Origin of the sequence: Micromonospora sp. NPDC005553 (genome assembly GCF_042871765.1) — a bacterium.
Taxonomy (GTDB): Bacteria; Actinomycetota; Actinomycetes; order Mycobacteriales; family Micromonosporaceae; genus Micromonospora.
This window is the reverse complement of sequence record NZ_JBIAJD010000002.1, coordinates 677,068-765,209: the sequence shown is the minus strand read 5'-3', so window position 1 is coordinate 765,209 and position 88,142 is coordinate 677,068. Positions and strand designations below refer to the sequence as shown.

General features: G+C 71.6%; 78 protein-coding genes and 2 pseudogenes. 42 read left to right on the top strand and 38 right to left on the bottom strand.

What is annotated here, in order from left to right:
• From ACFYPG_RS10895 to ACFYPG_RS10885, 3 genes are all read left to right on the top strand, one after another.
• A partial coding sequence (locus tag ACFYPG_RS10895; RefSeq protein ID WP_387351549.1) for an allophanate hydrolase subunit 1 occupies window positions 1-585 on the top strand: 585 nt, incomplete at its 5' end.
• On the top strand, window positions 483-1,445 hold the full coding sequence (locus ACFYPG_RS10890; RefSeq protein WP_387351859.1) for a biotin-dependent carboxyltransferase family protein: 963 nt from the start codon (window positions 483-485) through the stop codon (window positions 1,443-1,445). The genes ACFYPG_RS10895 and ACFYPG_RS10890, both read left to right, overlap by 103 nt.
• Window positions 1,429-2,178, top strand: coding sequence for a LamB/YcsF family protein (locus ACFYPG_RS10885; RefSeq protein ID WP_387351547.1), 750 nt, complete (start codon window positions 1,429-1,431; stop codon window positions 2,176-2,178). The genes ACFYPG_RS10890 and ACFYPG_RS10885 overlap by 17 nt, the downstream gene beginning before the upstream one ends.
• A 34-nt stretch (window positions 2,179-2,212) precedes the next feature.
• Here ACFYPG_RS10885 and ACFYPG_RS10880 read toward each other — a convergent pair whose 3' ends face one another.
• The 7 genes from ACFYPG_RS10880 to ACFYPG_RS10850 all read right to left on the bottom strand — a co-directional run bounded on the left by ACFYPG_RS10880 (window position 2,213) and on the right by ACFYPG_RS10850 (window position 12,196).
• Entirely contained in the window at window positions 2,213-4,045 is a 1,833-nt protein-coding gene (locus tag ACFYPG_RS10880; protein WP_387351545.1) for an NHL domain-containing thioredoxin family protein, read from the bottom strand.
• Between the two features lie 117 nt (window positions 4,046-4,162).
• Window positions 4,163-6,880: a hypothetical protein gene (locus ACFYPG_RS10875; RefSeq protein WP_387351543.1), complete on the bottom strand. Its 2,718-nt coding sequence runs from the start codon at window positions 6,878-6,880 to the stop codon at window positions 4,163-4,165.
• 343 nt (window positions 6,881-7,223) lie between these two features.
• Window positions 7,224-7,364 (bottom strand): hypothetical protein, encoded by a 141-nt coding sequence (locus ACFYPG_RS10870; protein WP_355004647.1) that lies wholly within the window; start codon window positions 7,362-7,364, stop codon window positions 7,224-7,226.
• Window positions 7,365-7,583: 219 nt separating this feature from the next.
• On the bottom strand, window positions 7,584-9,062 hold the full coding sequence (locus ACFYPG_RS10865) for a dihydrolipoamide acetyltransferase family protein (protein ID WP_387351541.1): 1,479 nt from the start codon (window positions 9,060-9,062) through the stop codon (window positions 7,584-7,586).
• Window positions 9,059-10,048 (bottom strand): alpha-ketoacid dehydrogenase subunit beta, encoded by a 990-nt coding sequence (locus tag ACFYPG_RS10860; RefSeq protein ID WP_355004649.1) that lies wholly within the window; start codon window positions 10,046-10,048, stop codon window positions 9,059-9,061. The genes ACFYPG_RS10865 and ACFYPG_RS10860 overlap by 4 nt, the downstream gene beginning before the upstream one ends.
• A complete protein-coding gene (pdhA, locus tag ACFYPG_RS10855) occupies window positions 10,048-11,223 on the bottom strand; it encodes a pyruvate dehydrogenase (acetyl-transferring) E1 component subunit alpha (RefSeq protein WP_387351539.1) in 1,176 nt (391 codons plus the stop codon). The genes ACFYPG_RS10860 and pdhA overlap by 1 nt, the downstream gene beginning before the upstream one ends.
• A 643-nt stretch (window positions 11,224-11,866) precedes the next feature.
• Window positions 11,867-12,196 carry a hypothetical protein gene (locus tag ACFYPG_RS10850; RefSeq protein WP_387351537.1) on the bottom strand — a complete coding sequence of 110 codons (330 nt, stop codon included), beginning with the start codon at window positions 12,194-12,196 and terminating at the stop codon, window positions 11,867-11,869.
• 477 nt (window positions 12,197-12,673) lie between these two features.
• Here ACFYPG_RS10850 and ACFYPG_RS10845 point away from each other — a divergent pair, with 477 nt between their 5' ends.
• On the top strand, window positions 12,674-13,297 hold the full coding sequence (locus tag ACFYPG_RS10845) for a phosphatase PAP2 family protein (RefSeq protein WP_387351536.1): 624 nt from the start codon (window positions 12,674-12,676) through the stop codon (window positions 13,295-13,297).
• Window positions 13,298-13,441: 144 nt separating this feature from the next.
• Here the strand turns inward: ACFYPG_RS10845 and ACFYPG_RS10840 are convergent, their stop codons facing one another.
• From ACFYPG_RS10840 to ACFYPG_RS10830, 3 genes are read right to left on the bottom strand one after another with little or no spacing between them, the layout of a single operon-like run.
• A complete protein-coding gene (locus tag ACFYPG_RS10840) occupies window positions 13,442-14,665 on the bottom strand; it encodes a hypothetical protein (RefSeq protein WP_387351534.1) in 1,224 nt (407 codons plus the stop codon).
• Window positions 14,666-14,722: 57 nt separating this feature from the next.
• Complete coding sequence (locus tag ACFYPG_RS10835) at window positions 14,723-16,408, bottom strand: GTPase (RefSeq protein WP_355004654.1); 1,686 nt, start codon at window positions 16,406-16,408, stop codon at window positions 14,723-14,725.
• Window positions 16,405-18,225, bottom strand: coding sequence for an ABC transporter (locus ACFYPG_RS10830; RefSeq protein ID WP_355004655.1), 1,821 nt, complete (start codon window positions 18,223-18,225; stop codon window positions 16,405-16,407). The genes ACFYPG_RS10835 and ACFYPG_RS10830 overlap by 4 nt, the downstream gene beginning before the upstream one ends.
• A 220-nt stretch (window positions 18,226-18,445) precedes the next feature.
• Between ACFYPG_RS10830 and dnaK the strand changes: the two genes are divergently transcribed.
• From dnaK to ACFYPG_RS10805, 5 genes are all read left to right on the top strand, one after another.
• Window positions 18,446-20,314 (top strand): molecular chaperone DnaK, encoded by a 1,869-nt coding sequence (dnaK, locus tag ACFYPG_RS10825; RefSeq protein WP_355004656.1) that lies wholly within the window; start codon window positions 18,446-18,448, stop codon window positions 20,312-20,314.
• Between the two features lie 48 nt (window positions 20,315-20,362).
• Window positions 20,363-21,118, top strand: coding sequence for a nucleotide exchange factor GrpE (gene grpE / locus ACFYPG_RS10820; RefSeq protein ID WP_355004657.1), 756 nt, complete (start codon window positions 20,363-20,365; stop codon window positions 21,116-21,118).
• Between the two features lie 85 nt (window positions 21,119-21,203).
• Complete coding sequence (gene dnaJ, locus ACFYPG_RS10815; protein ID WP_355004658.1) at window positions 21,204-22,388, top strand: molecular chaperone DnaJ; 1,185 nt, start codon at window positions 21,204-21,206, stop codon at window positions 22,386-22,388.
• A gap of 30 nt (window positions 22,389-22,418) precedes the next feature.
• A complete protein-coding gene (locus ACFYPG_RS10810) occupies window positions 22,419-22,859 on the top strand; it encodes a heat shock protein transcriptional repressor HspR (protein ID WP_030332087.1) in 441 nt (146 codons plus the stop codon).
• A 136-nt stretch (window positions 22,860-22,995) separates the two neighbouring features.
• Window positions 22,996-23,190 carry a hypothetical protein gene (locus tag ACFYPG_RS10805; protein WP_355004659.1) on the top strand — a complete coding sequence of 65 codons (195 nt, stop codon included), beginning with the start codon at window positions 22,996-22,998 and terminating at the stop codon, window positions 23,188-23,190.
• A gap of 195 nt (window positions 23,191-23,385) precedes the next feature.
• Here ACFYPG_RS10805 and ACFYPG_RS10800 read toward each other — a convergent pair whose 3' ends face one another.
• Window positions 23,386-23,817: a hypothetical protein gene (locus tag ACFYPG_RS10800; RefSeq protein WP_355004660.1), complete on the bottom strand. Its 432-nt coding sequence runs from the start codon at window positions 23,815-23,817 to the stop codon at window positions 23,386-23,388.
• Between the two features lie 172 nt (window positions 23,818-23,989).
• Here ACFYPG_RS10800 and ACFYPG_RS10795 point away from each other — a divergent pair, with 172 nt between their 5' ends.
• Entirely contained in the window at window positions 23,990-24,448 is a 459-nt protein-coding gene (locus tag ACFYPG_RS10795; protein ID WP_387351531.1) for a GNAT family N-acetyltransferase, read from the top strand.
• On the opposite strand, the gene ACFYPG_RS10790 is transcribed toward ACFYPG_RS10795, so the two are convergent.
• From ACFYPG_RS10790 to ACFYPG_RS10780, 3 genes are all read right to left on the bottom strand, one after another.
• Complete coding sequence (locus ACFYPG_RS10790) at window positions 24,437-25,651, bottom strand: cation:proton antiporter (protein ID WP_355004662.1); 1,215 nt, start codon at window positions 25,649-25,651, stop codon at window positions 24,437-24,439. The two genes, ACFYPG_RS10795 and ACFYPG_RS10790, sit on opposite strands and share 12 nt — an antisense overlap.
• Before the next feature lie 5 nt (window positions 25,652-25,656).
• Window positions 25,657-26,157: a cation:proton antiporter regulatory subunit gene (locus tag ACFYPG_RS10785; protein WP_124815967.1), complete on the bottom strand. Its 501-nt coding sequence runs from the start codon at window positions 26,155-26,157 to the stop codon at window positions 25,657-25,659.
• A gap of 174 nt (window positions 26,158-26,331) precedes the next feature.
• The gene (locus tag ACFYPG_RS10780) at window positions 26,332-27,468 is read right to left on the bottom strand and encodes an epoxide hydrolase family protein (RefSeq protein ID WP_387351530.1); all 1,137 of its coding nucleotides are present in this window, start codon (window positions 27,466-27,468) and stop codon (window positions 26,332-26,334) included.
• A gap of 85 nt (window positions 27,469-27,553) precedes the next feature.
• Between ACFYPG_RS10780 and ACFYPG_RS10775 the strand changes: the two genes are divergently transcribed.
• The 14 genes from ACFYPG_RS10775 to ACFYPG_RS10710 all read left to right on the top strand — a co-directional run bounded on the left by ACFYPG_RS10775 (window position 27,554) and on the right by ACFYPG_RS10710 (window position 39,871).
• Window positions 27,554-28,198, top strand: coding sequence for a TetR/AcrR family transcriptional regulator (locus ACFYPG_RS10775; protein WP_387351528.1), 645 nt, complete (start codon window positions 27,554-27,556; stop codon window positions 28,196-28,198).
• An 85-nt stretch (window positions 28,199-28,283) separates the two neighbouring features.
• Window positions 28,284-30,875: an ATP-dependent chaperone ClpB gene (clpB, locus tag ACFYPG_RS10770; protein WP_387351526.1), complete on the top strand. Its 2,592-nt coding sequence runs from the start codon at window positions 28,284-28,286 to the stop codon at window positions 30,873-30,875.
• Between the two features lie 178 nt (window positions 30,876-31,053).
• Window positions 31,054-31,680: a DUF4178 domain-containing protein gene (locus tag ACFYPG_RS10765; protein WP_387351524.1), complete on the top strand. Its 627-nt coding sequence runs from the start codon at window positions 31,054-31,056 to the stop codon at window positions 31,678-31,680.
• A 1-nt stretch (window position 31,681) separates the two neighbouring features.
• Window positions 31,682-32,194 carry a DUF2617 family protein gene (locus ACFYPG_RS10760; RefSeq protein WP_387351523.1) on the top strand — a complete coding sequence of 171 codons (513 nt, stop codon included), beginning with the start codon at window positions 31,682-31,684 and terminating at the stop codon, window positions 32,192-32,194.
• The gene (locus ACFYPG_RS10755; RefSeq protein ID WP_387351522.1) at window positions 32,191-32,616 is read left to right on the top strand and encodes a DUF4247 domain-containing protein; all 426 of its coding nucleotides are present in this window, start codon (window positions 32,191-32,193) and stop codon (window positions 32,614-32,616) included. Before ACFYPG_RS10760 ends, ACFYPG_RS10755 begins: the two co-directional genes overlap by 4 nt.
• Window positions 32,617-32,649: 33 nt before the next feature.
• Complete coding sequence (locus ACFYPG_RS10750; protein WP_387351521.1) at window positions 32,650-34,221, top strand: polyamine aminopropyltransferase; 1,572 nt, start codon at window positions 32,650-32,652, stop codon at window positions 34,219-34,221.
• 100 nt (window positions 34,222-34,321) lie between these two features.
• A complete protein-coding gene (locus tag ACFYPG_RS10745) occupies window positions 34,322-34,702 on the top strand; it encodes a hypothetical protein (protein WP_355004673.1) in 381 nt (126 codons plus the stop codon).
• A gap of 69 nt (window positions 34,703-34,771) precedes the next feature.
• Window positions 34,772-35,626, top strand: coding sequence for a hypothetical protein (locus tag ACFYPG_RS10740; RefSeq protein ID WP_387351520.1), 855 nt, complete (start codon window positions 34,772-34,774; stop codon window positions 35,624-35,626).
• Between the two features lie 82 nt (window positions 35,627-35,708).
• Window positions 35,709-36,290, top strand: a complete 582-nt coding sequence (locus tag ACFYPG_RS10735) for a DUF4178 domain-containing protein (protein ID WP_387351518.1) — start codon at window positions 35,709-35,711, stop codon at window positions 36,288-36,290.
• 99 nt (window positions 36,291-36,389) lie between these two features.
• Window positions 36,390-37,184 (top strand): hypothetical protein, encoded by a 795-nt coding sequence (locus tag ACFYPG_RS10730; protein WP_387351516.1) that lies wholly within the window; start codon window positions 36,390-36,392, stop codon window positions 37,182-37,184.
• Between the two features lie 72 nt (window positions 37,185-37,256).
• On the top strand, window positions 37,257-37,907 hold the full coding sequence (locus tag ACFYPG_RS10725) for a hypothetical protein (RefSeq protein WP_387351515.1): 651 nt from the start codon (window positions 37,257-37,259) through the stop codon (window positions 37,905-37,907).
• Window positions 37,908-37,917: 10 nt separating this feature from the next.
• Entirely contained in the window at window positions 37,918-38,727 is an 810-nt protein-coding gene (locus tag ACFYPG_RS10720; protein WP_387351513.1) for an SDR family NAD(P)-dependent oxidoreductase, read from the top strand.
• A 169-nt stretch (window positions 38,728-38,896) separates the two neighbouring features.
• Complete coding sequence (gene pyrE, locus ACFYPG_RS10715; RefSeq protein ID WP_112586136.1) at window positions 38,897-39,436, top strand: orotate phosphoribosyltransferase; 540 nt, start codon at window positions 38,897-38,899, stop codon at window positions 39,434-39,436.
• A 57-nt stretch (window positions 39,437-39,493) separates the two neighbouring features.
• Window positions 39,494-39,871 (top strand): helix-turn-helix transcriptional regulator, encoded by a 378-nt coding sequence (locus tag ACFYPG_RS10710; RefSeq protein WP_030332125.1) that lies wholly within the window; start codon window positions 39,494-39,496, stop codon window positions 39,869-39,871.
• A gap of 164 nt (window positions 39,872-40,035) precedes the next feature.
• Here ACFYPG_RS10710 and ACFYPG_RS10705 read toward each other — a convergent pair whose 3' ends face one another.
• Entirely contained in the window at window positions 40,036-40,857 is an 822-nt protein-coding gene (locus ACFYPG_RS10705) for a DedA family protein (protein ID WP_355004680.1), read from the bottom strand.
• A 130-nt stretch (window positions 40,858-40,987) separates the two neighbouring features.
• Window positions 40,988-42,559 carry an LPXTG cell wall anchor domain-containing protein gene (locus ACFYPG_RS10700; protein WP_387351511.1) on the bottom strand — a complete coding sequence of 524 codons (1,572 nt, stop codon included), beginning with the start codon at window positions 42,557-42,559 and terminating at the stop codon, window positions 40,988-40,990.
• A 180-nt stretch (window positions 42,560-42,739) separates the two neighbouring features.
• Between ACFYPG_RS10700 and ACFYPG_RS10695 the strand changes: the two genes are divergently transcribed.
• Together ACFYPG_RS10695 and ACFYPG_RS10690 are read left to right on the top strand one after the other, a co-directional pair.
• Complete coding sequence (locus ACFYPG_RS10695) at window positions 42,740-43,219, top strand: SigE family RNA polymerase sigma factor (RefSeq protein ID WP_387351509.1); 480 nt, start codon at window positions 42,740-42,742, stop codon at window positions 43,217-43,219.
• Window positions 43,220-43,221: 2 nt separating this feature from the next.
• Window positions 43,222-44,283: an LCP family protein gene (locus tag ACFYPG_RS10690; protein ID WP_387351507.1), complete on the top strand. Its 1,062-nt coding sequence runs from the start codon at window positions 43,222-43,224 to the stop codon at window positions 44,281-44,283.
• 73 nt (window positions 44,284-44,356) lie between these two features.
• On the opposite strand, the gene ACFYPG_RS10685 is transcribed toward ACFYPG_RS10690, so the two are convergent.
• Window positions 44,357-45,928: an LPXTG cell wall anchor domain-containing protein gene (locus ACFYPG_RS10685; RefSeq protein ID WP_387351505.1), complete on the bottom strand. Its 1,572-nt coding sequence runs from the start codon at window positions 45,926-45,928 to the stop codon at window positions 44,357-44,359.
• Between the two features lie 145 nt (window positions 45,929-46,073).
• Window positions 46,074-46,286, bottom strand: coding sequence for a hypothetical protein (locus ACFYPG_RS10680; protein ID WP_355004684.1), 213 nt, complete (start codon window positions 46,284-46,286; stop codon window positions 46,074-46,076).
• Between the two features lie 124 nt (window positions 46,287-46,410).
• Here ACFYPG_RS10680 and ACFYPG_RS10675 point away from each other — a divergent pair, with 124 nt between their 5' ends.
• Entirely contained in the window at window positions 46,411-46,794 is a 384-nt protein-coding gene (locus ACFYPG_RS10675) for a phage holin family protein (RefSeq protein WP_238677616.1), read from the top strand.
• Between the two features lie 135 nt (window positions 46,795-46,929).
• Window positions 46,930-47,955, top strand: coding sequence for a class II fructose-bisphosphate aldolase (gene fbaA, locus ACFYPG_RS10670; RefSeq protein ID WP_355004685.1), 1,026 nt, complete (start codon window positions 46,930-46,932; stop codon window positions 47,953-47,955).
• Window positions 47,956-48,006: 51 nt separating this feature from the next.
• On the opposite strand, the gene ACFYPG_RS10665 is transcribed toward fbaA, so the two are convergent.
• Window positions 48,007-49,200, bottom strand: a complete 1,194-nt coding sequence (locus ACFYPG_RS10665) for a hypothetical protein (protein ID WP_355004686.1) — start codon at window positions 49,198-49,200, stop codon at window positions 48,007-48,009.
• 249 nt (window positions 49,201-49,449) lie between these two features.
• Here ACFYPG_RS10665 and ACFYPG_RS10660 point away from each other — a divergent pair, with 249 nt between their 5' ends.
• Window positions 49,450-49,878: a DUF3151 domain-containing protein gene (locus tag ACFYPG_RS10660; RefSeq protein WP_355004687.1), complete on the top strand. Its 429-nt coding sequence runs from the start codon at window positions 49,450-49,452 to the stop codon at window positions 49,876-49,878.
• Window positions 49,879-49,924: 46 nt separating this feature from the next.
• Here the strand turns inward: ACFYPG_RS10660 and ACFYPG_RS10655 are convergent, their stop codons facing one another.
• Together ACFYPG_RS10655 and ACFYPG_RS10650 are read right to left on the bottom strand one after the other, a co-directional pair.
• Complete coding sequence (locus ACFYPG_RS10655; protein WP_387351858.1) at window positions 49,925-51,799, bottom strand: chromosome partitioning protein; 1,875 nt, start codon at window positions 51,797-51,799, stop codon at window positions 49,925-49,927.
• Between the two features lie 689 nt (window positions 51,800-52,488).
• Complete coding sequence (locus tag ACFYPG_RS10650) at window positions 52,489-53,574, bottom strand: diacylglycerol kinase family protein (RefSeq protein WP_387351502.1); 1,086 nt, start codon at window positions 53,572-53,574, stop codon at window positions 52,489-52,491.
• A 124-nt stretch (window positions 53,575-53,698) separates the two neighbouring features.
• Here ACFYPG_RS10650 and ACFYPG_RS10645 point away from each other — a divergent pair, with 124 nt between their 5' ends.
• From ACFYPG_RS10645 to purD, 4 genes and pseudogenes are all read left to right on the top strand, one after another.
• On the top strand, window positions 53,699-54,988 hold the full coding sequence (locus ACFYPG_RS10645; RefSeq protein WP_355004689.1) for an adenylosuccinate synthase: 1,290 nt from the start codon (window positions 53,699-53,701) through the stop codon (window positions 54,986-54,988).
• A 236-nt stretch (window positions 54,989-55,224) separates the two neighbouring features.
• Window positions 55,225-55,269, top strand: a pseudogene (locus tag ACFYPG_RS10640) (hypothetical protein); the annotation flags it as partial.
• A gap of 273 nt (window positions 55,270-55,542) precedes the next feature.
• Window positions 55,543-56,106 carry a hypothetical protein gene (locus ACFYPG_RS10635; RefSeq protein ID WP_387351856.1) on the top strand — a complete coding sequence of 188 codons (564 nt, stop codon included), beginning with the start codon at window positions 55,543-55,545 and terminating at the stop codon, window positions 56,104-56,106.
• Between the two features lie 120 nt (window positions 56,107-56,226).
• A complete protein-coding gene (gene purD, locus ACFYPG_RS10630) occupies window positions 56,227-57,477 on the top strand; it encodes a phosphoribosylamine--glycine ligase (protein ID WP_387351500.1) in 1,251 nt (416 codons plus the stop codon).
• Window positions 57,478-57,529: 52 nt separating this feature from the next.
• On the opposite strand, the gene ACFYPG_RS10625 is transcribed toward purD, so the two are convergent.
• The 3 genes from ACFYPG_RS10625 to ACFYPG_RS10615 form a co-directional block, all read right to left on the bottom strand.
• Window positions 57,530-59,092, bottom strand: coding sequence for an AMP-binding protein (locus tag ACFYPG_RS10625; protein WP_355004691.1), 1,563 nt, complete (start codon window positions 59,090-59,092; stop codon window positions 57,530-57,532).
• 193 nt (window positions 59,093-59,285) lie between these two features.
• On the bottom strand, window positions 59,286-60,500 hold the full coding sequence (locus tag ACFYPG_RS10620) for an acyl-CoA dehydrogenase family protein (RefSeq protein ID WP_355004692.1): 1,215 nt from the start codon (window positions 60,498-60,500) through the stop codon (window positions 59,286-59,288).
• Window position 60,501: 1 nt separating this feature from the next.
• A complete protein-coding gene (locus ACFYPG_RS10615) occupies window positions 60,502-60,954 on the bottom strand; it encodes an SCP2 sterol-binding domain-containing protein (protein ID WP_355004693.1) in 453 nt (150 codons plus the stop codon).
• Between the two features lie 67 nt (window positions 60,955-61,021).
• Between ACFYPG_RS10615 and ACFYPG_RS10610 the strand changes: the two genes are divergently transcribed.
• Window positions 61,022-61,660: a TetR/AcrR family transcriptional regulator gene (locus ACFYPG_RS10610; RefSeq protein ID WP_355004694.1), complete on the top strand. Its 639-nt coding sequence runs from the start codon at window positions 61,022-61,024 to the stop codon at window positions 61,658-61,660.
• Here the strand turns inward: ACFYPG_RS10610 and ACFYPG_RS10605 are convergent.
• Complete coding sequence (locus tag ACFYPG_RS10605) at window positions 61,635-62,300, bottom strand: DedA family protein (RefSeq protein WP_387351497.1); 666 nt, start codon at window positions 62,298-62,300, stop codon at window positions 61,635-61,637. The two genes, ACFYPG_RS10610 and ACFYPG_RS10605, sit on opposite strands and share 26 nt — an antisense overlap.
• 170 nt (window positions 62,301-62,470) lie before the next feature.
• Here ACFYPG_RS10605 and ACFYPG_RS10600 point away from each other — a divergent pair, with 170 nt between their 5' ends.
• Window positions 62,471-63,622, top strand: coding sequence for a sensor histidine kinase (locus ACFYPG_RS10600; protein WP_387351496.1), 1,152 nt, complete (start codon window positions 62,471-62,473; stop codon window positions 63,620-63,622).
• Complete coding sequence (locus tag ACFYPG_RS10595; RefSeq protein ID WP_355004696.1) at window positions 63,619-64,260, top strand: response regulator transcription factor; 642 nt, start codon at window positions 63,619-63,621, stop codon at window positions 64,258-64,260. Before ACFYPG_RS10600 ends, ACFYPG_RS10595 begins: the two co-directional genes overlap by 4 nt.
• A gap of 12 nt (window positions 64,261-64,272) precedes the next feature.
• On the opposite strand, the gene ACFYPG_RS10590 is transcribed toward ACFYPG_RS10595, so the two are convergent.
• The 7 genes from ACFYPG_RS10590 to ACFYPG_RS10560 form a co-directional block, all read right to left on the bottom strand.
• Complete coding sequence (locus tag ACFYPG_RS10590) at window positions 64,273-64,893, bottom strand: DedA family protein (protein ID WP_355004697.1); 621 nt, start codon at window positions 64,891-64,893, stop codon at window positions 64,273-64,275.
• Window positions 64,894-64,965: 72 nt separating this feature from the next.
• The gene (locus ACFYPG_RS10585; RefSeq protein WP_387351494.1) at window positions 64,966-66,228 is read right to left on the bottom strand and encodes an adenylosuccinate synthetase; all 1,263 of its coding nucleotides are present in this window, start codon (window positions 66,226-66,228) and stop codon (window positions 64,966-64,968) included.
• Window positions 66,225-67,184 (bottom strand): hypothetical protein, encoded by a 960-nt coding sequence (locus ACFYPG_RS10580; RefSeq protein WP_355004699.1) that lies wholly within the window; start codon window positions 67,182-67,184, stop codon window positions 66,225-66,227. The genes ACFYPG_RS10585 and ACFYPG_RS10580 overlap by 4 nt, the downstream gene beginning before the upstream one ends.
• A 9-nt stretch (window positions 67,185-67,193) precedes the next feature.
• Window positions 67,194-68,162 carry a serine/threonine protein kinase gene (locus tag ACFYPG_RS10575; protein WP_355004700.1) on the bottom strand — a complete coding sequence of 323 codons (969 nt, stop codon included), beginning with the start codon at window positions 68,160-68,162 and terminating at the stop codon, window positions 67,194-67,196.
• The gene (locus ACFYPG_RS10570) at window positions 68,159-68,911 is read right to left on the bottom strand and encodes an NUDIX domain-containing protein (RefSeq protein WP_355004701.1); all 753 of its coding nucleotides are present in this window, start codon (window positions 68,909-68,911) and stop codon (window positions 68,159-68,161) included. Before ACFYPG_RS10570 ends, ACFYPG_RS10575 begins: the two co-directional genes overlap by 4 nt.
• A 107-nt stretch (window positions 68,912-69,018) precedes the next feature.
• Window positions 69,019-69,885 carry a MaoC/PaaZ C-terminal domain-containing protein gene (locus ACFYPG_RS10565; RefSeq protein WP_387351491.1) on the bottom strand — a complete coding sequence of 289 codons (867 nt, stop codon included), beginning with the start codon at window positions 69,883-69,885 and terminating at the stop codon, window positions 69,019-69,021.
• Complete coding sequence (locus tag ACFYPG_RS10560) at window positions 69,885-71,255, bottom strand: 3-oxoacyl-ACP reductase (RefSeq protein WP_387351489.1); 1,371 nt, start codon at window positions 71,253-71,255, stop codon at window positions 69,885-69,887. Before ACFYPG_RS10560 ends, ACFYPG_RS10565 begins: the two co-directional genes overlap by 1 nt.
• A gap of 55 nt (window positions 71,256-71,310) precedes the next feature.
• Between ACFYPG_RS10560 and ACFYPG_RS10555 the strand changes: the two genes are divergently transcribed.
• A complete protein-coding gene (locus ACFYPG_RS10555) occupies window positions 71,311-72,603 on the top strand; it encodes an acetyl-CoA C-acetyltransferase (protein WP_387351487.1) in 1,293 nt (430 codons plus the stop codon).
• A gap of 67 nt (window positions 72,604-72,670) precedes the next feature.
• On the opposite strand, the gene ACFYPG_RS10550 is transcribed toward ACFYPG_RS10555, so the two are convergent.
• The 3 genes from ACFYPG_RS10550 to ACFYPG_RS10540 form a co-directional block, all read right to left on the bottom strand.
• Window positions 72,671-74,998 carry a PKD domain-containing protein gene (locus ACFYPG_RS10550; RefSeq protein WP_387351485.1) on the bottom strand — a complete coding sequence of 776 codons (2,328 nt, stop codon included), beginning with the start codon at window positions 74,996-74,998 and terminating at the stop codon, window positions 72,671-72,673.
• A gap of 178 nt (window positions 74,999-75,176) precedes the next feature.
• Window positions 75,177-77,504 (bottom strand): PKD domain-containing protein, encoded by a 2,328-nt coding sequence (locus ACFYPG_RS10545; protein WP_387351484.1) that lies wholly within the window; start codon window positions 77,502-77,504, stop codon window positions 75,177-75,179.
• A 171-nt stretch (window positions 77,505-77,675) separates the two neighbouring features.
• Window positions 77,676-79,994, bottom strand: coding sequence for a right-handed parallel beta-helix repeat-containing protein (locus tag ACFYPG_RS10540; RefSeq protein ID WP_387351483.1), 2,319 nt, complete (start codon window positions 79,992-79,994; stop codon window positions 77,676-77,678).
• Between the two features lie 175 nt (window positions 79,995-80,169).
• Here ACFYPG_RS10540 and purB point away from each other — a divergent pair, with 175 nt between their 5' ends.
• Complete coding sequence (gene purB / locus ACFYPG_RS10535) at window positions 80,170-81,594, top strand: adenylosuccinate lyase (protein ID WP_238689259.1); 1,425 nt, start codon at window positions 80,170-80,172, stop codon at window positions 81,592-81,594.
• A 38-nt stretch (window positions 81,595-81,632) separates the two neighbouring features.
• Here the strand turns inward: purB and ACFYPG_RS10530 are convergent, their stop codons facing one another.
• Together ACFYPG_RS10530 and ACFYPG_RS10525 are read right to left on the bottom strand one after the other, a co-directional pair.
• The gene (locus tag ACFYPG_RS10530; RefSeq protein ID WP_387351481.1) at window positions 81,633-82,196 is read right to left on the bottom strand and encodes a YbjQ family protein; all 564 of its coding nucleotides are present in this window, start codon (window positions 82,194-82,196) and stop codon (window positions 81,633-81,635) included.
• A 24-nt stretch (window positions 82,197-82,220) separates the two neighbouring features.
• A complete protein-coding gene (locus tag ACFYPG_RS10525) occupies window positions 82,221-82,904 on the bottom strand; it encodes a trypsin-like serine protease (RefSeq protein WP_355004709.1) in 684 nt (227 codons plus the stop codon).
• Between the two features lie 358 nt (window positions 82,905-83,262).
• Here ACFYPG_RS10525 and purS point away from each other — a divergent pair, with 358 nt between their 5' ends.
• From purS to ACFYPG_RS10505, 4 genes are read left to right on the top strand one after another with little or no spacing between them, the layout of a single operon-like run.
• Complete coding sequence (gene purS, locus ACFYPG_RS10520) at window positions 83,263-83,526, top strand: phosphoribosylformylglycinamidine synthase subunit PurS (RefSeq protein WP_350854676.1); 264 nt, start codon at window positions 83,263-83,265, stop codon at window positions 83,524-83,526.
• Window positions 83,523-84,206 (top strand): phosphoribosylformylglycinamidine synthase subunit PurQ, encoded by a 684-nt coding sequence (purQ, locus tag ACFYPG_RS10515; protein WP_091396055.1) that lies wholly within the window; start codon window positions 83,523-83,525, stop codon window positions 84,204-84,206. The genes purS and purQ overlap by 4 nt, the downstream gene beginning before the upstream one ends.
• Window positions 84,207-84,252: 46 nt before the next feature.
• Window positions 84,253-86,922, top strand: coding sequence for a phosphoribosylformylglycinamidine synthase subunit PurL (purL, locus tag ACFYPG_RS10510; protein WP_355004711.1), 2,670 nt, complete (start codon window positions 84,253-84,255; stop codon window positions 86,920-86,922).
• Window positions 86,923-86,926: 4 nt separating this feature from the next.
• The gene (locus ACFYPG_RS10505; RefSeq protein ID WP_355005170.1) at window positions 86,927-87,682 is read left to right on the top strand and encodes a 2-phosphosulfolactate phosphatase; all 756 of its coding nucleotides are present in this window, start codon (window positions 86,927-86,929) and stop codon (window positions 87,680-87,682) included.
• Between the two features lie 184 nt (window positions 87,683-87,866).
• On the opposite strand, the pseudogene ACFYPG_RS10500 reads toward ACFYPG_RS10505, so the two are convergent.
• Window positions 87,867-88,142: pseudogene (locus ACFYPG_RS10500) on the bottom strand (hypothetical protein); the annotation flags it as partial.

The following is an 88,142-nucleotide window of genomic DNA, read 5'->3' as shown; positions in this document are numbered from 1 at the left end:
GCCCATGCTGGTGCCCACACCCAAACCCACACCCACGCCGCCCACACCCACGCCGCCCACGCCCGCGCCGCCTACGCCAGTGCCCGCGCCGACGACGCCGACGCCCGCGCCGACATCGAAACCGACGCCGGAGCGGACAATGACGCCCGGGCCCGAGGCGCAGCCGAATTCCGCGACGCCACAGCCGAAGACGGGTCCGACGACGCGGCGGACGTGTTCGTGCCGGTCACCTTCGACGGGCCGGACCTGGCGGCGGTGGCGGAACACTGGGGCGTGGACGTGCCGGCAGTGCGGCACAAATTGACCAGCACGCGGTTCCGGGTCGCCTTCTGCGGATTCGCCCCCGGATTCCCCTACCTGACCGGGCTGCCCGCCGAGTTGGCGCTGCCCCGGCTGGCCACCCCCCGTCCCCGGGTGCCGGCCGGCTCGGTCGCATTGGCGGGCCCGTACGCCGGCATCTACCCGGGCGCCTCCCCGGGCGGCTGGCTGCTGGTCGGTCGGACCGACCTGGTGCTGTTCGACGTGGCCGCGGACCCGCCGGCCCGACTCGGTCCGGGCACCACGGTGCGGATGGTGGCGGCGTGACCCGCCTGGCCGCCATCGAGGTGATCCGCGCCGGTGCGCTCACCACTGTGCAGGACCTGGGCCGGCCCGGCTGGGCGCACCTGGGCGTACCCCGGTCCGGCGCCCTCGACCCGGGTGCCCTGCGGCTGGCCAACCGGCTGGTCGGCAATCCGGAGCACGCGGCCGGCCTGGAGATCACCCTGACCGGCTGCACAGTGCGGTTGACCCGGGCCGCCACGGTGGCGGTCACCGGCACCGAGGTCCCCGTCCAGGCCGGTGTCCGGCCCGGTGACACGGGACGCCCGCTCAGCGTGCCGGCCGGGACGGTGCTGCGGATCGGTCCCGCCCGGCGGGGCGTACGGAGTTGGCTGGCGGTGGCGGGCGGCATCGACGTGTCACCGGTGCTCGGGAGCCGGGCCACCGACACCCTCTCCGGGCTCGGCCCGCCCCGGCTACGGGATGGTGACCTGCTGCCGCTCGGTGATCCGGTCGGCACCCCGGCACCGGTGGATTTGACAGTGTGCCCCACGCCGCCTGAAGAGCTGCACCTGACGCTGGGTCCCGGTCCTCGCGAGGACTGGTTCACGCCGACGGCGTTCGACCGGCTCTTCGGCAGCGCGTACACCGTCAGCCCGGTGAGCAACCGGGTCGGTGCGCGGCTCGCCGGCGCGGCGCTGCCCCGTGCGGTGGCCGGCGAACTCCCCAGCGAGGGCATCGTGCTCGGCGCGGTGCAGGTGCCGGCGGACGGGCAACCCCTGATCTTCCTCGCGGACCATCCGACCACCGGTGGATACCCCGTCATCGGGGTGGTCACCGACGTGACCCCGCTCGCGCAGGCCCGGCCAGGTACTACCGTCAGATTCCATGGACCTCAACGCTGATCTGGGCGAGGGATTCGGCATCTGGCGACTCGGTGACGACGAGGCGCTGCTGAGCCTCGTGACCTCCGCCAACGTCGCCTGCGGCTTCCACGGCGGCGACCCGTCGACAATGCGGCGGGTCTGCGAGGGCGCAGCGCGACGCGGGGTCGCGGTGGGCGCGCAGGTCGGCTACCGGGACCTGGCCGGCTTCGGCCGGCGGCACATCGCGTACGACTTCGCCGAGCTACGCGACGAGGTGACCTACCAGTTGGGGGCGCTGGACGCATTCTGCCGGTTGTTCCGCACCCGGGTCCGCTACCTGAAGCCGCACGGCGCGCTCTACCACGCGGCCAGCACCGACGAGTCCCAGGCGGCGGCGGTGGTCGCCGCCGTCAGCGGTTACGACCCGGAGCTGCCCGTACTCTGCCTTCCCGGTTCGACGCTCGCCCAACTCGCCGTGGGCGCTGGCCTGTCAGTGGTTGCCGAGGCGTTCGCCGACCGCGCCTACCTGCCCAACGGGGCGCTGATGCCGCGCGGCACCCCCGGCGCGGTGATCACCGACCCCGAGCAGATCGCCGAACGGGCGGCGCGGATGGCCACCGAACGCAGCGTGGTGGCTGTCGACGGCACTGTCATCCCCTGCTCGGTCGACTCGATCTGCGTGCACGGCGACACGCCGGGCGCGGTCTCCGCCGCCGAACTCGTCCGCGCCAGCCTGATCGACGCCGACATCACACTGGCCCCGTTCGCCTGACCGGAGGGGCCCAGCTGGGCCCCTCCGAATCACGTCAGGCGTCCAGGCCGCGAAGCACCAGCGGCAGCCGGGTCACGGCGCCGTCGACCACCCGGACCGGTACGCCCCAGTCCTGTCGGGTCAGGTGGCACGCCGCGTGCTCGACGTCCGCGTCACAGGTCGCCGCCTGCGCTGTCACCTGGAGCACCCCCGCGGTGACCTCGCCGTTGAGCACCAGCCGGCGGGACAGCTCGGTGCCCGTGCCGGCACCGTCCATCAGCAGTTCCGGTGGGGACGCGGAGACCACCAGCCGGGTCGACGGCCCGTACGTCTCGTCCAGCTTCTGCCCCGGCGCCGGGGTGAAGACGATGTCCAGGGTGACCTCGCCGGCGGCGACGTCGGTCGGCTTGCGCTCGGTGCGGTGCCGTGGCCCGTCCACAGTGCTGGCACCCGCCGCCGACAGGGCGCCGGGGGCGAGCCGGGTCAACCGGTGTGCGGCGGACTCCACCACCAGCACCTCACCGGACGGGGTGAGCACCAGGTCGCTCGGCTCCGCCAACCCGTCGGCGACGGTGGAGACCTGGTTGCTGGCCGGGTCGAAGCGGCGCACCGCACCGTTGTACGTGTCCGCGATCAGCACCGAGCCGTCCGGCAGCGCGCACACGCCCAGCGGGTGCTGGAGCAGCGCCGACTCCGCCGGGCCGTCCACGTGCCCGAAGTCGAACAGGCCCTGACCGACGGCGGTGCCCAGCACACCGTTCTCGACGTACCGGATCGAGCTGGTCTCGCTGTCGGCCACCCAGAGCCGGGTGCCGTCGGCGGAGGTGGAGAGCCCGGACGGCTGGGCCATCCACGCCTCGGCCAGCGGGCCGTCGCGCAACGCCTCCACTGTGGTGCCGGCGTACATGCCGGCGGTCCGCTTGATCGGGTCGAACCACCAGAGCTGGTGGATGCCGGCCATCGCGATGATCAGCTTGTCGTCGTACCAGGCCAGGTCCCACGGCGACGAGAGGTCGACGGCGAACGCGTCGTGGGCGTGGTCGTCGACCTCAGCGCGCCACTGCCGCCCACTGCCGGCCACTGTGACCACCTCGCCGGACTCCAGCCGTACGCCGCGCAGCAGGTGGTTGACGGTGTCGGCCACCACCAGGTCGTAGCCGGCCACCTCGGCGACGTGCGTGGGCAGCACGCATACGCCCTGCGGCTCGGAGAACGTCGCCGCTGCGGCCGGGCCGTCCGCCCGGCCGCGCTCGCCCGAGCCGATCCGGCGCACCGGCGTCTCGCCGTCCGGGTCGACCTCGACCAAAGAGTGTCGGGCCGAGTCCGAGACCAGCAGGTTGCCGTTGGGCAGCAGCACCGCCTTACCCGGGAAACGCAGCGCCGTCTCCGGTGCCGGCGGCGGGACGTACGGGCCGTTCCCCCGGTGCAGGGTGCCCTTGGCCTCGTGGGTGGTGATCAACTCGTCGATCAGTCGGGCCAGCCCCTCGGCGTGCCCCTCGCCGGCCATGGTGGCCACCACGTAACCCTCGGGGTCGATCACCGACAGGGTCGGCCAGGCCCGGGCCGCGTACTGCTGCCACATGTCCATCTCGGGATCGTCGAGTACGGGGTGGTGCACCCCGTACCGCTCCACCGCGGCGGCGAGCGCGTCGGCGTCCTTCTCGTGCTCGAACTTCGGCGAGTGCACGCCGATGACGACGAGCACGTCGCCGTACTTCTCCTCCAGCGGGCGCAGCTCATCGAGCACGTGCAGGCAGTTGATGCAGCAGAACGTCCAAAAATCCGCAATGACGATCTTGCCGCGAAGGTCGGCGAGCTTGAGGTCGCGTCCACCGGTGTTCAGCCAGCCCCGACCGCGCAGTTCGGGAGCCCGTACTCGTGCGCTCATGCACCCATCGTGCCTGACCACCGGCCCACGCCCGGCCGGAGGGGGCGAGATTCGGTACCACCTGCGGGTACGACGACGGCGGGGCCACGGTTGCCCGTGACCCCGCCGTCGGTGCGGCTACTTTGCGGCCGGCTTCAGGCAGAGCACCCGGTTGGCACCCTCACCCGGCAACACCACGTGGGGCTGCGTCGTGTCGGTGCACTTCTCCTTGGCGTCCACCTTCGAGACGATCGTGAACGCGCCCGCCTCGCCGCAGTCCGCCGCCGAGGCGCCGGCCTGCCCGGACTGCTTCACGCAGGTGCCGACCGCCGGGTCGAAGGCCGGTGTGTCGTTTCCGCCGACCTTGCCGAGCAGAAGCAGCAGGCCGAGCGGCACCGCCAGGATGAGCATCGCGGCGATCAGCACCGCGGCCAGCACCCGGCCGTTGCGTACCTTCGGCGTCGGGGGCTCCACCTTCGGCTCGTCGACGGCGTCCGGCTTGAACGCGTCGAACCGGCCATGGTCCGACTGGCCGGCCTCCTGGCCCCAGGACGGCGTGGGCTGCGGCGGTGGCGGGAACGACGGCGGGAAACCGCCGCCCGGCACCGGTTCGGTCGTCGGCCCGCCGTAGCCCGGCGCGCCGGAGCCCGGGCCGCCGAAGTTCGGCGCACCGAAGGTCGCCGTTCCGTTCGGGGTGCCGGCGGCAGACGCCCCGGGGCCGCCGAACGGGTCCGCCGGCGGCTCGGCACCGGAGTGCGGGCGGGTGCCGTTCACCGGCCTGTTGTTGCCCGGGGCGTCGACGAAGGACGGCACACCGGGCGGGAACGCCGGCGGCGCCTCGTTGAACGCGTTCGGTGCGGGCTGCCGGTCGTCGAAGCGCGGATCGGCCGGGGGCTCGCCGCCCCAGCCGGGCCCAGCCTGCCGCTGCGCGTCGTTCTGCCAGTCGGGTGCGGGCTGCTGCCGCTGCGCGTCGTTCTGCCAGTCGGGAGCGATCTGCCGCTGCTCCTCGTGCTGCCAGTCGGGCGTGGCCTGTCGTGGCGCGTCGTTCTGCCACTCCGGAGCACCCTGACGGTCGGCGCCCGGGTCGCCCTGGAACGCCTCCGGCTCCGGCTCGGCCTCGGGCTCCGGTCGTGCCGGACGGCCGTACACCCGGGGTTGCGGGTTGGCCGTGCCGGTCGGTCGGATGGCCTGGTCGGTCGGGGGCATCACCCTGCTCGCCAGCGGCACCGAAGCGCTCGCCGTGGCCCGGGCCGCCGCGCCGGCTGCCGACTCGGCGTCCGACACCGGTACGACCGCGCGGCCCGCTCCGGACTCGGGCGAGGTGCGCGGGGCGGGTACCACCGCGCCGCTCACGGAGACGTCCTCGGGGCGGCCACCGTACTGCGCGGCGGCGTCCGGGGTCTCCCGCTCGGCGTAGGCGGGCTGCTCGGGGATCGGAGCGAACTGGGCCTGGGGCGCGTAGTCGGACGGCGGGACGGCAGCCAGGCTGGCACCCGGGACGCGCTGCTCCTGCGGGGGCAGCGGCACCGCGTTCGCCGGCGAGATGCCCGGCGCGGGCCCGGGCTGGTAGGCCGGTGCCTCGTCGCCGCGGTCCGCCTCCCAGCCTCCACGGGACTGGGCGGAAGCTTCGGCCTCCGCGCGACCCCACACCTCACCGGGGGCCCACGGCTCGGCCTCCGGCACGCCGCCGGAGTTGCCCTGGGCGGCGTTGTCCGGGCCGGCGGCCCAGTTGGGCGCGCCGCCGCTGGTGGGCACGCTGGCGCTGGCACGGGCGGGGAGGTTGCTCGGCTCCGCCGGGGTCCACCCTGCCTGCTCCGGCCGCTCGGTCGGCTGCTCCGGTTGGGAGAGCACCCAGTCGGGCTGCTGTGGACGGCCCTCGGCCTCGGCCCAGGCGGCCGGCTGCGCGGGCTGGTCCTGCCGCGCGTCGTTGCCGTCGTTCCACGATGCGGGCTGCGCCTGCTGCTGCGCGGCCCACCCGCCGGAGTTGGCCGGATCGTCCTGCGCGGGCCAGTTCGTGGCCGGGGCCGGGACCTGGGCGGCGCCACGGGCCTGGCTCGGCTGGGCGGCCTGACCCCAGCCGGGGGCGGGCTGCTCGGTCGCTTCGGCGGGCTGGCCCCAGGCCGGTGGCGACTGCTCCGCCGGCGTCCACACCGGCTGGTCGTCGCGGGCGGCGCCGGCGGCGGGCCAGCCGCCGTTGCCGGTGGCCTGCTCCTGCTGGGCGCCGCCGGACCAGCCGGCGGCCTGCGGTGCGTCGGATTGCGGAGATTCGGTCGCCCGCCAGTCGGCTGCGGGCGGGTTGGCCTGCGCCGCGCCGCCCCAGCCGCTGGCCGGGTCCTCCTGGGCGGGCCAGGCGGCGGTGGCCGGGGGAACCTGCGCGGCGCCCCGTGCGGCTGGCTGGGCCTGCACCCAGTCCGGCTGCTCAGCGGGGGCGTTCGGGGTCCAGGTCGGTGCGGGTGCGCTCTGCTCGGCGGGCGTCCAGCCCTGCTGCTGCGCGGCCCAGGGTTCGGGCTGTGCCGGGGTCGGCGCGCCGTCGTTGCCGGACCATGCGCCGGGCTGCTGCTGCGGCGGCTCGCTCGCGCCACCACCGGCGGCCCAGGCGGGCTGCGCCGGGTCGTTGGGCTGCGCGGCGGCGGCACCCCAGGCGGGGGCCGGCGGCTGCTCAGGCTGGGTCGCCCATGCCGGCGCCGACGGGTTCGGTCGCGTCGGGGGCGGGGGTGCCCAGCCCAGGTCGGGGCCGGCGGCGTTCTGGCCGTTGTCCGGCTGCGCCGGGCGGTCGCCGTACGGCGCCGGTCCGCCGGCGCCCGGTGACACCTCGTCCGGCTCCTGGCCGGGTCGGTGCGGGCCCTCGGACGTCATGGGTGCGCCTCCTCCATCACATGTCGGCTCGCCGGTGCCGATCGGTCTCCTCGGCGTGGCTGCCGGCGTCACCGGCGTACCGCTGTGCCGGCTCCCCGCACGGTATCGGGTGGTGGCACGAACCGTCCAAGGAGCACTGCTCGTCACTCACCGTGGCCGGTTGATGTCGAGCAGTTCCTGTCGGCTCGGCCTCTGCCGGGTCGGCGGGCGGCGACCGAAGCCCACCGTACCGGGCGCTGCGGCAGGGCGGAATCCCGGTGGTGGTGTCTGGGAAACGCCGATGGCCCACCCGGTGGGCCGGGTGGGCCATCGATCTGGAGGAGGTGAGGAATGTAGTGGAGCGTCAGCTCATGTGACGCTGGGCGATGACGAGGATTTCCTCGCGAACCGCCGGCGAGTTCGCCGAGCGCAGCGCGTGCTCGATGGCACGGGCGCGGCGGGTCGCGTCGCGGTGGTTGCGGATTCGCTCGATCATGCTGCTCATTGGTGGGTCCCCCTAGCTATTCGGTTGTCAGCCCCTGATGCATCTATTCAACAGCAGAAGCCGGCGAAATTCCATCGATTATTAGGTGAGCTGAGACACCTGCCTAACAATCAAAGGTCAACAGGCCGCTTGGCCGACGGTTCCTTCGCTCAGCGGACACGGCCGGTGTGCCGGGCGTTAACCCGTGGCACACCGGCCGTGGCTGGCGTTCTGAGACGATCAGGTCCAGGCGAGCAGCGCCGCCTCCGGATCCGTGAGGAAGTCGCCGACGTCCCGCAGGAACTTCGAACCCAGCTCACCGTCGATGATCCGGTGGTCGAAGCTCAGCCCCAGCGTGGTGACCTGGCGAACCTTGACCTTGCCCTTGTGCACCCAGGGCATCTCCCGCACCGCGCCGAAGGCCAGGATCGCGGACTCACCCGGCGGCAGGATCGGTGTGCCGGTGTCCACCCCGAACACGCCGACGTTGGTGATGGTCAGGGTGCCGCCGGACATGGCCGCCGGCGAGGTGCGGCCGGACTTCGCCGTCTGCACCAGGTCGGTCAGCGCGTCCGCCAACTCCCGCAGCGAGAGGCGGCCGGCGTCCTTGACGTTCGGCACGATCAGGCCGCGCTCGGTGGCCGCCGCGATGCCGAGGTTGACGTACTCCTTGACCACGATCTCGTCGCCCGCCCAGGTCGAGTTGACCATCGGGTGCCGTTGCACCGCCAGTAGCACCGCCTTCGCCACCAGCAGCAGCGGCGAGACCCGTACGTCGCGCCACTCCCGCCGGCCGCGCAGCCGGTCCAGTGCCTTCATCGCCCGGGTCACGTCGACGGTCAGGAACTCCGTCACGTGCGGGGCGGTGAACGCCGAGCGGGACATGTTCTCGGCGGTCAGCTTGCGGACGCCCTTGACCGGGATGCGCTGCTCCCGGTCCGCGCCGAAGCTGGGCGCCGTCGTCGCCGCGATCGGCTCGGCAACCACAACGCTCGCGCCGTTCGCCGCCTGCTGCACGTCCTCCCGGGTGATCGAGCCGAGCGGCCCCGACCCGGTCAACGTGCCGAGGTCGACCCCGAGATCCTTGGCGAGCTTGCGCACCGGCGGCTTGGCCAGCACGGCTCCCCCGCTTGCCCCGCCGCGTCGATCATGGACTTGTGGTGCCGGAATCGTGGGAGTCGGGGCCGGTTTGTGACCCACCACAACTCCATGATCGACCCCAGCGGGGGCGGCGGGCGCGGGGACCGCGTTCTTGCGGGGGCGGCGCTTCGCGGCGGTCGTTCGCGGGCCGTAGCCGACCAGCACCGCCGTCCGCCCGCCCGGGGCCGCACCGCCGATCAGACCGGGTTCGATCATGCCCTCGGCCGGTGCCACCTCCACCGCCGCCAGCGAGGCCGCCGACGGGGTGGGCAGGTCACCGCTGGGCGTGGCAGTGGTCGACAGCGCCTCCAGCGGCCCGGCACCCGGGTCGGTGTCGATCGCGATGATCGGCGTACCGACCTCGACCGTGGTGCCCTCCGGGTGGTGGATAGCCTGGACCTGGCCGGCCCACTTCGCCGGGATCTCCACGGCCGCCTTCGCCGTCTCCACCTCGACGATCGGCTGGTTCAGCTCGATGGTGTCGCCGACCTTGACCAGCCAGGCCAGGATCTCGCCCTCGGTCAGCCCCTCGCCCAGGTCGGGCAGGTTGAACGTCTTGATCCGGGACATGTCGCTCACCAGCCGAAGGTGCGGTCGACGGCGTCGAGCACCCGATCGAGGTCGGGCAGGTACTCCTCCTCCACCCGGGCGGCCGGGTAGGGGGTGTCGAAGCCGGTCACCCGCAGCACTGGCGACTCCAGGGAGTAGAAGCACTCCTCGGTGATCCGGGCGGCCAACTCGGCGCCGAGGCCGATGTTGGACGGCGCCTCGTGCACCACGACCACGCGGCCGGTGCGCTTCACCGACTCGTACGCCGCGGTCAGATCCAGCGGCGAGAGCGAGCGCAGGTCGATGACCTCCAGCTCCCGGCCGTCCTCGGCGGCGGCGGTCGCCGCCTCCAGGCAGGTCCGCACCATCGGGCCGTAAGCCAGCACGGTGACGTCGGTGCCGGGCCGCACGACCCGGGCCGAGTGCAGGGGGTACGCGTCGGACAGCGGCGCGTCCAGGTCGACCTGGCCCTTCTCCCAGTAGCGCCGCTTGGGCTCCAGGAAGACGATCGGGTCGTCCGAGGCGATGGCCTGCTGGATCATCACGTACGCGTCCTGCGGGTTGGAGCAGGTCACCACCTTCAGGCCGGCGGTGTGCGCGAAATACGCCTCCGGCGACTCGGAGTGGTGCTCGACCGCGCCGATGCCGCCGCCGAACGGGATCCGGATCACCATGGGGATGCTGAGCTTGCCGCCCGAGCGGTAGTGCATCTTCGCCACCTGCGACACGATCTGGTCGTACGCGGGGTAGACGAAGCCGTCGAACTGGATCTCGCAGACCGGCCGGTAGCCGCGGATGGCCAGACCGACAGCGGTGCCGATGATGCCGGACTCGGCCAACGGGGTGTCGATCACCCGCTGGTCGCCGAAGTCCTTCTGCAGACCGTCGGTGATCCGGAAGACGCCGCCGAGCTTGCCGACGTCCTCGCCCATGATGATGACCTTGGGGTCGTTCTCCAGGGCGCGGCGCAGACCGGTGTTGAGGGCCTTTCCGATGGTGAGCGTCTCCGTGGCCATCAGTGGGCGCTCCCCTCGAACGACTCCATGTAGCGGCTGAACTTCGCGCGCTGCTCGTCGAGCAGCGGAGACCCGTTGGGGTAGACGTTGTCGAACATCGTCACCGGTTCCGGGTTCGGCATCTCGAGCACCCGCTCACGCAGGTGCACAGACTCGCGGCGGGCCTGCTCGTCGACCTCGGCGAAGAAGCCCGCGTCGGCGATCTGCTGCTTCTCCAGGAAGGCCTTTACCCGGGCGATCGGGTCCTTGGCCTGCCACGCCTCGACCTCGCTGGCGATGCGGTAGCGGGTCGGGTCGTCGGAGGTGGTGTGCGCGCCCATCCGGTAGGTGTACGCCTCGATCAGGCTCGGGCCCTGCCCGAGGCGGGCGTTGTCCAGCGCGGTGCGGGTGACCGCGTACGTGGCGAGCACGTCGTTGCCGTCCACCCGTACGCCGGGGAAGCCGAAGCCGGCGGCCCGCTGGTAGAGGGGGACACGGGTCTGCCGCTCCAGCGGCTCGGAGATCGCGTACTGGTTGTTCTGGCAGAAGAAGACCAGCGGCGCGTTGAACACGCTGGCCCAGACGAATGCCTCGTTCACGTCGCCCTGGCTGGTGGCGCCGTCACCGAAGTAGGCGATCGCCGCCTCGCCGTCGTCGGTGCCGGTCTTGCCGTCGATGGTGATGCCCATCGCGTAGCCGGTCGCGTGCAGGGTCTGCGCCCCGATGACGATCGTGTACATGTTGAACTTGAACTCGTTCGGGTCCCAGCCGCCCTGGTCGACGCCGCGGAACAGGCCGAGCGGCATGATCGGGTCGATGCCCCGGCAGTAGAGGACGCCGTGCTCCCGGTAGGTCGGGAAGGCCATGTCCTGGGTACGCAGCGCCCGCCCGGAGCCGACCTGGGCGGCTTCCTGGCCGAGCAGGCTGGCCCACAGGCCCAGCTCGCCCTGACGCTGGAGAGCGGTCGCCTCGGCGTCCAGCTTCCGGACCAGCACCAGGTCGCGGTAGAGACCGCGGTATTCCTCGTCGGTGAAGTCGACGCGGTACTCGGTGCCGTCCGGCCCGATGGCGCTGTCGATCCGCTCGCCTTCGGGGGTGAGTAGCTGCACCAGCGTGGGGTCGCCGGCCGCGCCCTTCCTGGAGCGGGGTGCAGCCCGCCTGCTGCGGGTGGTGCCCCCGGGGTCGCCCTTTGCCATCGGTGTCTCCCTGTCGTGTCTGCGTCGGCACCGGGGGGTCACCCGGCCGCGCAACTCGTGCGCCTGCCCGGCTGCTGCCGGACCGGTTCCTGGCGGCCGCGCCTAGCCCCGGTGGGGGTTGCCGCACGGCGTGATCCGGGGTCTGGCCGAACCCGGATCGGGAGCGCCGGCGCTCAACCGCGCCTGCCGCGAGGGTGCGCGGAGGTCACGGCTGCGTTGCCGTCGTGCTCCATATTCGCAGAGCAGGTGAGCGCGCCCACAGTACGCCTGCCTCCGCAATCCGACTGCCCATGCTTTGACGCCGTTTGTCGCCATCATGCCGGCCGGCGTTTCCCATGCGTTGCGGCACGATTCGTCACCGTTCGGGCAGCACTGCGTGTCGACACGCAGTGGAGGTTGGCTGACCCAGGGTGACTGCGCGAGGCTGATTCCCGCAGGATCGCGCCTATCGGGTTATTTGTCGGGTTCTACCCTACGGCGGCGTCCATTCATGTCCTCCGACGGCCGACGACTAGGGGTGTGCGGTGTACGAGCCAGGTGACGGTCCCGGCACACCAGCGCTCGGTCGGCACCGGTCGGCTGGCGGCTATCGCCGGGTGGTCGGTGTCCACCGGGCCCCGGGCGCCGGTGGCACCTCCCGCGGTTACCTGCTTACCGTCGCGCTGCTGGCCGGCACGGCGTCGATGCCCATCCTCGCCGCGATCAGCGCGGGCTCGGCCACCCCGGGCAGCAGCGCCCTACCGGACAGCGGCATCCCGTTCATGCCGACCCCGTCCGTCGGGCCGGTGGTGATCCCCATGCCGATGACCAGCCAACCGGCGCTTCCCCCGCTCGGCACACCCAGCGTCGGCCCGACCAGCGGCTGGCTGCCGGCCGCGCCGTCGCACGCGCGGGGAGGGCCCGCCGCTGCCGATCCCGGGCCCGCCCGGTGGACGACCGCCCCGCCGGTGGCACCGAGACCCACGCGGAGCATCTCGCCGCCGGTACCCCCGCCCGTCGCTCCGCCACCGCCGACCGACCCGGACCCGACCGATCCACCGGAACCGACCGATCCGCCAGACCCGACCGACTCGCCGGGCCCGGAACCGACCGATCCGCCAGACCCCACCGACTCGCCGGGCCCTTCCAGCTCGGCCGATCCCGATCCGACCCCGACCCTGACGGTGGACCCGACGCCCACGCCGACCGACGACGCGACAGCGACCGCCGTGCCGACCAGCACCCGGTCCGTCCCAGCCCCCACACCCACGCCGCCCGCGGTACCGACCCGCCGACCCGGCCCGGTGATCCCGTCGCCGTCGGCCGTCGCCCCGACGCCCAGCGTCAGCCCGGCGCCACTGGCCGGACCGACCTACCCTGCGGTCCCGCCGACGGTACGGTGACGATCAGGCGCGACCCGTCCGGCGACGGCGACGGCGCTCGGCGGTAGGCGCGTACCGGAGGGGGTGGCGTGGGCGGCGGTGCGGAACCCCGCCCGGTCACCACCCGGCCCGGCCCGGGGCTCCGGATCGCCCGGCTGGTCACCGAGGTGACCGCCCCGGCGGTACTCGTGTCGCTGCTGATCATCACGGTGAGCTGGCGCAGCGCCAGCCGCCCCGGTCAGGGCCTCGTCTGGGGTCTGCTCGCCACTCTCTTCGTCACCGGCATTCCGTTCGCCTACATCGTCGGCGGGGTACGCCGGGGCCGGCTCACCGACCACCACGTCGGCCGCCGGGAGCAGCGCCGGGCGCCGCTGCTGGTCGGCCTCGGTTCGGTCGCGGCGGGGCTCGCCCTGCTCGCCGTGCTCGGCGCGCCCCGCCCGCTGCTGGCACTGGCGGTGTCCGGCCTCGTCGGCCTCGTCGTCGCCGTGTCGGTCAGCCACTGGTGGAAGATGTCGATCCACTCGGCGGTGGCCGCCGGGACGCTGGTCATCCTGATGCTGACCTTCGGGACCCGGCTGGTCGTCGCCGCACCGCTGCTGGCGGTGGTCGGCTGGTCCCGGGTACGGCTGAAGGACCACACGCTGGCACAGGTGCTGGCCGGAGGTGCGCTCGGCGCCCTGATCGCCGCGGTGATCTTCGGTTCGCTGCGCTAGCCCGACCCGAAACCTGCGGCGCTGCCTGGGCCCAGGACCCGCTGCGCTGGCTCGACCCACAGGGGGCTGCGCTGGCCGGGCCAGGAGGGCGATGCCGGCCGGGCCGAGGGCGAGCGGCGCGTAGCCGCCCACCCTCAGACGCCGTCAGGCGCCGTCGTCGGCGAGGCGGTGGCGGTTCGCCTCGATCCACGCGTCCAGCGCGGCCGGGTCGTCCGGGTCCACCCCGTCGGCCATCAGCTGCGCCACCGCGGCGGTGGCCGCGCTGCGCCGCTCACCGGTCGAGTAGAGGCGGGCGAACTCCGGCACCATCTCCTCGATCGCCTCGTCGGTGCGCGTCGTCGCCGCCTCGGGCAGCCCGCGCTGGCGCGACGCGTACCGCGCCCAGGCCCGCAGCACCCGGGGGAGCATCGCCGCGTCGTCCATGTCCAGCACGGCCCGGCGGTGCACCCAGTCCAGCAGGAAGAGCCCGGACACCGCCGGACTCCAGCGCATCGGATCGGCGTCCGGGAAGCTCGCCGAGTGGTCCAGCAGCAGGCTCAGGCAGAAGTGCAGCGAGGCCAACTCCGGGCCGTCGACGGCATCCAGCCCGAAGCGGGCGGCCTCCGGCGCGGCGAGGAACCGCCGGACCAGGTCGGTGCGCTCGGCCGCGGAGAGCGGCTCGACCTCCGCCGGACCGGTCGGGTCGGCAGCGGTGGGCAGCACCGCCAGCCGGGCCCCGACCAACGCCCGGTCGGTGGCGAGCGACCCTTCGCCGGGCAACTCGCCCAGGTCGTCGGTGACCGCCAGATGGCGAGCCACCTCGCCCCGGAACCGGGCTGGATCTTCGGTACGGAACCAGGTCAGCTCGTCGTCGGCGCACATCTGCCGGACCTGGTCCAGGATCCGTTCGGCCGGCCCGCCCACGAAGATGTCCTTGGTGATCCCGATGTTGTGGTCCACCAGGGCCACCAGCGCGTGCTCCGAGCCGCCGGACTCGTCATCGTAGGCGAAGGTCGCGAGGTAGGAGGTCTGGTCGCCGTACACGTCGCCGTACGCCCAGGTGCCGGTGAGGTGCACCCGGCCGAGCTGGGACGTCCAGGTGGGCGCCTGGCTGCCCGGGCGCACCCGATCGGCACCCACGGCGGTCGGAACGAGGGTGGCGAAGACCTGCCGGATGGTGGTCGCCGCCGCGACCCTGCGGCGGGCGGTGGCGGCGAGGAAGCCGGTGACGAACTCCCGTACGGCGGCGTCGCGGTCGGTCTCCGCGATCGCGTAGACACTGCCCAGCAGGGCGCTGCCGAGCATCTCGGCGTCGAGGGCGGACTCCAGCTTGGTCACGTCGCGTGCGGCGTGCAGCACCGCGTCGTAGGGGGTCTGAGGCGTGGCCATGCTCCGACCCTACGCCGCCCGGGGCGTACGCAGAGCGGTAGCGAGCCGTGCGGAACGTCAGCGGCGTGCGGCGTCCCGCAGCGCGTCGCGTGCCTGGGCGTACGAGCCGAGCACGGTCCGTACGGGTGTCAGTACGTACTCGTCGCCCACCTGGGCGACCCGCGCCGTCAGCCGCTGGTCGGCGCGGGCCCGGGCGCGCCGGGCGGCCAGGCGCACCACCGGCCGGGTCAGCGCCGCCACCAGCAGCCCGGCCAGCAGGCCGCCGAGCAGCAGGACGGTCGGCAGCGGCACCTGGCCGACCATCGGGTTGTCCAGCGCGGGCAGGCCGAGCGCCCGCAGCGCGTAGCCGAGCACCAGCCAGCCCAGCCCGACCACGGCGGCGAGGGTGACCAACCACTGCACACCGCCGACGAGCCGCCACCACAGTGGGCGACGGTCGAGGCCGAGGTCGGTGCCGGCGATCGTGCGATCCAGGGCGTCCGGCAGGTCGCCGAGGCGGGACCGGGCGGCGGAGGTCACCGCGCCGGGCCAGGCCGCGGGCAGGTCGGCGGCGGCCCGGTCGGCCACCGCGCGGATGGCGAGGCCGAGCGCCGAACGCTGGGCGGCCGTCGGGTCCGGTACCGAGGTGGCCGCCACCAGGCTCTCCGCCGGGTCGGCCTGGTCACCGGTCGGGCCGGGCAGGTGCAGCCGACGCAGCGGGTCGGGCCGCAACCGCCGCCAGCCCCGGACCACGGGCCAACCGGTGGCCGCGCCGGCCCGGTGCCGGTACGCCCGCTCCACGGCCTCGGTCACCGCCGGCACCCCGGCGGCCCCGGCCAGAGCCCGGTTCAGCCCGTTGACGGAGGTGTCGTCCGGCCCGCCCGCCGGCCGGGCCGAACCGACCAGCTCGTCCAGGCCGGCGACGACCGTGTCCACGTCACCCGCGAGCCGGCGCAACGCGGCCTGCCGCTCGGCGACCGTGCGCTCCAGCGCGTTGCGCAGCCCGACCATTCCGGCCGGATCGATGGCGGTGGTGGCAAGCAGGGGCACCCCGGTCAGCCCGTCCGTGTCGAGCAGCCGACGCAGGTCGTCCAGGACCCGGGGCACCTCGGCCGGGGGCAGCCGGTCGGCCTGGTTGAGCACGACCAGGGTGACTTCCCGGTGCCTGTGGAACTCGCGCAGGTAGCTGTCGTGGATGACCCGGTCGGCGTACTTCTGTGGGTCGACCACCCAGACCACCTGGTCGACCAGGCCCAGGAGTCGGTCCACCTCGAGCCGGTGCGATCGCTGCACCGAGTCGAAGTCGGGCAGGTCGAGCAGGATCAGCCCGTGCAGGGCCGTCTCGTCGTCCGCGTCCAGGGCGCTCTCCCGGACGAAGCGGTGTCGGGGCAGCACGCCGATCCAGTCGAGCAGATGGTTGGCGCCCTCCAGCGGCCCCCACACGCAGGCGTGGGTGACGCCGGTGGTCGGCCGGCGCACCCCGACCGGCGAGAGTTCCAGTTGGGCCAACGCGTTGAAGAGGCTTGACTTGCCGCTGCCCGTGGCACCGGCAAGGGCGACCACCGTGTGGTCCCGGGACAGCGCGAGCCGGGTGCCGGCCCGCTCGACAAGGGTGTGCGCGGGCACCAGGTCGGCGTCCGGCAGCAGACCGTCCACGGCGGTCAGGAACCGGCGTACCGCGTCCAGGCGGGCGATCAAGGCGTCGGCGTCGACCCGCTGGTCCCCGCGGAACACCTCGCGTACCCGGCCGGCGATGTTGCTCACCGGGAGCCCTCCTCGTCGGCGGCGGACAGGCCGCTGCGGTGCCGGGCCAGCTCGACCCGGCCGGCGGCCCGGCGCAGCCCGTCGCCGGCGTCCGCGGCGGGGCGGGCATCGGCGGTGCGGCTCAGGAAGCGGTCGGCCTCCGCGTCGAGCAGCGTCCGCACCCGGGCCAGCAGGTCGGTGCGGGCCTTCGCGGCGAGGGTACGCACCGCCTGGTCGCCGAAGATCGCCTGGAGGACTGCCTGCGCCGCGACAGTGGTGCCGGCACCGGTGGCCAGTTCCAGCCCGGTCGGGATGAACGCGGTGGAGGCGAAGACGGCGATCATCACGGCCAGCCCGGTGGCGTTCACCGCGTACGCGGCGGTGCGGGCCACGAACCGCTTGTCACCGCCCTCGACCCGGACCAGTTCCAGCACGCCGCGCTGCCAGTCCCGGACCATGCGCTCGGCGCGTTCGGGTAGGTCGTCGCTCGGGTGGGCGAGCGCCGGGTCGAGCAGCCCGGTGCCGGCCGGCTGTGCCTTCCACCCGGTGTACGCGGACTCGGCAGCCTCCGAGGCCACCCCGCGCAGCAGCGTCACCAGTTGGGACTCGATGGCGTTGCGCAGCTCGACGGCGGGCGCCGGCCGACCGGTGACGGCGGCCACGACCCGGTCCCGGAGGCGGCCGATCCGTGCCTCCAGCGTGCGGAACAGCTCGCCGGTGCCGACGAACTCCTGCCAGCGGGCGAGCACCTCACCCCGGAGCAGCCGGCCGTCCTGGAGCCCCTGCTCGACGGTGCGCTCGGCGCCCCGGTACGCGGCGCGGACCCGTTCGTCCAGCCCGTCGGCGGCGGCGAGCTGCTCGTCGGCGGCGTCGGCCAGATCCTCCACGGCGGGGTGGAGCGCGGCCAGCGCCCCGTCGAGGGTCTGGCGGACCACCGCCGCCCGCGCGTCCGCGTCGGCGGCCAACCGGGCGAACCAGTCGGCAAGGGGGGCGGTGACTCCCTCGGGCAGCAGCCCCTGACCGTCGACCCAGGTTTCGGGCAGCACGAACAGCGGCGCCCGGCCGAGATCCTGCTCGGCGAGCATCTCGGTCAGGTGCGCGGCGATCTCGTCGGTGGCCTCGGCGGGCACCCGGTCCAGCACCATGGCGATCACGGCGCCGCGCGCCCGGGCGCTGCGCAGCAGCTCCCAGGGCACCGCGTCCGCGTACCGGGCGGCGGTGGTGACGAAGAGCCACAGGTCGGCGGCGGCCAGCAGTTGGGTGGCGAGTGCCCGGTTGGCGTCGACGACCGAGTCGATGTCGGGCGCGTCGAGGAAGGCCAGCCCGGCGGGCAGGGCCGGGGCGGTGACGAGGTGCAGGGCGCGCGGATCGTCGCTCGGCTCGGTGGTGCGGGTCAGACCGGGCAGGAGCTCTCCCTGCCGAAACCAGGCCGCGTCGGACGGGTTGCAGACCAGCACCGGGGAGCGGGTGGTCGGCCGGAGCACGCCGGCGGCGCTGACCCGGGCCTTGACCAGGCTGTTGACCAGGGTCGACTTGCCCGCGCCGGTGGAGCCGCCGACCACCACGAGCAGTGGGGCGTCCAGCCGGGCGAGCCGGGGCAGGAGGTAGTCGTCGAGTTGGTCGGTGAGTGCGGTGGCGGTGTGCCGGGCGGGGCCGGCGGAGGGCAGCGCGAGGGGATAACGGGTCGCGCCGATCGCCTCCCGGAGGCCCGACAGTGCGCCGGGGAGGCTGTCGTCCCCGGTGGTGGCGGGGAGCTCCTCCGCGGCGGCCGGCGGGTCGGTGCGGGCTGCGACGGCGGGCGCACCGGAACGGGTGGCGGGATCGCCGTGCGTCGTCACCGCTAAAGCGTGCCCGACCGATGCAAGGGAAGACAACCGGACGGTAATAACGGCTGGGTTGCGTCGGGTTGACTCAAGTCACCTTGACGATTGGCCAACGCGTGGCACTATTGAGTCAAGTTCACTCAACTTGTGGTGGGGCCCGCTGCGGGCGGTGCTCGCCAGCAGCCCACGGGCGATGCCCGTCACCTGCACAACCTTATGAAGCGAGGAAGCGAAGATGGCACGTGCGGTCGGTATCGACCTCGGCACGACGAACTCCTGCGTCAGCGTTCTCGAGGGCGGTGAGCCCACCGTCATCGCCAACGCTGAGGGTTCGCGGACGACTCCTTCGATCGTCGCGTTCGCCCGTAACGGCGAGGTGCTCGTCGGTGAGGTCGCCAAGCGCCAAGCGGTGACCAACCCGGACCGGACGATCAGGTCCGTCAAGCGCGAGGTCGGCACGAACTGGTCCGTCGACATCGACGGCAAGAAGTACACCCCGCAGGAGATCTCGGCCCGGACGCTGATGAAGCTCAAGCGGGACGCCGAGGCGTACCTGGGCGAGCAGATCACCGACGCGGTGATCACCGTTCCGGCCTACTTCAACGACAGCCAGCGCCAGGCGACGAAGGAGGCCGGTGAGATCGCCGGCTTCAACGTGCTGCGGATCGTCAACGAGCCGACGGCCGCCGCCCTTGCGTACGGGCTGGACAAGGGCTCCAAGGAGCAGACCGTCCTGGTCTTCGACCTCGGAGGCGGCACCTTCGACGTGTCGCTGCTGGAGCTGGCCGAGGGCGTCGTCGAGGTCAAGTCGACGAGCGGTGACAACCAGCTCGGTGGCGACGACTGGGACCAGCGGATCATCGACCACCTGGTCAAGACGTTCCGTGGTGAGCACGGCATCGACCTCTCGCAGGACAAGATGGCCCTCCAGCGGCTCCGCGAGGCAGCCGAGAAGGCAAAGATCGAGCTGTCCGCCGCCACCACCACCAACATCAACCTGCCGTACATCACCGCCGGCGCGGCCGGCCCGCTGCACCTCGACGTGACGCTGAGCCGTGCCGAGTTCCAGCGGATGACGCAGGACCTGCTGGACCGCTGCAAGGGCCCGTTCGAGCAGGCCGTGAAGGACGCCGGGATCAAGATCTCCGACGTCGAGCACGTCATCCTGGTCGGTGGTTCGACCCGGATGCCCGCCGTGACCGACCTGGTCAAGCAGCTCACCGGCCGTGACCCCAACAAGGGCGTCAACCCGGACGAGGTGGTCGCCGTCGGCGCCGCCCTCCAGGCCGGCGTGCTCAAGGGTGAGGTCAAGGACGTCCTGCTGCTCGACGTGACCCCGCTGAGCCTGGGCATCGAGACCAAGGGCGGCATCTTCACCAAGCTGATCGAGCGCAACACCACCATCCCGACCAAGCGTTCCGAGGTCTTCACCACGGCCGACGACAACCAGCCGTCGGTGCTGATCCAGGTGTTCCAGGGTGAGCGGGAGATCGCGGCGTACAACAAGAAGCTCGGCACCTTCGAGCTGACCGGCCTTCCGCCGGCGCCGCGCGGCGTGCCGCAGATCGAGGTCGCGTTCGACATCGACGCCAACGGCATCGTCAACGTGCACGCCAAGGACCTGGGCACCGGCAAGGAACAGAAGATGACGATCACCGGTGGCTCCTCGCTGCCGAAGGACGACATCGAGCGGATGCGCCGGGACGCCGAGGAGCACGCGGAGGAGGACAAGCGTCGCCGCGACGACGCCGAGACCCGCAACGTGGCCGAGGCGCTCCAGTGGCAGACCGAGAAGTTCCTCGCCGAGAGCGGCGACAAGCTGCCCGCTGAGAACCGCGAGCAGCTCAACGAGGCGCTCGGCGAGCTGCGTGGCGCCCTCGGCGGTCAGGACATCGAGAAGATCAAGTCGGCGCACGAGAAGCTGGCTCAGGTCTCCCAGCAGGCCGGTTCGCTGCTCTACTCGTCTCAGGCCGAGCAGGGTCAGCAGCCGGGTGGCGAGCCCGGCCCGGGTGCGACCGGCGCGACCGGCGCGACCGGCCCGCAGGCCGGCGGCGCCGACGACGTGGTCGACGCGGAAATCGTGGACGAGGACGGCAAGAAGTGACCGTCGGCCTCCGACACGTTTCCACCGCGAAGGGGATGAGGTAGCCGCATGACGCAGAAGCCACGAGCCGCCGACCCGGGCGACACCGGGTCGACGCCGGGTGGCTCCGCGACCACGGAGCCGACCGGCGACGGGGAGCGGGTCGTCATCCGCAACAACCGTAAGCTCGTCGACACCGCCGAGCCGGAGGGGACCGCCGCGGACGCGGAGACCGGTGTGCCGGCCGAGGGTCTGGTCGAGGACGCCGAGGTCGTGGTCGATGAGATCGAGGTCGAGGTCAACTCCACCGACGGGCCGGAGCCGTCCGGTCCGGCGGTGGTGGACGCCCCGGCGCAGCCGGTGGACGGTGGCCGTGCGGGCACCTCGCTCGGCGCCGAGCTGGAGGCACTACGGGCCGAGCTGGACGAGCGGACCAGGGATCTCCAGCGGGTGTCGGCGGAGTACGCCAACTACCGCAAGCGGGTCGACCGGGACCGCAGCCTCGTGCAGGAGCAGGCGACCGGCTCGGTGCTGGCCGCGCTGCTGCCGATCCTGGACGACCTGGACCGGGCCCGGGAACACGGCGACCTGGTCGGGCCGTTCGGCACGGTGGCGGAACAGCTCACCACCGCGCTGGGCAAGTTCGGCCTGAACGCCTTCGGCGAGCAGGGCGACCCGTTCGATCCGACCCGGCACGAGGCGGTCGCGCACCAGACGTCGGCCGACGTCAGCGAGCCGACCTGCGTACAGGTCATGCGACGCGGCTACCAGCTCGGTGAGCGGCTGCTGCGCCCCGCGCTGGTAGCGGTCGCGGATCCGGAATAGTGCCAGACAGTGAGCAGGCCGTCCCACCCACCGCCCAGCGGTGGGTGGGACGGCCGGGCCACCAGGGTCGGAAGGAGGTGGACCGGTGAGTTCGAAGGACTGGATCGAGAAGGACTTCTACGCCGTGCTCGGCGTGGACAAGGCCGCCTCCGCGGATGACATCAAGAAGGCGTACCGCAAGGTGGCCCGGGAGTCGCACCCGGACCACAACCCGGGCGACCCGAAGGCCGAGGATCGATTCAAGGCCGCGTCCGAGGCGTACAACGTGCTGTCGGACAGCGGCCGCCGTCGCGAGTACGACGAGATGCGTTCCCTCTTCGGCTCGGGCGCGTTCCGGCGCAACGCCAGGGGTGGGGGTCAGCCGGGCGGCATGCCGTTCGACGTCTCCGACATGTTCGGTGGCGGCGGAGGCGGCGCCGATCGTCGCTTCGGTGGCGCCGGCTTCCAGGACCTGTTCAGCTCGATCTTCAGCGGAGGTCAGGCCGGTGGGCAGGCCGCGCCACGCGGTCCGGCCCGTGGTCGGAACGTGGAGACCGAGGTGGCGCTGGACTTCGGCGACGCCGTGCGCGGGGTGACGCTGCCCCTGACGTTGCGCGCGCCGGGAGTCTGCGACACCTGCCACGGCAACGGGGCGAAACCCGGCACCCAGCCGCGTACCTGCCCGGTCTGTCATGGTGCCGGCGTGACCACCCGCGACCAGGGGTCGTTCAGCTTCTCCGAGCCGTGCCGCAACTGCCAGGGCGTCGGCACGGTGGTCGAGGAGAAGTGCCCGGAGTGCCACGGCAGCGGCGGTGTCACAAAGACCCGCACCATGAACGTGCGCTTCCCCGCCGGTGTGGCCGACGGTCAACGCATCCGGCTGGCCGGGCGCGGTGAGCCGGGCGAGCGCGGTGGCCCGGCTGGTGACCTCTTCGTGCAGGTCAAGGTTCGGCCGGACGAGCTGTTCGGGCGTACCGGGGACGACCTGACGCTGACCGTGCCGGTCACGTTCGCGGAGGCCGTGCTCGGCACGGACCTGCGGGTGCCCACGCTCGACGGGGCGGTGACCCTGCGGGTGCCGCCGGGGACGCCGAGCGGTCGGGTGCTGCGGGCCCGGGGCAAGGGTGTGGTCCGCCGCGACGGGCAGGCCGGTGACCTGCTGGTCACGCTGGACGTGGTGGTGCCGGCCCGGTTGTCCGACGAGGCGCGCACGGCGCTGGAGTCGTTCGCCGAGCAGACCCCGCCGGCGGCCCGGGAACATCTCGACGCGCGGGTGCGTCGAGTCAGTTAGTCCGGTGGAACGGACGCGGAGGTGAGCGGGATGTCGGGCGAGTTCCTCGGTTCGGGCGACCCTGCCTACGAGGCCAAGGTGTTGATGATCTCGGTGGCGGCTCGGATGGCGGGGATGCATCCGCAGACCCTGCGCCAGTACGACCGACTGGGGCTCGTGCAGCCCGGCCGAGCCGCTGGTGGCGGGCGTCGCTACAGCGTCCGCGACGTCGTGCTGTTGCGCGAGGTGCAGCGGCTCAGTCAGGACGACGGGATCAACCTGGCCGGCGTCAAGCGGATCATCGGGCTGGAGCGGCTGCTGGAGCAGGCGCAGCAGCGGGTGGCCCGGCTGGAGGCGGAGCTGGACGCCGCGTACCGCCGGGTGGCGGAGCTGGAGTCGCTGGCCCGCTTCCCGGGCCGGGATCTGGTGCCGACGAACCGCACGTCCACCGCCCTGGTGGTGTGGCGCCCCCGCCGTACGCCCGATCGCTGAGCTGCCGCTCACCCGGATCTTTCTTCTCGGCCCGGACCGCGCCGGATTCCCGGCGCGGTCCGGGCCGCTTCGGTTAGCCTGTCGATAAGGGTCCAATCGGCTTAATCTGGACCTACCGGCATGGCGAGGGGGAGCGATGGCGGAACAGGCGAAGAAGGTGGCCCAGCAGACCGAGGACCGGTTGGAGAACCTGGCCGAAACCGTCCGCAAGAAGTTCGACAAGGTGACCGAGGGGACCTACCGGGACCGGGTCATCGGGGGCCGGTTCGCCGAAAACGGCGACCACACCGGCGAGCGGGGCCAAGCCGAAACGGAACGCAAGCAGGACTGACCGGTAACCAACGTACGGGCCGGGACCCACGGGGGGTCCCGGCCCGTAAGCACGCCACGCACCGCGCCCCGCACCCCGCACCCCGCGCGCAATTCCGCGATCTTGCAGTTTGGGATGACGGAATGTCTAGCTTCGCGCAATAGGTCGGAACAGAAAGTGCAAGATCGGCGAGAGGAACGGAGCGAAGCCGGCAGTTCAGCCGAGGCGGCGGTTCTCGCGGACCAGGCCGCCCTCGCACCAGTCTCGATATACGAAGAGGTCCGGTCGAGCCAACAGCACCCGGCCGTTGTGCGCCCAGACCTTCATCAGCTCGTCGCCGTCACGCTCGGCCTGTTCGACGAGCTTGCGGAAGCGGCGCTTGGGATGGGCGCGGAAGTTCGTCCGGATGCCGTCGGCCGCGTAGATGTAGAGGCAGTGCAGCGCGAACCGCCGGGCCGGGCAGGTTGAATCCATCGCTAACTCGAAGAGTGTCAACACCAGCCGGTCGCCGGAGACCAGCAGGTCCCAGTCCGGTGGCATCGACGCCAACGGCACTGAATCGGGCTTGTACGCCCAAGCTCGCAACTCCGCCGGAGTCGGATCGACGGGGTTGGCAAAGCCGTGGAACGTCGACTCCTGCACGCTCACCGGCTGACCTTCCGCTCTCGCCCGCGTTTGGCAACGCTGCCTGCGGACCCTGGCTGCTGGGGCGAAACGGTAACCCGCCGTCGGGTGCTGCGGTAGTACCCGCGAGGAGCAATTCCGCAACCGTTGGCATGGGCGGGTCGGTTGCATCGATGACGCAGCCGATGATGTCCCCATGACCATCCACGTACGACAGTTAGAGCGAGGCGCCGAGGCCGAGTTCGTCACGGGGCTGGAGTGGCTTTTCGCCCCTCCCGGTGGCCGTCCCGGGGATTGGGACCGGGATCGTGCCGTCGAGCGGACCGCGCAATTGCTCGCCCACGAAGACGTCGCACTCTTCGCGGCGCGATCGGGTGAAGGTCAGCTGGTCGGTGTGGCCAGCGTCTACGTGGACATCCTCTCGGTGCGCTTCGGCCGTCGGGCTTCGATCGAGGACCTCGCTGTGCACCCCGGGTGGCGCTCCCGGGGTGTCGGCTCCAGCCTCCTGACGGTGGCCAGGGCATGGGCGCACGAACACGGTGCCGACTACGTGTTCCTGGAGTCCGGCCTCGCCCGGACCGAGGCGCACCGCTTCTACCTCCGCGAGGGTGCGACCCATGCGGCTGCGGCGTTCAGGTGGACCTCAGTGCGGTGAGTCGATGACCGGGGCCGGCCCCCGCCGCTGCGCCGCCGCGCGGTTGCGCAGCCACCGCTTGAACCACGGGAAGTCCGGCAGCCGGGCCAGGATCGGCCCGGTCACCACGGTGATCAGGACGTACGTCGCGGCCAGCGCTGCCAACCGCGGCTCGACGCTCCCGGCGGCCACCGCGAGACCGGCGATGACGATGGAGAACTCACCTCGGGGTACGAGTGCCAGGCCGGTCCGCCATCGACCGGGTTCGGCGATGCCGACCCGACGGGCAGCGAGGTAACCGGTGGCCGTCTTCGTCGCCATGGTGATCACGGCCAGCGCGAGCGCCGGCAGCAGCACCGGCGGAATGTCCTGCGGGTTGGTGGTCAGGCCGAAGAAGACGAAGAACACCGCGGCGAACAGGTCCCGCAGGGGCGAGAGCAACTCGGTGGCGTGGTGCGCCACCGGGCCGGAGAGCGCGATGCCGACGAGGAACGCGCCGACCGCCGCCGACACCTGGAGCGACGCGGCGATGCCAGCGATCAGCAACGTCAGACCGAGTACGCCGAGCAGCAGCGCCTCGGGGTCCTTCGCCGACAGCGCGGACGAGATCAGGTGGCCGTACCGGATGGCGACCACCAGCACGATCAGCACGGTGCCCACCGCGACGGTGAGCGCGATCCCGCCGCCGAGCAGGCCGGTGCCGGCCAGTACGGCGGTGACGAGTGGCAGGTAGAGCGCCATCGCCAGGTCCTCGATGACCAGCACCGAGAGGATCACCGGGGTTTCCCGGTTACCGAGCCGGCCCAGGTCGGCGAGGACCTTGGCGATCACCCCGGAGGAGGAGACCCAGGTGATGCCGCCGAGCACCAGGGCGGCGACCCAGTCCCAGCCGAGCAGCAGGGCGAAGGCCGCGCCGGGCAGGGCGTTGAACACGCCGTCGATCAGCCCGGCCGGGGCTGCCGAGCGGAGGTTGCCGACCAGTTCGTTGGCCGAGTACTCCAGGCCGAGCATCACCAGCAGGAGGATGACGCCGATCTCGGCGCCGACCGCGAAGAACTCCTCGCTGGCGGCGAGCGGAAGTAGCCCGCCGTGCCCGAACGCGAGCCCGGCGAGCAGGTAGAGGGGAATGGGCGAGAGGCCGAAGCGCCGGCTCAGCCGGCCGAGGAGGCCAAGCAGCAACAGCAGCGCACCGACTTCGATGAGCAGCGTGGTGAAATCGTGCATCCGCCTCAGCCGTCCGGGTCACTGTCGGCGAGGATGGCGGACACACCGTCGAGACCTCTGCGGGTCCCGACGACGACCACCACGTCGCCGGCTGCGAAGCGGAAGGAGGGGAGTGGCGAGACGATCACTTCGCCTTCGCGCAGCACCGCCACGATGGAGGCGCTGGTGCGGGTACGCGCCTTGGTGTCGCCGAGCTTCCGGTTGACGTACGGAGAGCCGGCCGTGATGGCGATCTGCTCGGTGAGCAGACCGGCGGCCTGCTCGCGGAGCCCGGAGAGCTGACCGAGCATCAGCGACGCGCCGAGGATGTCGGCCAGAGCCTCAGCCTCGTCGTCGGTGAGCGGAATGTCCGCCTGGCAGGCATCGGGATCGTCGGGATCGTAGAGAACGAGATCACGGCGGCCATTGCGATGGGAGACGACGCCCAGGCGACGTCCGGACTCCGTCACCAGATCGTGACGTACCCCGATCCCGGGTAGGGCGGTCTGCTCGACACGTACTCGCACCAGCCAAGGCTACCGCTTGATGAACAATCCGCAGATCTTGGACGGCCACCGGTGGTCAGACCAGGCCCTGCGCAGCTCATCGGCCGTGATCGACTCGGCTTTCATGATGTCGCGGTGTCCTGGTGGTCCGGACACCCCGACTTCCGGAAAGCCGAGTCGATCAAGCGCTGGCGGTCAGCGGAGGCTGGCGAAGAATTCGCGGATGTCGGCGACCAGCACCTCGGTCGCCTGGTGGGCCGCGTAGTGGCCGCCGACGTCGCCCCGGCCGTCGATGTCGGTGTCGTACGCCGTCCACCGGACGATGTTCGCGTGGTCCCGCTCGGCGAAGCGGCGGATGGACTGGAAGTCGCCGGGGAACATGGCCAGCGCCGTCGGAGCGGTGGTCGGCTCGGTCGGCGGCTCGCCGGCGTGTGCGTCCTCCCAGTAGAGCCGGATCGCCGAGGCGGCAGTGCCGGTGAACCAGTAGAGCGCCACGTTGGCCAGGATGAAGTCGGCGTCCAGGCTCTCGTCGAAGAGCTGAGCGTTCCAGGCGAGCAGCCCCACCGGCGAGTCGGAGAGCGCGAACGCCAGGGTTTGCGGCTGCTGACTGTGCACCTGGTTGAAGGAGAACTTGTTCTCGTAGAACCACTGGAGGTGCCCGAGCGCGGCCTGGTCCGCCTCGGAGAGCCCGGCGAACTCGGCCGGGTCGCCCGAGGGGAACGAGAAGAGCTGGGTGACGTGTACGCCGAGCACCCGCTCCGGATCGATCCGGCCCAGCTCCGGCGCGATCATCGAACCGGCATCGTTGCCGACCGCGCCGTAGCTGTCGTACCCCAGTCGGTCCATCAGCTCGGCCCAGGCGCGGGCGATGCGGAACCGGTTCCAGCCGGCGCTGCGGGTCGGGCCGGAGAAGCCGAAGCCGGGCATTGACGGGACGACCACGTGGAAGGCCGGCGCGTCCGGGTCGGTCGGCTCGGTGAGCGGGGCGATCACGTCGAGGTACTCCAGCACCGAGCCGGGCCAGCCGTGGGTGAGCACCAGCGCCGTGGCGTCCGGCCGGGACGACCGGACGTGCAGGAAGTGGATCCGCTCGCCGTCGATCTCGGTGACGAACTGCGGGTGGGCGTTCAGGCGGTCCTCGACGGCGCGCCAGTCGAACCCGCCCCGCCACCTGTCGACGAGGGCCCGCACCCGGTCGTTGCTCAGCCCGTACGAGTCGCCCGCGCCGGGCAGGTCGGCGGGCCAGAGGGTGCGGTCCAGCCGGACGGCCAGGTCGTCGAGGGCGGTCTGCGGGATCTCGACGCGGAACGGGCGGATCGCGGTGTCGCTCATGGCAGAACTCCTTCGGAACGGAATGTTTCGTTCTGCGATCACGATAGCAGAGCGGAACGATCCGTTCCACTGCTAGTCTGAACGCATGTCAACGACGTCTGGCAAGACCCTCGGCGGTCGCCGCGCCCAGGCCGCCCGCAACGACGAGGTCATCCTCGAAGCCGCCCGCGCCGTCTTCCTCGACGACCCGAAGGCCCCGATCGCCGCCGTCGCGGAGCGCGCGGGCGTCGGCATCAGCGCCCTCTACCGGCGGTACGCGGGCAAGGAGGACCTGTTGCGCCAGCTCTGCCACGACGGGCTGCGCCGGTACGTCGCGGAGGCCGAGGCCGCCCTCGCCGAGCCGGACGACTGGGCCGCGTTCACCGGTTTCCTGGCCCGGGTGGTCGACGCCGACGTGCACTCGCTCACCGTCCATCTGGCCGGCACCTTCACCCCGACCGAGGAGATGGGTCGGGACGCGGTGCGCGCCGGTGAGTTGGCCGCCGCGCTGGTCGACCGGGCCCACGCGAGCGGGCGGCTGCGCCCCGACGCGGTCGTCCACGATCTGGGGTTGTTGTTGGAGGCGTGCGCCGCGGTCCGCGTACCCGATCCGGAGCGGACCCGCCAGCTGCGCCGTCGCCAGCTCGCGGTCCTGGTGGCAGGCCTGTCGTCGGTGCCGGACGAGGGCCCGCTGCCCGGCCCGGCCCCGGCGGCCGGGGAGTTCGACTGGCGGTGGCGACGCCGGGAGTGATGGGCGTCACGCGCTAAGGTTGAGCGGAATACGCTCAACTCTGGTTGTGTCCAACCCAGTGGACAACGCCGATCCGGGGGAGCCCATGAACACCGAAAGACTCACCACCAAGAGCCGCGAAACCATCACGGGCGCTGTGGCACTGGCCAACCAGCGTGGCCACGCCACGGTGGAGCCCTGGCACCTGCTCCTGTCACTCCTGGACACCGACGGCTCGACCGCCACCGGTCTGCTGCGCGCCGTCGGGGCCGACCCGACCGAGCTGCGCCAGGCCGCCCAGCGCGCTGTCGACAACCTGCCGGCCGCCCGCGGCTCCAGCATCGCCGAGCCGACGTTGGCTCGGGAGTTCGTCAACGCCATCGGCGCCGCCGAGCAGATCGCCCGGCCGCTGGGCGACGAGTACACGTCCACCGAACACCTGCTCGCCGGCCTGGCCCGGGTGGGCGGGGCGGTGTCCGGCGCGCTGAAGACCGTCGGTGCCACCGAGGAGGCCCTGGTCGCCGCTTTCCCGACCGTGCGCGGTGGGGACCGTCGGGTCACCACCGCCGACCCGGAGCAGACCTACCAGGCCCTGACCAAGTACGGCGTCGACCTCACCGCCAGCGCCCGCGACGGCAAGATCGACCCGGTCATCGGCCGGGACTCCGAGATCCGTCGGGTCATCCAGGTGCTGTCCCGGCGTACCAAGAACAACCCGGTGCTGATCGGCGAGCCCGGCGTCGGCAAGACCGCGATCGTCGAAGGCCTGGCCCAGCGGATCGTCACCGGCGACGTGCCCGAGTCACTCCGCGACAAGAAGCTGATCTCGCTGGACCTCGGCGCGATGGTCGCCGGCGCGCAGTACCGCGGCCAGTTCGAGGAGCGGCTGAAGTCCGTCCTGGAGGAGATCAAGAACTCCAACGGGCAGGTCATCACGTTCCTCGACGAGCTGCACACCGTCGTCGGCGCCGGCAAGGGCGAGGGCTCGATGGACGCCGGCAACATGCTCAAGCCGATGCTGGCCCGTGGTGAGCTGCGGATGGTGGGTGCCACCACGCTGGACGAGTACCGCGAGCACATCGAGAAGGACCCGGCTCTGGAGCGCCGTTTCCAGCCGGTGCTGGTCGGTGAGCCGACCATCGAAGACACCATCGGCATCCTGCGTGGGCTCAAGGAGCGCTACGAGGTGCACCACGGCGTACGGATCACCGACGCAGCGCTGGTGGCCGCCGCGACGCTGTCCGACCGTTACATCACCGACCGGTTCCTGCCGGACAAGGCGATCGACCTGGTCGACGAGTCCGCGTCCCGGCTCCGGATGGAGATCGACTCGCGTCCGGTCGAGGTGGACGAGATCGAGCGGGCGGTCCGCCGGCTGGAGATCGAGGAGATGGCCCTGGCCAAGGAGCCGGACGCCGCCTCGGCCGAGCGGTTGGAGCGGCTCCGCAAGGAGTTGGCCGACAAGCGCGAGCAGCTCACAGTGCTCTCCGAGCGCTGGCAGACGGAGAAGAGCCACATCACCAAGCTCTCCACGGCGAAGGAGGAGCTGGAACGCCTCGGCGGTGAGGCCGAGCGGGCCGAGCGCGACGGCGAGCTGGAACGCGCCGCCGAGCTGCGCTACGGGCGGATCCCCGCCCTCAAGGTCGAGCTGAAGCAGGCCGCGGAGGAGCTGGCTCAGCTCCAGGCCGACGGCGCGATGCTGAAGGAGGAGGTCGGCGCTGACGACATCGCCGCCGTGGTCGCCTCCTGGACCGGCATCCCCGCTGGCCGCCTGCTCGAGGGTGAGACGGCCAAGCTGCTGCGGATGGAGGAGTCGCTGGGCGGCCGGGTGGTCCGCCAGACCGAGGCGGTCGGCGCCGTCTCCGACGCGGTACGCCGTGCCCGGGCCGGTATCGCCGACCCGGACCGCCCGACCGGCAGCTTCCTCTTCCTCGGCCCCACCGGCGTCGGCAAGACCGAGCTGGCCAAGGCCCTCGCCGAGTTCCTCTTCGACGACGAGCGCGCCATGGTCCGCATCGACATGAGCGAGTACGGCGAGAAGCACTCGGTAGCTCGCCTGGTCGGTGCCCCACCCGGCTACGTCGGTTACAACGAGGGCGGTCAGCTCACCGAGGCGGTGCGCCGACGGCCGTACTCCGTGGTGCTGCTGGACGAGGTGGAGAAGGCTCACCCGGACGTCTTCGACGTGCTGCTCCAGGTGCTCGACGACGGCCGGCTCACCGACGGCCAGGGCCGCACCGTGGACTTCCGTAACGCGATCCTGATCCTCACGTCCAACCTCGGGTCGTCGGTGATCAGCGACCTGACGCTCGCCGACGAGCAGCGCCGCGAGGGGGTGCTGGCCGTGGTCCGGTCGCACTTCAAGCCGGAGTTCCTCAACCGGCTGGACGACATGGTGGTCTTCGCCTCGCTGCGGGGGGGCGACCTGCGCTCCATCGTCGACATCCAGTTGCACCGGATGCGCCGGCGGTTGGCCGACCGCCGGCTGGGTCTGGAGATCACCGATGCCGCCCGGGACTGGCTGGCCGAGCACGGCTACGACCCGATCTACGGTGCGCGACCCCTCCGTCGTCTGGTCCAGACCGCGATCGGAGACCAACTCGCCAGGGCCCTGCTCTCCGGGACGATCCGAGACGGCGACACAGTCAAGGTCGACCTGGCCGATGCGAAGGAAGGGTTGACCGTCACCGCCGCCTGATCCGTCGCACCCGGGTCGATCCCGCCTCGCAGGCGGGGTCGGCCCGACCCGTTCTCCGCCCCCCGACGCCGCCCCACCGGGACGCTCCGTAGCTGCCAGATCACCAGACAATGATGAGTTTCTCCAGGTGCGCGGGGTTGTTACCGTTCCCGCCGACGCACTTGGGGAGGTGGTCGGCATGAACGGTCCCGTGGCGTACCTGGTGACGACGTTGGGGTGTCTGATCGGAGTCGCCGGGGTCGTGGTGGCGTTGGTGGCGGTGCGCAAGGGCCGTAAGGCCGCCCGGCCGGCGGCACCCGCGGACCCGTTCCGGGACACCGACAGCGACGCGCTCCGCGGCGACCCGCGCAGGCTCAAGCCCGGCGACATCGTCGAGATCCGCCGGGTGTCGTACGCGGTCCGGGGCTCGGTGCATCTGAATGAGGGCGGCTGGAGCTGGGCCGAGCACCTGCTGGACACCGCCGAGGGCGACAAGCGCTGGCTCTCCGTGGAGGAGGACCCGGACCTGGAGCTGGTGCTCTGGACCGTCGAGCCGGCCGCCACGATCACCCCGGGTGCGTCCGCCCTCGACTTTGCCGGCCGCCGCTACGCCCTGGAGGAGTCCGGTCAGGCCCGCTTCACGGCCACCGGCAGCACCGGCCTCGACCCCAGTGGCACCCTTCGATACCACGACTACCGGGCCCAGGCCGGCGAACGGCTCTCCTTCGAGGCGTACGGCCAGGCCGGCTGGGAGGTCGCCCGGGGCGAGCAGTTGCACCGCGCCGACGTGATGGTCTACCCGCAGGCCGGGCCGGAGGCCAGCTGAGGTGCTGGTAAGCCTCCACACCCCGTACGTCGACACCTGCGCCGCCGACCTGAGCCTGGCACTCGGCGGCCCGGAGCGGCCCGCGCTGCACGTCCGCGACCTCACGCTGCCCGGGGACGTCCGGCTACGGCTGCGCCTGCTCGGTGCGTCCCACCAGGTCGTGCTGGCCGAAGCCGGCGGTGCGGCCGAACTCACCGAGACGGTCGCCTGCCTGCCGGGTCGGCCGCCGCACCTGCCCGACACCCTGCACGACGAGTCGGGCGGCTACCGCTTCACCGCCGCCGTGCTGCGCCCCGCCGACGGTGAGTTGCACACCCGGATCGCCAGGCTCCGCGCCGACCTGGCCGACGACCCGTACGCCCTGGTCGGCGTCTTTCCCGGCGACCCGGACGCGGTCACCGCGCTGGCCGTGCGCGCCGACCTGCCGCACGGGACGGTCGGCTGGCGTACCTGGCACGCGTACCCCCAGACCAACGAGCTGGTCCTGACCGAGACGGTGGTGGCACTGCGATGACGTACCGACGCTGGTTCGTGGTGGGCGTGGCAGCGGCCGTGGTCGGTGCGATGGTCGCGGCCTTCGCCCTCGTCAACGGCACCTTCTCCCCGCGCGCCTACGTGCAGGACAGGTATTCGCGAGCGGCCAGCCGGGACATCGGCCGGGAAGCGACCGCGTACACCTCGCCCAAGTCACCGACCGCTGTGGCCAAGGAACTGACCGACGCGTGGAATCCGTCCGACCGGTACGCCGACGGCAGCGGCGTCTACCTGCGCTACGACGACGACTCGGTGGTGATCCTGCCGATCGCCGCAGGCTCGGTGATCCTGCTCGAAGACATGGACACCGCTCACCCCCGCTACCACTCGACCGTCGGGTCGTACTGGGGTTGGGGACGCGGTAACAGCGTTCGGGGCGGCGGCCCCGGCACCGGCAAGTAGCCCGACGCCTGACCCCATCACCTGGAGCCCTCCGTGCAGAACCTCGTCACCGAGGCCCGGCCGCACTGGCGGCTGGCCCGCGCGGCGGTGCTGGTCGCGGTCTTCGTCTGCGCGGCCTGCGGGCTGGTCTACGAGCTGGCCCTCGTCGCGCTCGGCAGCTACCTGATCGGCGACACCGTCGGGCAGGCGTCGATCGTGCTCGGCGTGATGGTCTTCGCGATGGGCGTGGGCGCACTGCTCGCGAAGCCGTTGCAGCCCCGGGCCGCCGCAGCGTTCGCGGTGATCGAACTGACCCTGGCCCTGCTCGGTGGCCTGTCAGTGCTCGGCCTCTACGCCGCCTTCGCCTGGCTCGACCTGTACGGCCCGGCGCTGGTCGCCACCGCCTTCGTGCTGGGCCTGCTGATCGGCGCGGAGATTCCGCTGCTGATGGTGATGTTGCAGCGCATCCGCGAGCAGGCCGCCGGCAGCGCGGTGGCCGACCTGTTCGCTGCCGACTACGTCGGCGCGCTGCTCGGCGGGCTCGCCTTCCCGTTCCTGTTGATCCCCGTCTTCGGCCAGCTCAAGGGTGCCCTGGTGGTCGGCGCGGTGAACGCGGTGGCCGGTCTCGCCCTGGTCTGCACTGTGTTCCGGAGGGAGCTGAGCCTCCGGGCCCGGCTCGTCCTCGGCGCCGGCTCCGTCGTGGTCGCGCTCTGCCTGGGGTACGCCTGGGTGACCGCCGCCGACTTCGAGGTGACCGCCCGGCAGCAGCTCTACCGGGACCCCGTCGTGTACGCCGAACGCTCCCGTTACCAGGAGATCGTGCTGACCCGGTCGGTGCGGGAGGTCGGCCACGCCGACACCGACCTCCGGCTGTTCCTCAACGGTGATCTTCAGTTCAGCTCGGTGGACGAGTACCGCTACCACGAGGCGCTGGTGCATCCGGCGATGCGAGGTCCACGTGGCGACGTACTGGTTCTCGGTGCCGGCGACGGCCTCGCCGTCCGGGAGATCCTGCGGTACCCGGACGTCCGCCGGGTGACAGTTGTCGACCTCGACCCGGCGGTGGTGGCGCTGGCCAGCACCGTGCCGCAGCTGCGGGCGCTCAACGGCGGCTCGCTCGACGACCCCCGCGTACGGGTGGTGAACACTGACGCGTTCGGCTGGCTGCGTAGCGCCGCCGAGCGCTTCGACGTGGTGGTCGCCGACCTGCCCGATCCGGACGAGACGGCCACGGCCAAGCTCTACACCGTCGAGTTCTACGCGCTGATCAGGTCGGTGCTCGCCGAGCAGGGACGGCTGGTGGTGCAGTCCGGCTCGCCGTACTTCGCGCCCCGCTCCTACTGGTCCATCGACGCGTCGGTGCGGGAAGCCGGCTTCGCCACAGTGCCGTACCACGTCGACGTGCCGTCCTTCGGCGACTGGGGTTTCCTGCTCGCCACGGCGGGAACCGCCCCGCCGGTGCTGGAACTGCCGGCCGATGCTCCCCGGCTGCGTTTCCTCGACCCGGACGTGCTGCGGGCGGCGGCGGCCTTTCCCGCCGACCGCGCCCGCCTGGACGTGCCCCCCAGCACCCTCCTCCAACCGAGGGTCCTCGACTACGCCCGCACCGAGTGGCGCGGCTACTGACCCGCACCACCAGGCGGCCGTGTCAGGAGAGTGTCCGCTCATGGCGCAAACCTCGTGATCAATGGGGTGGAGTGGGGCCGGACGGGGAAAGGGTGGAGGCATGTTTGGAATGCGGAAGGCTTGGGAGCGCGAATTGGGCGCCGCCGTCGACGAGTTGGTGGCCGCTGAGACGCTCGCCTTTGGTGGGGTGGGGATCGCGGGCACCCTGTTGCCGGTGACCGAGGCGTACCACCGGGTCGAGGCCGCCCTCAGCGACCACCCCGATGAGGTACGCCGCCAGCTCGACCGGGTGCTGACCGACGGCACACCCGCCGGCCGGGCGTACGCGGCCACGCTGCTGGAGCGGATCGACCCGGAGACGGCCCGAGCGACGTGGACGTCGCTGCGGGACGATCCGAGCGAGTTGACCACCTTCGTCGGCTGCGTGATGGACCGGGAAACCCTCGGCACCTACGCCAGTCGGCGGCTCGCCGCAGCATGATCCATTCGCCGGTCGGCGCTGCCCGATCGGTTCTGCCGGTTGCTGACGACGCACCGTACGTTTCGAGCCATGAGCCCGCCCGCCACCGCGTCGCGTCCGCCCCGCCCGGCCACCGTGACCATCGCCTTCTGGCTGCAACTGGCCGTGGTGCTGGTGCTGCTCGGCCTGGCCGCGCTGACGGTGGCCGAGGCGGTGCGCTTCGATGGCCAGATCGACCGCGCGTTACGGCTGGTGCCGGACGCCGACCCGGACGAGGTGACCGGCGAGCGGCAGGGCAACGTCGTGATGACGCTGATCCTCGGCGTGCCGGCGGTGTTGCTCGCGGTCTGGTTTGCGGCCACCGCCGTCCCGATCCGGCGGGGCGCCAACGTCGCGCGGATCCTGGTGTTCGTGGCCAGCGGAGCGCAGTTGCTGGTCTGCTTCGGGCAGTGCTGTTCCGGAGGTTTTCTCGTGCCGCTGCTGACGATGCCGGAGATCGGCGACGAGCCGCCACCGGACTGGGACGAAGAGTGGGAGACCTCGACGTTCTACGACACGCTGTACGCCGGCACCGATCCCTGGGAGGACCTGCTCTTCCCCGCGGCAGGGCTGGGTGTGCTCACCGTTCTGGCCCTTTCCGCAGCCGTGTCACTGCTACTGGCGCTGCCGCCGGCGAACCGCTGGTTCGTCCCGCGTACCGCGAACGAGGCGCTGCCCGGGCCGGCCTGGGGGATGCCCGTCCCCACCTACGCCCCGACCGGTTACGGATACCCGACAGCTCCGCTCGTGCCGGGCTTCCTGCCGCCGAACCAGCCGCTCCCACCCGGCTACCTGATCTGCCCCGACCCGGCCGTGCACCTGACGCCGGGAGCACCGGGCGTCTCACCAGGGCCGACGGGACCGCCGGTGCCGCCTCCGGAGGACGCACCCGACCACAATCGTTAGCTGAGCTGTCGGCCACAACACTGGTCTTCCGGGTGCCGACGGTTGTTACCGTCTGCGCCGACGTACCTGGGGAGGTGGTCGCGTGGACGCGCTGGTGACGTGCCTGGTGGCGGCTGTTGCCGTACTAGCGGTGGTCGTGGTCGTCGTGCGGGCCCGCCGACGGCCGACGGGCGGGCCTCCCGGCCAGCCGGCGGAGCCGCCGCACGGTGGCCCGCTCCGCCGGCTGGCTCCGGGTGACAGCGTGCGGATCCGCGAGCGGGAGTACGCGGTGAGTGCCACGATCCGCCTGGTCGAGGGCGACTGGAGTTGGGTGCAGCACCTCCTCGACGACGACTCCGGCACCCGCCACCGGCTCTCCGTGGAGGACGGCCCCGAACTCGAGCTGGTCTTCTGGACCCCGGAGCCGGGCGCCACCGTCACCCCGGGCGCCCCGACCATCGAACTCGGCAGGCGGCGCTACACCTGGGCCGAGACCGGACAGGCGCGTTACACCGCGACCGGAGAGACCGAGTTGCCGTCGACCGGGACGATGCGCTACCACGACTACCAGTCCGGTGGCACCGCGCGGCTGTCCTTCGAGGCGTACGGCGAAGAGGGTTGGCGGGTCGCCCGCGGTGACCAGCTCGACCCCGCCGACCTGACGATCCGCCCGCCCCGGGCCTGAGGCCCGCCGAGCCGGCCCGGGAGGACGCGCCGGGCTCGTCACGGCATGCCGAACTGGCCGGTTGTCGATACGGTGGGCGCGATCTAGGGAAGGAGAATCGTGGTCGATTCCCAGAGCACGCCGGCCCGTCAGCGGCCATCCATTGTGTCGATTTCCAGTTACCTGCTCTTCCTGTTCCTGGCGCTCCAGGTAATCAGTCTGATCATCACGCTCAGCACCTTCAGCAAGACGCGGGACGCGCTCCGCGAGGCGTACGCGGGCAGCGCCACCGACGGTGACCAGGTGGCCGACGTCTTCGCCGTCATCGGCATCGGCGGGAGCATCGTCCTGCTGCTGCTCGCGGTCGTGCTGGGCGTGCTGGCCCTGTTCAACAACCAGGGCCGCAACGGCGCCCGGATCACCACCTGGATCGTCGGCGGCATCATGGTCTGCTGCGTGGGCGGTGGTCTGCTCAGCAACGCGGCCGGCGGTTTCAACACCGGTGGCGGGACCACCGGCGACGCGCCGAGCCCGGAGGAGATCCAGCGCCGTCTGGAGGAGGCTCTGCCCTCCTGGGTCACGCCGGTCAGCCTCCTGCTCGGTGTGCTCAGCCTGATCGCGCTGATCACGGCGCTGGTCCTGCTGGCGCTGCCGAAGGCGAACCCGTTCTTCCGCAAGCCCACCGCGGGCTGGGAGCCGCCCACCCCGGGCGCCAGCTACCCGGGCCACCCGCAGGCGCCAGGTCAGCCCGGTTACCCGCAGGCGTCGGGTCAGCCCGGTTACCCGCAGGCATCCGGTGAGCCGGGTTATCCGTCGAGTGGGGAGCCGAGCTACCCGCCGCCATCGGCCGCGGACCGCCCGGACGACACGCCGCCCACGGATCGGCCCGGGTCAACCCCGCCGCCGAGCAACTGACGGCTCGATAAGCACGACGCCGACGATCCCTCCGAGTAGGTTGCAACCCGACGCCTACCGGAGGGATTCGTCGTGTCGTACCCGGAATCGGCACCGGCCCGCCGGCCCGCCGCCGCCCTGTCGGCCGCGACGGTGCTGTTGGTGATGGCGGTCGCCGCGCTCGCGTACGCGGTGGTCTCCCTGGTGGTGCTGGGCGGGACGGTCGACGGGTTCCGCTCCGCCGCCCGCGACACCTCGGCGAGCCCGGAGCAGATCAACGGCGTGGTGGCTCTGCTCCGCGCGTCGGCCGTGCTGACGGCGGTGGTGGCGGTGCTGTCCGCGCTGCTGCTCGCCGGCCTGGCCCTCGGTCTGCTGGCCGGTCGCAACGGCGTCCGGGTGGCGACCTGGGTGGTCAGCGGGCTCGGTCTGCTCGCCGCCTGTTGCAGTGTGGTGGTGGTCGTCGGCGAACGGGCAGCGCCACTGCGAATGGGCTCCGGCGACCAGTCCCTCGCCGAGTTGCTGGGCCTGGTCGGCGACGCGTACCCGTCCTGGTGGATCCCGCTCAACGCCGGGCTTTCCGTCGCACAGGCGCTCGGTTACCTTGTAGTAGCTATGCTGCTGGCGCTGCCGGCGGCGAACAGCTGGTTCGGCCGCCACCGCTCGACGGCGCCAACCGCCCCGCCCATGTTCCCGCCAGCCCCGCCCCCGTCGGCGCCGCATACGCCCCCGTACCCGCCCAGGTGAGGACCGTTCCGTGACGCTCGACCCCACGACTGCCGAGCGCCGAGCCCTGATCACCGGGGCCACCGCCGGCATCGGCGCGGCGTTCACGCGACGCCTGGCCGCCGACGGCTGGCACCTGGTGCTCGTTGCCCGTGACGCGGCGCGGCTGACCGAGCTGGCCACCGAGCTGGGTTCCACGTCCGGACGCGAGGTGGAGACGATCTCAGCGGATCTGTCCACCGACGACGGCTGCGCCATCGTGGAGCAGCGGCTCGCCGACGGCAGCCCGGTGCACCTGCTGGTCAACAATGCGGGGATCAGCCTGAACAAACCGTTCCTGCGCTCCACGGCGGAGGACGAGGCGCGACTGTTGCGACTCAACGTGCACGCGGTCATGCGGTTGACCCTGGCGGCGCTTCGACCGATGACTGAACGGCGAAATGGGGCAGTGATAAATGTCTCTTCGGTCGCCGGGTTCGGGACGGCGATGCCCGGATCGACATACTCCGCCAGCAAGGCGTGGGTCACCAACTTCAGTGAGTCCGTCGGCCAGTCAGCGCGGCCGTTCGGCGTTCAGGTGATGGCCCTCTGCCCCGGCTACACCCGCACAGAATTCCATCAGCGGGCCGGCATCAACATGTCCAAGACGCCGGAGTGGCTGTGGCTGCGGGCCGAGGATGTGGTGGACGAAGCCCTGCGTGACCTGCGCAAAGGCAAGATGGTCAGCATCCCGGCGTGGAAGTACAAGGTGGTCGTGGCAGGTATGCGACACGCGCCGCGGCGGCTGCTCCAGGCGGTCGCGCGGGACACCCGCGGCCGGATCGGTCGCGACGAGCGCTGAGCCTCGACCGGCCCGCCGACCCCGAGCGAGTGGTGGGACGGCGTTGGCACGCCGCTGTCGGCCCAGTTGCTGAGCGTAGTCGAGCATCGCCAGTCATCGGTTCCCCTCGGGGCTGATCAGGGTGGACCCCACACACGGCGTTCAGAGTTGCGCAGTAACCTCTATCGCCATGGGGGACCACGACGACCTGCGTAAATTCATTACCGACCTGGCTGTGGTCCACGGCCGGGTCGTGCTCTCGTCGGGGCGCGAGGCAGACTGGTACGTGGATCTGCGGCGCGTCACGCTCCATCACCGGGCCGCTCCTCTGGTCGGCCGGGTGTTGCTCGACCTCACCGCCGACTGGGAGTTCGACGCCGTTGGGGGCCTCACCCTGGGCGCGGATCCAGTCGCGCTCTCGATGCTGCACGCCGCCGCTCCGACCGGCCGGGCCCTGGACGCCTTTGTGGTGCGCAAGGCGGGCAAGGCCCACGGTCTTCAGCGGCGGATCGAGGGACCGGAGGTGGCTGGCCGCCGTGTGTTGGCGGTGGAGGACACGTCCACGACTGGCGGAAGTGTTTTGACAGCTGTCGAGGCTCTTCGCGAGGCCGGGGCGGAAGTCGTGGGCGTGGTGGTTATTGTTGATCGAGGCGCCGGCGACGCGGTGCGAGCCGCCGGATTGCCGTACCGGGCGGCCTATACGTTGGCTGACCTCGGCCTTGTGGCGTAAAAGTCTGCCGATTCGGATCTGCTGATATGCAGGCGGATCGATGCTGCTGGTGGAAGGATGGAATACGTGGGAACTGCGTTGGCCGAAATGACTATGCCTCAGATCTCGCCGCTAAACGGCGAGCCGATCGAACGTGCCGATGCCGAGCGTCTCGCCGGGGTCCTCAAGGCCCTTGCTGATCCTGCTCGGTTGCGGCTGCTCAGCCTGATCCAGTCGGCCCCCGAGGGCGAGGCGTGCGTCTGTGACCTGACCGCGCCGCTCGGCCTCTCTCAGCCGACGGTCAGTCACCACCTGCGCATCCTCACCGAGGCTGGCTTGTTGCAGCGGGAGAAGCGCGGTGTCTGGGCGTACTACAGCCTGGTCCCGAGTGCGATCGCGACGATCGCCGACCTGCTGACCCCGCCGCGTAAGCGGGCCACCAAGAAGGCCCGCTGACGTAGGCACCATGCCGTCCCGAGCCGGGGCGGCGTCCGGTGGCGAGCCAGGGGTGGCGCCACCGGTGGTTGATACCTGCTCGGCCCCGGTCGCACCACCGGAGGCCGGGTTCGACATGCCGACGGCCGACCCCCTCACCAGGGGGCCGGCCGTCGTCGTACCGCTCAACGGTCCTGACCGTGCTCCGGGCGGTGACGGCCGTCCTGGTGCTGGTCGTGGTCGAACGCCTCGCGGGCCGCCTCCACAGCGCCCGCGGCACTGGCCGCCGCGACCACAGCGACCGCCTCGCCGCGCTTACGAGCCCGCCGGTCGCGCAGGAACTCGAAGAAGATCGGCAGCACCGAGATCACGATGATCAGGGCCACCACCGGCAGGATGTAGTGGTCGATCTTGTCGCCGATGGCCTGGTAGATCTGCTCGGCCAGCAGGTAGCCGATCAGCAGGATGCCGTCCACCCAGAGCACCGCGCCGACGATGTTCCAGAGCAGGAACTTCTTGGCCGGCATGCCGAGCGCGCCCGCGACCGGGTTGAGGAACGTCCGGACGATCGGAATGAAGCGCGCCAGCACGACGGCCTTCGCCGGGCCGAACTTCTCGAAGTAGTACTCGGCCTTCTCCACGTACTCCTTCTTGAAGAGCCGGGAGTTCGGCCGCTCGAACATCGGCCGGCCGTACCGCGCGCCGAGCCAGTGCCCCAGCTGTGCCCCGAGGATCGCGCAGATCGGCCCACCGATCAGCAGGCCGGCGAGGGAGAGGCGGGTGCCGTCACCGAAGATCGCGTCCGCCACCGGTGACGAGGCCACCCCGGCGAGGAACAGCAGCGAGTCACCCGGGAAGAAGAAGCCCACCAGCAGGCCGGTCTCGGCGAAGAGGATCACCCACACGCCGATCAGCCCGAAGGTCTGCAACAGATCCTTGGGATCGAGCGGGTTCAGGGCGACGCTCTCCACGAGAGCGCGGGTCTTCTCAGCTGTGTCCACGGCCACAAAGGGTACCGAAGCCCGGGGCCCCGGCCGCGCCGGACCGGCCCGTCACCACCCGCCCGCGCTGCGGGGGCCCAACGACGGTGCCCCGCCGACCGTGGTGGTCGACGGGGCACCGGTGGTGCGGGGTGGATCAGGCGACGAAGCGGGTCCGGCGGCGCTTGGCCACCAGGTAGCCGCCGACGCCCGCGGCGAGCAGCAGCGCGCCGAGGCCGGCGATCAGCCCGGTGGACTGACCGGTGATCGGCAGCGAGCCGCCGTCACCGTCACCGTCATCGCCGCCGCCCTGGCCGCCGTCTCCGCCGCCGTTCACCAGGATCTGCGCGGTGTCGTTGGCGGGGTTCAGGTCCTTGATCTGCTTGTCTTCCTGCCCGGTGCTCAGCTTGACCTCACCGGTCTGGCCGCCGGCCTGGTCGATCCGCACCTGGAACTCGTAGTCGACCTTCTCGCCCTTCCTGATCGAGCCGAGCACGAAGCACTGGTAGACCCGCCCGCCGGGCTTGCCCGGCTCCCACCCGTCGTCCTCGGAGCTGAAGCAGTCCTCCGGAGCGCGGACGGCGGTGACGCCCTTCGGCAGCGTGACCGTGGTGCCGATCCAGGGCGACTCGCTGCCACCCGAGTTGACGGCCGCCGGCCCGTTGTTGACGTAGCCGACAGTGAGCGGGACGGTGGCGCCGACGTCGCCGGTCACCTTCGCGCCGCGCGCTGCCACATCGGCCCGCTGGTCGCCGGTCACCTGAAGGTCGACCCAGGTCGAGTTGTCCAACGGGTTGACGTCGGTCTGCCCGGAGCGCATGTTCATGACCGGCTCGAGCTTCAGCTCACCCTCGGTCCCGTTCGGCCCGATCTTGGCCGGGAGTTCGGCCTCGGACCTGTACTCGTCCCAGTCGGCAGGCGTGAACCAGATGGAGAACCCGCCGAAGCTGTTCGGCGCCCAGCTGTCGGCGGGCACCGTGAAGCCGAAGCTGTCGTCGAGGCGGAAGCTGGCGTTCTTGCCGATGGTCGCGTCCAAGCGGCAGGCGAATGCCCAGTCGTGCAGCGGGCCCTCGGTGTACTCGCAGTTCTCGTAGCGCTTCGACGGCTGAAGACCGTCCGCGCCGACGAAGAAGAGAACCGCGTCCTTCGCGGGCACCTCGCCCCGGTTCGTCACCTGGAACGGGGCCTTCAGCGTGGCGCCGGGCGCGCCCTTGAGCTCCAGGAGCTCGTTGGTGGTGAGATCGACGCCCTCGCCGATCTCCACTGTCGAGCTGTAGGAGACGGATCCGGACTTGCCGTCCGACGTGACAGTGAAACTGAGCTCGCCCTTCTGATCGGGCTTGGCGCCGGCCTTCGCGCGAACGACGAGGGAGACGAGATTCAGGTACGAGCCGTCGTCGTCCTGGTCCTCGACCTTGCACGTCAGGATCGCACCGGACTCGGTGCAGTTCTCCCCGCTGCTCTCGACGCTGGCGAAACCGTCGATCTTGCTCCGGTCCACCTTGATCGTGTAGTCGTCGGGCTGCCGCTCCGTGGTGAGCGAGAAGAGGGTTACCCACTTCTCGGTGCCTCCAGGCGCGACGATCACGTTGTTGGCGTACAGGTCGAGATTGTCTACCGCTGCGGCGGGGGCTGCCGGTGCGGCGACGGCCGGGCTGGCGGAGGCGGCGACGAACGCGCCTGCTACGCCCAGTCCGGCGAGCCAACGCCGGGTGGAGTGGGTGAGCATGAGGGGGGTTCCTCCAGTTGGGGATCAGGTGGAGCCTGCGGATCTTAAGGAATTGCTAAGGCTGACTGCAGCCCTCAAAGCCGCCCGCCGAGCAAGACGAACCAAAAGGTTGATGAGCGTCACCGCAATGTTCGGTCGGTCCGCTTCCGTCAAGTGAGGCAGGAGCCCCCGGGAGGTGCAGTGACGTACGAGGAGTTCGCGGACACGCGGCTGGCCCCGCTACTGCGGTACGCGGTGATGCTGACCGGCGATCCACACCAGGCCCAGGATCTGGTCCAGGAGACCATGGTCCGGGTCCAGCTCAACTGGCGTCGGGTCGCCCGAGCCGACTCGCCCGAGCGTTACGTACGCCGGATGCTCACCAACCAGTACGTCGACTGGCGGCGCGGCTCGTGGGTGCGCCGGGTGCTGCTGCGCGGGGAGCCCGACGCCTCGGTGCCGATGCCCACCGACCATGCGCAGTCCGCCGTGGACCGGGATCAGATCTGGTCCTGGTTGTCCCGGCTGCCGCGTCGGCAGCGGGCTGCTCTGGTGCTGCGCTACTACGAAGACCTGCCCGACGTCGAGATCGCCGACATTCTCGGCTGTGCCGTCGGGACCGTCCGCTCGTCCATCTCCCGGGCCCTGGCGACGCTCCGGGCCGAGTACGTGGAGGCGTGAACATGATCGAGGATGACCTGCGTGCCGCGTTCGCCCGGCACGAAACCTTGACCCCGTCGACCGGCCCGCTGCGGGTCGCGATCGACCGGCTCGCCGCCGTCCGCCGTCGCCGCCGGCAGCGGTTCCAGGCCGCTGGTGTCACGTTGGCCCTGCTCGGCGCGCTCGGAGTCGGGGTGCCGCAGTTGCGCCCCGACCGACCGGCTGCGGATCCGTTGATGTCCGGGCAACCGGCTGACGCGCGGTCCGAGGCGCTGAATGTCCTTCTGCTCGGCGTGGACGGTTTCGGCGACGAACCGCCGTACCGGTTGGCGGACTCCGTCCTGCTGGTGCACATCCCGGCGGACCGGAGCCGGCCGTACCTCATCTCGTTGCCCCGCGACCTGGAGGTGTCGATCCCCGGCCGGGGGATCGACAAGCTCAACAGCGCGTTCTGGAGCGGCGCCGGCGAGCCCCGACCCGACCTGGACGCCGGCTACGACCTGACCCGCCGGGTGGTCGCCGACCTGACCGGGGTACGCGTCGACGCCGGCGCGGTGCTGACCTTCGCCGGGCTGCGCCGGATCACCGACGCTGTCGACGGGGTGGAGGTCTGCCTACCGAAGGAGGTTCGTTCCTGGCACACCCGCCGGGTCTTTCCGGCCGGCTGTCAGCGGCTCGACGGAGCTTCCTCCGTGGACCTGCTGCGGCAACGGCGGTACCTGCCCGATGGTGCGTTGGACCGGGACCGTAACGCCCAGCGCTATGTTGCCGGGTTGATCCGAGCGGCGGTCGCCAAGGACGTGCTGACCAGTCCGGTGCGGCTCACCGCACTGCTGTCGGCCCCCGGCACGGGTCTGGCGGTCGACGACGACGGCCTGCCACTGACCAGGCTGGTGGCCGTGCTGCCCAAGCTGAAGAGCGTCGACCCGGTGGGGCTCAGCCTCCCGGTCGGCCAGCCGGTGGATGTCCGTACGCTGCTGCCGCTGGCCCCGGAGCAGGGCCCGGCGTTCCTCGCCGCGCTGCGCGAGGATCGGTTGGCGCAGTGGGTCGCGCAGCACCCGGAGCAGGTCAACCCCGTCCGCTGACGGACGAGGACATCACGACGACGCCCCGCCAGCCCGGTACGGGTCGGCGGGGCGTCGGTCGGGTCGGGGTGGGTCAGGCCACGATGCGGCTGCTCCGGCGTCGGGCGAGCAGGTAGCAGCCCGCACCGGTGACGAGCAGCAGGGCGCCGATGCCGGCGATCACTGTGGTGGGAGCGCCGGTGATGGGCAGCGAACCGCCGCCACCGCCCTCGCCACCATCATCGTCATCGTCACCGTGGCCACCGCCGCTCTGGGCCGCGTTGACCACTATGGTCGCCTTGTCGTTGGCCGGTTTGATGTCGTCCTGGAAGCTGTCGCCGGGGGGGCACTCGCACGGTGCGTTGACCCGCACCGCACCCTGGGCGTTGGCGATGACCTTGTCGATGCGTAACCGGAACTTCATGGTGTAGGTCTGCCCCGCCACCAGCAGCATCTCCGAGGCGCACTGGTACGTGCGAGTGCCCGGCCGCAACTGACAGGTGTCGGGGATCTCGACGGCGGTGGTGCCCGGTGGCAACTCGACGACGGTGTGGGTGGCGGCCTCGTAGTCCGCGTTCGTTCGGTCGAGCGTCGCCGGGCCGTTGTTCCGGAAGCCGACGGCGGCCGTGACGACGGCGCCAGCCGTCCCCTTGAGCGTGGCGCCGATCGCCGCGAGGTCGGTGCCGTTCGTGCCGGTGGCCTTGATGGTCCACCCGGTGTAGTCGTTGCCGGGGCCGACGTCGGTCTGGGCGGCCTGCCGCATCCTGCCGGGCGCCTCGGTCAGAGTCAGTTTCGGACCGCTGCCGGGGGTGGCCGTCCGGGCGCCGACGGCTGCCCGTACCCGGGTCAGGTCCTCGAAGTCGGCAACGGTCATGAATTGGGCGTAGCCGGACTGGTTGGTCGGCGCGTAGGTGTCAGTGGCGAGTTCGAGGTTCAGCGTGGCGACGAGCCTGGTGCCCACCGGAATGTCCTCGTCGAACTGGCAGGAGACCAGGTGGTCGTCGGCGTAGCGGCAGTTGCTGAACCGGTCCTTGGCGCGGATCGAGTAGCTGAAATCGAAGACCGCGACGAACCCGCTGACGGCCTTGTCGCCGGCGTTCGCCACGACCAGCGGCACGGTCAGCTTTCCACCCGGCTTCGAGGAGAAGTCGGTGAACGGCCCGCCGGCCAGGTCGACCCCCTCGCCGACCCGTACGCGGGAGGTGTAGCTGCCGCGCCGGCCGCCGGCGGCCTCGTAGCTGACCGCGACGTCCCCGGAGTCACCGAGCTGCGCACCCTCGGTGAGGGCAATGCGAACCTGCTTTGCCGCGTTGCGGTAGATCCCGCTGCCCAGCGGCGGCATCTCGTAGAGGGCGACATCGGCGGGCTCCGTGCAGACGAGAACGCCCGGCTCCGGCGCGGTGCACTTCTGGCCTTCGGCGGGGGTCACGGTGATCTCGGAGGCCAGGGAGCGATAGTCGTACCGCACGGAGACGTCCTTGAGGACCGTCGGCTCGTCGGCGTACAGGAACAGGGCCCGGGTGGTCGGCGTCGCGCCGACGGCCAGGGTGGTGTCCTGGAAGTAGGGCTCGATTGTGGCCGCAGCGACGGCGGGGGTTGCGGAGGCGGCGACCAGCGCGCCAGCCGCGCCGAGCCCGGTCAGCCAGCGGAGCGAGTGCTTGAGCATGGGGTCCTCCCGTGGGGGTACAGGTGGCGCTCGTCCAACCTAGGGACGCCCAGACCCTCCGGTAACCCCTTCCGGATCGATATTTGTCTAATGACCCGAACGGCTGAACACCCCTGTCGCAACGGGCAGCCGACCCGCGGCGGAATCAGCGGTAGTCGTCCTCGTCCCCGGTGACCACCCGGGCCTGCTCCATCGCGTCCCAGTCGTCGACCTCCAGGCCACGGTGCGGCTCACCGTCAACGTCGGTGGGGCCGGCGACAGTGGCCTGCTCGACCGCGTCCGCCGGGTCCGCCTCGGGGTCGCGTTCGTCGGGCGTGAGGTGGTCGCCGGGGGTGAAGTCCTCGTCGGGCTGACCCATCGTCCCTCCCGGGGGTCTCGGGGCACGGTTCCCACCCACCGTACGGGCTGGGCGGGCGCACCGCCCGGAGACGGAGTAGGCGGAATCAGCCCTCGGCGACGCGACCCGATGCCAGGATGGTCCCGTGGGCTTCCTCATCAGACTGGCGATCACCGCGGTCGCGTTGTGGATCACCACGCTGATAGTGCCCGGGGTCGACGTGCATGGTCGCTCGGGTGGCAACACCGTCCTCACCCTGATCGTGGTGGCGCTGATCTTCGGCGTGATCAACGCGGTGCTCAAGCCGGTGATCCGGGTCGTCGGTTGTGTGTTCTACCTGCTGACCCTGGGCCTGTTCGCGCTGGTGGTCAACGCGTTGCTGTTCCTGCTGACCGACCGGATCGCCAGCGGGCTCGACCTGCCGTTCCAGGTGGACGGATTCTGGCCGGCGTTCTGGGGAGCCATCGTGATGACGGTGGTGACCTGGTTGATCAGCGTCATCGTGCCGGACAACCTGGACCGCCGGTGAACGACCAGCACCGGGTCGGTTGTTCCGGCGCACCTCACCTACGGGATACTTCCGGGCGGAGGACAGCGCGGTCCGGCGCACAAATGAAGAACAGCGGCCAGCACGGCCGAGAGTGGTAAGTAAGGAGCACATCACATGCCCATCGCTTCCCCCGAGGCTTACGCGGAGATGCTGGACCGCGCCAAGGCTGGCCGGTTCGCGTACCCCGCGATCAACGTGACCTCCTCCCAGACGCTGAACGCGGCGCTCAAGGGCTTCGCCGACGCGGAGAGCGACGGCATCATCCAGGTCTCCACCGGTGGCGCCGAATACCTCTCCGGCCCCTCGATCAAGGACATGGTCACCGGCGCGGTGGCGTTCGCCGCGTACGCGCACGAGGTCGCCAAGAAGTACTCGGTGAACATCGCCCTGCACACCGACCACTGCCCGAAGGACAAGCTGGACGGGTTCGTGCGTCCGCTGATGGGCATCTCCCAGGAGCGGGTGAAGCGCGGCGAGGAGCCGCTGTACCAGTCGCACATGTGGGACGGCTCGGCAGTGCCGGTCGCGGAGAACCTCGAGATCGCCGCGCAGCTGCTCGACGAGGCCGCCAAGGCCAAGATCGTCCTTGAGATCGAGGTCGGTGTCGTCGGTGGCGAGGAGGACGGCGTCGAGAACGCCATCAACGACAAGCTCTACACCACCACCGATGACGGCCTGGCCATGGTCGAGGCGCTCGGCCTCGGCGAGAAGGGCCGCTACATGGCGGCGCTGACCTTCGGCAACGTGCACGGCGTCTACAAGCCGGGCAACGTCAAGCTGCGTCCGGAGATCCTCAAGCAGATCCAGGACGCCGTCGGCGCCAAGTACGGCAAGGACAAGCCGCTCAGCCTGGTCTTCCACGGCGGCTCGGGCTCCCTGCTGAGCGAGATCCGCGAGGCTCTGGACTACGGCGTGGTGAAGATGAACATCGACACCGACACCCAGTACGCCTTCACCCGCCCCGTCGTGGACCACATGCTCCGCAACTACGACGGCGTGCTGAAGATCGACGGCGAGGTCGGCAACAAGAAGCAGTACGACCCGCGCGCCTGGGGCAAGGCCGCCGAGGCCGGTCTGGCCGCCCGGGTCGTCGAGGCCTGCGAGCACCTGCGCTCGACCGGCACCACGATGACCAAGTAACGACGTCCCGCCCGACGGCCGGCTCCCCGCACTGGGAGTCGGCCGTCGTCGTCAGGTCGTCAGCAGGCGTACGGCCTCGCGAACGTCGTCGGTGAGGTGGATCGTCGACGACAGGTCACCGAACGGGGACGCCGCCAGCAGCGGACGCAACAACGCCTCCACCGGCAACTCCCCGGTCCAGTAGGCGCGGTCCAGGAAGATGTACGCCCCGCTGGCGCCGTCGGTGCCGTAGTAGGTCTTGGTGGCCGCCTGGAACACCTCCTGCACCGTGCCCGCCCGCCCCGGCGCGAAGACGATGCCGCCCCGGGCGAGGCGCAGGATGGTGTCCTCCCGGATCGCGTTCGAGAAGTACTTCGCGATCCGCCCGGCGAACAGGTTCGCCGGCTCGTGCCCGTACAGCCAGGTCGGAATGGCCAGACCACCCGCACGCGCCCAGCCCAGCTCGTCGCCACGTTGCCGGGGCACCCCCGCGTACCGCTGCCGGACCGTCAGCGCCGTGGCCGTGTACCGGTGGTGGTCGGTGAAGTCGGGGGCGGTGGCCAGCAGGTCGATCGCGGCCGTCACATCGGTCTCCGGCCGGTCCGCGAGGTAGGCGCCGAGGTTCGCGGCCTCCATGACACCCGGGCCGCCGCCGGTCACCACCAGCCGGTCGGCCCGCGCCAGCTCCCAACCCAGCACGGCCGCCATCCGGTACGCGGGACTGCCGCGCCGCACCGCGTGCCCGCCCATGATGCCCACCACCGACTGCGGCCCGAACGCGGTCAGCCAGACCCGGGTGGCGTCGGCCAGCGCGTTGTCCACGCCGTGATCGTGCAGCCGTTGACCCAGCGCCTCCTTGACGTCCGGCAACGCGCCGCCGTGCGCCCGGTAGTGGTCGTACACCCGGGTGTCGTACATCCCGGTGAACCCGCCCTCGGCGAACCCGGCGGCCAGGTCGTCCGGGGTGTAGAGGTGCGTCGGCTGGGTCGGGTACGGCAACCCGGAGAACGGCGGCACCACGTTCGCGCCCCGCCGGACCAGGTCGGCACCCACGTCCCGGGACGCGAACAGGCAACCGACGAAGAGGGTGCCGGCGACGTCGACGCCGGTCAGGTCGGGCACCGGCGCGAGGTCGAGCCGCAGGCCCTGAACGGTCAGCCCGGCCAGCCCACCGGTGGCCAGCTGCTGATCGAACTCGGCCCGGGTCTGGATCTCGCCGGCATGCAGGTGCGGCTCGATGACGTCCGCGGGAGGTGGGGTCGGCACCGGGCCATCCTGCCCCTCCGCCGGGGCCGGTCAAACCTCGGGCCGGGGGTGGAACAGACAGGAGCCCGATGGTCGTGGCCACCGGGCTCCTGCATTACCGGTTCCTGGGGAGGCTCCGGACCATTATTTGTAGTGGAAAACACCAGGCAGCGGCATAGGCCGCAGGCGTGACCAACTCCTCAGCCGTTCAGCGGGACACGTCGGCCGACCCGCTCGCGTGTCGCCCTGTCCAGCGGGTTGAATGGGGCGATGCAGAACCTTTTGCCAGAGCCACCGGCCACCCGCCTGCCCGCGAACGTCGAGGCCGACGCCGCCCTGGCCGCCGCCGACGAGGCCGGCACCGATGAGGCGTACGCCAACGTGGCGGCCGGCTTCCCGACCTACAGCGCGGCCTGGGCGGAGCTCGCCGCGCGGGCGTTCGCACAGGGCCAGGTGGTGACGGCGTACGCGTACGCCCGCACCGGTTACCACCGGGGCCTCGACCAGTTGCGTCGCAGTGGTTGGAAGGGGCACGGCCCGGTGCCGTGGTCACACGAGCCCAACCAGGGCTTCCTCCGCTGCCTCTACGTGCTGTCCCGTGCCGCCGACGAGATCGGCGAGGCCGACGAGGCGGCCCGCTGTGCCCAGTTCCTGCGCGACTGCGACCCGGAAGCGGCGGACGCGCTGGCGAGCAACTGACCCCTGCCCCGACGGCCGGCCCGAGACCGGGCCGGCCGTCGGCGGGTCACAGCCCTTCGGCGACCGCGGCGGCGATCTTCAGCCAGGCGTCCCGGGTGGCCGAGGAGAGCCCGCCGTACCGGATCGGCTCGCCGCTGTCGATGAGCCGCTCGTACGGGGCCAGCAGCACCGCCCGGGTGCGGGCCGCGAAGTGCTCCTGGATGGCCGGCAGGTCGATCTCCTTGCGGGACGGTGGCATCGACACCACGGTCACGGCCTGGCGGACCAGCCGTTGCCGGCCGCTCTGCTCCAGGTGGTCGAGCATCCGGGCGGCGGTCTCGGCGGAGTCGTTACGGGCCGACATGGTGACCACCAACTGGTCGGTGGCGTCCATCGACGCCTGCCAGTTCTGCGCCCGGACGTTGTTCCCGGTGTCCACGAAGATCAACTTGTAGAACCGGCTGACCACCTCACGGATCTCGGCGAACGCGGCAGCCGTCAACATCTCGCCGCCGGTGGCCGACTCGTCCGAGGCCAGGACGTCGAACATCCCCTCGCCCTGCGAGCGGACGTACTGCGACAGGTCCCCGACCCGCCCGTGCGCACCCTGGAACTGCCCGAGGTCACGCAGCATGTCCCGCACCGTGCGGGAGTGGAAGTCCTGTTGGGCGCGCATCCCGAGCGTGCCCTGGGTCTCGTTGTTGTCCCAGGCCAGCACATAGCCGCCGCGCTTCTGACCGAACGTCATCGCGAGCAGCAGGATGGCCACCGTCTTACCGGCGCCGCCCTTCGGATTGACAACGGTCACCTGCCGCAGACCGCCGAAGTTGCGGCGCACCATCTCGATGTCCCGCTTGAGCTCCTGCTCGTGCCGCCCCGGAGAGAGCCGGAGCAGGCCCATCTTGTTGACCACCGCGCGTACGCCCATGGTCGCCACCGGATCGGCGGGTCGAACCTGACGGCGTCGGGCGAAATCCTCGGCGGTCGGTGCGGCTGTGGTGTCCGGTGTCCAGCTCGCGTCCGGGTACGCGGTCGCGTCCGGGTACGCGGGCGCCGGGACCCGGGTCACCCCGTCGGCCTCCTGGTACGGCTGCCCGGGCGTGCCGCCGGGCGAGCCCTGCTGCCAGGGCGGTGGGTGCCAGCCCGGCGAGGGCGGGAACGGCCCGGGCGGTGGGGTCGCCGGCCCGGCCTGCCCAGGAGCGTGCTGCGGTGCGGCAAGGCCGTGCGGCGGGTTGCTGAACTGCGTCACGTCGGGCGGTGGCGGAATCTGCGCCGGGCCGGCCTGGCCGGGGATGAACGGCTGCCCGGGGTGTGCCTGCGCGGGACCGGCGTGCGGGACGACCGGAGGCGGCGGCGGAATCGGAGGTGTCGCGCCGGCCTCGTCCGGAGCGGGCGCGGTCGTTCCAGGCGGGCGCTGCGGCGGGTACGCCCACGGCGACTCGGCAATCGGCCGCGCCGGCCCGTCAGGGGACCCGTCCACCCCGGCCCCGCCGGCCTGTTGCACCGGCTGGCCTTGCTGTGGTGCCGGCCCGCCGGCCTGCGGCGCGGCCCCGTCGGGCGGCGGTGTCGGCCCGCCAGTCTGTGGTGTCGGCCCGCCAGCCTGGGGCATGGGCACACCAGGCTGTGGTGCCGACCTGGCCGCCGCGAAGGCTGCGGCCGAGGGGTCTGCCGACGCGGGGCCGGCGGCCGTCGGGCTGTCGGCGGCACGCGGGCCGTCGGTGGCGTTCGGGCTGGCAGCGGACGCGGTGGCCGCCGGAACGGGCGAGTCGGTGGCGGCGGTCGAGGTGGAGCGGCCGGCGGGTGCCGATGCGGCGGCGCGGTCGGCGGCGGCGGTCGGGTGGTCCAGGGTGAACGGCAGGTTCAGGTCGACGCCGCCCGGGGTGACCGGCACGGCGGTCGGGCCCCGGTTACCGGGCTGTACCTGCGCCGCGTCGCCGGGCATCACCTGTGCCGCGTCGGGCGCGGCACTGCCCGCGTCGCTCCCGGCGGGACGGCCGTCGTGCGGCGCGGCGGTGGTGCTCGGTGTCGCGGCGGCGGCTGGGATGCCGGGGCCGGTTGGCCCGCCGTTGCTCCCCGGACCGGTTGGCCCGCCGTTGCCCCCGGGGCCGGTCGACGGCGGCGTCGGCCGGGCGGCGGTCGCTGGCGGAGCGGCCGGGGGTGACGCAGCGGCCGGGTCGGTCGGCGGCGGCCAACTCGGCTGCGCCGGCGCCCAACCAGACCCGACACCGGACGGACCGCTGGCCCCCCATCCCCCAGGTGCCGGGACGGCGCCGGAGAGCGACGGGTAGTCCGACGGCGAGGGCGGCGACTGGGCCGCAGCGCCGGGCTGGCCGGGAACCGGCGGTCGCCCGATCGGCGGCGCGGCCACCGGTGGCGTGACCGGATGTGTGACCGGCGACGGCCCACCCCGCTGCTCGGCGACAGCAGCCCACGGCGGCACCGCGCCCCGGTCGCCCGGATCTGGCGGCCAGAGTGGTTCGACGTCCCGCTCCGGCACCGGCTGCTGGCCGGGCACCTGCGCCCGGTCGGCGTTCTCGTCCATTACGGCCCTCCCCAGTCCTCCTGCGAGGATAGGCCCAATCGCCCAACAGGGCCGATCGGCTCAGGCAGGTCGGCCGGTCACGGCCGAGGTCAGATCGACCAGACCGCCCAGGCGCCCGGCTCGACCCACCAGGAACGCTTACGGGTCAGCTCGCTCTCGACGCCATCGTCGAGGTACGGCACCCTGCCCTCCCTGGGCAGCACCGACACCGCCCGCCCACGGGCCCGCCGAACTTCGAGGCGTACCCGCTTGCGCCCCCACGCCGAGCGGACGACCACCGGCACGGCCACAGCGACCTCGACCTGGCCGTCGGCCGGGTCCGGCGCGGTCAGCAGCGTCACGTCGTTGAGCGTCGCGTACCCGCCGGCGTTCCCCACCGCGCAGGCCAGCAGCGGCTCCGCACCGTCGGTGAGGATGGTGTCGTCGACCTCCACGCGGGCGCGCCAGTGCAGCGGCCGGCCGGCGTCGTCGGCTGCGCCGAGGAGCGCGCCGTCCAGGGTCACCGAGCCACCGTCGTTGCGGAGCAGGTCCAACCGGCGCGGCGTGCCGTCCAGCACCGCAGCGGCCACCGCCGCCGGGTCACGGGGCAGCCCGAGCTGCGCGGCCAGGTCCCGGTGGGTGCCGCCACGGGCCGGGTCGAGCGGGAGTACGGCCACCGGCGGCAGGTCGGGCAGGGTCCGGTTGCCGGGCAGGTCCGCCGGGCGCTTGCTCGGCGCCGGGGCGTACCGCTTGACCAGCCGGCGCAGCACGGCGCGCAGCTGCCCGTCGCTCGCCGTGGCGATGACCAGCCGGGTCTTGCTGTCCGGGTCCGGCCAGGTGAGGCCGTCCGGGCGGGCTGGGCCGTCGAACCGGGCCAGCACCGCGTCGATCTCGGCGTCGGAGCGGGCGGTGACCGTCTCCACCCGGGCGCCCCGGGCGTTCAGCGCGTCGGCGCACGCCAGCACCGGCACCCGTGGCCGCTCCGTCGCGCACTGCCCGGTGTCGGCCTGGTCGCTGCCAGCCTGATCGGTGTTCACCTGGCCGGTGGGCTGATCGCTGGTGGCCTGGCCGGTGTCGGTCTGGCTCGTCGGGCCGGTGTCGGCCCCGGTCGTGCCGCCGCAGCAGGCCCCGCCGCTGCCGCAGCCCCCGGGAGCGTCCCGCTCCGAACCAAGGGTGAGCAGCACCACGTCGTACACGGAAGGAGCCTCCTGCCTCTCGACGCGACCCCTGCCGGCCACGCCGTCACTACTTGTTAACCTGACACCCCGGGCTCGCCGAGCGGTCGCCACCTGGCACCCGAGCCTTCTGGAGGCGGAAAAGATGCCAGCGATCGTGCTCATCGGCGCTCAGTGGGGCGACGAGGGCAAGGGCAAGGTTACCGACCTGCTGGGTGAGCGGGTCGACTACGTCGTGCGCTACTCCGGCGGCAACAACGCCGGGCACACGGTGATCACCCCGGACGGCCAGAAGTACGCGCTGCACCTGATGCCGTCCGGCGCGCTCTCACCGAACGCGATGATCGTCATCGGCAACGGTGTGGTGGTCGACCCGAAGGTGCTGCTCGCCGAGATCGACGGCCTGGCGGAGCGCGGCGTCGACGTGTCCCGCCTGCGGATCTCCGGTGACGCTCACCTGATCATGCCGCACCACCGGGCGCTGGACCGGGTCATCGAGCGCTACCTCGGCTCGTCCCGGATCGGCACCACCGGGCGCGGCATCGGCCCGGCGTACGGCGACAAGGTCGCCCGGATCGGCATCCGCCTCCAGGACCTGCTCGACCCGGGCATCCTGCGCAAGAAGCTGGAACTCGCGCTGCGCGAGAAGAACCAGATCCTGTTCAAGGTCTACAACCGCAAGGCGATCGACGTCGACGCGACGGTCGAGGAGTACCTGGCGTACGCGGAGCGGCTCAAGCCGTACATCGCGGAGACCCGGGCGATGCTCTGGGACGCCCTCGACCGGGGCGAGACGGTGCTGCTGGAAGGCGCCCAGGCCACCATGCTCGACATGGACCACGGCACCTACCCCTTCGTGACCTCGTCCAACCCCACCGCCGGTGGCGCCTGCGTGGGCGCGGGCATCCCGCCCACCGCGATCAACAAGGTCATCGCGGTGAGCAAGGCGTACACCACCCGAGTGGGTGCCGGGCCGTTCCCGACCGAGCTGTTCGACGCCAACGGCGACCACCTGCGCAAGATCGGCGCTGAGTACGGCACCACCACCGGGCGGGAGCGCCGGTGCGGCTGGTTCGACGCGGTCGTCGCCCGGTACGCCTGCCGCCTCAACGGCGTCACCGACCTGGTCATCACCAAGCTGGACGTGCTCACCGGCCTGCCCAAGGTGCCGATCTGCGTCGGCTACGAGATCAACGGCGTCCGGGTCGACGACATGCCGATGAGCCAGACGGACTTCCACCACGCAAAGCCCGTCTTCGAGGAACTCGACGGCTGGTGGGAGGACATCACCAAGGCCCGAACCATCGATGACCTCCCGGAGAACGCCCGCCGCTATATCGCGAGGGTCGAAGAACTCTGCAACACGAGGGTGAGCGTCGTAGGCGTAGGCCCAGGCCGAGAAGAAAACGTAGTCCTACACCCCCTCCTCCCCTAACAGCCCCCCCGCCCCCCCCGGGCGGTGCCCGTGGCTATCCCGGTTGATCAAGAGGTTTGCGTCAGAATCCGGCCTGGATCTGACGCAAACCTCTTGATCGCCGAGGCGAGGGGCAGGGTTATCCACAGGGCTCCGTGGGTTGTCCACAGGGGCTTCGGTGGGATGGGGTGGGTGGGCAGGGTGCTGGTGTGGGATCACACCAGCTTCTTCGTGACGTCGCGGCCGGGCAGGACGGGATGGTCACCCTCGCTCAGGCGTTGCGTGCCGGCCTGACCAGGGATGAGGTCCGACAGCTCTGCCGGTCCGGCAGGTGGCAGCGGCTTCTGCGCGGCTGCTTCGTGCCGGACACGGAGGTGAGCGAATCGACTCGGCGGCGGGCGCACATCCGCGCTGCTGTCGTCAGCCTCGGGCCCGGCGCCTTCGCCGTGTTGGGCACTGCGCTGGAGTTGCACGGCATTGCAGGCCTCCGGCAGAGTGCGCAGGTCCACGTCTCGGTGCCAGTCGATCGACCGAGGCCTCAACGGATCCCAGTGCCGTGGCTATCCGTGCACCAGATGACGGTTGATCCCGGTGACATCGCCGAGGTTGCGGGCATTCGTGCGACCTCTCCGCTGCGCACTGTCTCGGACGTCCTTCTTCTGGTCGATCGCTACCCGGCGGTCTCGGTCCTCGACTCGGCGCTCAATCGACGCCGCATCGATCCGGCTCAACTGATGGTGATCCCGAGCCTCATCCGAGGGCGGCGGGGTGCGGTCGCCGCACGCGCCTACTTGTCGGAGGCGGACGGGCGGGCGCAGTCGCCGCTGGAGACGCGTAGCCGGCTGCGGTGCGTGGACGGCCGGGTCCCACCGGACACGCTGCAGTTGGAGGTACGCGACGACGATGGCTATCTGCTCGGCGTTGGCGACCTGGGCTGGCACGGCCCGAGGGTCATCGCGGAGGCCGACGGCCGAGACGCCCATGGTGCGCCGGAGGCCGTCTTCGCCGACCGTCGTCGGCAGAATCGCCTGGTCAACGCCGGCTGGACCATCCTCCGCTTCACCTGGCAGGACACCTTGCACCCGGCATACATCCCGCACACCGTTCGGCAGGCGATCGCAGCCGCCCAGCGCAGGTGATCAAGAGGTTTGCGTCAGAATCCCTCCCCGATCTGACGCAAACCTCTTGATCAACGCCGGTGGGCCGGGGTGGGTTGGTGGGGGTGGGTGGGGGTGGGTGGGGGCAGTAGGATCTCGGGCGTGCGGGTTCTTTTGGTGGGTGGTGGCGGGCGCGAGCATGCGCTTGCGCTCGGGCTGGTGGCGGATTCGCGGGTTTCTGCGGTTGTCGCGGCGCCGGGTAATCCGGGGATCGCCAGCGTGGCTGAGCTGCGAGCGGTCACTGCGACAGATCCGGCCGCGGTGGCGGCGTTGGCCGTGGAGGTGGCGGCTGACCTGGTGGTGGTCGGGCCCGAGGCTCCACTGGTCGCCGGGGTCGCCGATGCGGTACGCGCCAAGGGCATCGCTGTGTTCGGTCCATCCGGTGCGGCCGCGCAGCTGGAGGGCTCCAAGGCGTTCGCCAAGGACGTGATGACCGCCGCCGGCGTGCCGACCGCCCGCGCGTACGTCTGCGCGGACGAGGCGAGCACCGCCCTGGCGCTTGACGAGTTCGGCGCGCCGTACGTGGTGAAGGACGACGGGCTCGCCGCCGGCAAGGGCGTGGTGGTGACCGACGACCGGGCCGCCGCGTTGGCGCACGCCAACGAGTGCGGACGTGTCGTGGTCGAGGAGTTCCTCGACGGCCCGGAGGTCAGCCTCTTCGTGGTCACCGACGGCGAGGCGGCGCTGCCGTTGGTGCCGGCACAGGACTTCAAGCGGCTCGGCGACGGCGACACCGGGCCGAACACCGGCGGCATGGGCGCGTACGCGCCGCTGGCCTGGACCCCGCCTGATCTGGTCGACGACGTGATGCGCGACGTGGTCCACCCGACGCTCGCGGAGATGCGTCGCCGGGGGACCCCGTTCGCCGGCCTGCTCTACGTGGGGCTCGCGATCACCGCCGCCGGCCCTCGGGTGATCGAGTTCAACGCCCGCTTCGGTGACCCGGAGACCCAGGTGGTGCTCGCGCTGCTGGAGACTCCGCTGGGCGGGCTGCTGCACGCGGCGGCCACCGGCACGTTGGCCGAGCATCCGCCGCTGCGGTGGCGGGACGGCAGCGCAGTGACAGTGGTGCTCGCCTCGGCGGGTTATCCGGCCGCGCCGCGCACCGGCGACGTGATCACCGGTGCGGACCGTCCGGGCATCATCCACGCGGGCACCGCCCGCCGGGCCAGCGACGGCGCGTTGCTCTCCGCCGGCGGCCGGGTCCTCTGCGGTACGGCCACCGGCGCCGATCTGGCAGCCGCGCGGGACGCCGCGTACGCGCTGGTGGACGGGGTGGAGCTGGCCGGGTCGCAGCACCGCACCGACATCGCCACCGGCGCGATCGAGGATCGGATCACGATTCCCGGCTGAACTCGGGCAACCCCCGGCAGTGACATCCAGGCAACCGTCGGCAGCGCCGCCGTCAGCCGTAGTAGCGGCGCAGCTCTCTGGTGAGCACCTTGCCGGTGGCGTTGCGGGGTAGGTACTTCACGAGGATCACGTCCCGGGGGACGCTGAACCGGGCGAGGAAGTGCCGGACGTACTCGCGGACCGCCTCGGGGTCGAGGGTCTCGCCGGGGTGCAGGGCGAGGAACGCGGAGAGGCGCTGGCCGTACTCGGGGTCGGGCACGCCGATCACTGCCGCCTCGCGGACCTGTGGCAGTTGCGCGAGCAGGTCTTCCACCTCGGACGGGAAGACGTTCTCGCCGCCGGAGACGATCATGTCGTCGGCCCGGCCGTCGACGAAGAGCAGCCCGTCGGCGTTGAGCCGGCCGAGGTCGCCGGTGTCGAGCAGCCCGTCGTGGGTTTCCCGGCTGGCACCTGAGGTGTAGCCCTCGAAGAGCATCTCGTTGCCGACGAAGATCCGCCCGACCCGTCCGTCCGGTACGGGTTGGCCGTCGTCGTCGAGCAGCTCCAGTCGGGTGCCGTGCGGGGGACGACCAGCGGTGGTGGGTGCCTGACGCAGGTCCTGCGGGCCGGCGATGGAGGCCCAGGAGACCTCGGTGGACCCGTAGAGGTTGTAGAGGACGTCTCCGTAGACGTCCATGAACTTCGGGGCCAGTCCGCCGGGCAGGGCGGAGCCGCTGACCGCGACGACAGTGAGCTGGGGGCGCGGGTCCGGCGGGGGCACCTCCAGCAGCCGTTGCACCATCACCGGTACGGCGAAGAGCGCGTCGCAGCGGTGCGCGGTCAGGGCGGCGAGCGTGGCGGCCGGGTCGAAGCGGCGGTGCAGCACGATGGTGGCCCGTAGTGCCAGGCAGACCTGGAGGGCTGCGAATCCCCAGGTGTGGAAGATCGGTGCGGCGATCATCACCCGGTTCCGGGTGTGCAGGGGGATGCGGTCGATGATGGACACCAGTGGGCCGAAGCCGCTGGGTGTCGGCCGCCGGGCGCCCTTGGGTGTGCCGGTGGTGCCGGAGGTGAGGACGATGATCCGGCCGTCGCGCTCGGGTGGTTGCAGGTCACCGGGCAGTGCCCCGGCCACCAGTTCCTCGCGGGCGCGTTCGTCTAGCCGGTGCAGCTCGGCGGGGAGGCCGAGGACCCGATCGGCGAACTCGTCGTCGTGCACGAGGAGCCGCAGTCGCTGCTCCTCGGCGACGGTGCCCAGCTGGGCGGCGCTGAGCCCGGTGTTGACCAGTACCGCGTCGACGCCGAGCAGGGTGGCGGCGACGATCGTCTCGATCAGTCCGCTGTGGTTGCGGCAGAGCACGCCGATCCGGTCGCCGGCCTGTACGCCGAGCCCGGCCCGCATCGAGCGGGCCATCCGTTCGGCCCGGTCGAGCAGGTCGTGGTAGGTCAGCTCGACGCCGTCCTCGTCGATGACGGCGGGCCGGCCCGGGTCCCGGGCGGCTGCCTGGCGTAGCTCGCCTGCCAGGCTCCACCCCCACGTGCGCAACGCGTTGAGCTGCGAGGCGACCCGGATCGGGCTGCCGGGGGTGAGCAGCCCGCGACGGGTCAGCGTGGTGACGACGAACGGCAGGTCCATGCCGCAGACCTCCTCGGGGTGGTGCGCGGACGGGCGGCGGCCCGCCCCTCCATCAGGGCTTCTTTCCTTGATCATGCACTGGGCGCGGCTGAAGGCCCAGTTCGCGTCGGCGTGGGGTGACAAAGACGGCACAGATCGTGGAGTCCGGGCCGCCGTCGGCCCGCCCGTCGAGGAGGGGCTGGGCCGACGGCGGTCAGCGGATCTGCATCCCGGAGATCGCCCGGGAGATGACCAGTCGTTGGATTTCCGAGGTGCCCTCGAAGATGGTGTAGATCTTGGCGTCCCGGTACCAGCGCTCGACCGGGTGGTCACGCAGGAAGCCGGCTCCGCCGAGCAGTTGCACTGCCTTCTCGGTGACCGACACGGCCACCTCGCCGGCCTTGAGCTTGGACATCGATCCTTCGCCCGCTGTGAACGGGCGGTTGTTGCGGCCCATCCACGAGGCTCGCCAGACCAGCAGCCGCGCCGCGTCGATCTCCATCCGCATGTCGGCCAACGCGAACGCGACCGCCTGGTTCTCGATGATCGGGCGCCCGAACTGGACGCGGTCCTTCGCGTAGTCGAGGGAGTATTCGTATGCGGCCCGGGCCACGCCGAGCGCCTGGGCGCCGACTGTGGGTCGGGACAGCTCGAACGTGCGCATCGCTGCCTGCCCGGTGGACCGCTGACCGGAGCGGGCGCGGTCGAGGCGTTGCAGCAGGGCGTCTCGTCCGCCGAGGAGGCAGCGGCCGGGTACGCGTACCCCGTCGAGGAAGACGTCGGCGGTGTGTGACGCGCGGAGGCCGAGTTTGCGCAGCTTGCGGGTGGCGGCCAGGCCGGGGGTGCCGGGCGGTACGACGAACGCCGCCTGACCCCGGGAGCCGAGCGCGGGGTCGACGGAGGCGGTGACCACGTGCACTCCGGCGATGCCGCCGTTCGTGGCGTACGCCTTCTGGCCGGTGAGCACCCACTCGTCGGTGGCCTCGTCGTAGACGGCCCGGGTGCGCATCGCGCCGACGTCGGAGCCGGCTTCCGGCTCGCTGGTGCAGAAGGCGGCGACGGTCGGTGAGTCGACGTCGCCGAAGCACTGCGGCACCCACTCGACCATCTGGTCCGGGGTGCCGGCGCCGTAGATGGCGGCGACGGCCAGCGAGGTGCCGAAGATGCTCATACCGATGCCGGCGTCACCCCAGAAGAGTTCCTCGCTGGCGATCGGAAGGGAGAGCCCGGTCGGGTCGGCCCAGCAGGTGGCGAGGAACTCGAAGCCGTAGAGGCCGACCTTGGCGGCTTCCTGGATCACCGGCCACGGGGTGTCCTCGCGTTCGTCCCACTCGGCGGCGGCCGGGCGCACGACCTCGGCGGCGAAGCCGTGCACCCAGTCGCGTAGATCCCGCTGTTCCTCGTTCAGGTCGAGCGAGAACTCAGCCATGTCAGGCCTTGGGGATGTCGAACAGGTTGGCGATGTTGGCGGCGAGGCCGAGGTCGCCCTTCGCCTTCAACTTGCCGGTCATGAACATCATCACCGGGTTGGCACCACCGGAGACGATCTTCAGGAACTCGACCGGGCCCATGGTGAGGCTCAGCTTCGGGTCGTGCTGCGGGGTCGAGTTCACGACGCAGGTGCCGTCGGCGATGGCCACCTCGTAGGTGTCGCTGCCGCCGTCGGGGCGACCGGTGATGATCCAGTGGATGACCGCGTTGGTGGAGCCGGCCCGGTCCGCGCGGAACAGCGACGGCATCCGGCCGAACACCTCGCCCAGGACCTTGTCGCGCATGTCGCCGGACATCACCTGGGCGATCTTGTCGTCCGGGGTGGACTTGACCAGCTGGGCGAACTCCTTGGGGCCCACGTTGGCGAAGGTGGCCGGGTCGAAGTCAGTCATCAGGTGCGCCTTCCGGAAGATTGGCTACTCGCGCGTAACCCTACGCACGAGTAGGTATGCTCGCAAGGTGTCCAGCGTCCCCGCCTTCAAGCGCCTGCCTCGCGCCGTCCGCGAGCAGCAGATGCTCGACGCGGCCGTCAAGGTCTTCTCCCGACGTGGCTTCCACGCCGCCAGCATGGACGAGATCGCCGAGGACGCCGGCATCTCCAAACCCATGGTGTACGCGTACCTCGGCACCAAGGAGGAGCTCTTCGTCGCCTGCCTGCACCGGGAGGGCACCCGGATGATGCAGGCCATCGCCGGGGCGGCGGCCCCCGACCTGCCGGCCGACGAGCGGCTCTGGCGCGGGCTGAGGGCGTTCTTCGGCTTCGTCGGCGCGTACCGGGACGGCTGGGCGGTGCTCTACCGGCAGGCCCGGGGCGAACAGCCGTTCGCCGGCGAGTTGGCCACCATGCGGGCCCGGCTGGTCGAGGTGGTCGCCGGAATGCTCGACCACGCGCTGCGCGCCGAGGGCCGCGAGATCGCCGCCATCGACCTGGAGGTCGTCGCGTACGCCCTGGTCGGCGCGACCGAGTCGTTGGCCGACTGGCTCGCGGACCACCCGGACGCCGACCCGGAGAAGACGGCCACCCGGATGATGAACGTGGCCTGGCTCGGCGCCGCCCAACTGCTGCACGGCGTCACCTGGCGTCCGCCGGCCGTCTGACGGCCCCGGCGGGAAGGGCGTCGGTGCCCGGCTCGCCGGCCCGCGCCGTACGGCGGCGGTTGCGGAGCCAACGGACCACCTCGACGACCACCGTCACCGTCAGGGCGAGGCCCAGACCGAGCAGGAGACCACGCAGCGGGTCCTGCTCGAAGGCGAGCCCGCCGACGTATCCGACCAGCGCGGAGTAGAGCCCCCACGAGCTGGCGGCCAGCGCGTCGAAGGCCAGGAACCGTCGCCGGGGGTAGCGCACCGCACCCATGGTGACTGTGACAGCGGTCCGGCCGCCGGGGATGTAGCGGGCCACGGTGAGGATCAGGCCGCCCCGGGTGGCGATTCCCCGACGGGCCCGGTCGATGGCGGCCCGGCGTCGACCGTCGGGCGGCAGCCGGTCGAGCAGCCGGGTGCCACCACCCCGCCCGATGGCGTACGAGATGTGGTCCCCGACCAGCGCCCCGGCGGCGGCCACCAGGATCACCGCCGGCAGGTACGGCGCTCCGGAGGCCGCGAACACCCCCGCGGTGATCACCGCCGTCTCGCTCGGCACCACCGGGAAAAAGCCGTCGAGCACGGCGATCGCGAAGATCGCCAGGTACACCCAGGGCGAGGACATCGTGTCGTGCAGCAGGTCGAGCAGATCCATGATCCTGATGCTGGTCGGGGCGGCGGCTTCCGACATCGGCCAGTGGTCAGGTGGGCGGCACTACTTAGGTAGCGGCCGGCCCGGACTGTGCATCGGGGTCATCCCCCACCTCACCCGGGTACGGCGCTGCGGGGCGGCCCGATGCGTCGGCTGGGCCCTAGGCTCGCTGCGTGGCCTCCAGCGCCGTCGCCCTCCGGCGGGTCGTCCATCGGTACGCCCCGCCGCTGCTCGCCGTCCTGGTCGCCGCGGCCGTGTGGGCCAGCGCGACCGGTGACATCGGGGTCCGCTCGCCGCTGCCGAGCGTGGTCGTGCTGCTGATCGCACTGGGCTCGGCGTGGGCCGCCGGCACGGTCCGGACCCGCCGCTGGCCGTTGTTCCTGGCCGCGGCGGTCGGCTGGCTGGTGCTCGCCGCGGCGGCGGCCGGGGTGCTGGCCTCGTACCAGGCGGGTCTGCGGTTGCGAGGTCGCCAACTCGCCGGCTACCTCGCCGGTGCGGCGGGGGTGCTGACCGGCGGGGTGCTGGTCGGGCTGGCGGTGGGTGGCGTACGCCGGATCACCACCGCCAGCACCGGCAACGTGCTGCTGCTCGCCGCCGGCCTGGTGGGGCTTCCGTTGATCTTCGGCCTGTGGGTGCGGGCCCGTCAGGACACGCTCGCCGCTCTGCGGGACCGGGCCGAGCGGCTGGAACGCGAGCAGGAGGCCCGCGCCGACCGGGTCCGTGCCGAGGAGCGGACCCGGATCGCCCGGGAGATGCACGACGTGGTGGCACACCGGGTCTCGTTGATGGTGGTGCATGCCGGGGCGCTGGAGGTGACCGCCGCGGACCCGGCCACCGTCGAGGCCGCTGCGCTGATCCGGACGACCGGCCGGCAGGCGCTCACCGACCTGCGCGAGGTGCTGGGTGTGCTGCGCCAGGCCGACCCGGCCGTGACACCGGAGCGGGGGCTCGACACGTTGGACGAGTTGATCGGGGAGTCCCGTGCCGCCGGGCTGCGGGTGTCCCGGCAGGACGAGGGTGTGCCGAGGGCACTTCCGGCGACGCTGGGGCGTACCGCGTACCGGGTGGTCCGTGAGGCGCTGACCAACGTTCGCAAGCACGCGGCCGACGCCGAGGCGACCGTCTGCCTGCGCTACCTGCCCGACGGGCTGGAGGTGCTGGTCCGAAACGGCCCGTCCGAGGGCGGGTCGGCGTTGCCGGGTGCCGGGCAGGGGCTGCTCGGGCTGCGCGAGCGGGTGGAGCTGCTCGGCGGCCGGTTGGAGGCAGCTCCCGTTGACGGCGGCTTCCTGGTCCGGGCCCTGATCCCGCTGGTGGGTGCGGCGTGATCCGGGTCGTGGTGGTCGACGACGAGCAGTTGGTCCGGGCCGGGCTGCGGCTGATCCTTGAGGCGGCGGAGGACATCACTGTCGTCGGTGAGGCAGCGGACGGTGCCGGCGCGCTGGAGCAGGCCCGGCGGTTACGCCCCGACGTGGTGCTGCTCGACGTGCGGATGCCGGGCGTCGACGGGCTGACCGTGGCGCCCGACGTGGTCGCCGTCGGCCCAAAGGTGATCATGTTGACCACCTTCGACCTCGACGAGTACGTGCACCGCGCGCTTCGAGCCGGCGCGGTCGGTTTCCTGCTCAAGGACACCCCGCCCCGCGAGCTGGCCGCCGCCGTTCGTACGGTGGCCGCCGGTAACGCGATGCTCGCCCCGACGGTGACCAGGCGCCTGATCAGCTCGTTCGCCGAGCGTGGTCCGGCCCGCCGGGACGCGGCCCGTGAGCGGCTCGCACCGCTGACCGAGCGGGAGCTGGCGATCGTCCGGGAGGTGGCGCGCGGGCACGGCAACGCGGAGATCGCCCGGCGGCTGACGATGAGCGAGGCCACAGTCAAGGCACACGTCAGCCGGGCGCTGGCGAAACTCCACGCGGGCAACCGGGTCCAGCTGGCCATCCTGGTGTACGACGCCGACCTGCTGTGACGGGTGCGCCCGTCAGCGTCGGGCGGCGGCGCGACGGTGTGCTCGACGGCGCAACCACCGGATCCCCTCCAGCCCGAACGTGACCACCACCGAGAGCCCCACCCCGACCAGCACGCCCTTCACCGGGTCACGTTCGAAGGCCAGCCCGCCGAAGTAGCCGAGCAGCCCGCAGTACAGCGCCCAGGTGATCGTCGCGATGCTGTCGTACAGCAGGAATGACCGGCGGGGATAGCCCACCGCGCCCATGGTGAGGGTGACGGCGGTCCGCCCGCCCGGCACGTACCGGCTGGTGGTCAGGATCATCCCGCCGCGTCTGTCCACCGCCCGCCGGGCCCACTCGGAGCTGGCCCGCCGGCGGCTGCCGTCGGGCAGGCCAGCCAGCCGGCGGGCACCTCCGCCCTTTCCGATGGCGTACGAGATGTGGTCGCCGACCAGCGCGCCCACGGCGGCGCTGACGATCACCAGGGTCAGGCTGGGGTGCCCGCCGCTCGCCGAGAGCACCCCGGCGGTGATCACCGCCGCCTCACCCGGCACCGCGGGGAAGAACGCGTCGACCGCGGTGAGCCCGAGAATGACCAGGTAGACCCACGGCGACGTGACCGTCCCACGGAGGAGGTCGAGGAGGGCGTCCATTCCCCCATGCTTGCCGGGCGCGACCTGCCCGGTGGGCGAGTCGCCGGATCACAGGCATTCGGCCCCGAGTTGTCAGTTGGCGCGGACCAGGGCCGGTGGGGCCAGCAGTGGGCCGCACGGGATCTTGTCGTCGGCGGTGGGGCCGTGCGAGGTCAGCACCACCGGTGTGCCCAGCTCCGCGCGGACCGCCTCGGCCCAGTCCGCCGGTGGCTCGTCGTACACCGGGCGGGAACGCAGCAGGCGGGCGGTGAGCGCGGCCTGCCGGTCCAGGTCACCGGCCGGGCCCGGGGTGAGCCGGTCGGTGGTGTCGTAGCGGCGGCAGATCCGCAGGTCGGGGTCGGTCAGGTCGAGGTGGGTCAGGGCCAGGCCGTCGACGCCGCCGGCCGCGGCGAGGGCGTACCGGTGGGCGACCGCGTCGAAGTGGCCGAACCGGAACCGGCCCTGCCACGGGTTCGTGGCGTTGTGCGCGTCGGCGAACGGCAGGCTGCTGTCCTCGGTCACCAACGGGCCGTGCCCGTGCCGGGTGGTGACGACGCGGAGCACCCCGATCCGGGTCACGTCGCCGGGCCGGCCCGCCTCGGCGAGCAGGCTGTCGACGTTGCCGAACGTCGTGGTGCTCCAGGTGGTGTACGGGTGGAAGCCGTGCCACTCGTCGAGCAGCACCCCCTGCGCGCCCTCGAAGACGCAGGTCCCGGTGCGCAGCGCCTCGGCGAGCCAACTGCCGTCGACGATGGCGACCCGGTCGGCGAACCCGGCGTACGCGAGCAGGCAGTCCTCGATCGGTGGCGCGTCCAGCGGGCCCAGCTCGGCGGTCAGCCGGTCCCGCAGGATGGTCAGCCTGCGGCGCAGCAGTGCCGGGTGGTGACAGTCGGCGACCCGGGGCGCGTCGTCGGCGTGGGCGAGACCGTACGCGACGGCCTCGCCCACCCCCAGCCCGCAGGAGCCGTGCCGGTCGGCTCCCCGGGCGATCTCGCGGGCCCGGTTGGCGGCCCGGTGGTACGGGGTGGCGAGCAGCGCGTCCCCGTCGACGGTCAGCCGGTCGAGCGCATCGGGCACCCCGACAGTGGCGAGGTGGTCGGCCTCGGCGGCCATCGCCAGCGGGTCCACCACCACGTGCCGGGACAGGTGCGTACGCACACCGGGATGGAAGGTGCCGGCGCCGAACTGCGCGAACGTGTGGTGCCGCCCGTCGCGCAGCACGACGTTGTGTGCCGCCTGCGCGCCCCCGTTGAAGCGGACCACCGTGTGCACCCGACGGGTGGCGCAGAGCCAGTCCACAACTGTGCCCTTGCCGGCGTCGCCGTAGCCGAGGTCGACCACCGCCACGTGGTTCACAGCCGGGTCACCCCGCTGGCCGTGTCGGTGAACGTCGGAAGCGTCGACACCTCGGCCCGCCGTCCCCGGCCGAGGCGGGCCAGCGCCTTCGACACGGTCCCGGTGGCGCCGGAGCCGGCGCGGTCCAGGTCACGCAGGCCCTCGTCCAGGTCGATGGCCTGCTCGCCGAGGCCGATGGTGAGCGCGATGGTCTCGCAGACCGCGTCGAGGTCGTCGAGCACGACGGCGTTCTGCCCGAGCAGGTCCCGCCAGAAGTCGAGCACCGTGGCGTTGCCGGAGTAGTGGCTGCCGGTGGGGAGCAGGTAGTAGGTGTCCCAGCGGCGGGACACCTCGTCGACGACCTGCCGCAGCGGCACGTCCTCGGAGAGGTCGTCCCCGATCAGGCCGGCCACCTCCCGGGCCTTCACCCGCTGGTACGCCAGCTCGTCGCCGATGATGAACAGGTAGCCGCGTCGGCCGCGCTTCTCCCAGTTGTCGGTGACCGTGTGCCGGGCCATGAAGTACATGGCCAGCTCGTACGACTCGCTCATCTGTCCGCCGCCACCGCCCTCCAGCACGATCCGGCCGAGGTCGTCGTCCATCCGGTTGTCCGACTCGAACTGGCCCACCTGCAACGGCACCCGGTCGCAGGTGGCGTCGCCGATGGCACCGAACATGATCTGCGGGTCGCTGGCGTAGCCCTGCCGTTGCAGCAGCCCGAGCAGTTGCGGCAGCTTGGTCTGCAGGACCCGTGGCACCGTGCGCATCGAGCCGGTCACGTCGAAGAGCACCGCGACGGGGGTCGACCGGGGGTGCTCGGCGGAGTCGCGGCTCTCGCGGGTCGCGTCCCTGGGGTCGAGCGCGGGGTGCACTGTGCGCGCCCCGCTGTCGCTGTAGGAGAAGGCGCTCCTGCCGGTGGACCGGCGGTAGCGGTCGGCTGCGTCGTACACGTCGGTGGACCAGATTCCACTGCCCATGACAGCTCCTTAGGGGGTGAGGGTGAAGGGTCGGAAGGTGCGTGGCCCGTAGAGCCGGTCCAGCACCTGGTCGAGTTCGCGCAGCAGGCGCCAGGCGTCGTCGGGCCGGGCGCCCAGAGACCGTTGCCGGCAGCCCTGCGCGAAGGTGTGCAGCTCGCGGGGCGCGCGCGGGCCCATCAGCCAGCTCATGCAGTGGCTGGCCATCGCGATGTCGGTGCCCGGCCCGCACGGCTGCTTCTTGAGGACTTCCTCCGGGTCCCAGCCGTGGCCGGGGACCACCGCCGGGATGGTGCTGCCGACAGCCGCGGAAAAGCACCAGTCGATCAGCACCACGCCGTGGGCGTCCGGCTCGATCAGCACGTGTCGGGGCACTACCGCGCCGTGCACCACGCCCGCCCTGTGGGCCAGGCCGAGCACGACCAGCAGTCGCCGCCACATCCAGGCCACATCCCTGGCGTCCAGCCCGTCGGGGTACGCGCGCCGCACCTCGTCGAGGTCGTGCAGGCCGGGTGCGGTGGCGAGCACGTTGATCCGCCGTTCCGCGCCGGTGCTGGCGTCGCGGTGCCGGAACTCGTCGACCAGCCGGGGCACGTACGGCAGGTAGCGGGGGTCGCCGCGCTCGGCGATGGTGCGCAGGGCGTGCGCCTCGCGGGCCATCAGGTCGTTGTCGGTGGGCCGTCGGGGGAGCTTCAGCAGCCGGTCGTCGCCGACGTCGTAGAGGTCGGCGAGGTCACCCGAGTGGGCCGGCGCGCCGAGCCGGTAGTCGCCGAGGACCGTGCTCTGCCGTGCCTGCCACCGGGTGGTGACGTGGATGAACGCGTCGGTGGCTTCGGCGCGTACCGCCGGGTCGGTCGGCAGGCGGTCGGGGTGCAGGGCCGCGACCAGCTCGCGGTAGCGGCGGGCCGGCTGGTCGGCGCCGAACAGGTCCGCGTCGGTGCGGGCGGCCGTGACCAGGTGGATTGCCTCGGTGGCCCTCACCGCACCGTCTCCTCGCGGGCGGGGCGCAGCAGCGCCGGGTGCAGCAGGCGGGCGTCGCCGGCCCGGTAGAGGCGGGCGCGCGGGCCGCCCCGGGCACCACCGCGCTCGGTGCTGGCGCCGGTGCTCTCCACGAAGCCCGGCACGGAGAGCACCTTGCGGTGGAAGTTGCCGGCGTGCAGCGGGTGCCCCCAGACCGTCTCGTAGACGGCGCGCAGTTCGCTGATCGTGAACTCGGCGGCGAGGAAGCGGGTGGCGAGCGGGGTGTACTCCAACTTGGAGCGGGCCCGTTCCAACGCGTCGTCGATGATCCGGCCGTGGTCGAAGGCGAGCTGCCGGCTGGTCAAGGCGGTCACCGGCAGCCAGATCGCCTCGTCGGCGTCGCTGCCGGCGGCCGGGTCCGGCAGGTCGGGGGCGAACGCGAGGTGGGCGATCGAGACGACCCGCATGCGCGGGTCGCGGTCGGGAGCGCCGTAGCTGCCCAACTGCTCCAGGTGTACGCGGCGCAGCTCCTCGCCGCCGAGCCCGGTCTCCTCGGCCAGCTCCCGTCCGGCGCCAGTGGTCAGGTCCTCGTCGGGGCGGACGAAGCCCCCGGGCAGCGCCCAGTGCCCGGCGAAGGGTGCCTCGCCGCGCCGGATCAGCAGCAGGTGCAGTGCGCCGTCGCGGATGGTCAGCGCCACCACGTCGACGGTCACGGCGACCGACGGATAGGCCCGGGGGTCGTACGCGGCCAGGAACTCCTGCTCGTTCATCATGTCTCTCTCAGTTTGAGAACATCTCGCTCTGAGAACAACCTAGCGCAGAAGTGCGCGCCTGCCAAGGGCAGGACCAACTCAGCGCGCGGTGCGGTGCGGTGCGCTCAGCGCACGAAGCCCGTCAGGTGGGGTCGGCCCCGCGGGTCGTGCAGGGCGAACCCGCCATCCGGCAGGAGCGCGAAGCTCACAGTGCTCGGCAGCGGCACGGGCAGCTTGAAGGCGACCTCGACGGTGTACGCGTCCGGCAGCCGGGCCTCCAGCGCGGCCAGGCAGCGCGCCTTGCTCCACATGCCGTGCACGATCGGCCGGCGGAAGCCGAACAGCCGCGCACCGAGTCGGGAGGTGTGGATCGGGTTGTGGTCGCCGGAGACCCGCGCGTACTCCGTACCGACGCGCGGTTCCACCCGCCAGCGGCCGGTGGCCGTCGGCGCGGCGGGCCGCTCGCCGGGCTCACGTCCGCCCGGCTCGCGCTCCCGACCGAGGTACGTCGAGACGCCGCGCCACACCTCCGCCCCGTCGACGGAGCCGACCAGCACCACGTCCACCTGCCGCCCCCGGTCGTGGGGGCGCAGGTTCTCCGCATACGTGGTGAAGTCGAGGGTCTCGTCGGCGGTGATCGGGCGGTGCGTGGTGATCCGGTTGCCGACGTGCACCAGGCCGATCAGCGGGAGGGGGAAGTCCGACGCGGTCATCAGGCGCAGGGCCAGTGGAAAGCCCATGACGTGCGGAAACGTCGCGGGTAGCCGATCGGTCAGGCGAAACCCGCAGACCCGGTCGTAGTCGGCCAGCCGCGCCCGGTCGACGCTCACCCCGCCCACCGTCAACTCGACCGCCGGCAGGTCGGGCCCGCGCCGCCCACCGCCCAGGCCCGGTAGCGCACCGAGCAACGCCCGTCGGTGCAGCGCCCCGACCGCCGGCATCCGGGGCAGCTCGATCCCCGTGCGGCTGCCCGACTCCGGCCCCGCGCCCATCACGCCCCCAGCAGGCTCTGGCCGCAGACCCGGACCACGTTTCCGCTGACCGCGCCGCTGGCCGGCCAGGCCAGCCAGCTGATCGTCTCGGCCACGTCCACCGGCAACCCGCCCTGGGCCAGGCTGTTCATCCGCCGCCCCGCCTCGCGGACCACCAGCGGGATGCGTGCGGTCAGCCGGGTCTCGATGAAGCCGGGGGCCACCGCGTTGACGCTGATCCCGTGCTGCCGCAGGGCCGGCGCGAGTGAGTCGACCAGCCCGATCACGCCGGCCTTGCTGGTGGCGTAGTTCGTCTGCCCCCGGTTGCCGGCGATCCCGGCGATCGACGAGACCGAGATGATCCGCCCGCCGGCCGGGATCAGCTCCCGCGCCAGCAGTACGTCGTTGATCCGTTCCTGGCTGGAGAGGTTGACGTCGATCACCTGGTCCCACCGGTCGGCGTCCATCCGGCCGAGCGTCTTGTCCCGGGTGATGCCGGCGTTGTGCACCACCACGTCGACCCGGCCGTGCCGGCCGGCCAGGTGCTCGGCGAGTCGGGTCGGCGCGTCCGGCGCGGTCAGGTCGAGCTGGACGGCGGTGCCGCCGATGTCGTTGGCCACCGCGGCGAGCGCGTCACCGGCGGCCGGGACGTCCAGGGCCACCACCTTCGCGCCGTCGCGGGCGAGCACCGTCGCCAGCGCCGCGCCGATGCCCCGTGCGGCGCCGGTGACCAGCACGACCTGCCCGTCCAGCGGGCGGTCCCAGTCGGCGGGGACGCTCGCCGCGCCGGGGCCGACCCGGATGACCTGCCCCGACACGTACGCGGACCGGCCGGACAGCAGGAACCGGAGAGTCGATTCGAGGCTCGTGATGGTGCCAGCCGAGTGGACCGGGTCGTCCGACGCGTCACCACTCACGTAGACGAGTTGCGCGGTGGTACCCCGGCCGAGCTCCTTGCCGATGCTGCGGACCAGCCCTTCGAGGGCGCGTTGGGCGGTCGCCTCGCGGGGTGTCGGGCACTCCTGTGGTGAGGTGCCCAGCACGATCACCCGACCGCTGGGCAGCACGGCCCGGGCCTGCGGGTGAAAGAAGTCGTAGAGCTGGCGCAGGTCGGTCGAGTCGATGAGCCCGGTGGCGTCGAAGAGCAGTGCCCCGTACCGCTGCGAGGTGGCGGCGGCCGGGTCGGCCAGCTCGACCCCGGCGCTGGTGAGGATCTTGGCAACCGGCTCGGCGAGCCGGCCGCCGGTGGCCGCGCCGAGCAGGGCCGGGCCGGCCAGCAGCGGGTCGCCGGGGTGGTGCCGGCGCAGTCGGGGCGGGTCGGGCAGCCCGAGGCGCTTGACCAGCGCGCGGCCGGCGGCCGATTGGACGAAGCTCGCGTACCTGTCGGTCATAGGCGTAGCCTACTGGCGAGTAGGGTTCGAGCAACACATGTCGAGGAGGCGGATCGTGCAGAGCATCCGGCGGGTCGCGGTCATCGGGGGCAACCGCATCCCCTTCGCCCGCTCCAATTCCCGCTACGCGGACGCGTCGAACGCGGACCTGCTCGGCGCGGCGCTCGACGGCCTGATCGCCCGCTACGGGCTGGCCGGGCAGCGCATCGGCGAGGTGGTCACCGGGGCGGTGCTCAAGCACTCCCGCGACTTCAACCTCACCCGTGAGGTGGTCCTCGGCTCCCGACTCGACCCCCACACCCCGGCGTACGACATCCAGCAGGCCTGCGGCACCGGCCTGGAGGCGACCATCCTGGTCGCCAACAAGATCGCCCTCGGTCAGCTCGACGTGGGCATCGCCGGCGGTGTCGACACCACCTCCGACGCCCCGCTCGCCGTCAACGAGGAGATGCGCCGCACGCTGCTCAAGCTCAACTCGGCCCGTACGCTGGGCGAACGGCTCAAGATCGCGGCGAAGCTGCGCCCGTCCCAGCCGTTCAAGCCGGAGATCCCGCGCAACGCCGAGCCGCGTACCGGCCTGTCCATGGGCGACCACGCCGCCCGGACCGCAGTGCGCTGGCAGATCGACCGGCGCTCCCAGGACGAGTTGGCGCTGCGCTCACACCAGCGCCTTGCCGCCGCGTACGACAGGGGTTTCTTCGACGACCTGATGACGCCGTACCTGGGGCTCACCCGGGATGCGAACCTGCGCCCGGACAGCAGCCTGGAGAAGCTCGCCTCGCTGAAGCCGGTCTTCGGCACCCGTGGCCCGGACACCGAGCACGCCACCATGACGGCCGGCAACTCGTCACCCCTCACCGACGGCGCGTCGACGGTGCTGCTGGCCAGCGAGGAATGGGCGGCGGCGCACCACCTGCCCGTGCTCGCCTGGTTCAGCTGGTCGGAGACGGCGGCGGTGGACTTCGTGCACGGCGACGAGGGGTTGCTGATGGCACCCGCGTACGCGGTGCCCCGGATGCTGGCCCGCGCCGGGCTGACGTTGCAGGACTTCGACTACTACGAGATCCACGAGGCGTTCGCGTCCCAGGTGCTGGCCACCCTCGCCGCCTGGGAGTCGCCGGAGTTCGCCAAGGACCGGCTCGGCCTGGACGCGCCGCTCGGCGCTGTCGACACCGACCGGCTCAACGTCAACGGTTCGTCGCTGGCCGCCGGGCATCCGTTCGCCGCCACCGGCGGGCGCATCGTGGCGACCCTGGCGAAGCTGCTGGCCGAGCGGGGCAGCGGGCGTGGGCTGATCTCCATCTGCGCCGCCGGTGGTCAGGGCGTGACCGCCATCCTGGAGCGCTGAACGGCGCGTGCACGGCGACGCCCGCCGGACCCGAGGGTCCCGGCGGGCGTCGATCGTGCGGTGGGGCTCAGCCGAGGGTGAACTTCTCCCAGGTGCTGATGGTTGGGCCGTTGGCGATCAGCGGCTTGGATCCTGCGCCGTCGGCGCTGACGTACCTGCTGTTGACAGCGGCCTTGAAGCTGACTGTGCCGTCACTGCTGCGGACCATTGTGAACCGCTCCCAGGTGCTGGCGGTCGCCGCGCCCGCGATCAGCGGCTTGGCGCCTGCGCCGTCGGCGGACACGAAGCGGCTGTTGATGTGGGCGAAGAGGGTGACCTGCCCGTTGCCGAGATCCACCACGTCGAACCGCTCCCAGAGGCTGACCGCCGGGCCGTTGGCGATCAGTGGCTTGCTGCCCGCGCCGTCGGCGCTGACGTAGCGGCCGTTGACCCGCGCCTTCAACGTCCGGTTGGCGTCGGTGGCCTTGACCTGGTGGAACTTCTCCCAGGTGCCGATCGTCGGTCGGGTGGCGGCCAGCGGCACGGCGCCGCTGGGATCGGCGGTGACGTACAGGCCGTTGTCGGCCTTGAGGCTGACGCTGCCGTCGCTGTTCCGGTTGATGTTGAACCGCTCCGGAGCGTCCACGACCTGGCTCATGGCGTGCAGCGAGTCCGGGCCGCCGCTGTAGGTCCGGCTGACGTACCGGCCCGTGAGGTAAGAGAAGAGTGCGACCTGGCCACCGCCTGCGTCGGCGAGGTCGAACTGCGTGGCGAGGCCGAACTCGGGCCTGCTCGGCACGAGACCGGTAGGCGTGCCCCACGCGTCGACGTAGCGGCGGTTGGCGAGAGCGAGGAGACCCACCGTCGCGGTCCGTCGCAGGACGCTGACCCGCTGGGTGCTGGTGCTCGTTTGGCCGTCGGTTCCGGTCACCTCGACGCTGAGGCTGTAGGTGCCCGGTTTGGCGTACGTGTGCGAGGCCACCGGCGTGCTCTGGGTGACCCCGGACCCGTCACCGAACTCGAACCGGTAGGACTTGATCGGATGGAAGCCTGGCTTCGACGCGGAGGCGTCCAGCTTCACCGAGAGCGCTCCGAGATCGATGCTGACGCCGAACGAAGCCGCCGGCGGCCTGATGGTCTCCACCGCGCCACGGTCGGCGTAGGTGGTCGGGCCGGCACCGGTGTTCGCCACGGCCGGGTCGTCCATGCGCGGGGTGCCGATGCGGTCGAGTGCCGGGAACCCGGGGGCCGCGGAGTTCGCCGAGTCGATGTCGTCTCGTGGTTGTCCGGTCTCCCGGTCGTGTGCGGCCTGCCCGGAGGCGGCCCGGAAACCGGCGAGGCTCATCCGGGTGTTCAAGGCGTAAATCTGCGGGGAGTCGCTGTAGTAGTGGTGGGCGTTGTTGTAGTCGACCTTGGTCTTTCCGACGGCCCCGCCGTAGACCCCGATCTCGACACCGTCGAGAAAGGCCGGGTCACAGTAGCCCTGGCTGAAGAAGCCGTTCGTGGTGAGCACGTTGTTCTGCACGGAAACGCTGGACGAAGTTCCGTCGACCCGGATCCCGTCGCGGCAGCGGTTGCGGATCGTGTTGTTGGTGATCGCCGTGTTGGCGGCACCGTTGTTGTGCACGCCGTGGCCGGGGCCACCGTCGATCTGGTTGTTGGCCACCACAGTGTCGACCGCGCCCACCCCGATGGCGACTGCCGCTGCGGTGAAACCGCTGACCTTGCTGTCGAGGATGCTGACTCTCGGCCCGTCGACCCGAACGCCGACGCCGTCGGAGGGTGTCCGGTACCCGGCGCTGCTCAATACGTTCACGGATCTGACCAGCACGTCGCTGCTCGCGGCGTCGATGATGATTCCAGCGTTCAGGGTCGGCCCGCTGGCGTTGATCTGCTTCAAGGTCGACCTGGTGACACCGGCCAACCGGACCGCGGGCGCGGTCGAGGAGGTGTCCATCGCGAAGTTGCCGCCCTGGATGGTGATCCGCGAGGAGTTGCGCAGGTCGAGGCCGGGCAGCACGCTTGTCGACCCAATGGTGCGCAGATTCTTGAGTACGACATCGTGCTGGCCGTCGATCACGAAGCCGGCGGTCGCGCCGATCAGAGTTGCCACGCCACTGGCGAAGAAGGTGACCGGTTGCTCGGGCGTGCCGGACGTGGGGATCGTGACGCGTTCCCGGTAGTTGCCGCTGCCGACGTCCACCGACTGGCCGGCCGTGACCACCGCAGCCGCGGCACCGATGGTGCAGAACGGCTGCGTCAACGTGCCCGGGAACTGGTCGGAGCAGCCGGTGGCGGGGTTCTGCCGGACGTAGAGCGTCGTCGGACCGTCCGCCTGGGCCGGCAGGATGGTGGCCACCAGGGCACCACCGGTCAGCACGACGGTCGCGAGACCGGAAAGGAAGGATTTGCCCATGCTTTGCCTCGGGGATGAGGAGGAGCCGGCGATCGCCGGGAGTCAGATAAAGGTGATCATGCATCACCGGCCGATTGAGGCGCTGACCGCAGTGACAAAACGGCCACTCCGCCGGTGTGTGCAAGGCGACGCCCGCCGGACTTGAGGGTTCCGGCGGGCGTCGACAGTGCGGTAGGGCTCAGCCGAGGGTGAACCTCTCCCAGGAGCTGATGACCGGGCCATTGGCGATCAGTGGCTTGCTGCCCGCGCCGTCCGCGCTGACGTACTTGTTGTTGACAGCGGCCTTGAAGCTGACGGTGCCGTCACTGCTGCGGACCATTGTGAACCGCTCCCAGGTGCTGGCCGTCGGTGCGTTCGCGATCAGCGGCTTGGCGCCAGCGCCGTCGGCGGACACGAAGTGGTTGTTGACCCGGGCGAGAAGGCCGACCTGTCCGTTGCCGAGATCCACCACGTCGAACCGCTCCCAGGTGCTGGCGGTCGCCGCGCTCGCGATCAACGGCTTGGTCCCCGCGCCGTCGGCGCTGACGAAACGACCGTTGACCTGCGCCTTCAGTGACCGGTTCGCGTCCGGTACGACGACCAGGAGGAACTTCTCCCAGGTGCCGATGGAGGGTCGGCTGGCGCTCAGCGGAATGGCGCCGCCGACGTCCGCGGTCACGTACTGGCTGGTGATGGGGGTCTGGAGGCTGACGGTGCCGTCGGCGTTGCGTACCAGCGTGAACGTCTCGCGTACGTTCACGACGGCGCTGTCCGCGGTCAACGTGGCGAGGTCGGACTGGGCGACGGCGACGTAGCGACCGGCCGCCCGGGAGAAGAGGGCGACCTTGCCGTTGCCGGCGTCCGCCAGGTCGAACTGCGCGATCGCGTTCGGTTCGGCCTGGTTCGGTCGAAGCCCGCGGCCTTTCTCGTAGCTCACGTAGCGGCGGTTGGACAGGGCGCGCAGACCCACCGTTCCGGTCGGCCGCAGCATACTGATCGGCCTGTTGTGAGCCGCCGACCGACCGTCGGTGCCGGTGACGGTGACGGTGACGAGGTAGTTGCCCGGGTTCGCGTAGGTGTGCGAGGAGATCGGGCTGGACTGGGTGACGAGGCTGCCGTCGCCGAACGAGAACTTGTAGGACGCGATCGGGTTGGGGCCGGGGGTGGAGGCGGACGCGTCAACTCTCACCGAGCGCGCCTGGATGTTCAGGGCGACGTCGAACGACACAACCGGGGCGCGGACGCCCTCCACGGTTCCACGGTCGGCGTAGGGGACCGGGCCGGCGCCGGTGTCCGGCACGGTCGGGTCGTCGATACGCGGCGAGCCGGCGCGGTCGAGGGTCGGGTAACCGGGGGCGGCCGAGTTCGCCGAGTCGATGTCGTCCCGGGCCTGTCCCGTCTCGCGGTCGTGCGCGGCCTGGCCGGAGGCGGCCCGGAACGCGGCGAGGCCCATCCGGGTGTTCCAGGCGTAGATCTCCGGGGAGTCGTTGTAGGAGTGGTAGGCGTTGTTGTAGTCGACCACCGTCTTCCCGACGGCATCGCCGTAGACGCCGATCTCGACACCGTTGATGAACGACGGCTCGCAGTAGGCCTGGTAGAAGAAGCCGTTCGTGATCAGCACGTTGTTCTGTACGGAAACGCCGGACGAGGCCCCGTCGACGCGGATGCCGTCGCGGCAGCGGTCCCTGACGGTGTTGTTGGTGATCGCCGTGCCGGTGGCCCCGTTGTTGTGCACGCCGTGGCCGCCGCCCCGGGAAATCAGGTTGTTGGCCACCACGGTGCCGGCCGCGGCAGGCCCGAGCGCGAGCGCCGCGCTGGTGAAGCCGTCGATGCGGCCACCGACGTACGAGTTGCCCGGTCCGTCGATCCGGACGCCGACCGTGTCACCGGGAAGGTTTTCGTTGGGATAGCCCTCCACTGTCGTTCCTTGGATGTCCACGTCACTGCTCGCGGCGTCCACGGTGATGCCGGCGCTGGCGGTCAACCCACTGACGGTGATCTTCGACAGGCTCGAGCTGGTCACGCCGGCGAACCGGATCACCGGTGACGTCGCGCCTATGTTCAGGCCGTAGGTGCCGCCCCGGATGGTGAGGCCCGAGGAGTTGCGCGCGTCCAGGGCCGGCACGTCGCCCGACCCGACGACGCGGAGGTTCTGGAGCACCACATCGTGCTGGCCGTCGATCACGAAGCCGGCCGTCGCACCGACCAGGGTCGCCCCGGAACTGGAAGTGGTGAGGAAGGTCACCGGCTGCTCCGGTGTGCCGGACGCGCCGATCGTGACGCGCTCCGGGTAGTTGCCGCCGCCGACGTCGACGGTCTGCCCGCCGGTGACGATCGCCGCTGCGGCTCCGATGGTGCAGAACGGCTGCACCAACGTGCCCGGGAACTGGTCCGAGCAGTTGGCGGGGGGATTCTGCCGGACGTAGAGCGTCGTCGGAGCGGCCGCCTGGGCGGGCAGCGCGGTGCCCACCAGGGTGCCGCTGGTCAGTAAGGCGGTCGCGAGACCGGCGAAGAAGGATTTACGCATGCTGGCCTCGAAAAGGAGGAGGATCCGGCGACGCCGGGAGTCAGATAGGGCGATTCTGCTTGATCGACAAGTGGGGTGCTGACCTGGGTGACAAAACGGCCACCCGTCACTCGTACACGACGACGCCCGCCAGACCGTGCGGCCTGGCGGGCGTCGAGGTGGTGATTCGGCTCAGCCGAGGGTGAACTTCTCCCAGGTGCTGATGGCCGGGCCGTTGGCGATCAGCGGCTTGGTGCCCGCGCCGTCGGCGCTGACGTACTTGCTGTTGATGCCGGCCTTGAAGCTGACCGTGCCGTCGCTGTTGCGGACCATGGTGAACCGTTCCCAGGTGCTGACGGCCGGGCCGTTGGCGATCAGCGGCTTGGTGCCCGCGCCGTCGGCGGACACGAAGCGGCTGTTGGCGCGGGCGAAGAGGGCGATCTGACCGCTACCGAGGTCGGCGATGTCGAACCGCTCCCAGCTGCCGACGGTCGCCGCGCTCGCGATCAGCGGCTTCACACCGGCACCGTCGGCCATCACGAAGCGGCCGTTCACGCTGGCCTTCAGCGACCTGTTCGCGTCCGCGACCGGAACCTGAGCGAACTTCTCCGAGGCGCTGATGGTGGACCGGCTGGCGCTCATCGAGACGGTGCCGCTGGCGTCGGCGGTGACGTACAGGTTGTTGCTGGCCTTGAGGCTGACGGTGCCGTCACTGTTGCGGACGACAGTGAACTTCTCCGGCGTGCCGACCACCTGGCCCGCGGCGTTCAGGGACTCGTTGGCCGACTGCGTCACGTAGCGGCCGTTGGACCGCGCGACGAGGGCCACCTGGCCGTTGCCGGCGTCCCCCAGGTCGTACTGCGCGGCGGCGGTCAACCCGGCCTGGTTCGGCAGGAGAGCCGACGTGGACGTGGCCACGTAGCGACGGTTCGACATCGCGAGCAAGCCCACGGAAGCGGTCCGCCGCAGCACGCTGACCTGCTCGGTGCTGCTGCCGGACAGGCCGTCGGTTCCGATGGGGCTGACGGTGACGTTGTAGGTGCCCGGCTTCGCGTACTTGTGCGTGGCGATCGGACTGGTGTGGCGGGTGGAGATTCCGTCGCCCCAGCTGACGTCGTAATCACGGATCGGGACGAAGCCCGGCGTCGAGGCGGAGGCGTCCACCCTGACCGTGCTCGTGGCGAGGTCCACTGTGGCGTCGAAGGAGGACACCGGGTGTTTGATGGACTCGGCAGCGCCACGGTCGGCGTACGCGATCGGGCCGGTGCCGGTGTTCGCCACTGCCGGATCGTCCCGGCGTGGCTTGCCCTCGGTGTCGAGATCCTGGTAGCCGGGCGCCGTCGAGTTCGCCGAGTCGACATTCTCCCGGACATCCGAGGTGTACCGGTCGTGTGCGGCCTGCCCGGAGACGGTGCGGAACTGGGCGAGGCCCATCCTGGTTCCGTTCCACGAGTAGCCGGTCGCGGACGCGGACTGGTGCCAGGTGTTGTTGTAATCGATCACGGTGCCGCTCAGCGCGGCGTCGTAGACCCCGATCTCGGCTCCCTCGGGAGCCTGCGGGTCGCAGTAGCCCTGGTTGAAGGCGGCGTTGTTGCGGAGCACGCTGTTCTGCACCGAGACCTGCGACGATGCGCCGTCGACCCGGATGCCGCCCAGGCAGCGGTCCTGGATCTCGTTGTTGGCGATGGCAGTGCCCACGGCGCCGCGGTTGTGGATGCCGTACCCGATCCCGCCCTTGATCCGGTTGTTGGCGATCACCGTCCCGGCGGCGGCAGGGCCCACCGAGATGGCAGCTCCGGAGAAGCCGGCGACGTCGCCGTCGATGATCGTGCTGCGCGGCCCCTCGACTCGAATGCCCACGCCGCTATCGGCGGCGACGTGGTTCGGGGCGGTCGACACCAGCGTGTTGCTAACGCGCACGTCGCTGGTGGAGGCATCCATCGTCAATCCGTCGGCGAGCGCCGCTCCGGTGGCGATGAGGCCATCCAGCCATGTCCACGTCGCATTGGCGAGTCGGATGGCGGGCGCGGTGGCGACGTTCGCCATCGTGAATCTGCCGCCCGCGACCACTACGTTCGAGGCGTTCCGCAGATCGAGGGCGGGCACGTCGGCAGACCCACTGACATTGATTTCCTGGATATAGATGTCGTGCTGGCCGTCGACGACCAGCCCCGCGTTCGGACCGACGAGCGTCACCGGGGTACGAGAATTCCGGGCCTTGAAGGCGATCCCTGCCTCTGGTGTGCCAGAGCTGGTGATGGTGACGCGCTCGGCGTAGGTGCCGCCGTCGATCCAGACCTCCCCGGGGGCGGTCACCACGGCGGCTGCGGCACCGATCGTGCAGAACGGCGTGTCGTCGGAGCCGGGCCCCTGGTCGGAGCAGTTCGCGTCGGCCTGATTGACGTGCAGAAGCATCACAGGGTCGTCTGCCTGGGCGGGTGCGCCGGTGGCCAGAAGGGTGCCGCCGGTCACCGCGATCGCGGTGAGGCCGGCGAGGGATCTTCTACGCATGCATGCCTCTGTCGTGAAGGTGGGATTCGGCTTCGCCGGAGATCAGATGGAGACCATGATCCGATACCGGCTGGTAGCTGTGCCGCCCCGGGCGACAAAACGGCCACTCGGCCCCACCGGCACCCGCCCTGGCCTGCCGGCCGCACGGGCCGCCGGGTAGGAGAGAATGAGGCACGTGACGACGATCCCCAACGTGCTGGCCAACCGGTACGCCTCGCCCGAACTGGTCGCCCTCTGGTCCCCGGAGGAGAAGGTCCGGATGGAGCGGCGGCTCTGGCTCGCCGTTCTCCGCGCTCAGCGCGACCTGGGAGTGCCGGTGCCGGACGGCGTTGTCGAGGCGTACGAGCGGGTGCTCGACCAGGTCGACCTCGCCTCGATCGCCGAGCGGGAGCGGGTCACCCGGCACGACGTGAAGGCCCGGATTGAGGAGTTCAGCGCGCTCGCCGGGCACGAGCACGTGCACAAGGGGATGACCTCCCGTGACCTGACCGAGAACGTCGAGCAGCTCCAGGTGCGCGCCTCGCTGGAGCTGATCCGTGACCGGGTGGTCGCCACCCTGGCCCGGTTGGCCTGGCTGGCCCATGAGCACTCCGAGCTGGTCATGACCGGCCGGTCACACAACGTGGCGGCGCAGGCCACCACGTTGGGCAAGCGCTTCGCGTCGGCGGCCGAGGAACTGCTGATCGCGTACGAACGGCTGGAGGAGCTGATCGCCCGCTACCCGCTGCGGGGGATCAAGGGACCGGTCGGCACTGCCGCCGACCAGCTCGACCTCTTCGACGGTGACGCCGACAAGGTGGCCGAGTTGGAGCGGCGGGTCGCCGAGCACCTGGGCTTCTCCCGGGTGCTGGACAGCGTCGGGCAGGTCTATCCGCGCTCGCTCGACTTCGACGTGCTGGCCGCGCTGGCCCAGACGGCCGCCGCGCCGTCCTCGCTGGCCACCACGATCCGGTTGATGGTCGGCCAGGAGTTGGCGACCGAGGGCTTCAAGCCGGGTCAGGTCGGTTCCAGCGCGATGCCGCACAAGATGAACACCCGTTCCTCGGAGCGGGTGAACGGCTTCGCCGTGATCATCCGGGGTTACCTGTCGATGGTCGGCGAGCTGGCCGGTGACCAGTGGAACGAGGGGGACGTGTCCTGCTCGGTGGTCCGCCGGGTGGCGCTGCCGGACGCGTTCTTCGCCGCCGACGGGCTGTTCCAGACGTTCCTCACAGTGCTCGACGAGTTCGGGTCGTACCCGGCAGTGATCAACCGGGAGCTGGAGCGGTTCCTGCCGTTCCTGGCCACCACGAAGATCCTGGTCGCGGCGGTACGGCGAGGCGTCGGCCGGGAGGTCGCCCACGAGGTGATCAAGGAGCACGCGGTGGCGGTGGCCCTGGCGATGCGCGAGAAGGGCTCGCCGGAGAACGACCTCTTCGACCGCCTGGCAGCGGACGGCCGACTCGGCCTGTCCCGCGCTGACATCGACACCCTGGTCGCCGACCGCAACGCCTTCGTGGGCGCCGCCCAGGCCCAGGTGGCAGCGGTGACGAGCCGCATCACCACAGTGGTGACCGCCCACCCGAACGCCGCCACCTACAGCCCACCCCCCATCCTCTAGCTCTAACCCCACCCGGTGGGGTCGGTGGGTGGGTGGGGTTACTCGCCGGTTGGGGTTTCTGCTGCGGTGCCGAGGTTGGGGGCGCTGGCGGGTTCGGCGATGCCGCCGAGAGATTCGGCGAAGGCCGGGTCGGTGGCGGTCTCCGCCGCGACCGCCGGCTGGTCGGCCGGCATGACTTCAGGCATCTTGGGTACGGCGATCACTGCCGTCCCGTAAGCGCAGATCTCCATCCACATCTCGCCGCAGTCCCGGCTGTCGAACCGCATGCCGATCACCGCGTTCGCGCCGATCCGGAGGGCCTCCTCGCCGAGGCGGGTCACCGAGTCGGTGCGCCACCTGGTCAGGTTGTCCGGGGCCATCGGGTCGTACGCGCCACCGCGCAGGTTCTTCACACCCTCGCGGTACGGGTTGCGCGTCCTGGCCATCGATGACACCACCTCACCGAGAATCTGGCGGATCTCGTAGCCGGGCAGTTGCTCTGTCGTCACGACCAGCACGGTTCCGATGCTGTCAGGAGTGGCCCGACCCGATCGGGTGCATTGTTCACCTGATCGGATGCTGCAAAACGACGCGGCGCGGACGGCCGGCACGTGGCCGACCATCCGCGCCGAGTGGGGCGCTAACCGTCAGACACCGGCCACCGAGGTGATCCAGGCCCGGTTGTACGCGACGCTGCCGTAGTTCTGGATGCTCGACCCGTCGGCGGTGGAGGCGACGCCGACCTGCTGACCGTTGTAGAACTGCGGGCCGCCGGAGTCACCGCGCCAGGCGTTGCCGTTGATCCGGGTGCTGCGGATCGCCTGGCCGCCGTACGCGTCGGTGGCGCCGTTGCTGGTCACCCGGACGGTGGCGGTCTTGAGCTGGGTGGACGCCGAGCAGCCGCTGTAGCAGGTCATGCCCCAGCCGTAGATCGAGTTCGTCGAGTTGATCGGCGGGTTGCTGCTGGCCAGGCTGACCGCGGAGGTGCTGACGGTGCTGGAGAGCCGCATGAGCGCGAGGTCGTTGCGGGTGTAGGTGGCACTGACCGTGCGGGTGACCCCGCCGGAGGTGCGGTTCACGCTTCCGACGCGCACCGACATGGTGCCGCTGATGCAGTGCCGGGCGGTGAGCACCCACTGCGCGGCGATGACGCTGCCGGAGCAGGTGAACGAGCCGTTGCTGAGCACCGCGGCGGCCCAGGGGGCGGACGAGACGGTGCCGCCGCCGATGATGGGTTGCGGGCCGGCGGGAGCGGCGGACGCGGCGGACGTGACGCCGAGGGCGCCGACCAGCGCGGTGCTGAGTACGGCGAGCAGGGGGCGGATGCGCATCGGGTGGACTCCTTGGACGGGGCGGGCCCGGGGTCGCCGGGCGCGGGCGGTGCCGGACGGCGGGGGTTCCCGTCGCCGGCAGATCGACTTACATCGATGTAGAGTAGGGTGCGACGCGATCGTTATCAAGCAGGTCATCGAGGTTGCCCAATGTAACGATTCGGCCACCCGCCGCGCCGTGTATGTCCTGCTAGGGCCACCTGTAGCGCCTGACGTGTCACCCTGAGCGTCAGTAATGTCGATCACTGCCTGAACCGCACCCGGCCGGTGCGTCCGCGGCGATATCTGCCAGGTACGCTGGCTGCGCTCGCCCATTTGTGGGTCGGCACCCAACTGCGTACACAGTCAGGAGTGCCCAGTGCCTCGCGTCGTCGTCGACGTCATGCTCAAGCCCGAGATCCTTGATCCGCAGGGCCAGGCCGTCGCAAACGCGCTGCCCCGGCTCGGCGTCGGTGACGTCGCCTCGGTTCGGATCGGCAGGCGCATCGAGATCGAGTTCACCGGTGAACCGGACCTGGACCGCGCCCGGGAGATTGCCGACAAGCTGCTCGCCAACCCGGTCATCGAGGACTTCACCGTCCGCGTGGTCGAGGCCGACGAGACCGCGGACGCCCGCTCGTGACCGCCCGGGTCGGTGTGGTCACCTTCCCCGGCTCGCTGGACGACGGGGACGCGGCCCGGGCCGTCCGGATCGCCGGCGCTGAGCCGGTCCGGCTCTGGCACGGCGATCCGGAGCTGCACGGTGTCGACGCGGTCGTCCTGCCCGGCGGTTTCTCCTACGGTGACTACCTGCGGTGCGGCGCCATCGCCCGGTTCGCCCCGGTGATGGAGACGATCGTGGACGCCGCCCGGGGTGGCCTGCCGGTGCTCGGCATCTGCAACGGCTTCCAGATCCTCTGCGAGGCGCACCTGCTGCCCGGCGCGCTCACCCGCAACCAGCACCTGCACTTCCGCAACCGGGACCAGGTCCTGCGCATCGAATCGGCCGGGACGGCGTGGACCAACGCGTTCCAGCCCGGCCAGGAGGTGCTCATCCCGGTCAAGAACGGCGAGGGCTGCTACGTCGCGGACACCGCGACACTGGACCAGCTCGAAGCCGAAGGCCGGGTGGTCGCCCGCTACGTCGGCGGCAACCCCAACGGGTCCCAGCGGGACATCGCCGCGATCACCAACGCCGCCGGCAACGTGGTCGGCATCATGCCGCACCCCGAGCACGCGGTAGAGGCGCTCACCGGCCCTTCGCTGGACGGCCTCGGCTTCTTCACGTCGGTCCTCAAGCACCTGGTCGGGGCGCCGGCATGAGTGCGAGGAGCGGCTTCGGCGGGCACGAGCGCAGCGAGGAGAGGTCATGACCACCCATCCGGATCCGGTACGGGACACGCCGGAGGCGTACTCCGCCCCGGCGCAGCCGTCCCAGCCGAGCCCCGCGCAGCCGGCCGCACCGGCGACCGCTCCCGCCCAGCCGGCCGCCGCCGTCTGGACCGAGGGCGTGGACACCGTTCCGCGCGCCGGTGGCACCCCGGGCGAGCTTCAGCCGTACACCGAGCTGGGCCTGCGCGACGACGAGTACGACCGGATCCGGCAGATCCTCGGTCGCCGGCCCACGCAGTCCGAGCTGGCGATGTATTCGATCATGTGGAGCGAGCACTGCTCCTACAAGTCGAGCAAGGTGCACCTGCGCCAGTTCGGCGAGAAGGCCCCGCACAGCGACCGGCTGCTCGCCGGCATCGGCGAGAACGCCGGTGTCGTGCAGATCTCCGACGAGCTGGCGGTGACCTTCAAGGTCGAGTCGCACAACCACCCGAGCTTCGTCGAGCCGTACCAGGGCGCGGCGACCGGCGTCGGCGGCATCGTCCGGGACATCCTCGCCATGGGCGCCCGCCCGGTCGCGGTGATGGACCCGCTGCGCTTCGGTGCCGCGGACCACCCGGACACCGCCCGGGTGCTCACCGGCGTGGTCGCCGGAGTGGGCGGCTACGGCAACTGCCTGGGCCTGCCCAACATCGGTGGCGAGCTGGTCTTCGACCCCTCCTACCAGGGCAACCCGTTGCTCAACGCGCTCTGCCTGGGCGTGCTGCCGGTCAACCGGCTGCAGAACAAGGCCGCCGCCGGGCCGGGCAACGTTGTCGTCCTGATGGGCGCCAAGACCGGCCGTGACGGCATCGGTGGCGTGTCGGTGCTGGCCAGCGCCACCTTCGACGAGGGCAGCGAGGCGCGCCGACCCGCCGTGCAGGTCGGCGACCCGTTCACCGAGAAGCTGCTGATCGAGGCGTGCCTCGAGCTGTACGACGGCCAACTTGTCGTCGGCATCCAGGACCTCGGCGGCGCCGGCCTGACCTGCGCGCTCACCGAGACCGCCGCCGCTGCCGGCACCGGCATGCGGGTCTGGTTGGAGCGGGTGCCGCTGCGCGAGCCCTCGATGGACCCGCACGAGATCCTGGCCAGCGAGTCGCAGGAGCGGATGCTGCTGGTCGTCGAGCCGGACAAGCTCGACGCGGTGCTCAAGACCTGCGAGAAGTGGGGTGTTCTCGCCACCGCGATCGGTGAGGTCACCGCACCCGAGCCGGACGGCCGCCCGGGTCGCCTGCTGATCACCTGGCAGGACCACCTGGTCGTCGACGTGCCGCCGGGTTCGCTGGTGGACGACGGCCCGGTCTACGCCCGCCCGATGCGCGAGCCGGCCGACCTGATCCTGCTCCAGGCCGACCGGGCCGAGACGCTGCCCCGCCCGGCCGACCCGGACGCGCTGCGGGAGACCGTGCTGCGCATGATCGCGTCGCCGAACCTGGCCGACAAGACCTGGGTCACCGAGCAGTACGACCGCTACGTGCTGGGCAACACGGTGCTCGCGCAGCCGGAGGACGGCGGCGTGATCCGGATCGACGAGCGGACCGGCCTCGGTGTGGCGCTGTCGGTCGACGGCAACGGCCGGTACACCCGACTGGACCCGTACAACGGCACCAAGCTGGCCCTGGCCGAGGCGTACCGGAACGTCGCGGTGACCGGCGCGAAGCCGATCGCCGTGACCAACTGCCTCAACTTCGGCTCCCCGGAGGACCCGGGCGTGATGTGGCAGTTCGCCGAGGCCGTGCGCGGCCTGGCGGACGGCTGCCTGGAGCTGGGCATCCCGGTGACCGGCGGCAACGTCAGCTTCTACAACCAGACCGGCGCGGCGGCCATCCACCCGACCCCGGTTGTCGGCGTGCTGGGCGTGCTGGATAACGTCGCCGACCGGGTGCCGATGGGCTTCGTGCCGCGCGCCGCTGGCGACCACGACCAGCTCTACCTGCTCGGCGAGACGAACGTTGAGCTGTCCGGCTCGGAGTGGGCCTGGGTGACGCACGAGCACCTCGGTGGTATTCCGCCGCAGGTCGACCTTCTCCGCGAGAAGGCGCTCGCCGAGCTGCTGGCCGAGGCAGCCCGCGTCGGTCACCTGGCCTCCGCGCACGACCTCTCCGACGGTGGTCTCGCCCAGAGCCTGGTCGAGTCCTGCCTGCGTCGCGGCGTCGGTGCCCGGGTCGCGGTGCCGGAGCAGTTCGCCGAGGGCTCGATGCCGTTCGTCTACCTGTTCAGCGAGTCCGCCACGCGGGCGCTGGTCTCGGTGCCGCGCGGCCACGACAAAGCGTTCGCGGCGCTCTGCGCCGAGCGGGGCGTGCCGTTCGAGCTGATCGGCGTCACCGACCCGTCCGGTGGGGCGCTCGAGGTGCACGGCCAGTTCCGGATCGGCCTGGACGAGCTGCGTACCGCGCACACCGAGACGTTGCCGCGCCTCTTCGGGGGTTCGGCGTCCGTCGAGGTGCCCGCGCCGGCTGCCGGCGTGGCGGGTGCGGTCGAGGCCGTCCCGTTGCCGGGCGAGCCGGCCGAGCCGGTCGACGCGGCCGAGGTGGTCTCCGAGCCGATCGCATCCTCGGGTCCGTCTCCGGAGACCGGCGCGGTCGAGCCGATCGGGTCAGAGCAGCCGGGCGAGGTGTCCGAGCCTGACTCCGGTGTCACCGAGCCGTCGCCTGACGAGCGCTGAGGCGTTGACGGCCGCCGTCTACGGCCAGCCCGGATCGGGTGCCCGGTTCGACTGGGGGCTGACCGGGGCGGCCGAACTCGGCCGGGTCTGTGCGGCGCTGGTGGTGGTGGACGTTCTCTCGTTCACCACCGCCGTGGAGGTGGCGGTCGCCCGGGGGATGCGGGTGCACCCGTTCCCCTGGGGTGAGCAGGCGGCCGAGTACGCCGTCCGGGTCGGTGCGACCGCTGCGGTCGGGCGACGGCAGACGACCACGGAACATCCGTGGTCGCTCTCGCCCGCCGCGCTGAGCAGCGCACCGGTGGTGGCGGACCTCGTGCTGCCCTCCCCGAACGGCTCGGCCATCAGCGCCGCCGCCAGCGCCACCGGCCTGCCGGTGGTCGCGGCGTGCCTGCGCAACGCGCGCGCCGTCGGGCACTGGCTGCGCCGCCAGGGGTACGGCACGCTGGACGCCCCGATCGGCGTGATCGCCTCGGGGGAACGGTGGCCGGACGGGTCGCTGCGACCGTCGGTGGAGGACCAACTCGGTGCCGCCTCGGTGCTGGACGCCCTCTCCGGTGTGCCCGGTGGGCTCTCGGTGGAGGCGGCCATGGCGCTCGCCGCGCTGGCGAGCACTCCGGATCTGCCCGCTGCGGTGCGCGGCAGCGTCTCCGGACGGGAGTTGACCGAGAGCGGCTTCGCCGCGGACGTGGACGTCGCCGTCCGGATCGGCGTGTCGGACGTCGTGCCGGTGCTCCACCAGGGCGTCTTCTCCGCCGCCTGACCGCGCCTGACCGCATCTGACTGCGCCTGACCGCGCCGCGCGCTCCCTGTGATCAACTCGGCTTTCCGGAAGTCGCGGTGTCCAGGTCTCCGGGATGGCCCGACTTCACCGATCGCGAGTGGGTCTTGCAGCGAAAACGGCCACCCGGATCTCCGGGTGGCCGTTTTCATGTGCTGTGGTGGGGTCAGTCGTCCAGCCAGTCGAGGCGGCGACCGCCGCGCTCGGTCGGCGGCGGGGTGTCCGGTCGGTTCCGCCCGGCGGGCTGGCCGTAGCCGGCCTGGTCGTAGCCCCGGTCGTCGTAGCCGCCGCGCTGCTGCTGCGGAGGCTCCTGACCGTAGTTGCCGCCCTGGTCGTAGCCGCCGGCGGGCTGGCCGTAGCCGGCCTGGTCGTAGCCCCGGTCGTCGTAGCCGCCGCGCTGCTGCTGCGGAGGCTCCTGACCGTAGTTGCCGCCCTGGTCGTA

Coding starts and splice junctions, on each gene's coding strand:
- ACFYPG_RS10635 (WP_387351856.1), top strand. CDS start 55,543: ATGACGGTTGATCCCGGTGACATCGCCGAGGTTGCGGGCATTCGTGCG.
- ACFYPG_RS10880 (WP_387351545.1), bottom strand. CDS start 4,045: ATGAGCGCACGAGTACGGGCTCCCGAACTGCGCGGTCGGGGCTGGCTG.
- ACFYPG_RS10590 (WP_355004697.1), bottom strand. CDS start 64,893: ATGGACGCCCTCCTCGACCTCCTCCGTGGGACGGTCACGTCGCCGTGG.
- fbaA (WP_355004685.1), top strand. CDS start 46,930: ATGCCCATCGCTTCCCCCGAGGCTTACGCGGAGATGCTGGACCGCGCC.
- ACFYPG_RS10850 (WP_387351537.1), bottom strand. CDS start 12,196: ATGCTCCGCGTGGGTCTCGGTGCCACCGGCGGGGCGGTCGTCCACCGG.
- ACFYPG_RS10840 (WP_387351534.1), bottom strand. CDS start 14,665: ATGGCCACGCCTCAGACCCCCTACGACGCGGTGCTGCACGCCGCACGC.
- ACFYPG_RS10860 (WP_355004649.1), bottom strand. CDS start 10,048: ATGGCCACGGAGACGCTCACCATCGGAAAGGCCCTCAACACCGGTCTG.
- ACFYPG_RS10545 (WP_387351484.1), bottom strand. CDS start 77,504: ATGCGTAAATCCTTCTTCGCCGGTCTCGCGACCGCCTTACTGACCAGC.
- ACFYPG_RS10775 (WP_387351528.1), top strand. CDS start 27,554: ATGTCAACGACGTCTGGCAAGACCCTCGGCGGTCGCCGCGCCCAGGCC.
- ACFYPG_RS10685 (WP_387351505.1), bottom strand. CDS start 45,928: ATGCTCAAGCACTCGCTCCGCTGGCTGACCGGGCTCGGCGCGGCTGGC.
- ACFYPG_RS10745 (WP_355004673.1), top strand. CDS start 34,322: ATGTTTGGAATGCGGAAGGCTTGGGAGCGCGAATTGGGCGCCGCCGTC.
- ACFYPG_RS10885 (WP_387351547.1), top strand. CDS start 1,429: ATGGACCTCAACGCTGATCTGGGCGAGGGATTCGGCATCTGGCGACTC.
- ACFYPG_RS10605 (WP_387351497.1), bottom strand. CDS start 62,300: ATGGATCTGCTCGACCTGCTGCACGACACGATGTCCTCGCCCTGGGTG.
- ACFYPG_RS10615 (WP_355004693.1), bottom strand. CDS start 60,954: ATGACTGACTTCGACCCGGCCACCTTCGCCAACGTGGGCCCCAAGGAG.
- ACFYPG_RS10570 (WP_355004701.1), bottom strand. CDS start 68,911: ATGAACGAGCAGGAGTTCCTGGCCGCGTACGACCCCCGGGCCTATCCG.
- purL (WP_355004711.1), top strand. CDS start 84,253: ATGACCACCCATCCGGATCCGGTACGGGACACGCCGGAGGCGTACTCC.
- ACFYPG_RS10530 (WP_387351481.1), bottom strand. CDS start 82,196: ATGGTCGGCCACGTGCCGGCCGTCCGCGCCGCGTCGTTTTGCAGCATC.
- pyrE (WP_112586136.1), top strand. CDS start 38,897: ATGGGGGACCACGACGACCTGCGTAAATTCATTACCGACCTGGCTGTG.
- ACFYPG_RS10540 (WP_387351483.1), bottom strand. CDS start 79,994: ATGCGTAGAAGATCCCTCGCCGGCCTCACCGCGATCGCGGTGACCGGC.
- ACFYPG_RS10655 (WP_387351858.1), bottom strand. CDS start 51,799: ATGCCCGGCGACGCGGCGCAGGTACAGCCCGGTAACCGGGGCCCGACC.
- ACFYPG_RS10710 (WP_030332125.1), top strand. CDS start 39,494: ATGGAATACGTGGGAACTGCGTTGGCCGAAATGACTATGCCTCAGATC.
- ACFYPG_RS10620 (WP_355004692.1), bottom strand. CDS start 60,500: ATGGCTGAGTTCTCGCTCGACCTGAACGAGGAACAGCGGGATCTACGC.
- ACFYPG_RS10625 (WP_355004691.1), bottom strand. CDS start 59,092: ATGGACCTGCCGTTCGTCGTCACCACGCTGACCCGTCGCGGGCTGCTC.
- ACFYPG_RS10680 (WP_355004684.1), bottom strand. CDS start 46,286: ATGGGTCAGCCCGACGAGGACTTCACCCCCGGCGACCACCTCACGCCC.
- ACFYPG_RS10690 (WP_387351507.1), top strand. CDS start 43,222: ATGATCGAGGATGACCTGCGTGCCGCGTTCGCCCGGCACGAAACCTTG.
- ACFYPG_RS10560 (WP_387351489.1), bottom strand. CDS start 71,255: ATGACCGACAGGTACGCGAGCTTCGTCCAATCGGCCGCCGGCCGCGCG.
- ACFYPG_RS10875 (WP_387351543.1), bottom strand. CDS start 6,880: ATGACGTCCGAGGGCCCGCACCGACCCGGCCAGGAGCCGGACGAGGTG.
- ACFYPG_RS10700 (WP_387351511.1), bottom strand. CDS start 42,559: ATGCTCACCCACTCCACCCGGCGTTGGCTCGCCGGACTGGGCGTAGCA.
- pdhA (WP_387351539.1), bottom strand. CDS start 11,223: ATGGCAAAGGGCGACCCCGGGGGCACCACCCGCAGCAGGCGGGCTGCA.
- dnaK (WP_355004656.1), top strand. CDS start 18,446: ATGGCACGTGCGGTCGGTATCGACCTCGGCACGACGAACTCCTGCGTC.
- ACFYPG_RS10580 (WP_355004699.1), bottom strand. CDS start 67,184: ATGGGCAGTGGAATCTGGTCCACCGACGTGTACGACGCAGCCGACCGC.
- ACFYPG_RS10805 (WP_355004659.1), top strand. CDS start 22,996: ATGGCGGAACAGGCGAAGAAGGTGGCCCAGCAGACCGAGGACCGGTTG.
- grpE (WP_355004657.1), top strand. CDS start 20,363: ATGACGCAGAAGCCACGAGCCGCCGACCCGGGCGACACCGGGTCGACG.
- ACFYPG_RS10525 (WP_355004709.1), bottom strand. CDS start 82,904: ATGCGCATCCGCCCCCTGCTCGCCGTACTCAGCACCGCGCTGGTCGGC.
- ACFYPG_RS10810 (WP_030332087.1), top strand. CDS start 22,419: ATGTCGGGCGAGTTCCTCGGTTCGGGCGACCCTGCCTACGAGGCCAAG.
- ACFYPG_RS10780 (WP_387351530.1), bottom strand. CDS start 27,468: ATGAGCGACACCGCGATCCGCCCGTTCCGCGTCGAGATCCCGCAGACC.
- ACFYPG_RS10755 (WP_387351522.1), top strand. CDS start 32,191: ATGACGTACCGACGCTGGTTCGTGGTGGGCGTGGCAGCGGCCGTGGTC.
- ACFYPG_RS10870 (WP_355004647.1), bottom strand. CDS start 7,364: ATGAGCAGCATGATCGAGCGAATCCGCAACCACCGCGACGCGACCCGC.
- ACFYPG_RS10765 (WP_387351524.1), top strand. CDS start 31,054: ATGAACGGTCCCGTGGCGTACCTGGTGACGACGTTGGGGTGTCTGATC.
- ACFYPG_RS10795 (WP_387351531.1), top strand. CDS start 23,990: ATGACCATCCACGTACGACAGTTAGAGCGAGGCGCCGAGGCCGAGTTC.
- ACFYPG_RS10660 (WP_355004687.1), top strand. CDS start 49,450: ATGCAGAACCTTTTGCCAGAGCCACCGGCCACCCGCCTGCCCGCGAAC.
- ACFYPG_RS10790 (WP_355004662.1), bottom strand. CDS start 25,651: ATGCACGATTTCACCACGCTGCTCATCGAAGTCGGTGCGCTGCTGTTG.
- ACFYPG_RS10740 (WP_387351520.1), top strand. CDS start 34,772: ATGAGCCCGCCCGCCACCGCGTCGCGTCCGCCCCGCCCGGCCACCGTG.
- ACFYPG_RS10550 (WP_387351485.1), bottom strand. CDS start 74,998: ATGGGCAAATCCTTCCTTTCCGGTCTCGCGACCGTCGTGCTGACCGGT.
- clpB (WP_387351526.1), top strand. CDS start 28,284: ATGAACACCGAAAGACTCACCACCAAGAGCCGCGAAACCATCACGGGC.
- ACFYPG_RS10565 (WP_387351491.1), bottom strand. CDS start 69,885: ATGGGCGCGGGGCCGGAGTCGGGCAGCCGCACGGGGATCGAGCTGCCC.
- ACFYPG_RS10645 (WP_355004689.1), top strand. CDS start 53,699: ATGCCAGCGATCGTGCTCATCGGCGCTCAGTGGGGCGACGAGGGCAAG.